This is a genomic window from Pseudomonas sp. GW821-FHT10C09, assembly GCF_059415465.1.
The window spans coordinates 30,583-112,479 of record NZ_JBWKNG010000024.1; the positions used below are offsets into that span (position 1 = coordinate 30,583).

General features: G+C 59.8%; 76 protein-coding genes, 3 tRNA genes and 3 pseudogenes. 50 read left to right on the forward strand and 32 right to left on the reverse strand.

Annotation, left to right across the window (positions count from 1 at the left end; translation table 11 throughout):
• Window positions 1–77, forward strand: a tRNA-Arg gene (locus AC07N8_RS23095).
• A gap of 72 nt (window positions 78–149) precedes the next feature.
• Window positions 150–226: transfer RNA gene (locus AC07N8_RS23100), tRNA-Arg, on the forward strand.
• Window positions 227–245: 19 nt separating this feature from the next.
• Here the strand turns inward: AC07N8_RS23100 and AC07N8_RS23105 are convergent.
• A complete protein-coding gene (locus AC07N8_RS23105) occupies window positions 246–764 on the reverse strand; it encodes a cell envelope protein SmpA (protein ID WP_483841437.1) in 519 nt (172 codons plus the stop codon).
• Between the two features lie 319 nt (window positions 765–1,083).
• Between AC07N8_RS23105 and mgtE the strand changes: the two genes are divergently transcribed.
• On the forward strand, window positions 1,084–2,526 hold the full coding sequence (gene mgtE / locus AC07N8_RS23110; RefSeq protein ID WP_010457218.1) for a magnesium transporter: 1,443 nt from the start codon (window positions 1,084–1,086) through the stop codon (window positions 2,524–2,526).
• Window positions 2,527–2,629: 103 nt separating this feature from the next.
• Here mgtE and AC07N8_RS23115 read toward each other — a convergent pair whose 3' ends face one another.
• A complete protein-coding gene (locus AC07N8_RS23115; RefSeq protein ID WP_003178899.1) occupies window positions 2,630–2,956 on the reverse strand; it encodes an Arc family DNA-binding protein in 327 nt (108 codons plus the stop codon).
• A gap of 386 nt (window positions 2,957–3,342) precedes the next feature.
• On the opposite strand from AC07N8_RS23115, the gene phnN reads away from it, so the two are divergent.
• Complete coding sequence (gene phnN / locus AC07N8_RS23120) at window positions 3,343–3,903, forward strand: phosphonate metabolism protein/1,5-bisphosphokinase (PRPP-forming) PhnN (RefSeq protein ID WP_493145950.1); 561 nt, start codon at window positions 3,343–3,345, stop codon at window positions 3,901–3,903.
• Here the strand turns inward: phnN and AC07N8_RS23125 are convergent.
• The gene (locus AC07N8_RS23125) at window positions 3,878–4,057 is read right to left on the reverse strand and encodes a PA3371 family protein (protein ID WP_123432848.1); all 180 of its coding nucleotides are present in this window, start codon (window positions 4,055–4,057) and stop codon (window positions 3,878–3,880) included. The two genes, phnN and AC07N8_RS23125, sit on opposite strands and share 26 nt — an antisense overlap.
• 22 nt (window positions 4,058–4,079) lie before the next feature.
• A complete protein-coding gene (locus AC07N8_RS23130; protein WP_483841435.1) occupies window positions 4,080–4,307 on the reverse strand; it encodes a hypothetical protein in 228 nt (75 codons plus the stop codon).
• Between the two features lie 290 nt (window positions 4,308–4,597).
• Here AC07N8_RS23130 and AC07N8_RS23135 point away from each other — a divergent pair.
• The 6 genes from AC07N8_RS23135 (at window position 4,598) to AC07N8_RS23160 (ending at window position 11,447) form a co-directional block, all read left to right on the forward strand.
• A tRNA-Arg gene (locus tag AC07N8_RS23135) sits at window positions 4,598–4,674 on the forward strand.
• Between the two features lie 92 nt (window positions 4,675–4,766).
• Entirely contained in the window at window positions 4,767–6,104 is a 1,338-nt protein-coding gene (gene chrA / locus AC07N8_RS23140) for a chromate efflux transporter (RefSeq protein ID WP_493145949.1), read from the forward strand.
• A gap of 165 nt (window positions 6,105–6,269) precedes the next feature.
• On the forward strand, window positions 6,270–7,874 hold the full coding sequence (locus AC07N8_RS23145) for a response regulator (protein WP_483841433.1): 1,605 nt from the start codon (window positions 6,270–6,272) through the stop codon (window positions 7,872–7,874).
• Window positions 7,871–8,563, forward strand: coding sequence for a sensor histidine kinase (locus AC07N8_RS23150; RefSeq protein ID WP_493145948.1), 693 nt, complete (start codon window positions 7,871–7,873; stop codon window positions 8,561–8,563). The genes AC07N8_RS23145 and AC07N8_RS23150 overlap by 4 nt, the downstream gene beginning before the upstream one ends.
• A gap of 199 nt (window positions 8,564–8,762) precedes the next feature.
• On the forward strand, window positions 8,763–10,004 hold the full coding sequence (locus AC07N8_RS23155; RefSeq protein WP_493145957.1) for a glutamine synthetase family protein: 1,242 nt from the start codon (window positions 8,763–8,765) through the stop codon (window positions 10,002–10,004).
• A gap of 69 nt (window positions 10,005–10,073) precedes the next feature.
• Entirely contained in the window at window positions 10,074–11,447 is a 1,374-nt protein-coding gene (locus AC07N8_RS23160; protein WP_493145947.1) for an MFS transporter, read from the forward strand.
• A 65-nt stretch (window positions 11,448–11,512) separates the two neighbouring features.
• Here the strand turns inward: AC07N8_RS23160 and AC07N8_RS23165 are convergent, their stop codons facing one another.
• The 4 genes from AC07N8_RS23165 to flgA form a co-directional block, all read right to left on the reverse strand.
• Window positions 11,513–12,259 (reverse strand): flagellar brake protein, encoded by a 747-nt coding sequence (locus tag AC07N8_RS23165; protein WP_483841430.1) that lies wholly within the window; start codon window positions 12,257–12,259, stop codon window positions 11,513–11,515.
• Window positions 12,260–12,351: 92 nt separating this feature from the next.
• A complete protein-coding gene (locus tag AC07N8_RS23170; protein ID WP_483841429.1) occupies window positions 12,352–12,819 on the reverse strand; it encodes a flagella synthesis protein FlgN in 468 nt (155 codons plus the stop codon).
• A 49-nt stretch (window positions 12,820–12,868) separates the two neighbouring features.
• The gene (gene flgM / locus AC07N8_RS23175) at window positions 12,869–13,195 is read right to left on the reverse strand and encodes a flagellar biosynthesis anti-sigma factor FlgM (protein WP_027923951.1); all 327 of its coding nucleotides are present in this window, start codon (window positions 13,193–13,195) and stop codon (window positions 12,869–12,871) included.
• Window positions 13,196–13,362: 167 nt separating this feature from the next.
• The gene (flgA, locus tag AC07N8_RS23180; RefSeq protein ID WP_483841461.1) at window positions 13,363–14,124 is read right to left on the reverse strand and encodes a flagellar basal body P-ring formation chaperone FlgA; all 762 of its coding nucleotides are present in this window, start codon (window positions 14,122–14,124) and stop codon (window positions 13,363–13,365) included.
• A gap of 82 nt (window positions 14,125–14,206) precedes the next feature.
• Between flgA and AC07N8_RS23185 the strand changes: the two genes are divergently transcribed.
• The 6 genes from AC07N8_RS23185 to flgE all read left to right on the forward strand — a co-directional run bounded on the left by AC07N8_RS23185 (window position 14,207) and on the right by flgE (window position 19,322).
• The gene (locus AC07N8_RS23185) at window positions 14,207–15,139 is read left to right on the forward strand and encodes a chemotaxis protein CheV (RefSeq protein ID WP_140667425.1); all 933 of its coding nucleotides are present in this window, start codon (window positions 14,207–14,209) and stop codon (window positions 15,137–15,139) included.
• Window positions 15,140–15,185: 46 nt separating this feature from the next.
• The gene (cheR, locus tag AC07N8_RS23190; protein WP_010457158.1) at window positions 15,186–16,013 is read left to right on the forward strand and encodes a protein-glutamate O-methyltransferase CheR; all 828 of its coding nucleotides are present in this window, start codon (window positions 15,186–15,188) and stop codon (window positions 16,011–16,013) included.
• Window positions 16,014–16,378: 365 nt separating this feature from the next.
• Window positions 16,379–16,786, forward strand: a complete 408-nt coding sequence (gene flgB / locus AC07N8_RS23195) for a flagellar basal body rod protein FlgB (protein ID WP_027923954.1) — start codon at window positions 16,379–16,381, stop codon at window positions 16,784–16,786.
• A 3-nt stretch (window positions 16,787–16,789) separates the two neighbouring features.
• Window positions 16,790–17,233, forward strand: a complete 444-nt coding sequence (gene flgC / locus AC07N8_RS23200) for a flagellar basal body rod protein FlgC (protein ID WP_123432836.1) — start codon at window positions 16,790–16,792, stop codon at window positions 17,231–17,233.
• A 15-nt stretch (window positions 17,234–17,248) separates the two neighbouring features.
• The gene (gene flgD, locus AC07N8_RS23205) at window positions 17,249–17,974 is read left to right on the forward strand and encodes a flagellar hook assembly protein FlgD (protein WP_483841428.1); all 726 of its coding nucleotides are present in this window, start codon (window positions 17,249–17,251) and stop codon (window positions 17,972–17,974) included.
• A gap of 31 nt (window positions 17,975–18,005) precedes the next feature.
• Window positions 18,006–19,322, forward strand: coding sequence for a flagellar hook protein FlgE (gene flgE, locus AC07N8_RS23210; protein ID WP_483841427.1), 1,317 nt, complete (start codon window positions 18,006–18,008; stop codon window positions 19,320–19,322).
• 291 nt (window positions 19,323–19,613) lie between these two features.
• Here flgE and AC07N8_RS23215 read toward each other — a convergent pair whose 3' ends face one another.
• The gene (locus tag AC07N8_RS23215) at window positions 19,614–22,508 is read right to left on the reverse strand and encodes a ribonucleoside-diphosphate reductase subunit alpha (RefSeq protein ID WP_483841426.1); all 2,895 of its coding nucleotides are present in this window, start codon (window positions 22,506–22,508) and stop codon (window positions 19,614–19,616) included.
• A 734-nt stretch (window positions 22,509–23,242) separates the two neighbouring features.
• Here AC07N8_RS23215 and AC07N8_RS23220 point away from each other — a divergent pair.
• Window positions 23,243–23,965 carry a response regulator gene (locus tag AC07N8_RS23220; RefSeq protein WP_493145946.1) on the forward strand — a complete coding sequence of 241 codons (723 nt, stop codon included), beginning with the start codon at window positions 23,243–23,245 and terminating at the stop codon, window positions 23,963–23,965.
• Window positions 23,962–25,572 (forward strand): ATP-binding protein, encoded by a 1,611-nt coding sequence (locus tag AC07N8_RS23225; protein ID WP_493145945.1) that lies wholly within the window; start codon window positions 23,962–23,964, stop codon window positions 25,570–25,572. Before AC07N8_RS23220 ends, AC07N8_RS23225 begins: the two co-directional genes overlap by 4 nt.
• A 126-nt stretch (window positions 25,573–25,698) precedes the next feature.
• Here the strand turns inward: AC07N8_RS23225 and AC07N8_RS23230 are convergent, their stop codons facing one another.
• Window positions 25,699–26,424 (reverse strand): 4'-phosphopantetheinyl transferase family protein, encoded by a 726-nt coding sequence (locus AC07N8_RS23230; RefSeq protein WP_483841424.1) that lies wholly within the window; start codon window positions 26,422–26,424, stop codon window positions 25,699–25,701.
• 155 nt (window positions 26,425–26,579) lie between these two features.
• Window positions 26,580–27,371 carry a dienelactone hydrolase family protein gene (locus AC07N8_RS23235; protein ID WP_493145944.1) on the reverse strand — a complete coding sequence of 264 codons (792 nt, stop codon included), beginning with the start codon at window positions 27,369–27,371 and terminating at the stop codon, window positions 26,580–26,582.
• A 143-nt stretch (window positions 27,372–27,514) separates the two neighbouring features.
• Here AC07N8_RS23235 and AC07N8_RS23240 point away from each other — a divergent pair, with 143 nt between their 5' ends.
• The 5 genes and pseudogenes from AC07N8_RS23240 (at window position 27,515) to AC07N8_RS23260 (ending at window position 33,240) form a co-directional block, all read left to right on the forward strand.
• On the forward strand, window positions 27,515–27,820 hold the full coding sequence (locus AC07N8_RS23240; protein ID WP_493145943.1) for a hypothetical protein: 306 nt from the start codon (window positions 27,515–27,517) through the stop codon (window positions 27,818–27,820).
• A 54-nt stretch (window positions 27,821–27,874) separates the two neighbouring features.
• A complete protein-coding gene (locus tag AC07N8_RS23245) occupies window positions 27,875–28,552 on the forward strand; it encodes a response regulator transcription factor (RefSeq protein WP_140667415.1) in 678 nt (225 codons plus the stop codon).
• Window positions 28,549–29,895 (forward strand): ATP-binding protein, encoded by a 1,347-nt coding sequence (locus AC07N8_RS23250; RefSeq protein ID WP_483841420.1) that lies wholly within the window; start codon window positions 28,549–28,551, stop codon window positions 29,893–29,895. Before AC07N8_RS23245 ends, AC07N8_RS23250 begins: the two co-directional genes overlap by 4 nt.
• A 150-nt stretch (window positions 29,896–30,045) precedes the next feature.
• A complete protein-coding gene (locus AC07N8_RS23255) occupies window positions 30,046–32,493 on the forward strand; it encodes a hypothetical protein (RefSeq protein ID WP_493145942.1) in 2,448 nt (815 codons plus the stop codon).
• A gap of 383 nt (window positions 32,494–32,876) precedes the next feature.
• Window positions 32,877–33,240: pseudogene (locus AC07N8_RS23260) on the forward strand (DUF6124 family protein).
• A 152-nt stretch (window positions 33,241–33,392) separates the two neighbouring features.
• Here the strand turns inward: AC07N8_RS23260 and AC07N8_RS23265 are convergent.
• Window positions 33,393–33,719, reverse strand: a pseudogene (locus tag AC07N8_RS23265) (helix-turn-helix transcriptional regulator); the annotation flags it as partial.
• A gap of 393 nt (window positions 33,720–34,112) precedes the next feature.
• Between AC07N8_RS23265 and AC07N8_RS23270 the strand changes: the two are divergent.
• Entirely contained in the window at window positions 34,113–34,475 is a 363-nt protein-coding gene (locus tag AC07N8_RS23270) for a DUF6124 family protein (RefSeq protein WP_493145941.1), read from the forward strand.
• 152 nt (window positions 34,476–34,627) lie between these two features.
• Here the strand turns inward: AC07N8_RS23270 and AC07N8_RS23275 are convergent, their stop codons facing one another.
• Window positions 34,628–35,626, reverse strand: coding sequence for an AraC family transcriptional regulator (locus tag AC07N8_RS23275; protein ID WP_493145940.1), 999 nt, complete (start codon window positions 35,624–35,626; stop codon window positions 34,628–34,630).
• Between the two features lie 339 nt (window positions 35,627–35,965).
• Between AC07N8_RS23275 and AC07N8_RS23280 the strand changes: the two genes are divergently transcribed.
• Window positions 35,966–37,300: a dicarboxylate/amino acid:cation symporter gene (locus AC07N8_RS23280; RefSeq protein WP_123432822.1), complete on the forward strand. Its 1,335-nt coding sequence runs from the start codon at window positions 35,966–35,968 to the stop codon at window positions 37,298–37,300.
• Window positions 37,301–37,444: 144 nt separating this feature from the next.
• Complete coding sequence (locus AC07N8_RS23285) at window positions 37,445–38,626, forward strand: CaiB/BaiF CoA transferase family protein (RefSeq protein ID WP_493145939.1); 1,182 nt, start codon at window positions 37,445–37,447, stop codon at window positions 38,624–38,626.
• A gap of 120 nt (window positions 38,627–38,746) precedes the next feature.
• Here AC07N8_RS23285 and AC07N8_RS23290 read toward each other — a convergent pair whose 3' ends face one another.
• The gene (locus AC07N8_RS23290) at window positions 38,747–39,241 is read right to left on the reverse strand and encodes a SprT family zinc-dependent metalloprotease (protein WP_140667407.1); all 495 of its coding nucleotides are present in this window, start codon (window positions 39,239–39,241) and stop codon (window positions 38,747–38,749) included.
• Window positions 39,242–39,390: 149 nt separating this feature from the next.
• A complete protein-coding gene (locus AC07N8_RS23295; RefSeq protein WP_008029348.1) occupies window positions 39,391–39,993 on the reverse strand; it encodes a Yip1 family protein in 603 nt (200 codons plus the stop codon).
• Between the two features lie 314 nt (window positions 39,994–40,307).
• Between AC07N8_RS23295 and ttcA the strand changes: the two genes are divergently transcribed.
• Together ttcA and AC07N8_RS23305 are read left to right on the forward strand one after the other, a co-directional pair.
• Window positions 40,308–41,132: a tRNA 2-thiocytidine(32) synthetase TtcA gene (ttcA, locus tag AC07N8_RS23300; RefSeq protein WP_493145938.1), complete on the forward strand. Its 825-nt coding sequence runs from the start codon at window positions 40,308–40,310 to the stop codon at window positions 41,130–41,132.
• 130 nt (window positions 41,133–41,262) lie between these two features.
• Entirely contained in the window at window positions 41,263–41,937 is a 675-nt protein-coding gene (locus tag AC07N8_RS23305; RefSeq protein WP_493145937.1) for a DNA-3-methyladenine glycosylase I, read from the forward strand.
• Window positions 41,938–42,025: 88 nt separating this feature from the next.
• Here AC07N8_RS23305 and AC07N8_RS23310 read toward each other — a convergent pair whose 3' ends face one another.
• From AC07N8_RS23310 to arsC, 3 genes are read right to left on the reverse strand one after another with little or no spacing between them, the layout of a single operon-like run.
• A complete protein-coding gene (locus AC07N8_RS23310) occupies window positions 42,026–42,451 on the reverse strand; it encodes a DUF2069 domain-containing protein (protein WP_059182318.1) in 426 nt (141 codons plus the stop codon).
• Between the two features lies 1 nt (window position 42,452).
• A complete protein-coding gene (gene wrbA / locus AC07N8_RS23315; RefSeq protein WP_493145936.1) occupies window positions 42,453–43,049 on the reverse strand; it encodes an NAD(P)H:quinone oxidoreductase in 597 nt (198 codons plus the stop codon).
• Complete coding sequence (gene arsC, locus AC07N8_RS23320; protein ID WP_483841414.1) at window positions 43,046–43,399, reverse strand: arsenate reductase (glutaredoxin); 354 nt, start codon at window positions 43,397–43,399, stop codon at window positions 43,046–43,048. The genes wrbA and arsC overlap by 4 nt, the downstream gene beginning before the upstream one ends.
• Window positions 43,400–43,513: 114 nt before the next feature.
• On the opposite strand from arsC, the gene AC07N8_RS23325 reads away from it, so the two are divergent.
• The gene (locus AC07N8_RS23325; protein ID WP_493145935.1) at window positions 43,514–43,981 is read left to right on the forward strand and encodes a TlpA disulfide reductase family protein; all 468 of its coding nucleotides are present in this window, start codon (window positions 43,514–43,516) and stop codon (window positions 43,979–43,981) included.
• Between the two features lie 185 nt (window positions 43,982–44,166).
• Here the strand turns inward: AC07N8_RS23325 and AC07N8_RS23330 are convergent, their stop codons facing one another.
• Both AC07N8_RS23330 and AC07N8_RS23335 read right to left on the reverse strand, forming a co-directional pair.
• Window positions 44,167–44,571, reverse strand: coding sequence for an META domain-containing protein (locus AC07N8_RS23330; RefSeq protein WP_483841412.1), 405 nt, complete (start codon window positions 44,569–44,571; stop codon window positions 44,167–44,169).
• On the reverse strand, window positions 44,571–45,005 hold the full coding sequence (locus AC07N8_RS23335; RefSeq protein ID WP_483841411.1) for a hypothetical protein: 435 nt from the start codon (window positions 45,003–45,005) through the stop codon (window positions 44,571–44,573). The genes AC07N8_RS23330 and AC07N8_RS23335 overlap by 1 nt, the downstream gene beginning before the upstream one ends.
• 134 nt (window positions 45,006–45,139) lie before the next feature.
• Between AC07N8_RS23335 and AC07N8_RS23340 the strand changes: the two genes are divergently transcribed.
• Window positions 45,140–45,547 carry a hypothetical protein gene (locus AC07N8_RS23340; RefSeq protein WP_483841410.1) on the forward strand — a complete coding sequence of 136 codons (408 nt, stop codon included), beginning with the start codon at window positions 45,140–45,142 and terminating at the stop codon, window positions 45,545–45,547.
• Window positions 45,548–45,553: 6 nt separating this feature from the next.
• On the opposite strand, the gene AC07N8_RS23345 is transcribed toward AC07N8_RS23340, so the two are convergent.
• The gene (locus tag AC07N8_RS23345; RefSeq protein ID WP_493145934.1) at window positions 45,554–46,543 is read right to left on the reverse strand and encodes a 2-hydroxyacid dehydrogenase; all 990 of its coding nucleotides are present in this window, start codon (window positions 46,541–46,543) and stop codon (window positions 45,554–45,556) included.
• Window positions 46,544–46,618: 75 nt separating this feature from the next.
• Entirely contained in the window at window positions 46,619–49,375 is a 2,757-nt protein-coding gene (locus tag AC07N8_RS23350) for a response regulator (protein WP_483841408.1), read from the reverse strand.
• 215 nt (window positions 49,376–49,590) lie between these two features.
• On the opposite strand from AC07N8_RS23350, the gene AC07N8_RS23355 reads away from it, so the two are divergent.
• From AC07N8_RS23355 to AC07N8_RS23385, 7 genes are all read left to right on the forward strand, one after another.
• Window positions 49,591–50,313, forward strand: a complete 723-nt coding sequence (locus AC07N8_RS23355) for a response regulator transcription factor (protein WP_493145933.1) — start codon at window positions 49,591–49,593, stop codon at window positions 50,311–50,313.
• Window positions 50,300–51,730, forward strand: coding sequence for a histidine kinase sensor domain-containing protein (locus AC07N8_RS23360; protein ID WP_493145932.1), 1,431 nt, complete (start codon window positions 50,300–50,302; stop codon window positions 51,728–51,730). Before AC07N8_RS23355 ends, AC07N8_RS23360 begins: the two co-directional genes overlap by 14 nt.
• A 219-nt stretch (window positions 51,731–51,949) precedes the next feature.
• A complete protein-coding gene (gene cysM / locus AC07N8_RS23365; protein ID WP_392890799.1) occupies window positions 51,950–52,852 on the forward strand; it encodes a cysteine synthase CysM in 903 nt (300 codons plus the stop codon).
• Complete coding sequence (rlmD, locus tag AC07N8_RS23370; RefSeq protein ID WP_483841405.1) at window positions 52,852–54,204, forward strand: 23S rRNA (uracil(1939)-C(5))-methyltransferase RlmD; 1,353 nt, start codon at window positions 52,852–52,854, stop codon at window positions 54,202–54,204. The genes cysM and rlmD overlap by 1 nt, the downstream gene beginning before the upstream one ends.
• A 123-nt stretch (window positions 54,205–54,327) precedes the next feature.
• Window positions 54,328–56,571: a GTP diphosphokinase gene (relA, locus tag AC07N8_RS23375; RefSeq protein ID WP_483841404.1), complete on the forward strand. Its 2,244-nt coding sequence runs from the start codon at window positions 54,328–54,330 to the stop codon at window positions 56,569–56,571.
• Window positions 56,572–56,714: 143 nt separating this feature from the next.
• Window positions 56,715–57,548, forward strand: a complete 834-nt coding sequence (gene mazG / locus AC07N8_RS23380) for a nucleoside triphosphate pyrophosphohydrolase (protein WP_493145931.1) — start codon at window positions 56,715–56,717, stop codon at window positions 57,546–57,548.
• A 28-nt stretch (window positions 57,549–57,576) separates the two neighbouring features.
• Window positions 57,577–58,119 carry a DUF2058 domain-containing protein gene (locus tag AC07N8_RS23385; RefSeq protein WP_483841402.1) on the forward strand — a complete coding sequence of 181 codons (543 nt, stop codon included), beginning with the start codon at window positions 57,577–57,579 and terminating at the stop codon, window positions 58,117–58,119.
• A gap of 70 nt (window positions 58,120–58,189) precedes the next feature.
• On the opposite strand, the gene AC07N8_RS23390 is transcribed toward AC07N8_RS23385, so the two are convergent.
• The 6 genes from AC07N8_RS23390 to AC07N8_RS23415 all read right to left on the reverse strand — a co-directional run bounded on the left by AC07N8_RS23390 (window position 58,190) and on the right by AC07N8_RS23415 (window position 65,641).
• On the reverse strand, window positions 58,190–58,378 hold the full coding sequence (locus tag AC07N8_RS23390) for a hypothetical protein (RefSeq protein ID WP_140667387.1): 189 nt from the start codon (window positions 58,376–58,378) through the stop codon (window positions 58,190–58,192).
• Window positions 58,379–58,691: 313 nt separating this feature from the next.
• Window positions 58,692–59,912, reverse strand: coding sequence for a beta-ketoacyl-ACP synthase I (gene fabB, locus AC07N8_RS23395; protein WP_483841401.1), 1,221 nt, complete (start codon window positions 59,910–59,912; stop codon window positions 58,692–58,694).
• 11 nt (window positions 59,913–59,923) lie between these two features.
• Window positions 59,924–60,439, reverse strand: coding sequence for a 3-hydroxyacyl-[acyl-carrier-protein] dehydratase FabA (gene fabA / locus AC07N8_RS23400; RefSeq protein ID WP_008148022.1), 516 nt, complete (start codon window positions 60,437–60,439; stop codon window positions 59,924–59,926).
• A 247-nt stretch (window positions 60,440–60,686) separates the two neighbouring features.
• Window positions 60,687–62,588 carry an ATP-binding protein gene (locus AC07N8_RS23405; RefSeq protein WP_483841400.1) on the reverse strand — a complete coding sequence of 634 codons (1,902 nt, stop codon included), beginning with the start codon at window positions 62,586–62,588 and terminating at the stop codon, window positions 60,687–60,689.
• Complete coding sequence (locus tag AC07N8_RS23410) at window positions 62,585–63,517, reverse strand: ABC transporter substrate-binding protein (RefSeq protein WP_493145930.1); 933 nt, start codon at window positions 63,515–63,517, stop codon at window positions 62,585–62,587. Before AC07N8_RS23410 ends, AC07N8_RS23405 begins: the two co-directional genes overlap by 4 nt.
• Window positions 63,518–65,641: a TonB-dependent receptor plug domain-containing protein gene (locus AC07N8_RS23415; RefSeq protein ID WP_493145929.1), complete on the reverse strand. Its 2,124-nt coding sequence runs from the start codon at window positions 65,639–65,641 to the stop codon at window positions 63,518–63,520.
• 197 nt (window positions 65,642–65,838) lie between these two features.
• Here AC07N8_RS23415 and AC07N8_RS23420 point away from each other — a divergent pair, with 197 nt between their 5' ends.
• The 10 genes and pseudogenes from AC07N8_RS23420 to AC07N8_RS23465 all read left to right on the forward strand — a co-directional run bounded on the left by AC07N8_RS23420 (window position 65,839) and on the right by AC07N8_RS23465 (window position 74,011).
• Window positions 65,839–66,864, forward strand: a complete 1,026-nt coding sequence (locus AC07N8_RS23420) for an NAD(P)H-dependent glycerol-3-phosphate dehydrogenase (protein WP_123432799.1) — start codon at window positions 65,839–65,841, stop codon at window positions 66,862–66,864.
• Between the two features lie 32 nt (window positions 66,865–66,896).
• Window positions 66,897–67,244, forward strand: a complete 348-nt coding sequence (locus tag AC07N8_RS23425; protein WP_027923994.1) for a DUF4389 domain-containing protein — start codon at window positions 66,897–66,899, stop codon at window positions 67,242–67,244.
• Complete coding sequence (gene sixA / locus AC07N8_RS23430) at window positions 67,241–67,693, forward strand: phosphohistidine phosphatase SixA (protein WP_493145928.1); 453 nt, start codon at window positions 67,241–67,243, stop codon at window positions 67,691–67,693. Before AC07N8_RS23425 ends, sixA begins: the two co-directional genes overlap by 4 nt.
• A gap of 116 nt (window positions 67,694–67,809) precedes the next feature.
• Window positions 67,810–69,477, forward strand: coding sequence for an AMP-binding protein (locus tag AC07N8_RS23435; RefSeq protein ID WP_483841396.1), 1,668 nt, complete (start codon window positions 67,810–67,812; stop codon window positions 69,475–69,477).
• A gap of 32 nt (window positions 69,478–69,509) precedes the next feature.
• A complete protein-coding gene (locus AC07N8_RS23440; RefSeq protein WP_140667376.1) occupies window positions 69,510–69,953 on the forward strand; it encodes a hotdog fold thioesterase in 444 nt (147 codons plus the stop codon).
• A gap of 263 nt (window positions 69,954–70,216) precedes the next feature.
• Window positions 70,217–71,023: an alpha/beta fold hydrolase gene (locus AC07N8_RS23445; protein WP_493145927.1), complete on the forward strand. Its 807-nt coding sequence runs from the start codon at window positions 70,217–70,219 to the stop codon at window positions 71,021–71,023.
• Window positions 71,020–71,874 carry an alpha/beta hydrolase gene (locus AC07N8_RS23450; protein WP_483841394.1) on the forward strand — a complete coding sequence of 285 codons (855 nt, stop codon included), beginning with the start codon at window positions 71,020–71,022 and terminating at the stop codon, window positions 71,872–71,874. The genes AC07N8_RS23445 and AC07N8_RS23450 overlap by 4 nt, the downstream gene beginning before the upstream one ends.
• A gap of 50 nt (window positions 71,875–71,924) precedes the next feature.
• Window positions 71,925–72,050, forward strand: a pseudogene (locus AC07N8_RS23455) (thioredoxin domain-containing protein); the annotation flags it as partial.
• Between the two features lie 32 nt (window positions 72,051–72,082).
• The gene (locus AC07N8_RS23460) at window positions 72,083–72,889 is read left to right on the forward strand and encodes a DUF4892 domain-containing protein (RefSeq protein ID WP_483841393.1); all 807 of its coding nucleotides are present in this window, start codon (window positions 72,083–72,085) and stop codon (window positions 72,887–72,889) included.
• A 66-nt stretch (window positions 72,890–72,955) separates the two neighbouring features.
• Window positions 72,956–74,011 (forward strand): AI-2E family transporter, encoded by a 1,056-nt coding sequence (locus AC07N8_RS23465; RefSeq protein WP_483841392.1) that lies wholly within the window; start codon window positions 72,956–72,958, stop codon window positions 74,009–74,011.
• Window positions 74,012–74,161: 150 nt separating this feature from the next.
• On the opposite strand, the gene xopAW is transcribed toward AC07N8_RS23465, so the two are convergent.
• The 3 genes from xopAW to AC07N8_RS23480 all read right to left on the reverse strand — a co-directional run bounded on the left by xopAW (window position 74,162) and on the right by AC07N8_RS23480 (window position 76,966).
• Window positions 74,162–75,010 (reverse strand): XopAW family type III secretion system calcium-binding effector, encoded by an 849-nt coding sequence (xopAW, locus tag AC07N8_RS23470; RefSeq protein WP_493145926.1) that lies wholly within the window; start codon window positions 75,008–75,010, stop codon window positions 74,162–74,164.
• A 148-nt stretch (window positions 75,011–75,158) separates the two neighbouring features.
• Window positions 75,159–76,208 (reverse strand): sensor histidine kinase, encoded by a 1,050-nt coding sequence (locus tag AC07N8_RS23475; protein WP_493145925.1) that lies wholly within the window; start codon window positions 76,206–76,208, stop codon window positions 75,159–75,161.
• Window positions 76,208–76,966 carry a response regulator gene (locus AC07N8_RS23480; RefSeq protein ID WP_483841389.1) on the reverse strand — a complete coding sequence of 253 codons (759 nt, stop codon included), beginning with the start codon at window positions 76,964–76,966 and terminating at the stop codon, window positions 76,208–76,210. The genes AC07N8_RS23475 and AC07N8_RS23480 overlap by 1 nt, the downstream gene beginning before the upstream one ends.
• 293 nt (window positions 76,967–77,259) lie before the next feature.
• On the opposite strand from AC07N8_RS23480, the gene pyrF reads away from it, so the two are divergent.
• Window positions 77,260–77,958: an orotidine-5'-phosphate decarboxylase gene (gene pyrF, locus AC07N8_RS23485; protein WP_027924005.1), complete on the forward strand. Its 699-nt coding sequence runs from the start codon at window positions 77,260–77,262 to the stop codon at window positions 77,956–77,958.
• Window positions 77,959–78,090: 132 nt separating this feature from the next.
• Here pyrF and AC07N8_RS23490 read toward each other — a convergent pair whose 3' ends face one another.
• Window positions 78,091–79,095, reverse strand: a complete 1,005-nt coding sequence (locus tag AC07N8_RS23490) for an NADP-dependent oxidoreductase (RefSeq protein WP_483841388.1) — start codon at window positions 79,093–79,095, stop codon at window positions 78,091–78,093.
• Window positions 79,096–79,323: 228 nt separating this feature from the next.
• Here AC07N8_RS23490 and AC07N8_RS23495 point away from each other — a divergent pair, with 228 nt between their 5' ends.
• Window positions 79,324–80,085, forward strand: a complete 762-nt coding sequence (locus AC07N8_RS23495; protein ID WP_493145924.1) for an SDR family oxidoreductase — start codon at window positions 79,324–79,326, stop codon at window positions 80,083–80,085.
• Between the two features lie 184 nt (window positions 80,086–80,269).
• Window positions 80,270–81,661, forward strand: a complete 1,392-nt coding sequence (locus AC07N8_RS23500; protein WP_483841386.1) for an aminotransferase-like domain-containing protein — start codon at window positions 80,270–80,272, stop codon at window positions 81,659–81,661.
• Window positions 81,662–81,897 lie beyond the last annotated feature (236 nt).

The following is an 81,897-nucleotide window of genomic DNA, read 5'->3' on the forward strand; positions in this document are numbered from 1 at the left end:
GCACTCGTAGCTCAGCTGGATAGAGTACTCGGCTACGAACCGAGCGGTCACAGGTTCGAATCCTGTCGAGTGCACCATTTAAGAGTTGTTTGCAGTAATGCGAGCGACTTTGCTTCAGCCAGTTGTGGTCTGGTTTAAAAACACAAAATGCACTCGTAGCTCAGCTGGATAGAGTACTCGGCTACGAACCGAGCGGTCACAGGTTCGAATCCTGTCGAGTGCACCAAACACCAAAAAGCCTGCGTCTAACGCGGGCTTTTTGCTGTCTGGGATTTGGCTTTTCCTCGGGTACATCCTTTCTCGTCAAACTCGACCTGTGCGCTACGGCCTCGCTTGGCGTCGTAGCGGTAACTCGTTGATGAATTCCTGATACTGATCTTGTCTGGCTTGCCAAGGGCGCTCTCGACGTCCTGCTGGCTCATGCCGGCGACGACTCGTTGGTTGATGATCGCTTCGCGTCGTTCCTTGGCGCTGATCAGATTTCCGCATTTGTCTTCGGCCTGGCCTACGATGGTCGGTTCTCTCCTGATGTTTTTCATACCTGATGTTTCGCCAGTCCTGGCTTCTGGCATGAGTGCTGTCGTGCTGCCGGGTGTGAACGTGCGCACTTCCTGCAGCGAGAGGCTCTCTTCGTCCGTGCAGCTCAAGGTGGTGAAGGTGACGTGCCCGTTGGCAGCCTCGCAGCGGTGAACAATTCCCGCCTGTAGCCGGAGCGGCAGGCAGAGCAGGGCGGTCAGCAAAAAATAGTACGCAATCGATGGCATTTGACGTCCTCCATGACGGTCGATACCAAGGGTAGCTGCTACATTTTTTGAGGGCGGTGTGTTTTCTTTTCAGAATGAGTCGTCGCATTGGAAGAGATAAGTTGGCGCTCAGGTTTGGCTTGCAAGCGCTTGTTTCAGCCACGATTTTTTAACGTTTAAAACCGTTGGGCGGTGTATCATTGCGCCCGTCAGCCCCGCCGGGGCTTGTGGAATACCTCCATGGACTTACCCAGTAGTTACTCAGTACCCCGTTTTACCAATCATGAATTGACTGATTGATCCTTCCGGCGTGCCCCGCTGCTGGGAGTGGAGTTCGCCTATGTCCGAAGTTGAAGTAAAGAAAACGCAAGAAAGCCTGCAGGACCGCCTCGCTCAAGTTGTTGAGCTGTTGCAGCGTCAGCGGGTCGTCGAAGACCTGACTCATCGCCAGGAAGGTCCGCACCACGACCGGGTCGAGAACCTGGTTCACCGGCAAAACCTCGTCGAGCTGCAACGCAAGCTTGATGATCTGCACTCCGCCGACGTTGCCTACATCCTTGAAGCACTGCCGCTGGACGATCGTCTGACACTTTGGCAATTGGTCAAGGCTGATCGCGACGGCGACATCCTGCTCGAAGTATCCGACTCGGTCCGTGAAACCCTGATCGCCGACATGGACGATCACGAGCTCCTGGCTGCGGCCAAGGACATGGACGCCGACGAACTCGCTGACCTGGCTTCCGAGCTGCCGCGAGACGTCGTCCACGAGCTGATGGAGACCCTCGATGGTCAACAACGTGAGCGCGTTCGCTCCGCGTTGTCCTACGACGAGGAGCAAGTCGGTGCGTTGATGGACTTCGAGATGGTGACCATCCGTGAGGATGTCAGTCTCGAAGTGGTTCTGCGTTACCTGCGTCGCCTCAAAGAGCTGCCCGGCCACACCGACAAACTGTTTGTTGTCGACTACGACGGCGTGCTCAAAGGCGTACTGCCGATCAAGCGTCTGCTGGTCAACGATCCGGAAAAACAGGTTTCGGAAGTCATGGCCAGCGACCCGGTGAGTTTTCACCCGGACGAGGACGCCTACGACGCCGCTCAGGCGTTCGAGCGTTACGACTTGATCTCCGCCCCCGTGGTCGACAAGAACGGCAAGCTGATTGGCCGTCTGACCATCGATGAAATGGTCGACCTGATTCGTGAAGAGAGCGAAAACGAAGTTCTCAACATGGCGGGTCTGCGTGAAGAAGAAGATATTTTCGCGTCAGTCTGGAAATCCCTGCGCAACCGTTGGGCCTGGCTGGCGGTAAACCTGATTACCGCGTTTATTGCATCGCGCGTGATCGGCCTGTTTGAAGGCTCCATCGAAAAGCTGGTCGCATTGGCGGCGTTGATGCCGATCGTGGCCGGTATCGGTGGCAACTCCGGGAACCAGACCATCACCATGATCGTTCGGGCCATGGCGCTGGATCAGGTCAGTACCGGTAATACCTCACGACTGATGCGCAAGGAACTGGCGGTCGGCTTGATCAATGGCCTGGTCTGGGGTGGGGTGATTGGCGTTGTGGCCTATCTGCTTTACGGCAGTTGGTCGCTCGGCGTGGTCATGACGGCCGCCATGACACTCAATCTGTTACTGGCTGCCCTGATGGGGGTTTTGATTCCGATGACCCTGGCGCGGCTTGGACGCGACCCTGCGATGGGGGCGAGCGTGATGATCACTGCCATGACCGACAGCGGCGGGTTCTTCATCTTCCTCGGACTGGCGACGATCTTCCTGCTCTGACTTGATCCACTTTAAGAAACCCGCCCAAGCGGCGGGTTTTTTATGGCCAGATTTCAGGCAAAAAAAAGCCAGCGATTATGCTGGCTTGAGCTTTCGGGGTGAATCAGGACGCGTCTGCGGCCATTTCAGCGTCGTGGGCGATCAGCGAAACGAGTGCGTTTTGCTGGCGGTGGGACAGTTGACGGAAACGTTGCAACAGTTCGCGTTCGTGCAATGACAGCTCCGGGCTGTCCAGGCGCATGCTCAACTCTTCGCCCAGTGCACCTTCCTGAATAAGACTCTGCTCCAGGCGTGCAATGATTTCGGAGTTCATGCTGCGATGATGATTGCGAGCCACCTCGGCAATGCGTTCACGCATTCCGTCTGGCAGACGTACGACGAACTTGTCAGCCGTACGGCTGGAATAAATTGCCTGTTTCAATGGGCGCATATATTTAACCGGTTAGTTCAGGGGAGCGGTTCTCGGGATTGGCCGCAGGATGTCTGGTAGGACAAGCTTACTGGCCAAATGTTCAACCTGAATTGAAAGAGGCCCGCATCATGCCTCAAGGAAGCCAGATCATTGGCGTCAATTCTGTGACAAATATTGAGCCGGGTAAAGGCTTAATGCCAGCACCCCTTGTCAGAAATGTGGACTGGTTGGAAAAGTTTGCCCAGAGCCGCATTGCTGACCGCGTCCTTTGCTCCCGCAGGTGATGTCTGAAGACGTCTGAGGGTGCATGCTATGCGGATTCGATCCTTGATCCTTGTCTGATACAGGATAGTGGCAAATGGCCGATTTACTAGGGGCGAACTCGCTCTGGGGGACGATTCAGGATGGATGGCAGGCTGATTTATCTGATGGGGCCTTCCGGATCCGGCAAAGACAGCCTCATCGAAGCGGCTCGTGAACCTTTGCGGTCGATGAACTGCGAAGTGGTGCGCCGGGTCATCACGCGCTCGGCCGAGTCAGTGGGCGAGGATGCTGTTGGCGTCTCCCGCGAGGAATTCCTGCAGCTCCAAGATGCGGGTGAATTCGCGCTGTCGTGGCACGCCAATGGTCTGGATTATGGGATACCGATTCAGATCGATCAGTGGCTCAAGGAGGGGCGGCATGTATTGGTCAACGGTTCTCGCGGTCATCTTGCCGAGGCGCTGCAGCGTTACCCCGATCTGGTACCGGTACTGTTGACCGTCAAGGATGAAGTGTTGCGCGAACGCCTGGTGCGGCGTGGTCGTGAGAGTCTCGCGGAAATTGACGCCAGGCTAGGCCGCAATACGCAGTTCGCGGCTGACGACGCGCCGGTCCATCGACTGGATAACTCTGGCGAGCTCGCCGTGACCGTTGCCCATCTCGTCGGTCTGCTGAAACTTAACGCAGCACCGGATCGAACTTGATTTTTCGCCCGGCAATCAAAGCCAACACAAACAACCCGGCGAAAACGCCGCAGGCAATCAGCGGCAGGGTGACAACCGCCTCTTGAACCAAGGCCAAATGAAGAATGCCACTCAGTAAGGCAAGGATCAAAAATCCTGCGGCTGATTTGGACATGCTGTGCTCCTGATAGGGTGATTCAAAATACAAAGCGTTCGGACGCCTGCGATACCGGGCCTTCCTGGCTCACATCCTGGCGAATAAACTCGCCCTGATCGCTCAAGACCGCCAATTGCGGGGCCTTTTGCAGTTGCAGGTAATGCGGCATGCGTTGAGCAACCTGCACCGCGCTGTTCTCGGGCGCAAAATGAAAACCCGCCAGGACTGCCAGGGCGATCGCATTCGAGAGTAAAAGGGCGCGGTTCATGAGGCTCACCTCTGTTGTTCTTGAGAACAGCTGAAGCAGCCCGCGTGCCAACAGTTTAACGGCTAATAAATCCTTTAAAAACAAAGGATTAACTTATCATTTTGAAGTGTCCGCATTGCAAATTGCAATGGTGGCATTTTGAGAGGATGCAATTTGCACGGTAAACAAAGCCACAGCCCGGCGGGGCGCCTGCCTACACTTAAAAAGCCCTACGGACGACATGACAAATCCGGGCCTGCCCGTTAACATGCACGCCGTCCATCGCACCGCATTTCGTGCGGGCGACTTGTGTCTCAGTAGCTCAATTGGATAGAGCATCCCCCTCCTAAGGGGAAGGTTGGCAGTTCGAACCTGCCCTGGGACACCATCTATTTCACGGCGCCTTGCGCAATGCGCCGTTTCTGTCAGTGCCCGCATCGCACATTCCCTGCTGATTCGTTTCCAGAGGCTTTGGCGCTAATGGTTGAAGAAGAGCTGTCCAGACCGGACGCAATCAGTCTTCGTGAAGCGTTCTGGTTCTGGTTGAAACTCGGCTTCATCAGTTTCGGCGGGCCTGCGGGGCAGATCTCGATCATGCACCAGGAGCTGGTCGAACGGCGGCGCTGGATATCCGAGCGCCGATTCCTGCATGCCCTCAACTACTGCATGTTGCTCCCCGGGCCGGAGGCGCAGCAGTTGGCCACTTACATCGGCTGGCTGATGCATCGAACCTGGGGCGGGGTGATTGCCGGCGCGTTGTTTGTGCTGCCGTCGTTGTTCATCCTGATCGGGTTGTCGTGGCTGTACATCGCCTTCGGTGACGTGCCGGTGGTGGCCGGGCTTTTCTATGGCATCAAGCCTGCCGTGACCGCCATTGTCGTGCAGGCGGCCCATCGGATTGGCTCTCGGGCACTAAAGAACAATTGGCTATGGGCGATAGCGGCCGCTTCATTCACCGCCATCTTTGCGTTCAATGTGCCGTTCCCGCTGATCGTTCTGGGGGCCGCAGTGATCGGCTATGTCGGCGGACGCCTGGCGCCCGAGAAGTTCAGGACCGGTGGTCATGGTGCTGCCAAAAAGTCCTTTGGCCCGGCCTTGATCGATGACGACACTCCATCCCCGGAACATGCCCGGTTCAGCTGGCCGAAATTGGCAATGCTGGCCCTGATCGGCGCCGCTTTATGGGCGTTACCAATGGGGATTTTGACCATCCTCTTTGGCTGGGACGGCACACTGACCCAGATGGGTTGGTTCTTTACCAAGGCTGCGCTGCTGACCTTTGGCGGTGCGTATGCCGTGCTTCCCTATGTCTATCAAGGGGCGGTCGGACATTATGGCTGGCTGACACCTACGCAAATGATCGATGGCCTGGCGCTGGGTGAAACCACGCCGGGGCCGTTGATCATGGTCGTGGCCTTCGTCAGTTTTGTCGGGGCGTACGTCGCTCAAGTGTTCGGCAGCGACCATGTTTTTCTCGCGGGAGCCGTCGCTGCCTGCCTGGTGACCTGGTTTACCTTCCTGCCCTCATTCCTGTTCATCCTGGCGGGCGGGCCATTGGTCGAGTCGACCCACAACGAGCTCAAGTTCACCGCGCCACTCACCGCGATTACGGCCGCCGTCGTGGGGGTGATTCTCAATCTGGCGTGCTTCTTCGGCTATCACGTATTGTGGCCAAAGGGTTTCAGCGGCCAACTCGACTGGCCCTCGGCACTGATCGCGATCGCCGCGGCGATTGCCTTGTTCCGCTTCAAACGGGGCGTCATTCAGGTGCTGATGGCCTGTGCACTCGTTGGCCTGGCAATTCATCTGCTGCGTTAGAAACACTAAAAAAGCCCTGCCGGAGACCTCCATCCGGCAGGGCTTTTTTGTGCTTCCAAATAATTAGCCATCGCTTGGGAGCCACTCAGTCTCAAGGTATCGGCACTGCTGGCCGATAACCCGAACGGTCATGCTCTTCTTCTTAAAACTGCCTGGAAATCTTCGATGCTGTCGTATCACCAAAAGAGTTTTCTGATCGTCGATGATTTCTCGGATTTCCGCAGTTCCGTCAGGTCCATGCTGCGAGAGCTGGGCGTCAAGGACGTGGACACCGCGGACTCTGGCGAGCAGGCGCTGCGCATGTGTTCGCAGAAGGCCTACGATTTCATCCTGCAGGATTTCCACCTTGGCGACGGCAAGAAGAACGGTCAGCAGGTCCTCGAAGACTTGATGATCGAGAAGCTGATCAGCCATGAAAGCGTGTTCGTCATGGTCACCGCCGAAACCAGCCAGGCCATGGTGCTCAGTGCGCTGGAGCATGAACCGGATGCCTACCTGACCAAGCCGTTCAACCGCTCGGGCCTGGCTCAGCGTCTGGAGCGACTGGAGCAGCGCAAGAACCTGCTCAAGCCGATCCTGCAAGCCCTCGACCGTGGCAAGCCGCTGGAAGTGCTCAATGCCTGCATCGAGCTATGCAAGAAGGACATCCGTTATTCGCCGCTGTGCCTGCGCTATCGCGCGGACGCGTTGCGCGACTTGAATCAGAACGAAGCGCTGGAACGCCTCTACGACAGCATCATTGCTGATCGGCCGTTGCCGTGGGCGTTTGCCGGGTTGGGCCAGTTGCTGTTCAAGCGCGGCCACGTCAGCCAGGCCAAGGGCATCTACGAAAAAGCCCTGAAAGTGTTTCCGATGATGCCGGCGCTGTATGACGGCATGGCCGACGTGCTGGTGGTCGAAGGCGACACCAAAGGCGCGCAGAAAGTATTGGAAGAAGCCATTCGCCTGTCGCCGCTGGCCGTGCGCCGGCAAGCGTTGCTGGGCAAACTGGCAATGACCAACGAAGACTTCGACACCGCCTCCCGGGCGTATCGCCAGGCGGTGTCCCAAGGCGCGCAGTCGCGTTTCAAGGATGCGGAAAGCAACCTCGGCCTGGCCCACGCCCTGATCAGCAAAGGCAGCGAGAAAGGCCTGGATACCCGCACCCGCCTGGAGATCAACACGACCCTCAGCCTGGTGGCCAAGGAGAACCCGTCTGATCCGGGCCTGCAGATTCGTGCGCGCCTGATGAAAGCCACCAGTTTGTTGCTCAACGACGGTGAAACGGCCGAGAAGCTCACCGAGCAAGCGATGATGCGCCTCGAAGGCATGGAGCAATTCATGAGTGCCGAGGCCGCGCTGCTGGTGGCCAAGCAGTTGCAAATGCTCGGTCAGGCAAGCGCTGGCGCCTCGATGCTGAAGAACTGCGCGGAAATCTACGGTGACGATCCAGTGGTGATGAAGGGCATCGCCAAACTGACCGACGACCCGACGATCCTTAGCTCCAGCAACGCCGCCGCCGAGCTGAACCGCGAGGGTGTGCGGGTGTACAAGACAGGCAATCTGGTGGAAGCCCGCTCAGTGTTCCGCAGGGCGCTGGCGATGCAGCCGAAAAACATCAGTATCGCGCTGAACATGGCGCAGTCGCTGCTGCACGGCACTGACACCAGTGTGCCATCGGCGGAAATCGATGAATGTCGGGTCTGCCTGAAAATGGTCGGCTTGATGCCCGACACGGACGCGCGTTATCCGCGCTATCAGAAACTCAAAATCAAGGCGTTCGGCGGATGAGCCAAGATAACCCAGCATTGGATTTCTCCACGGTGATTGCCTCCACCGTGCACGACATGAAGAACTCGTTGGCCATGCTGATGCAGGCTCACAGCCATTGGCTGGCGCGCTTGCCCGACCCGCAGCAGCACAGCCCGGAGCAGGGCGTCATCGAGTATGAGTTCGCGCACCTCAATGGCATGCTGGTGCAGCTGTTGGGCCTGTACAAACTGGGCGTCAATCAATTGCCGTTGCAACCGGCCTACCATGATCTGGATGACTTTCTCGAAGCGCAGTTGGCCAGCCATCAAGAAGTGTTCGCCAGTCGCGGCATTATCGCCACTTATGAAGTCGACCCGTTGAGCCCGCTGGGGTTCTTCGACCGCGAGTTGGTCGCCTCGGTGCTCGGCAACATCATCAATAACGCCATACGATACGCGCGCGAGTCGCTGCTGATCAGCGTCAGTGACGAGGGCGGCCAACTGGTGCTGACCATCAACGACGATGGTTCGGGCTACCCGGCGGAGATGATCGAGTCTCAGGCGGACTATGTGCATGGCATCAATTACAGCAGCAGTAGCACCGGCCTGGGCCTGTACTTTGCCGGGCGGATTGCCGCGTTGCATCAGCGCAATGGTGTCGGCGGCAGCACCCGGCTCAGCAATGGCGGCCCGTTGGGTGGCGGCATGTTCAGCCTTTATCTGCCCTGAGCCTTCTTTATTGTGTGGCGCTGCTTGAAATTCTGAACAGGCGAAGCCTATTTTGTACGGGTCGCCGTTCGCGGCTCGCACAACAAAGGATTGCGTCATGACAACCGATGGCCATCGTTCACTCGCACAGCGATTGGCGGGCATTGATGAGATTGAATGTGTTACGCCGGACCTGAATGGAGTTCCCCGGGGCAAAGTGATGACGGCCGAGGGTTTCCTCGAAGGACGTCGGTTGCAGTTGGCGCGGGGTGTGCTGCTGCAATGCATCATGGGCGGGTATCCACCCGCGCGTTTTTACGGCAGCGATGACGGCGACCTCGCGTTGGTGCCGGACCCTGCGCACATCTATCGCCTGCCTTGGAGCCAACAGCCACGAGCACTGGCCATTTGCGATGCGGACGAATTGAGCGGTGAACCGTCGAGCCTGTCGACCCGCGGTCAACTCAAGTCAGTGATCGCGCGTTACGCAGCGCGCGGCTTGGCGCCGGTGGTGGCGACCGAGCTGGAATTTTTCGTGTTCGCGCCCAACCCCGATCCGACTCAACCGTTCCAGCCGCCGCTGGGCCTGGACGGGCGTCGCGAGGACGGTCAGTCGGCATTCAGTGTCAGTTCCAATAGCGGCTTGCGGCCGTTCTTCAGTGAGGTCTACGCCTGCATGGCGGCATTGGGCCTGCCGCGCGACACCTTCATGCACGAAATGGGTGTCAGCCAGTTCGAGATCAACCTGCTTCACGGTGATCCGCTGCTGCTGGCCGATCAGACCTTGCTGTTCAAGCACCTGCTCAAGGAAGTCGCGCTCAAGCATGGCCTGACCGTGGTCTGCATGGCCAAGCCGCTGGCGCACACGCCGGGCAGTTCGATGCACATTCACCAAAGCATCGTCGACATCAACACCGGGCATAACGTATTCAGCGACGAGGCCGGTCAGCCGACCGCGACCTTCCGTCACTTCATCGGTGGCCAGCAGGCCGGCATGGCCGATTTCACCGCGCTGTTCGCACCGAACGTCAACTCGTATCAGCGCTTGTGCCATCCGTACGCGTCGCCGAATAATGCCTGCTGGTCCCACGACAATCGGGCCGCCGGGTTGCGCATTCCGGCCAGTTCGCCGGTCGCTCGTCGGGTCGAGAACCGTTTGCCGGGAGCCGACGCCAACCCGTACCTGGCCATCGCCGCCAGCCTTGCCGCCGGGTTGCATGGCATTGAGAACGAATTGGAACCCAGCGAGGCGATCCAGGGCGAATTCGAAGTGCCGGATAATCTTTCGTTGCCGTGTACCTTGCATGCGGCTCTTGAGCGTCTGAAACGTAGCCAATTGGCGAAGGAACTGTTTGGCACTGAGTTCATCGAAGGCTACGTCGCTTCGAAGTCCATGGAGCTGACCAGCTTCTTTGATGAAATTACCCCCTGGGAACGGCGTGTTTTAGCTGCTCAGGCCTGACGCTTCGTCGTCTTCGGGCTATCGTTTCGGTAGCCTGATCTTCACTGCAAGGAGCCGCTCGGAACGCCGATGCGCCAAATCTGGAAATCCTTTCGAGCGCTGTATTTCGCCTCGCTGATGATGTTGATCGGCTCGGGCCTGTTAAGCACTTACCTGGCCTTGCGCCTGGCAGCCGATCACGTCGACAGCTTGTGGGTCGGTGCGTTGATGGCGGCCAACTATTTCGGCCTGGTGCTGGGCGGCAAGATCGGTCACCGACTGATCGCCCGGGTCGGGCATATTCGTGCCTATGCCGCGTGTGCCGGGATCGTCGGTGCGGCGGTGCTCGGTCATGGATTGATCGACTGGCTGCCGGCCTGGCTGTTCCTGCGGGTGATCGTCGGCCTGGGCATGATGTGCCAGTACATGGTCATCGAGAGCTGGCTCAACGAGCAGGCCGATGCCAAGCAACGCGGCATGGTCTTCAGTGGCTACATGATCGCTTCCTATCTGGGGTTGGTGCTGGGTCAGCTGATTCTGGTCATGCACCCAGGCCTGGGCCTGGAGCTGCTGATGCTGGTCGCGCTGTGCTTCGCCTTGTGCCTGGTGCCGGTGGCCCTGACTCGACGGATTCACCCGGCGCCGTTGCACCCCGCGCCGATGGAGCCGCGCTTCTTCATCAAGCGCGTACCGCAATCGTTGAGCACGGTATTGGGAGCAGGGCTGATCGTCGGCTCGTTCTACGGTCTGGCGCCGTTGTATGCGTCCCAGCAGGGACTGTCCACCGAGCAGGTCGGTCTGTTCATGGGTAGCTGTATTTTTGCCGGCCTGCTGGTGCAGTGGCCGCTGGGTTGGCTGTCTGATCGTTATGACCGGGCGCTGTTGATCCGCTGTTTTGCCTTCAGCCTGGCGCTGGCCGCGCTGCCGCTGGCGATTCTGCAGAAGGTGCCGCTGGAGGTGTTGTTCATCTCCGGGTTCCTCTGTTCGCTGGTGCAGTTCTGCCTGTATCCGTTGGCAGTGGCGTTCTCCAATGACCACGTCGAAGGTGATCGCCGGGTTTCGCTGACGGCGATGCTGCTGGTGACCTACGGTGTCGGCGCCAGTATCGGGCCGCTGGTCGCCGGGGTGCTGATGAAGCTGTTCGGCAGCCACATGCTCTATGCGTTTTTCAGTTTCTTCGCGATGGTGCTGGTGTGGCGGATCCGTCCGAAAGCAGTTACCAACCTGCATCAGGTCGACGATGCGCCGCTGCATCACGTGGCCATGCCGGACAGCATGTCGAGTTCGCCGCTGGTGGTGTGCCTTGACCCGCGTGTCGACGAGCAGATCGTTCAGGAACAGATGCACAGTCCGCCCCATCCGGAAGCGGAGCCTGACCCGGACGTGGAGCCGCAAGACGAGCCGACGCCACCGGAAGACCCGGACGCCGGTCGCGAACAAAGCTTCACGGAAGCCAGACCCTGATAGTTGAGGCATAAAAAACGGGCAGTCACCGCAAGGGACTGCCCGTTTTTTGTTGAAGCGTTGTATCAGAGATCGTCTTTGTCGAAGCGCCGTGCTTCACGCTGCAGCTGATACACGAAGCGCTCGACCTGACGCTGCACCAGCCCGCTCATGTTGTGAAAGCGGATGCCAGCGAAGGTGGTGGAGATCCTTTCTTCGAAGTGCAGATAACGCAGCTCAACCGGGGTGGTCATGCTGCCAAAGGGCAGGTCGGCGACGAAGCGGTCGTAGACCTGGCCCAGTTGCAGTCGGCCGGTGATGTCGCCGTCAAAGCGCAGCTTGCAGCCGGTGGCGGAAATATCCAGCAGCTTGCCGCTGACCGGGAACTTGAGCTTTTCACCGCCCAGTTCGACGTTGACCAATTGCGCCAGTTTCAAGGCAGCCCGGAAGGCGTTGCGGCGCTGGTGGTAGACCACTTCGTCAGGCAGTTTGCCGCGATAGCAGCGGGTGTCGCTGAATTCGTCGATGCTCAGCGGGCCGTTGCTTTCCCAGGCGATGCGCACGCCGTCGTGGAAGCCTTCGACCCGAAACGACTCGCCCGCCAGCAGATAGCGTTCGCCATCGCGGGGCACCATTTCGTCCAGGGCAATCGTGTTGTTGTCCCGGTCAACCTCAACCAGATAGCTCTGGAAGCGCTGGTTACGTTCGTGGAACGTAATGATCAGCGGGTCATGGCTTTCTTGCAGCTGCCGCAGGTTACCCGCGATCTCCATGGGCGTGGAGAGCACCTTGGGTGGCTGCGGAGCATCTTCCGCGGTTAAGGCATTGGACACGGTTCATCGTTCTCCGGACAAAATGTGACAGCGCATGGCCAGCATACTGCCAGCATGTGGCGCGTCTTGAAAGTGCGAACTCATCAACAGGTTCATGCCTGACTGAGCGGGCGCGGCTTCGCTAGCTTGGCGGTTGATCCGCGGGCATCGTAAAGCGCGGGTGGTTCGCCGCCGGTGAGGATCTTCAGCTGATTGGCCGTGGCGGCCTGCTGGACCAGGATCGACTGACCATTATTGACATTGATGGCCTGGCACTGCGCCAGAAGGTCGGTCAGGGCATCGCTTTGCGCAAGTAACTGGTCACCGACGCTGGATTGGCTGGCGAGTTGCTCCAGCCCCTTGCGATTGGTGGGCAGATTGAGGCTGGCGAGGACTTCGCTGCGCTTGCGGCCATGCTGTTCGAGCAGAATGATCATTGCCTGTTTGCGCGCCAGAATGTCTTCGAGCAGTGGCATGTCGCGACCATGCAAGGCGAGAGACTCGGTTTGCAGTAACTCCAGCAAGTGTTGCGCTGGAGCAAAGTCGTCGATGATCAGTTGCAGTAAATTAGTGTCGTGCATGGCTGGCCTTGGGGTTTAAGCGTCCAAAAGCCTGGCGCAGGCCGGGGGCCTAGCGCTGGGCTTCGAAGTTGAGCAGTTTGCTGGCTACACGGTTGCTGTCGACTTTATAGCTGCCATCGGCAATCGCTGCTTTCAACTCGGCCACGCGGGCATTGTCGACGGCAGGCTGATCGCGCAGCTTGTCAGTGACCTTCTGCAACTGTTGAGCCTCATTGCTGAGGTGTACCGATTCCCCGCTTTTGGCGGTACTGGCCTGTTCGGCCGGGGTATTCAGCGGCGCGGATTTGCCGGCTTCGGCAGTGTCCTTGTTGGCGCTGGTACGCGTACTGCCGGTCAGTGACGAGGAACTGTTCAAACGGCTGAAATCGATGACCATGATAAAAAACCTCTGGGAATTTGGACGCTTGCCATGTTTTCGGCTCTCCCTGCAAAAACTTTAGGCCCATTTATCAATGAGCCTGCATGCGCCAGCGCATTTCCTGCGTGAGGCACAGTTTAGGGAACAGCCACGGCCAGCGCCATGTTTTCGCAAGGGCAGAATTTCTACATGGCCACTTCCACCTGGCCCGGCGCCATGACCTGCGCCTTGATGACCCGTTGGGAGTTGAGGTTTTTTACCCGGATCTGTTCACGCAACCCGCCATTGGACAGGGCTTCGCCCGGCATGCGCACGCTGAGCGTGCCACTGCGGGCGGTAATCACGACCTGGTCGCCTTTGGAAATGACTTCGGCCTGTTCGAGATGGACCAGCGTCAGCACCTGATCGGCGACCGTTGGTCGGGTAAGTTTCTGCCCGATCGCCTGATCCGTCGAGGTGAAGTAGCCCTGGCCGATCAGGCTGATGTCTCGTTCGCGCAGCATGACGTCGCCCGGCTCGATAAAGCCGGCGCGCTTGAGCGGTCGGGTGGTGGTGACGACGTCGCGAAACAGGCGGACTTGAGCGGGCACGAACACCGTCCAGGGTGAGGTGCTGTCGCAACGAACCTTGACCGTGACCCGACCAATCGGGATCGCCGGGCTCTCCAAAGTGGCTGTCAATTCCTTGTCGCACATGGGCATTCGCAGGCGCGGATCGAGCTGCTTGACCTCGATCTCATAACGACCTTCGGTTTGACTGGTCGCCAAATAGTCTTCTACGGTGAACTCAAGAAAGCCCTGAGTGACGCCGATAAGCATGTCAGGCAAGGTAACTGCGTCAGCAAGGGCAGGGCTGCCAGCGTTGAACAGGCAGACGGCCGACATCGCGCAAAGCACTTGGCGAGCGTTTGATGTCAGGCGTCGGAAAAATGTCGGTTCTGTGTTCATAAGAGTTAAAAAGCAAGCGCCGTGCCGTTTAGCAATGAACGTGCGTCGCAACACACTTAAGCGTTGGTGTAGGAGTCTGTGCATGGCTGGTGTAATGGATGCGGTAAACCAGCGCACGCAACTGGTAGGGCAGAATCGCCTGGAGCTGCTGTTGTTCCGTCTCGACGGCCAGCAGCTCTATGGGATCAACGTGTTCAAGGTTCGGGAAGTGCTGCAATGCCCAAAGCTCACGCTGATGCCAAAATCCAGTCCTGTCGTGTGCGGTGTGGCAAATATCCGGGGGGCGACCATTCCGATTCTTGATCTGGCCATGGCGACCGGCTCCGGCGCGCTGAAAGATCAAAGCAATCCGTTCGTGATCATCACCGAGTACAACACCAAGACCCAGGGTTTCCTGGTGCGCTCGGTGGAGCGCATCGTCAACATGAACTGGGAAGAGATTCATCCGCCACCCAAGGGCACGGGGCGCGATCACTACCTGACGGCTGTGACTCGGGTCGACAATCAGTTAGTCGAAATCATCGACGTCGAGAAAGTCCTCGCGGAAGTGGCGCCGACGCCGGAAGCAATTTCGGTTGGTGTGGTCGATGTCGAAACCCAGCACAAGGCCTTGTCCTTGAAGGTCTTGACCGTCGATGACTCGTCCGTGGCACGCAAACAGGTAACCCGTTGCCTGCAAACGGTCGGTGTCGAAGTGGTGGCGTTGAACGACGGCAAGCAAGCGCTGGACTATTTGAAAAAGCTGGTCGATGAAGGGAAAAAGCCGGAAGAAGAGTTCCTGATGATGATTTCCGACATCGAGATGCCGGAAATGGACGGGTACACCCTCACGGCCGAGATCCGCAACGACCCGCGCATGCAAAAGCTTCATATCATCCTGCATACTTCGTTGTCGGGGGTATTCAATCAGGCGATGGTCAAGAAAGTCGGTGCTGATGACTTCCTTGCCAAATTCCGTCCTGATGACCTGGCATCCCGGGTAGTCGACCGGATCAAAGCAGCAGATATCAGCTAGGGGCCTTCTGCCCCTGGTGGTTAACACGATTTAAGAGGCGGCATCTTTGTCTACGGGTAATTTGGATTTCGAACAGTTCCGGGTCTTCCTGGAAAAAGCCTGTGGCATTTTGCTCGGTGAAAACAAGCAGTACCTGGTCTCGAGCCGTCTCAACAAACTGATGGAACAGCAAGGCATCAAATCCCTGGGTGAGCTGGTCCAGCGCATCCAGACCCAGCCGCGCAGTGGTTTGCGCGAGATGGTGGTGGACGCGATGACCACCAACGAAACCCTGTGGTTTCGTGACACCTATCCGTTTGAAGTGTTGAAGAACAAGGTATTGCCTGAAGCGATCAAGGCCGCACCCGGCCAGCGTTTGCGGATCTGGTCCGCGGCGTGTTCGTCGGGTCAGGAACCGTACTCGCTGTCGATGTCCATCGACGAGTTCGAGCGCGTCAACATGGGCCAGCTGAAGATGGGGGCGCAGATTGTCGCCACCGACCTGTCCGGCACCATGCTGACCAACTGCAAGACCGGCGAGTACGATAGCCTGGCGATCGGCCGTGGCCTGTCGCCCGAGCGTCTCCAGCGTTACTTCGACCCGAAAGGGCCGGGGCGCTGGGCGATCAAGGCGCCGATCAAGAGCCGCGTGGAGTTTCGCTCGTTCAACCTGCTGGACAGCTACGCGGCCCTCGGCAAATTCGACATCGTGTTCTGCCGCAACGTGCTGATCTACTTCTCCGCCGAGGTGAAGAAGGACATCCTGTTGCGCATTCACAGCACGCTCAAGCCGGGCGGCTATCTGTTCCTCGGCGCGTCCGAAGCGCTGAACGGTTTGCCAGACCATTACCAGATGGTCCAGTGCAGCCCGGGGATCATTTACCAGGCGAAGTGATTGGTTGGCGGCATACAAAAAAACGGGAGTCCTCAGGGGCTCCCGTTTTTTTTGCCGATGATTTCCCGCCAACACCACTAAACCCTGTGGGAGCGAGCCTGCTCGCGAAAGCGCTGGGTCAGGCAATGCAGATAGATGTCGACTGACAGGACGCCTTCGCGAGCAGGCTCGCTCCCACAAGGGATCTGCGTTGCTCTTGAGAAAGCGGCAGAAAAGCGGCATCCAGCGGAAACCGGTTGCCGCTTTTCTGGCATTGCCGCCCTTGCCACTGCCCGCAAAGCCCCGGTTTTCGGGCTTTTTCGATTTGGCACGCGGCTTGCTATGTCTCTGTTACGAAAAATCAGGTCACCCGAAGGTTTCCCGACATGAGCATCAGCTTCGATAAAGCGCTCGGTATCCACGAACAAGCCCTGGGCTTCCGCGCTCAGCGTGCCGAAGTCCTGGCCAACAACATCGCCAACGCCGACACCCCGAACTACAAGGCTCGGGATCTGGACTTCTCCAAAGTGCTCGCCGCACAGAACGAGAAAACTAAGGGCGGTACTTTTGCCTTGAACATGACCAACAGCCGTCATATCGAAGCTGAAGGCCTGGGCAATGGCGACGAGTCGCTGCTGTATCGCACGCCGATGCAACCGTCGATCGACCAGAACACCGTGGACGCCCAACTGGAACAGTCGAACTACGCGGAAAACGCCGTCGGCTTCCAGGCCAGCTTCACCCTGCTCAACAGCAAATTCAAAGGGCTGGTATCAGCCCTGCGCGGAGAGTAATTCATGTCTCTATCCAGTGTTTTCAACATTGCCGGTAGCGGCATGAGCGCACAAACCACGCGTTTGAACACCGTGGCCTCGAACATCGCCAACGCCGAAACCGTCTCGTCGAGCATCGACCAGACCTATCGCGCCCGTCACCCGGTGTTCGCCACCATGTTCCAGGGCGGCCAGAACGGCGGCAGCGATTCGCTGTTCCAGAGCCAGGACGCTGCCGGTCAAGGCGTGCAAGTGCTCGGCGTGGTCGAAGACCAGAGCAACCTCGAAGCGCGTTATGAGCCGAACCATCCCGCTGCCGACGCCAAGGGCTACGTCTACTACCCGAACGTCAACGTCGTCGAAGAAATGGCCGACATGATTTCCGCGAGCCGTTCGTTCCAGACCAACGCCGAAATGATGAACACCGCCAAAACCATGATGCAGAAGGTCCTGACCCTCGGTCAGTGATAAGGGGCGACTCAGATGAGTGTTACCGATACCACCAGCGGCTTGAGCCTCAAGGATGTCCTGGCCAACTCTTCGGTCAAGACCAATAACACCAGCAGCGACGGCCTGGCCGGAGCCACTAACAGTGCCACCGGCAATAAAGCATTGGGCAAAGATGCCTTCCTGCAATTGCTGGTGACTCAGCTGAAAAACCAGAACCCGCTGGAACCGCAGGACAACGGCGCGTTCGTCGCTCAGTTGGCGCAGTTCAGTAGCCTGGAAGGCATCACCACGCTCAACGATACGGTCAGCGGCATTGCCGGCAACTACAACTCGTCGCAAGCGTTGCAGGCTTCTTCGCTGGTGGGTCGTTCGGTCGTCGCCCAGACCGACACCGCGGTGGTCGATACCTCCAAGAGTTTCAACGGTACAGCAGTCGTACCGGCCTCGACGAACCCGGTCACGATCAAGATCACGGACACCGATGGCAAAGTCGTTCGCACCATCGATCTTGGCAGCCAGCAAGCCGGCAACGCCGGTTTCATCTGGGACGGCAAGAACGATGCGGGTGAAGTGGCCAAGGCCGGCACCTACAAGTTTGCAGCTACCGCGACTTACGACAGCCAGGCGACCTCGCTGGTGACTTACCTGCCGGCAACCGTCAACAGCGTGACCATCAGCCAGACCGGCGGTGAGTTGATGCTGAACCTGGCAGGCCTGGGCAGTGTTGCCCTGTCCAAAGTACAGACCATTGGTATATAGAGCCGACTAACACGGCACAAAGGAGTGGAATATGTCTTTCAATATCGGCCTTAGCGGTCTCTATGCAGCCAACAAACAACTGGACGTCACCGGCAACAACATCGCCAACGTCGCGACCACCGGTTTCAAATCGTCCCGTGCAGAATTCGAAGACGTGTACTCGGCCACGCGCCTGGGTACCGGCAGCAAGACCGTCGGCAACGGCGTGCGTCTGGCCAACGTTTCCCAGCAGTTCGGCCAGGGCGACGTGAACAACACCGGCAACGTGTTGGACATGGGTATCCAGGGCAACGGTTTCTTCGTCATGAGCGACAACGGCTCGCTGAGTTACACCCGTGCCGGTGCGTTCAAGACTGACGCCCAGAACTACGTGGTCGACAACAACGGCCGCCGCTTGCAGGGTTTTGGCGTCGACGCCAACGGCAAGATCATCAACGGCGTGCTGACTGACCTGAAAATCGACACCTCGAGCCTGGCGCCGCACGCGACCACTCGTGTCGACCAGACGATGAACCTGAACTCCTCGGACCCACTGCCGACAGTGACGCCGTTCAACGTCAAAGACACCAACAGCTACAGCAAGACCATTTCCACCCCTGTGTTCGACACGCAGGGTAACCAGCACACGATGGACCAGTACTACGTTAAAAATGCGGCGTCCAACTCCTGGACTGTCTACACCTACATGGACGGCCGTAGCCCAACCAACCCGCTGGCTGAGCCGCCGGTGCCGATCACTGCTGACCTCACCTTCAATCCTGATGGCAGCATCAAGACCCTGGTGGGCGGTGCGGGCTGGACGCAAACCGGTACCACCCTGACCATGACAGGCTGGAAGCCGGGCGTGCTGGTTAACGCCAACACCAACCCGCCAACCTGGGCCCTGAACGGCTCGGACGCAGCCGCGGCCGGTATCGCGTTCGACATGACCAAAACCACGTCGTACGCTTCGCCAACCGCACGTACTGCGCAGTACCAGGACGGTTACGCGACAGGCCAGATTTCCAGCCTGACCATCGACGAAAGCGGTGTCATGACCGCCAACTTCACCAACCAGCAAACCAAGGCCATCGGCCAGGTCGCCATTGCCAGCTTCGCCAACGAACAAGGCTTGCAGCCAATTGGTGGTACTGCCTGGAAAGAAACCTTCGCCTCGGGCGTGCCTGGCATCGATGCTCCGAAAACCGGTACCTTGGGTTCGGTTGTGTCCAACTCGCTGGAAGAGTCCAACGTCAACCTGACCAACGAACTGGTTGATTTGATCAAGGCGCAGAGCAACTACCAGGCGAACGCCAAGACCATCTCCACCCAGAGCACCATCATGCAGACCATCATTCAGATGACTTGATGCCTGATAGCGCTGCATAAAGAACCCCTCGAAAGAGGGGTTTTTTTATGCCCGGGATTTGTCTCCGGATCTTGGTATTTCGGTTGTCTGGGCCGGCCTCTTCGCGAGCAGGCTCGCTCCCACATTTGACCGCATTCCTCCAGGCCAACCCGGTCTCCTGTGGGAGCGAGCCTGCTCGCGAAGAGGCCAGTGGGGGCGCCACTTTCCACCAGGCAAAAGAAAACCCCCGACCCATCCAGAGGATTGATCGGGGGTTTCAGGTCAGCGCCCTTCAGCGCCTACCGGCTCAGCTTATTGGCAAGCTTCGCAATCCGGCTCGTCGATGGCGCAGGCCTTTGGCACTGGAGCAGGGCCGGCAGGTGCTGCCAGGACCGAATCTTCACCTTGGTTGCCGCCGCTGGAAACAGCGTTCAGCTTGCCGGTGTTGATGGTCGACTTCTCGGTGCTGGTCGCGGCCAGGGCACGGAGGTAGTAAGTGGTTTTCAGACCACGGTACCAGGCCATGCGGTAGGTCACGTCCAGCTTCTTGCCCGATGCACCAGCGATGTACAGGTTCAGCGACTGAGCCTGGTCGATCCACTTCTGACGACGGCTTGCCGCGTCAACGATCCACTTGGTGTCCACTTCGAAAGCAGTCGCGTAGAGCTCTTTGAGTTCTTGCGGGATGCGCTCGATTTGCTGCACCGAACCGTCGTAGTACTTCAGGTCGTTGATCATGACCGAGTCCCACAGACCGCGAGCCTTCAGGTCGCGAACCAGGTACGGGTTGATCACGGTGAATTCGCCCGACAGGTTCGATTTCACGTAGAGGTTCTGGTAGGTCGGTTCGATCGACTGCGAGACGCCAGTGATGTTGGCGATGGTCGCGGTCGGTGCGATGGCCATGATGTTGGAGTTACGAATGCCTTTCTGTACACGGGCGCGAACCGGTGCCCAGTCCAGGGATTCTTTCAGGTCAACGTCGATGTACTTCTGGCCACGTTGCTCGATCAGGATCTGTTGCGAATCCAGCGGCAGGATGCCTTTGGACCACAGCGAACCCTGGAACGTCTCGTAGGCGCCACGCTCATCGGCGAGGTCGCAGGAAGCCTGGATCGCGTAGTAGCTGACCGCTTCCATCGACTTGTCGGCGAAGTCGACGGCAGCGTCGGAACCGTAAGGAATGTGCTGCAGGTACAGCGCGTCCTGGAAGCCCATGATGCCCAGGCCGACCGGACGGTGCTTGAAGTTGGAGTTCTTCGCTTGTGGCACCGAGTAGTAGTTGATGTCGATAACGTTATCGAGCATGCGAACAGCGGTGTTCACGGTGCGTTCCAGCTTGGCGGTGTCCAGCTTGCCGTTGACGATGTGGTTCGGCAGGTTGATCGAGCCCAGGTTGCAAACGGCGATCTCGTCCTTGTTGGTGTTCAAGGTGATCTCGGTGCACAGGTTCGAGCTGTGGACCACGCCCACGTGCTGCTGCGGGCTGCGCAGGTTGCACGGATCTTTGAAGGTCAGCCATGGGTGGCCGGTTTCAAACAGCATGGACAGCATTTTGCGCCACAGGTCTTTGGCCTGGATGGTCTTGAACAGTTTGACCTTGCCTGGGTATTCGGTCAGGGCTTCGTAGTACTCGTAGCGCTCTTCGAAGGCTTTACCGGTCAGGTCGTGCAGGTCCGGGACTTCGGATGGCGAGAACAGGGTCCACTTGCCGTCATCGAAGACGCGCTTCATGAACAAGTCAGGGATCCAGTTGGCAGTGTTCATGTCGTGGGTACGACGACGGTCATCACCGGTGTTCTTACGGAGTTCGATGAACTCTTCGATGTCCATGTGCCAGGTTTCCAGGTAGGCACACACAGCGCCTTTGCGCTTGCCACCCTGGTTAACGGCGACGGCGGTGTCGTTCACTACCTTGAGGAACGGAACAACGCCCTGGGATTTACCGTTGGTGCCCTTGATGTACGAACCGAGCGCACGAACCGGCGTCCAGTCGTTGCCCAGGCCACCGGCGAATTTCGACAACATGGCGTTGTCGTGGATCGCGTGGTAGATGCCCGACAGGTCATCCGGCACGGTGGTCAGGTAGCAGCTCGACAGCTGTGGACGCAGGGTACCGGCGTTGAACAGGGTCGGGGTCGAGGACATGTAGTCGAAGGACGACAACAGGTTGTAGAACTCGATGGCACGGTCTTCTTTCTGCTTCTCTTCGATCGCCAGGCCCATGGCCACGCGCATGAAGAAGATTTGCGGCAGTTCGAAGCGGATACCGTCCTTGTGGATGAAGTAACGGTCGTACAGGGTTTGCAGGCCCAGGTAGGTGAACTGCTGATCGCGCTCGTGGTTGATCGCCTTGCCGAGTTTTTCCAGGTCAAAAGTGGCCAGGACCGGGTTCAGCAATTCGAATTCGATACCCTTGGCGATGTACGCAGGCAACGCCTTGGCGTACAGGTCGACCATCTCGTGGTGGGTGGCGCTTTCGGCAACGTTGAGGAAGCTCAGGCCTTCGGCACGCAGGGTGTCCATCAGCAGGCGAGCGGTCACGAACGAGTAGTTCGGCTCACGTTCAACCAGGGTACGGGCAGTCATCACCAGGGCGGTGTTGACGTCGGTCAGGGCCACGCCGTCGTACAGGTTTTTCAGGGTTTCGCGCTGGATCAGGTCGCCGTCGACTTCTTCCAGGCCTTCGCACGCTTCGGTGACGATGGTGTTCAGGCGACCCATGTCCAGAGGTGCAAAGCTGCCATCGGCGCGGGTGATGCGGATCGATGGGTGAGCGTTGACAGCTTCTTCGGCCGGGGCGTGGGCGGCGCGTTGTTTCGAACGGCCGTCACGGTAGATCACGTAGTCGCGGGCTACTTTCTGCTCGCCGGCACGCATCAGGGCCAGTTCGACCTGGTCCTGGATTTCTTCGATGTGGATGGTGCCACCCGATGGCATGCGACGCTTGAAGGTCGCGGTGACTTGTTCGGTCAGGCGGGCCACGGTGTCATGGATTCGCGACGAGGCGGCAGCGGTGCCGCCCTCAACTGCGAGAAACGCTTTGGTGATGGCGACGGTGATCTTGTCATCGGTGTAAGGAACGACAGTGCCGTTACGCTTGATCACACGCAGTTGGCCAGGCGCGGTAGCGGACAGATCCGAAGTCGAATCAGCGGCCTGCGGCAAGGTGCCCTGCGGGTTCTCGCGAGTTGTGTCGGTTTGCATGGGGGGGTGTCTCCACATTCTCTATGTTTGTTTGGGCACCATAAAGGTGCCCACCGTTCTGTCCAAAAGCACTACAACCGACGGGGGTCGGGCATAACAACTTCGGGACAGTAGGAAAAAGGCTAATGATGCCGCTTCCTTGCCGAAGTTTTTGGCCGCGAGCCTGGGCTCGAAACCGGATTCCTTTCAGGGGTGCCAGTAATGACTGCAACACCCGTACCGTTTTGGCTGTTCTGGCCTGAAAAAACGGTGCCATCCGCCTGTGCGGTTTGGGCTTGTAAATTCGTGCTTGGTTCAACCATAAACAGGCAATAAAGCGCTTGAGTTTCTGGTCTGAAATGTGGTTGGGCTTTTAAGCTAAAACCCTACATGTAGGGTTTTTTTGGCGCCGAGGTACAAGATAATGCGTTTTGGAGGGTGTTGCAACGTACTACCTGTGGATAAACCTGTGCGTAAATTGTGTGTGAAAGGTGGAACGGGCGTGTAGGCCGCGACCTAGCTGGAGCGCACCGTTTTTCATCGATTTTCAACGATTGAAAACAGCTGTTTGGATTTTTAAGGGCGCGAACCCTATCACAAAAAACCGGGTTGTCCGAACGCATTTGCCGGCTTGTGTTCTCGGCGGGCGGCGTTTATACAATCGCCCCATGGTTATGCATTCTTATCCTCCCCAATCATTACAAAAAGACGGGCGGATCCTTCCTTATAAGTGTTGTTGGCAAGCAGAGGTCACCGTGGAGCAAGAAGCCTGGCAGGTATTGATTGTGGAGGACGACCAGCGTCTGGCCGAACTGACCCGTGATTACCTGGAAGCCAATGGCCTGCGCGTTTCAATCGAAGGCAACGGTGCGCTGGCGGCGGCACGCATCATTAAAGAGAAACCGGACCTGGTGATTCTCGACCTGATGCTGCCGGGCGAAGACGGCCTTAGCATCTGCCGCAAGGTCCGCGACAAATATGACGGCCCGATCCTGATGCTCACCGCCCGCACGGACGACACCGACCAGATCCTCGGCCTCGACCTCGGTGCCGACGACTACGTCTGCAAACCCGTGCGTCCGCGCCTGTTGCTGGCGCGCATCCAGGCCCTGTTGCGCCGCAGCGAAGCCCCCGAGCCCATCCCGGAAAAACAGCGGCGTCTGCAGTTCGGTCCGCTGGTGGTGGACAACGCGTTGCGTGAAGCCTGGTTGAATGACAACGGCATCGAGCTGACCAGCGCCGAGTTCGACCTGCTCTGGCTGCTGGTGGCCAATGCCGGGCGCATCCTGTCCCGGGAAGAGATTTTTACCGCGTTGCGTGGCATCGGTTATGACGGCCAGGACCGTTCCATCGATGTACGTATCTCGCGTATCCGCCCGAAAATCGGCGATGATCCCGAGCATCCGCGACTGATCAAGACCATCCGCAGCAAGGGCTATCTGTTCGTTCCCGAAGCCTGCGTAGACCCGTCGCTGTGAACTCGATCTTCCTGCGCATTTATGGTGGCATGTGCGCGGCGCTGGTGTTGGTTGCAGTGCTCGGCGTGTTGGCGTTGCATCTGCTCAACGAAGTGCGCAGCGAGCAATACCGCGAGCGCCTGGCCCACGGCACGTTTTCGTTGATGGCCGACAACCTCAAGCCGATGAACGAAACCGAGCGCCACCGCGCCTTGCTGGTCTGGGAGCGCTTGCTCGGGATTCCATTGGCGCTGACCACGTTTGCCCAGACCGACCTCGACCTCACCCAGCGCACCCGCGTGCTGCGCGGTCAGGCGCTGGTGGAGCAGACCGGCCCGCACGCGGCCAAGGTCTATCGCCTGGTCAGCGACAAGGAGCAATTGGTGCTCACCGGCGAGGTGCAGCAGATCAGCGAACAATTGGCCCGTGCCACTATTTACCTGCTGGTCGATGAACTGGTGCGCTACCCGGTGGCGGAGCAACCCGAGCGGCTGGCGCTGCTGAAAGAAGACAAGGGTTTTGGTTTCGACTTGCGCCTGGTCAAGGTCGAGCAGGCGGACATGGACGAAGACCAGAGCCGCCGGGTGTCCGAGGGCGACACGGTGATGGCGCTGGGCAAGGGCGGCGACTCGATCCGCGTATTTGCCGGCATGGTCGGGACGCCGTGGGTGCTGGAGATCGGTCCGCTGTACCAGATGAATCCTTATCCGCCGGAATGGCTGGTGTTGATCGCGGCGCTCGGGTTGAGCCTGATCGGTTTGATCGTCTACCTGCTGGTGCGGCAACTGGAGCGCCGATTGCGCGGTCTGGAAGCGGCTGCCACGCGCATCGCCAAGGGCAGCCTCGAGACCCGCGTGCCGGCCCGCGGTGCCGACTCGGTGGGGCGATTGGCCGCGGCGTTCAACGGCATGGCCGAGCACTTGCAGCAATTGCTGGCGATCCAGCGAGAACTGGTGCGCGCCGTGTCCCACGAATTGCGCACGCCCGTGGCGCGCCTGCGTTTCGGCCTGGAAATGATCGGCTCGGCCACCACGCCGCAGCAGCTGGAGAAATACCGCGAAGGCATGGACCACGACATCGAGGACCTCGACAAACTGGTCGATGAGATGCTGACCTACGCGCGGCTGGAGCAGGGCGCGCCGGCACTGAATTTCCAGCGGATCGATCTGGATGCGCTGGTCAATCAAGTGATCGAAGAACTGGCGCCGTTACGCGCCGAGGTCACCGTGCAGCGTGGGTTGTGTTTGTCGGCGGCAGATTGCGATGACGCCTGGGTCGAGGCGGAACCGCGTTACTTGCATCGGGCCATCCAGAACCTCGTCAGCAACGCCATGCGCCACGCCTCGTCGCGGGTGACCGTGAGTTATCAGGTGGGGCAGCAGCGTTGCCGGGTGGACGTCGAGGATGACGGGCCGGGTGTTCCGGAGTTGGCCTGGGAGCGGATTTTCACGCCATTCCTGCGCCTGGATGACAGCCGTACCCGCGCTTCGGGCGGGCATGGGTTGGGGTTGTCCATTGTGCGGCGGATTATTCATTGGCATGACGGACGGGCGTTGATCAGCAAGAGCAAGAGTCTGGGAGGGGCCTGTTTCAGTTTGAGTTGGCCGCGCAATCAGGAGAAGCGCTGAGATTTGTGGTGAATGATAGGCCGCCTTCGCGAGCAGGCTCGCTCCCACAGGGATTTGTGGTGATGCATAGATCCAATGTGGGAGCGAGCCTGCTCGCGAAGAGGCCGGCCCAAACACCACACCTCTTCAGGCCTTGATACTGACCAGACTCAACAGCTGCCCATCCATCACCCCAAACTGCGCCTCAAGCTCCGTGCCATTACGCCACTCACCCGACAAATCCGTCAGCAACCGCAACCGCACCTCACCGGCCTCGGTCCATTCCAGCACCTCGGCATGTTCAAAATAAAAGCGCTGCTGAACAATCGGGTACAGCGCCTTGAACAGGCTTTCCTTCACCGAAAACGTCAGTGTCACCAACAGCGCCAGATCATCGCGATGACCGGCCGCCATGCGCTGCAACTCTGGCGGCGTGAGGATTTCCCCGGCCAGGCGCTCGGCCCGTTCCGGGTTGAGCAGGTTTTCCAGGTCCATCCCCAACCCGCGCCAATCGGTTTTCCTCGCGACAATCGCTGCCGCCCGGCCGGTGCTGTGGGTGATGGAGCCGGCGATGTGCGCGGGCCACACCGGCGCCCGGTCTTCGCCGATGGCCGGGATAAAACTCAGGCCTTCCAATTGTTGCAGTGCAGCCCGAGCGCACACCCGTCCAGCAAGAAACTCGGCCTGACGCTTGGCGACCGAGCGCTGAATGCTCGCCGGCGGCTCGATGGCACTGCGCCGGAAATCATCGTTGGCCAGTTGCGAGCTGTCGAAGTGGGTACTCAGCAACACCGTATCGGGCAGCACAAACGGCAGCGGCCAATGGGCATCGAGCGGGGTGCAGCAGGCGGGAAGGGCGGGGGTGGGATTCATGGCGGGCATTTTGCCGGGTTGCTCTCGGGCTGGGTAGTGCAAAGGTCTGGATTGGCGGTGCGGCCTTCGCGAGCAGGCTCGCTCCCACACTGGATCTGCGTAGCGACACAAATCCCTGTAGGAGCGAGCCTGCTCGCGAATGGCCGCGCCGCGGTCTAACCAAATATCTTTTTGAAAAACGCCTGCATATCCGCCCAGGAACGCTCATCCGCCGCTTTGTTGTACCCGATATCCGGCCCACCATGATCGCCATGGCTCAACCGGTCCGCATCCGGATTGCTGAACCCATGCTTGGCGCCCTCAAGGCTGACGAATTTATAGTCAGCGCCAGCCTTGTCCATTTCAGCCTTGAACGCCGCCACCGCATCCGGCGTGACCATACTGTCCATCGCCCCATGCTCCACCAGGATTTTCGCTTTCACATTGCCAGGGGTTGCTGGCGTATTGGTTGCCAGCGCGCCGTGGAAACTCACCACCCCCAGCAGCGGGGCACCCTGACGCGCCGCATTCAGCACCACACCGCCGCCAAAGCAGTAACCAATAGCCGCGACTTTTTGCGGGTCGGTTTGCGGTTGTTGCTCCAACAGGGTAAGTCCGGCCTGAAAGCGCACGGCGGAGGCCGAGCTGTCCTTGAGCACTTCCTGCATGAACGCCATCGCGTCCTTCGGATGCTCGGTGTTCTTGCCATCGCCGTACATGTCGATGGCCAGCGCGCTGTAGCCCAGACCGGCGAGGTCGCGGGCGCGGCGCTTGGCGTAGTCGTTCAGCCCCCAGAACTCATGCACCACCACCACGCCGGGGCGCGGGCCTTTAATGGCGTCATCGTAGGCGTAGTAGCCGATCATTTTTGTGCCGTCGGCACTTTGATAAGGGATTTCTTCAGTCTTGATAGCGGCCTGAGTCAGGGCGCTCAACACCAGCAAGCAGAGGGCGAGGATTACGCGCATGGTCGGATCTCCTGCAATGGATTCATCAGAATAGCCGCAGTGATCTGGTTCAGCTCAGGTTCAGTCTGCGTTCAGGGGCAGTTCAGGGGCAGGTGAGTAAGGTGGCTCGTACCCAAAGCACCTGCGCATGAGGAAATTCCCTAATGACTGGCTTTAAAAACCTGATTCTGGCTTTCACCGTCCTGAGCGCCAGCACCGCCGCGCTTGCCTCCGATGACGTCATTGCCAGCCTTGCTCTTGGGAAGACCAACGAGAAGGTCAAAAGATCCCTCACGCTGAACAGCTTCAGCACGGTCAGCACCGTGGGCCATGAAAGCGCCTGGAGTGCGCATTTGGGCCAACCCGCCACCCCGGCCGATTACCGTGCCGGTTATGCCAACGTGTCGGTCTCGCACAATGGCATTAAACTTAATCAGCAAGACCTGATGGGCCGCTATGATCTGTCCTGACCGTTGGATGCGCCGTTGTGCCATTGGAGATGTCGTTTTGCCCGGGAGAGCGTTATGAAACTGCTGGTCGTCGAAGATGAAGCGCTGTTGCGCCATCACCTGCAAACCCGCCTGACCGAAAGCGGCCACGTGGTCGAATCCGTGGCCAATGCCGAAGAGGCGCTGTACCAGACCGGACAGTTCAACTTTGACCTGGCGGTGATCGACCTCGGCCTGCCGGGGATGGGCGGGCTCGACTTGATCCGGCAACTGCGCACGCAGGGCAAGACCTTTCCGATCCTGATCCTCACCGCGCGCGGCAACTGGCAGGACAAGGTCGAAGGCCTCGCCGCCGGCGCCGACGATTACGTGGTCAAGCCGTTCCAGTTCGAAGAACTCGATGCGCGCCTGAATGCCTTGCTGCGCCGCTCCAGCGGTTTCACCCAGTCGACCATCGTCGCCGGGCCGCTGTTGCTGGACCTCAATCGCAAGCAAGCGTCCCTTGATGAACAACCGCTGGCGCTGACCGCTTATGAGTACCGGATCCTCGAATACCTCATGCGTCATCACCAGCAAGTGGTGGCCAAGGACCGCTTGATGGAGCAGCTCTATCCCGATGACGACGAGCGCGATCCGAACGTCATCGAAGTGCTGGTCGGCCGTCTGCGCCGCAAACTCGAAGGCCCGGGCGGGTTTAAACCGATCGACACCGTGCGCGGCCTCGGCTACCTGTTCAATGAGCGTTGCACTTGATTCGTTCCCTTCGCGTTCGCTTGATGCTCGCCGCCACACTGTTGGCGGTGTTGTTCATGTTGGCGTTGCTGCCGGCGATGCAGGGCGCGTTCAGCCTGGCGTTGCAGGACTCGATCGAGCAACGCCTGGCCTCGGATGTCACCACGCTGATCTCCGCCGCACGGGTGGAAAACAACTCCCTGCAAATGCCGGCGCAATTGCCCGATGAGCGCTTCAACCTGACCGACAGCCGCTTGCTCGGCTACATCTTCGACCGCGAAGGTCACCTGGTCTGGCGGTCGAAAGCCACCGGGCAAGAACTGATCAACTACAAACCGCGCTACGACGGCCGCGGCAATGAGTTCGCGCGGATTCGCGAGTCCAACGGGCAGGAATTCTTCGTCTATGACGTCGAGGTCAAGCTGCTCGGCGGCAAAAGCGCGGCGTTCAGTATCGTCACGCTGCAACCGGTGCGCGAGTACGAAAACACCCTCGAAGGCCTGCGCGAAAACCTCTACCTCGGCTTCGGCGCGGCCTTGCTGGTGTTGCTGTCGTTGCTGTGGATCGGTCTGACCTGGGGCTTGCAGGCGTTGCGCCGGCTTAGCCAGGAACTCGACGAAATCGAAAGCGGCACCCTCGAAAGCCTTAGCGAACAACACCCGCGCGAACTGTTGCGCCTGACCGGCTCCCTCAACCGCTTGCTGCACAGCGAGCGCGAACAGCGCAGCCGTTACCGCGACTCCCTCGACGACCTGGCCCACAGCCTGAAAACCCCGCTGACCGTGCTGCAAGGCGTCAGCGAAGACATGGCCCAGCGCCCGGAGAACCGCGATCAGGCCTGGGTGCTGCAAACCCAGATCGAACGCATGAGCCAACAAATCAGCTACCAACTGCAACGCGCCAGCCTGCGCAAAAGCGGTCTGGTGCGACACCAGGTGCGCCTGCAACCGGTGCTGCAAAGCCTGTGCGACACACTGGACAAGGTCTACCGCGACAAACGCGTACGCGTCGCCTTCGATCTGCCGCAACCGTGTTACGTGCCAATCGAGCAGGGCGCCTTGCTGGAAATGATGGGCAACCTGTTGGAAAACGCTTATCGGCTGTGCCTGGGTGAAGTGCGTATCAGCGTGCGAGAAACGCTGAGCGGGGTGGAGTTGTGTGTCGAGGATGACGGGCCGGGGGTGCCGGCGGATCAGCGCGCGCGGATTCTGCAAAGGGGTGAGCGGCTGGACCGTCAGCATCCGGGGCAGGGGATCGGGCTGGCGGTGGTCAAGGACATTATCGAAAGCTACAGCGCCAAGCTGACGCTGGGGGATTCGCCGATGGGTGGGGCGGCGTTCCGGATTCATTTTCCGGTGGTTTGATGAAGGCAAGAACGACTTAAGGTAGTGACCATTCGTCGTAAAAGGGCCTGCACCTGTTATTTCTGACAGTAGCCAAGCTTCCTTCTCCGGGTGTCTGATCACCCCTCAAAGCCCCTGCAAACATGGGCTCATTGAGAAGGAAGGTGTCCCATGACGGCCAATGAATCAACCCCTGGTGTGCTGGTCAACGCCCCGGTGAAATTTGCCGGTGCTACCCCCGGCGTTATTGTCACGCCAGCGCCTCCCGTCGGGGTACCGGTGGAGGGCTTGCCGCAAGCGAGTTTCAGGGAGGTCCTCAGAAGGGACAGTCGGGAAGGGGCGGTACAGGCTGTGGTCGATCCGCCATTGGGTGGAAACTATCTCGACATTGCGCTGTACGTGCAGGGGCCCCAGGATACGCAGTGGCAGTTGATCGAGCGCAAACCGGTGGCCCCGGCCGATCAGAACGACCCTGTGTATTTCAACGTCTTTCAGTCGCTGCTGAATGACGGGGTGCATCGTTTTATGTACGAGGTTGAGCGCACCAGCGGCAACAGTGGCCCCTCAACCGAATCATGGGCGCTCTATCATCGCGACCTTCCCGGTGGGAACGACCTTCCCGATACAGGGGCTCATCCCGACCTGCGCATCAGCCTGCCGCCCGAACTGGGAAACCCGCCTCAGATCGGCAAGGACGAGGTGGATCGAGGTGTGGCGGTCACGTTGTATTATCCGTTCAAGAGGGCTTACGACGTCATCACGCTCGAGCTTAATCGCGAACGTTTCACCTTCACGGTACAACCGGGTGACGAGGGTAAACCGTTCGTGATCACCGTCACCCGCAGCATGTTCGAACGGGCCGGTAGTCGTCCTGAGTTTCCGTTCTCCTTCACCGCGGTTGATCAGGTAAAAAACCCGACCCATAAGCGGCGTTGGTCGAGCGTCATCACGGCTAATGTCAATACTGAACGAGTCACATTGACGGCCCCTGATTTGAGCGAGAATCCGGACGATCCGGCCGATGATCCAGAGACAATTGACCTGGGCAAGGTGAAGGACTTTCTCTATGTGCTGGTTCACGTATTTTCACCCCTGTGGGCGGCCAATGACACGATCCGGGTGACTTACACCTGCACCCCGGAAACAGGATTGCCAGTCACGCATACCGTCGAGACGCCCGTAACGCGACTGCCTTTCACCTACAAACTGCAAGTTCCTGTGGCTAAGGTTTTGAAGGGCGGCGCCGTGTCAGTGATTTACGAACAGGTCCAGGGGGGGAAGGTCATCGCCACTTCGTTGCCCGCCAAGGCGCCGGTCATTGGTGAAAGCCTCGTTAAATTGAGTGCACCGCTACTGGTCGCGCCAGCCACTAACCCGATCGATTTACTGAAGTTCCTGGCCGGAGTGAAAGTGCGTGTAGAACACCTCACTGACCAAAAAGGTGGTCAGGCGCAACTGTTTGAGGTCAACCAGCCGCCGGATTCCCCGCCGTTTGCGGTGGTGACGCTGAACAAGAACTTTCGGGCCAACTTCGACCTTGATGCGGCATTCCTCAGCACGCACTACGGCAAGGAGTTCCGACTGCGCTGGAGGCTGATACGCGGCGGGGAGCAGATTGCCCAGTCAGGGCCGCTGGTATTGAGCGTGCTACGAATAGCCGATGGCGACACGCGGTTTCCGACCCCAGCGATCGATGGAGCAGTAGCTGGACAGTTGGATGTAACCAAAATGCAGGCGTCGGATAAGCTGCGGATTGCAGCATGGTGGCCTCAATCCAGCGGGACGAATACTTGTTGGTTGCAATATGCAGGCGTCGACATAAATGGCAGGACTACTTTCGACGACCTCGTAGGGCAACCGCATGACGGAGGACTGCCGCTGATTCGGCCGGCACCGATTGGCTGGTTGAAAACGCTCAAGAATGGCAGTTCGGTAACGGCAACGTTCAAGATTCAAATTGCTGAGGGCGCGACTCTCGTCACCTTTCCGATTTGCACTTACACAATCAAGGCCGAAGCACTCATCTTGCCTGCCATTACGATGGTCAGAGACACCTCCGACCGGATCATTTCGCCAGGGACGGAGACTGTGGCCCGCTCGGTGAAACTATCAGGAACCGCGCAGGAGGGGGCGGTCGTCGAGATCTACGACAGTGGGCAATTAAAGGGGCGGGTTACTGCGACTGGAGGGCATTGGGAGCTTCCGATCGCGGGGCTCTTGGTAGGCGACCATATCTATAGTGCGAAAGACACTCGCGGTACGTCCGAAAACTGGACCATTCGAGTCATCGCGGCTGTGCCACCGATTCTGGTGTCCATCACCAGACAGTTGGGAGGTAGCTATCCAAGCGGCAGCAGGATACCTGTCACGGTTTCCGAAAGAGGGCCGATTATCTTTCGCGTGACGTGCCAGGCCTTACCCTATGATCGGATGATTTACATCAATCAAATAAACTACGGTATGTCCGGCGTGCTTGTTTTAGCCGGAAGTACGTCAGGAGTCTCCCCTGCCTCTACCGCTTCCATACATCCCAATATGGGGCGGACCGAATGGACGCTCAGAGATACAGCGTCCGATGTCTTATCGGTGCTGCCTCGTTACTGGAACACGGTTAATTAGCGAAAAAGAGGACGTATTTATTTATCCGAAGTTGCGTCCCGTGAGGCCTGAGCGAGCATTAAACGGCGATGTTTAAAACACATCTCCAGACACTCACTCAGGCTACACATCCTTGCGCCGTTGCCTACGACTACGCCAGAATCCGCCGGCTTGTGTGTCTAAGGCTTGGGTCCTATCGTTATCCCGTCGCTGACCAATCAGCGATCGGGTTTAGCAGCCCGGATCTCTCTAGATGCACAACGTCCGTCGTTTTATGGCGGCTTTGCGTGGGGCACTTCGGTGCGCCGGGTTCTAGAGTCCTGGTCTGCTAACCCGCGCATAGCCGCCACCCGTTTTTCGTTTAGCAGCGATGAGTAGCGGCTCCATAACTCTAGGAGCTTCAAATGTTCAAGATCACTCCCAACCCGCCAGAAACCGACACCGACGACGTCTCCCCCTACGAAACCCCCCGATTCCAAAAAACTCAACAAAGCTGCCGACCGCGCCCTCGATTACTACCTCAAACCGGTCATTCCCAAAGACACCGCCCGCAAACCCAGCACGATCTACTTCGTCGGGGCCGACACCAATGATGAAACCCTGTTGGTCAGCGCCTGTGAAACCATGGCGTCGGCGAGTGTGATGCTCAGTGAATTTGCGGGGCAGGTGGAGGGGACGCAGCGCAACACGGTGCTGGGGATTGCGCAGGTGGTGATGCTGGGGGAACTGGCGGTGAACCGGATGCTGGACAGGCTTGATCCGCCTTAGCCGTTATTGAGTCAGGTAGACCGCGTCATCGTTCTTCGCGAGCAGGCTCGCTCCCACAAGGGATCTTCAGTGACCACACTATTTGTGAATATCCGAGATCAACTGTGGGAGCGGGCTTGCTCGCGAAGGGGCCAGTTGATTTAACGCAAAAATCAATTCTCCTGTGCGCGATAGGCCCCAGGCGTCACCCCGGTCCATTTCTTGAACGCCCGATGAAACGCCGAAGGCTCGGAAAACCCCAACTGCTCGGCAATCTGCTGCAACGACAAATCCGCGCGCCCCAGGTGATAAATCGCAATGTCGCGCCTTAGCTGATCCTTCAATTCCTGAAAACTCGTGCCTTCCTCGCGCAAATGCCGACGCAAGGTCTGCGGACTGATGTGCATGTGCGCGGCCACGGCTTCCAGGTCCGGCCAGCGAGCGCTGTCGCGGCTGAGCAAGCGGCGCAACTGGCTGCTCAGCCTGTCGCCGTCATCGGGAAAAGGGGACGCATTTATTCTTCTGGCTGATCTGGTTTTCCTTATGGCCTGAGTGAGCATTAAACGGTGATGTTTAAAAAACATCTCCAGACACTCGCTCAGGCTACACATCCTTGCGCCGTTGCCTACGACTACGCCAGAATCCGCCGGCTTGTGCGTCTGGGGCGTGGGTTCTATCGTTTGCGGGTCGCTGACGAATCAGCGATCGGGTTTAGCGATCCGATCCCCTACACAGACGCAAAAGCTGCAATTCGCGTAATGGCGGCTGTGCGTGGGAGACCCCTCGAGGTCTACCCGGGGTTTCTGTGTCCCGGATCGCTAACCTGCGTACAGCCGCCACCTTTACTTGTTTAGCGATAAGCCGTGGCGGCTCAATCAACCACGGAGCTGCACATGTTCAAGATCACTCCCAACCCGCCAGAAACCGACACCGACGACGTCTCCCCCTACGAAACCCCCGATTCCAAAAAACTCAACAAAGCCGCCGACCGCGCCCTCGATTACTACCTCAAACCGGTCACTCCCAAAGACACCGCCCGCAAGCCCAGCACGATTTACTTCGTCGGGCCCGACACCAATGATGAAACCCTGTTGGTCAGCGCCTGTGAAACCATGGCGTCGGCGAGTGTGATGCTCAGTGAATTTGCGGGGCAGGTGGAGGGGACGCAGCGCAACACGGTGCTGGGGATTGCGCAGGTTGTGATGCTGGGGGAACTGGCGGTGAACCGGATGCTGGACAGGCTTGATCCGCCTTAGCCGATATTGAGTCAGGTAGACCGCGTCATCGTTCTTCGCGAGCAGGCTCGCTCCCACAAGGGATCTTCAGTGACCACACTATTTGTGAATATCCGAGATCAACTGTGGGAGCGAGCCTGCTCGCGAAGAGGCCAGTCAATTCAACGCAAAAATCAATTCTCCTGCGCGCGATAAGCCCCAGGCGTCACCCCGGTCCATTTCTTGAACGCCCGATGAAACGCCGAAGGCTCGGAAAACCCCAACTGCTCGGCAATCTGCTGCAACGACAAATCCGCGCGCCCCAGGTGATAAATCGCAATGTCGCGCCTTAGCTGATCCTTCAATTCCTGAAAACTCGTGCCTTCCTCGCGCAAATGCCGACGCAAGGTTTGCGGGCTGATGTGCATGTGCGCGGCCACCGCTTCCAGGTCCGGCCAGCGAGCGCTGTCGCGGCTGAGCAAGCGGCGCAACTGGCTGCTCAGGCTGTCGCCGTCATCCGGGCGTGACAGCAGGTCGGCGGGGGAGTGTTCGAGGAAGTGCTTGAGGGTGCGTTCGTCCTGCAACAGCGGCATGTTCAGGTAGCGACTGTGAAACAGCAGGCTGCTCTGCGCCGAGGAAAACACCATCGGGCAGGGGAACAGCAAGTCGTATTCGGCGCCGTGTTCGGGTCTTGGGTAACTGAACGTCGCCTGTTCCAGGCGCATGCGCTGGCCAATCAGCCAGCTGCCGAGCCGATGCCACACCATCAACTGGCTTTCGGTAAGGAAATGGTCCGGGTCCTGGAACTTCGAATCGTCGAGGCTCAGGCGGATCATTTCGCCTTCGTGGCTCAGGGTCAGACGCGGACCGTCGGGGAATAAGCTATAAAACAATAAGCCGCGATGCAGTGCTTTATCCAGATTGCGGCAGTGGATCACGGCGTGGCACATCATGGCGAAGCTGCCGGTTTTACTCGCGACCGGCCCGAATCCGAGGTATTCGTCGTCCAGTGCCAGCCACAGGCCCTGGATCAATCGGGTGAACTGCTCAGGTGCGATACGCGCACGCGGTTCGTCCAGCAGCTCGGGACTGATGCCCAGTTGCTGCAACAGGTTTGAATAGTCATAACCCAGCCGGCGTGCGCCACCGAGAACGGCACGGGCGAAATGACTGGCGATGGTGCGTTCGCGCATAGAAGGCAGGTCCGTCCATTGAACGACGGATGGTAGCCGCGCTGACCGTCGAGGAACAAGGCGGATATCCGCCAAATTGCCGGACGAGGTTGGGTGGATGGGCGGAAATCCGCCACATCGGTGTCACCACTCAGTGACGAAGAAAAACCTGCAGCCCTTGATGTCAAAAGGCTTGCAGGGATTTTGGCGAAGGTGGCACGGGCCTTGCGATACAACGAGCAGATGCCTGCCGTCGCGCAGCTCGAAAAACAAATCCCTCCAGAAGCAGGAGGGTTCGCAATTCAGGTGTCAGGGACAACAGGTGGATGTTGTCACCGGGCACTCTTGAGGAACTTTGCAATGACGACTCGTCAGCCACTGTATAAATCCCTGTATTTCCAGGTGATCGTTGCCATCATTATCGGCGTTTTGATCGGTCACTTTTATCCGCAGACTGGTGTGGCCCTCAAGCCGCTGGGTGACGGGTTCATCAAGCTGATCAAAATGATCATCGCCCCAATCATCTTCTGCACCGTGGTCAGCGGTATCGCCGGTATGCAGGACATGAAATCGGTCGGCAAGACCGGTGGTTACGCGCTGCTCTACTTCGAAATCGTTTCGACCATCGCACTGTTGGTCGGTCTCGTGGTGGTCAACATCGTCCAGCCGGGTGCCGGCATGCACATCGACGTGACCACGCTGGATGCCTCCAAAGTGGCTCAGTATGTGGCCGCTGGCGCTGATCAAAGCGTGGTTGGCTTCCTGCTGAACGTGATCCCGAACACCATCTTCGGCGCGTTCGCCACTGGCGATATCCTGCAAGTGCTGATGTTCTCGGTGATCTTCGGTTTCGCCCTGCATCGCCTGGGTGCCTACGGCCGCCCGCTGCTGGACTTCATCGATCGTTTTGCCCACGTGATGTTCAACATCATCAACATGATCATGAAGCTCGCGCCACTGGGTGCCTTCGGCGCCATGGCGTTCACCATCGGCGCCTACGGTGTCGGCTCGCTGGTGCAGCTGGGTCAGTTGATGGCCTGCTTCTACATCACATGCGTCGTGTTCGTGCTGGTCGTACTGGGCGGCATTGCTCGCGCTCACGGCTTCAGCGTGCTGAAAGTGATTCGCTACATCCGTGAAGAACTGCTGATCGTGCTGGGTACTTCTTCTTCGGAATCGGTACTGCCTCGCATGCTGATCAAGATGGAACGCCTGGGCGCGCAGAAATCCGTCGTGGGTCTGGTGATCCCGACCGGTTACTCGTTCAACCTCGACGGCACCGCGATCTACCTGACCATGGCGGCCGTGTTCATCGCTCAGGCGACCGACACCCACATGGACATCACCCACCAGATCACCCTGTTGGTGGTGTTGCTGCTGTCTTCCAAAGGCGCTGCCGGCGTGACCGGTAGTGGTTTCATCGTGTTGGCCGCTACCTTGTCCGCCGTTGGCCACTTGCCGGTTGCCGGCTTGGCGCTGATCCTCGGTATCGACCGTTTCATGTCCGAAGCCCGCGCCCTGACCAACCTGGTGGGTAACGCCGTTGCCACCCTGGTTGTGGCCAAGTGGGTCAAGGAACTGGACGTTGACGTGATGCACGCTGAACTGGCTTCTGGCGGTCGCGGCATCTCCGACGAGCGCGTAGAAGACGACCTGGGCGTGGCCGAAGGCCCAACCCCAACCAACGTCAAGTAACACGCGTTGCAATGAAAAACCCGCTTCGGCGGGTTTTTTCTTGTCCGCAATTTGAGCGCAACGGTCACCTTTGCTGACACTTCGGGTGATTGCTGCAATGCCAATGGCTGCCTAGGCTGGAGGCATCGTTCACGGAGATCGTTCATGCTCGGGCCATTGGCATCACTCAAGGTTCTGGATTTTTCGACACTGTTACCGGGGCCGTTTGCCTCGTTGTTGCTGGCGGACATGGGCGCCGAGGTGTTGCGCATCGAATCGCCGACCCGCATGGATCTGCTGCGGGTGCTGCCGCCGCATGATCAGGGGGTGTCCGCGAGTCACGCCTACCTCAATCGCAACAAGCGCAGCCTGGCGCTGGACCTCAAGCACCCCGAGGCGCTGGCGGTGATCAAGCAGTTGCTGGCCGACTACGACATCGTGCTGGAGCAGTTCCGCCCCGGCGTGATGGAACGCCTGGGGCTGGGGTATGAAGCCTTGAAGGCGATCAATCCAAAGCTGATCTACGTATCGATTACCGGTTATGGCCAGACCGGCCCCTACAAGGACCGCGCCGGCCACGACATCAATTACCTGGCGCTGGCGGGACTGGCCAGCTACACCGGCCGCGCCGACAGCGGGCCGCTGCCGTTGGGCATGCAAGTGGCGGATGTCGCCGGTGGCTCGCTGCACGGGGTCATCGGCCTGCTCGCGGCGGTGATCGCCCGGCAGCAAACCGGGCAGGGCCAGCATTTGGACGTGAGCATGACCGATTGCGCGTTCAGCCTGAACGCCATGGCTGGCGCCGGGTACCTGGCCTGCGGCGTGGAGCCGGGCAGGGAAGACCAGATGCTCAATGGCGGCAGCTTCTATGACTATTACCGTTCACGGGATGGACGCTGGTTATCGGTGGGCAGCCTGGAGCCCGCGTTCATGAAGCAACTGTGTACGGCGCTGGGGCTGGAGGAGTTGTCACCCTTGGGCTTGTCGCCAAAGCCTGCGGACCAGAAAAAGCTCAAGGAAGCGTTGAAGAGTGAATTCGAGAAACATGACTTTGGCGAGTTGTGCGGCCTGTTTGCTGAACTGGATGCGTGTGTTGAGCCGGTGTTGAATCTGGGTGAGGCGATTGCGCATCCACAGCTGAAGGCGCGGGAGCTGGTGGCCGAAGTACCCCGTGGTGACGGGACGACTCAGGCGCAGATGGCCTGTCCGTTGAAGTTTTCGGATGGCTTGCCTGAGCCCCGGCATATCGGTGCGGCGCTGGGGCAGCATACGGATCAGGTGTTGGGGGAGTTGGGGTTTGATGCGCAGCGGATTGCCGAGTTGCGGCGTGCCAAGGTGGTTGTGTAGTGAATGCCAAGGCCCCTTCGCGAGCAGGCTCGCTCCCACACTGGATTTGTGTCACGCCGAAAATCCCCTGTGGGAGCGAGCCTGCTCGCGAAAGGGCCGGCACATGCACCGCAAATCTTGCTACTCGACCCGCATCTCCCCACTGAACACCAACGTGCTCCGACACCGCCGGCACAGATACCGCCGGCCCTGGCGCACCAAACCATGGCGCTGCGCCGAAAACGGGAAATCGCTGTCCGCGCACGGGCATTTGTAGATATAGCGCGTCACGCTGCGGCGTTTGACGTCGTAGGTGTGGCAGCGATTGGGCGGCAGTTCGTACACGCCGCGCATGATCAGTTGCCACTCTTCACCGTGTGGCTGGATACGGTCGCCAAACAGTTGATGAGCGATCAGGTGCGCGACCTCGTGGGCCACGGTTTGCTTGAGGAAGTCTTCGGTGTTTTCCCGGTACAGCTGAGGGTTGAAGCGCAACAGGTTCTCGTGCAAATGCGCGACACCGGCTTTTTGACCACGCAGCTTGAGGCTCACCACGGGGCGTTTGAAAGTGCGTTTGAAAAAGGATTCGGCGAGTAGGTAACAGTCTTCGACGCGGGTATTGAGTTGCTCGGGCATGCTTGATGGATCTCCAGAGACGTCGAGTATGCCGCAACCCTGGAGTCTTGCGAATCGCCGAGGCGCCGAATGGTCGTCACCCCCGGCATTAGAAGGCCGCCTTGCGGCGGCCTGTATTGGCAGATCTAGTTTTTGGGTGGAAAGCAGCATTAATTCGTATAGACCGGCCCCACGCCGAGTCCCCAGACAATGACTGTGAACGCCATGATGGCAACCAGCACCACCAGGCCTACCGCAAGCACCGAACTTGAAAACAGGAACCCCTCGTCTGATGGAATGTTCATGAAAGTGGGTAGCCCCACGTACAGCAGGTACACCGTGTAGCAGATGGCCGCCGTCCCGACGATCATCCCCAACCACATGTGTGGGTACAGCGCCGCCAGACCGCCGATGAACAGCGGGGTCGCGGTGTAGGTCGCAAACGCAACGCAACGGGCCAGGCTCGGGTTGGCGTCATAGGTGCGAGCCATCCAGTGGATGAACGCCCCCATCACCGCAACACCGCCGAGCATCGCCACGTACGACATGATCGTCATCCATAGCGCGCTTTCCTGCGTCAGCATCACCGGGGCACGGCTGCCGATAACCCAGCCGACTTGCGTGGTGCCGATAAACGCGGACACGGCGGGGATCGCCGCCAGAATCAGCGTGTGGGTCAGGTACATGTGGCTGATGCTTTCCTCTTGGTCGCCACGGATTTCTTTCCATTCCTGGTCGGGGTGGGTGAAGAGCCCCACTACGTGATGGATCATGCCAGTCACTCCTCTTGTTTTTACCGTCGCCCCCCAGTGGAGCGCCTACAGGCCAAAGTGGCCACGTAAGTAAAGGTCTGGATTTGAATGCGACCTTATGTCGCAGTATAGAAAGGACTTACCCGCACAGGTGATAGGGGCTTAGAGCAAATCGCGCTGTAAAGATCTCTGTTAATCGCCGACGGGTCTGTGCACGCAGATCCCTCGCCACAGGGGGATGCTGAACCCAGATAAAGTGAAGCCCCAGGCACTTCGCCCCTGATGGGTTTTTGCGTAAAATGCCGGCCTTTCGTCACACCTCACGGATTCGCGTCATGGGCACTCTCACGGTTAACCAGAACAAACTGCAAAAGCGCCTTCGCCGTCAGGCCGGTGAGGCTGTTGCCGATTTCAACATGATTGAAGACGGCGATAAGGTCATGGTCTGCCTGTCCGGTGGCAAGGACAGCTACACCCTGCTCGACGTGCTGATGCACTTGCAGAAGGTCGCCCCGATCAAGTTCGAGATCGTGGCCGTGAACATGGACCAGAAGCAGCCAGGTTTCCCGGAGCACGTGCTGCCGGCCTACCTCAAGGAACTGGGCATCGAGTACCACATCGTCGAGAAGGACACTTACTCGGTGGTCAAGGAGCTTATTCCCGAGGGCAAGACCACCTGCTCGCTGTGCTCGCGCCTGCGTCGCGGCACGCTGTACACCTTTGCCGACGAAATCGGCGCGACCAAAATGGCCCTCGGTCATCACCGGGACGACATCGTCGAGACGTTCTTCCTCAACATGTTCTTCAACGGTTCGCTCAAGGCCATGCCGCCTAAACTGCGCGCCGATGATGGTCGCAACGTGGTGATCCGTCCGCTGGCGTACTGCAACGAAAAAGACATCCAGGCCTATTCGGATTTCAAGCAGTTCCCGATCATCCCGTGCAACCTCTGCGGTTCCCAGGAAAACCTGCAACGCCAGGTGGTCAAGGACATGCTGCAAGACTGGGAGCGCAAGACCCCGGGCCGTACCGAAAGCATTTTCCGCAGCCTGCAAAATGTGCAGCCGTCACAATTGGCGGATCGCAACCTGTTTGATTTCACCAGCCTCAAGATCGACGAGACGGCGGCTTCGCGCTTCGTCAACGTGGTAAACCTCTGATTAAAACTGTGGGAGCGAGCCTGCTCGCGAAAGCGGTGTGTCATTCAACGAATAGGTTGACTGATACTCCCTCTTCGCGAGCAGGCTCGCTCCCACATTTGGTTTTTTGTTTAATACCTCAGGAGAGGGCATGCGCGATTACAAGTGGCTGCACGAATACTGTCTGAACCGCTTCGGGTCAGCAGCTGAACTGGAAGCCAATCTGCCCGTTCCGAAAACCCCGGCACAATTGCGCAAGATCAGCGACGACCGTTACCTGTCGACCATGGCCCTGCGAGTGTTTCGTGCCGGCCTCAAGCACAGTCTGGTGGACGCCAAGTGGCCGGCCTTCGAAGAAGTGTTCTTCAAGTTCGACCCGGAAAAAGTCGTGCTGATGAGCGCCGAACACCTCGAGCGCTTGATGCAGGACGCGCGAATCATCCGCCACTTGGGCAAGCTCAAAAGCGTGCCGCGCAATGCGCAGTTCATTCTGGACGTCGCGCATGAGAAGGGCAGCTTCGGTGCGCTGATTGCCGATTGGCCGGTGACGGATATCGTCGGGTTGTGGACCTACCTGAAAAAGCGCGGCCATCAATTGGGCGGGCTGTCGGCACCGCGCTTCTTGCGCATGGTCGGCAAGGACACGTTTGTGCCGAGCTACGACGTGGTCGCGGCGTTGAATGCGCAGAAGATCGTCGACAAGGTGCCGACCAGTTTGCGCGATCTGGCCTTGGTGCAGGATGTGTTCAACCAGTGGCATGAACAGAGTGGCGGGCGGGCGATGAGCCAGATTTCGATGATGCTGGCTTACACAGTGAATCATTAAAACCGAGTCGCGGCATTCGCGAGCAGGCTCGCTCCCACAGGGTTCACGCGGTCCTGGTGGGAGCGAGCCTGCTCGCGAAGGCGTCAGATCAGGCGACGGAAATTTCACCTTCACCGGCAAGCTTGCGATTGAGCTGAAACCGCCACCGCACATACAACAACGCCGAGCAAAACACCGCCAGGCTCGCACCCATCTCCAGCAACCCAAACAACTGCCGATTCGGGTCATACGCCGCCAGCGCGCCCTTGATGAAGTACAGGTTCACCACAAAACACATCCACGAATGCCCGCGCGCACTGCCGATGATCATCCCCGGCGCCAGCAACAGCAGCGGCACCAGCTCGATCAGCAGAATCACCCACGGCCGTGCGCCATGCAGATCGGCGAACACCAGGTAGTAGGCACACAACAGCCCAACCAGACCGAAAAAGCACAGCAGGCTGATGACGCGCATCGCCCGCACCCGCGGCTCAAGCCATTCAATGGACGGTAGAATCTTCGGCTTCTTGGCCACGTCAGTTCCCCAGTTTTTGCGCAGTCTTCGCCAACCGCAGGCCCAAGGCCCGGCACAGCGCCACTTCATGTTCATTCAAAGCGCTTTTGCCATCGGCCCCGGCGTGATGACTGGCGCCGTACGGCGTGCCGCCGCCACGGGTTTCCAGCAATGCCGATTCGCTGTAAGGCAGACCGGTGATCAGCATGCCGTGGTGCAACAGCGGCAACATCATCGACAGCAGCGTGGTTTCCTGGCCGCCGTGCAGGCTCGCCGTGGAGGTGAACACGCCCGCCGGCTTGCCCACCAGCGCGCCGGTCAGCCACAGGTTGCTGGTGCCATCGAGGAAATACTTGAGCGGCGCGGCCATGTTGCCGAAACGGGTCGGGCTGCCCAGGGCCAGGCCCGCGCAGTTCTTCAGGTCGTCGAGGCTGGCGTACAGCGCGCCTTCGTCCGGAATGTCCGGTGACACGGCTTCGCATTCGGTGGAAATCGCCGGCACGGTGCGCAGGCGTGCTTCCATCCCGGACTGCTCGACGCCGCGGGCAATCTGCCGGGCCATTTCATTGGTCGAGCCGCTGCGGCTGTAATACAGAACCAGAATGTAGGGCGCACTCACGGCAGCAACTCCAGGATCTGCTCCGGCGGACGGCCGATGACGGCTTTGTTGCCGACTTCAAGAATCGGACGCTCCATGAGTTTCGGGTGCGCCGCGATGGCCGCGATCAATTGCGCTTCGCTCAGGCTGCTGTCCGCCAGGTTGAGGGTTTTGTACTCGTCCTCACCGGTGCGCAGCAGTTGCCGGGCGCTGAGGCCGAGCTTGCTCAGCAGGCTCTGGATTTGCGCGGCGTCCAGTGGGGTTTCGAGGTAGCGGACCACGGTCGGGGTCAGGCCACGGGCTTCGAGCAGTTCGAGCGCACCGCGGGATTTCGAGCAGCGCGGGTTGTGATAAAGCGTCAGATCGGTCATGTGCGGGTCGCTTCTTGCGTAAAGTGGCGGCTATTCTAACTGTGCAGCGCGCAATCCAGAACCTTGCGAGGCGATGGGTCGCAGGCGCATTCAATTTTGAGCAAGGATTACCACATGACAAGGCGACTGGCAGCGGCATTGGCGATTATCGGGGCGTTGATGCTGGGGGGCTGCGGCAATGACTATGGCGTCGACCAGAACGGCCAGAAAGTAGCCTCCGAGCGCCTCGACAAACAATGGGTGGTGCTTAATTACTGGGCTGAATGGTGCGGCCCTTGCCGGACCGAAATTCCGCAGTTGAACGCGTTGGCCGATCAATTGAAGGACAAGAAGATCGGCGTGTTCGGGGTCAATTTCGACAACGTGCAGGGTGAAGAGCTGAAGAGCGCCAGCGAGAAACTGGGGATCAGGTTCACGGTACTGGCTTCAGACCCGGCTGATCTTTTTGAACTGCCACGTAGTGAGGCCCTGCCGGTGACGTACATCATCGATAACAAGGGCAAGGTTCGCGAACAGCTGATGGGTGAGCAGACGGCGGCGGGGGTGATGGCGAAGCTTGAGGCGTTGCAGGCGGTCAAGTGATCGGGTGCAGGTCTGTGCCTGACGGGATTTTGTGGCGAGGGAGCTGTTGTGGCGAGGGGGCTTGCCCCCGTTTGAGTGCGTAGCGCTCACAAGATCTTTGGTATATCAGAGATTTTGGGGCCGCTTCGCAGCTCAACGGGGGCAAGCCCCCTCGCCACAGTTGTTTTCAGGTTGCAGCAGGGTGATCAACCCTCTTCAAGCCACCAACGCAGCGGCTTGCCTTCGGCCGGCCAGAAGCGCATCTGCTCGATCGGGGAAATGTCCCAGCGCTGCACGCCTTCCAGCGCCTGCAAGAAGCGTTTTTCCTGCTCCATGATCGCTGGCGCACACAGCTTGCGGGTGCTGCCGATCTGGCCGAAGCTCAGCTTGTCGCCTTCCAGGGTGTACGGCGCGAACCAATGGTTGCAGCCGCCGTTGCCATAGGCCCGGCCGTCGTCACCCAGGGTGATGGTCAGGTGGCTGTAATCCATCAACGGACGTTCGCCGATCCATTCCAGAATGTAACTACGGTTTTGTTGCAGTTGCACCGGCTCGGCGGCGCAGCCCAGCAGGCTGGCACCGACCAGGGTGGTCAGGGCGAGGCGTTTCATCACGCGGGCTCCTGGCATGTCGGGCACTGGTGCTTCTCACCCACGGTGGTCCAGCCCAACTCGGCGATCCGCGCGGTGGCAGCGGGCTTTTCAGCCTTGTTGCCCAGCTTGGCGTCGACCGCAAACTCGAAGTTCAGCTCTTTGGCGCAGCTGTCGCAGTTGACTTTCCATGTGTGGATCGCCAGTTCACCGAATACCGGACCACTGGCCACCGCGACCCATTGGCCAGGCGGATTGATCAAGTGGCGAACCGTTTCGACGGTCAGGCGCATGGACAAGTCCTTGGCGCCTTTGAGGGTCACAACCAACACGTCGTTGTTACGAATCGAGCCGCCGTTGCCGGTAACTTGATAACGCCCCGGCACAAGGGCGCGGCATTCGGTGAGGGTGTGTTGCGGGTTCATCAGGCTATAGCGGAAATCGTGTTCGACCATGGGTCCTCCAAATATGCGCGGTATGCTATCACGGGCCTGCTCGCAGCATGGGGCGGGGAGATGACCTTCGATCAGGTTCAAATAACCGGTCGACTCATGGCACACTGCCGCTTTTACACCTCTAGGGAACGGACATGGCGTTAATCGAATGTTATGAGTGCAAGCAAAGCATCAGTTCCACGGCGGCTGCTTGCATTCATTGCGGTGCACCGGCGGCAACGGTGCAAGCGGCCACTTCGACAGTAGCGCCCGTGCAGGCACCGATTACTTTCGGGCGTTTGCCGGAGGACGAGAAAGTGGCGAGGGTGACGCCGGCCGCGTTCGGACGTAAGCGAAAAACCCAGGTTGAAACCGAAGCTCCAGCACCGGTACCGATCCCCGTGATGAACGGGACGCGACCGGTAGAACTCTGGCTGAAACTGATGATTTTCTTCCTGCCGCCGTTTTTTGTCTGGTTCCTGCTGCGTCGCGGGCATTCAGTGGGGCAGCGCTTGCTCGGCTTCGGCTGGCTGGGACTGATGATCCTGTTGTCCAAAGCCTGAGAAAAATCAGCCTTCGACCCGGTTCTGCGGCGTTCCAGCGGCCCAGGCGACGATGTTCTGCAAGGTCGTCGCGGCAATCGCGCCCAAGGCTTCACGGGTCAGGAAGGCCTGGTGCGCGGTGATGATCACATTCGGAAAGGTCAGCAACCGCGCCAGCACATCGTCCTGCAGCGGCAGGTCCGAGCGGTCCTCGAAAAACAGCTGCGCCTCTTCTTCATACACATCCAGCCCCAGATAACCCAATTGGCCGTCCTTCAAGGCGTCGATCAATGCCGGGGTGTCCACCAGACCGCCACGCCCGGTATTGATCAGCATCGCGCCGGGTTGCATATGCGCCAGTGATTCGCGGTTGATCAGGTGTTTGCTCTGCTCGTTGAGCGGGCAATGCAGGCTGATGATCTGCGACTGCGCCAGCAGTTGCGGCAAACTAAGATAGCGAGCGCCAAGGGCTTCGACCTGCGGATTGGGGAACGGGTCGTAGGCGAGCAATTGGCAGCCGAAACCGTTCATGATCTTGGCGAACGTTGCGCCGATCTGTCCGGTGCCGACCACGCCGACGGTCTTGCCCACGAGGTCGAAGCCGGTCAGCCCGTGCAGGCTGAAGTCGCCTTCGCGGGTGCGGTTATAGGCGCGGTGCAGGCGGCGGTTGAGTGCCAGGATCAACGCCACCGCGTGTTCAGCCACAGCGTGTGGCGAGTAGGCCGGGACGCGCACGATCGCAAGGCCCAGGCGCTTGGCTGCGGGCAGGTCGACATGGTTGTAACCGGCCGAGCGCAGGGCGATCAGGCGCGTACCGCCCGCGACAAGACGTTCCAGCACCGGGGAGCTGAGGTCGTCATTGATGAAGGCGCAGACCACCTCGTGATGTTCGGCCAGCGCCACGGTATCCAGGCTCAGCCGCGCCGATTGAAAGTGCAGTTCGATGCCGGCGGGCAGCTCGGCGCCCAGAAAACTGTCGCGGTCGTAGGTCTGGCTGCTGAAAAGAATCGTGCGCATGAATCCTCCTGGATAACTCGGTCAAGCTTTATGTAGCAGCTTAGCGCTGATGGTGGTCAGCGCCGTTGCGCTGCATCAAGCGTTGATACGGGCATGCGCGGCCAGGCGATTGATCGCCCGGTCGAGGTCTTCAAGTGCGCCGGGCGCTTTCGGGTCCTGTTGCTTGAGCAGGGTTTCACTGCGCTGGCAGGCGGCGCGCAGTTGCGGGACGCCGCAATAACGGGTCGCCCCGTGCAAGCGATGGACGCGTTCGATCAGTGCATTCTGGTCGTTGCTTTCGCGGGCAACCCGAATGGCTTCGCGGTCGGCTTCGAGCGAGGCCAGCAACATCGCCAGCATGTCCGCCGCCAGATCCGCCTTGCCCGCGGCCAGGCGCAAACCTTCTTCGGGGTCGAGCACCTGCAAATCATGCCCGCTGCCGTGGCTGTCGCTGGAACGTTCCGGCCCATGGTTACGCAGGGCGAGGCCTGTCCACTTCAGCACCACCTGCGCCAGTTGCCGCTCGCTGATGGGTTTGGTCAGGTAATCGTCCATGCCGCTTTGCAGCAGTGCGCGTTTTTCATTGGCCATGGCGTGAGCGGTGAGGGCGACGATCGGCAGCGGCGTGCAATGCCGCTCGCTTTCCCACTGACGAATCGCCTCGGTGCTTTGACGTCCGTCCATGCCGGGCATTTGCACGTCCATCAGCACCAGGTCGAAGGTTTCGTTCTGCACGGCTTTGACCGCCGCGTAACCGCTTTCAACCGCAAGCACTTTGGCACCCATGTCTTCGAGCAAGGTCTGCACCAGCAACAGGTTGGCCGGGTTGTCGTCGACGCACAGTACTTTCGGGGCACGACTCGACACCGGTTCGCCGGGTTCGCTGCGCTGCTGGCGCGGGTTGACCAGATCGGACAAGGCCCGACGCAGTTTGCGCGTGCAGGCCGGTTTGGCCTGAAGCTGACTGTGCGGGTTCGGCACCGAAAGATGGAACAGCGTCTGCTCGGTGGTCGGGCACAGCACCAGGACTTTGCAGCCCAGGTGTTCGAGGTCCCAGATGTGCTGGTTGAGACGCTCGGGCGGCATGTCGTTGCTGGTGATGCCGAGCACCGCCAGGTCGATGGCCTGATCGGTCTGATGCGCGCCGGTCACGCCATTGGCCAGGTTTTCCAGGGTATTGAACGGCGTGACGCTCAGGCCGCAATCTTCCAGTTGATGCTGCAAGGCCTGCCGCGCCAGTTCATGGTTTTCCAGCACCGCCACGCGGCGCCCGAGCAGGGGCGCGCTGGGCAGGTCTTCGGCGTCATCGCGGGTCTTGGGCAGGCTCAGGCTGATCCAAAACTCCGAGCCTTCACCCGGTGTACTGTCGACGCCAATCTCGCCGCCCATCTGTTCAATCAGTCGCTTGGAAATCACCAGCCCCAGACCCGTACCGCCGGGTTGCCGGGACAGGGAGTTGTCAGCCTGGCTGAAGGCCTGGAACAGTGCGCGCACGTCCTGGCTCGACAGGCCAATGCCCGTGTCCTGAATGCTGATGCGCAGTTGCACGCTGTCTTCGTGTTCTTCTTCGAGCATGGCGCGGGCGACGATGGTGCCTTCGCGGGTGAACTTGATTGCGTTGCTGACCAGGTTGGTGAGGATCTGCTTGAGTCGCAGCGGGTCGCCGACCAGCGACAACGGCGTGTCGCGGTACACCAGGCTCACCAGTTCCAGCTGTTTGGCGTGGGCGGCGGGGGCGAGGATGGTCAGAGTGTCCTGCAGCAAGTCGCGCAGGTTGAACGGAATATTGTCGAGCACCAGTTTGCCGGCCTCGATTTTCGAGAAGTCGAGGATCTCGTTGATGATCCCCAGCAGGCTGTCGGCGGATTTTTCGATGGTGCCCAGGTAGTCGAGCTGGCGCGGCGTCAGTTCGCTTTTTTGCAGCAAGTGCGTGAAGCCGAGAATGCCGTTGAGCGGCGTGCGGATTTCATGGCTCATGTTAGCCAGGAATTCGGATTTGATCCGGCTCGCTTCCAGGGCTTCCTTGCGCGCCAGGTCCAGCTCGATGTTCTGGATCTCGATGGTTTCCAGATTCTGGCGCACGTCTTCGGTGGCCTGATCGACGCTGTGCTGCAATTCTTCCTGGGCATTTTGCAGGGTGCCGGCCATGCGGTTGATGCCGGACGCCAGTTCATCCAGTTCCTGGCTGCCGAGGGGCGGCAGGCGGGTTTCCAGATGACCGTCCTTGAGTTGCGCCACCGCCAGTTTGATCTGGCTGATCGGCCGGTTGATGGTCCGGCCCATGCGCAGGGCCAGCAGCGCCGCACCGGCCAGTCCGGCAGCAATCATCATCAGGCTGGCAAACAGGCTGCGGTAACCGCGCAGCAACATACCGTTGTGCGACAGCTCCAGTTCGACCCAGCCCAGCAGGCGGTCGGCTTCGTCGGGAATCAAGTCGCCGGCCAGGTTGCGGTGTTTGCCGAATACCGGCAGCAGATAGCGCGTTGCATCGTTGCCGCTACGGCGCAACATCTTCGAACTGTCGCCCAGCGGCGGCGCCGGATTGAGCATGGTCGGGCCGGCATGGGCCACTGGCGTGCGGTCGGGGGCGAGGAAGGTCACGGCGCGCACGTCGGCTGTTTCCAGCGACTGGGTGGCGATGCGTTCCAGCAGCTCATTGTCCTGGTGAGCCATGGCCGGGGCCACCAGCGGTGCAAGCTGTTCGGCAATCATCTCGCCGCGTTGCATCAGTTGGGATTGCAGGTCGGACTGCTGCATCCAGGTGAAATAGCCGCCCAGGACCAAGGCCATCAAAGTGGTCGGCAAGAGGGTCAGCAACAGCACGCGGCCTTTAATTCCCAGTTTCTTGAGCACGCATCTCTCCTGCATCCAGCGATTGATTGACCTGCGGGTACATCCGGTACGCGCCACCCGGGCAGTGTAGCGATTTGCAGGCAGGCAATCTTCGTAAAATTGATGTCGTCATTCGTCGGCCGGCGGGCTGCTTTTGCGTCTTGGGCAAACCTTGGGTTGCCCATCGGCAGGCAATCTTGAATAATCGCCCAACTGAGAATTATTTGCAGATACTGATGACTCCCATCCCGATTGGCCATCCCCGAATCCTTTCCATCGAAGACGACCTCGTGCTCGGTGCCTATGTGCACGAGCATTTGGGCCGTTGCGGTTTTCAGGTGACCTGGTGCCAGGACGGCCAGGAAGGCCTGGCCATCGCGCGCCAGCAAGCTTTCGATGTGGTGTTGATGGATATTCTGTTGCCGGGCCTGGACGGGCTCAATGTGTTGACGCAATTACGCCAGAGCCACGCCACGCCGGTGGTGCTGATGTCCGCACTGGGGGCCGAGGAGGACCGCATCAGCGGCTTTCGCCTGGGCGCCGATGACTACCTGCCAAAACCCTTCAGCATGGCCGAGTTGCGCGTGCGCATCGAAGCGATCCTGCGGCGGGTGGCGCTCGACCGTCGACCGGCGCCGCAGCCGTTGGCCTGCGAGGTGCACAGCCTGCGGTTCGACGATGAGCTGTGTGAGGTTTTCCATGGCGAGCACGCCGCCGGCCTGACTCGCAGCGAATATCGGTTGCTGGAAACGCTCAATCGCAATGGCGATGAAGTGTTGAGCAAAGCCTTCCTTTATCAGCATGTGCTGCAACGCGGTTACGCCGCGCATGATCGCAGCCTCGACATGCACATCAGCCAGATCCGCCGCAAACTCAAAGGCATCGGCTATACCGAGCGCGAAGTGCGCACGGTCTGGGGCAAAGGCTACGTCTTGAGTGCTGCCGATGAAATGGTCTGACCTGCCTGGGCGGTACTCGCTGTTCTGGAAACTCGCCTGTTTGCTGGTAGCGTTTTGTCTGCTGATGATCTGGCTGAGTTGGTCCTGGGGTCGGTACATGGAACAGAAAAACCTGTTCTTGTCCGAAGAGGCGCGGATCACGCTAACCGGCTACGCCGCCGAAGCCGAGCAAGCCTGGAGTCAACACCAGAGTGCTGGCGTCGATGTCTGGCTGCAGGGTATCGGCAAGCACGAAACATCCTGGGTCGGCGTCATCGGCGCTGATTTGCAGTCGCTGAGCAGCTATCCGCTGACGGATAAAGAAATTCAGCGCCTGACCTTTTTGCGTGGGCTGGATTGGCCAACGAGTCGCCATACCAAAGGCTTGCCGTGGTTGAGAATCCCCTTTCCCAAAGACCCGGCGGCGGGCAGCCTGGTGATCGAGTTGCCCCAGCGTTTTGTTCCGGGGCAATACCGGCTGTTCTGGCGCGTGATCACCAACGGCATCATTCCGGGATTGTTCACGCTGTTGTTATGCGTCGGTCTGTATCGACTGCTGGTCGTGCCGTTGAACAGTTTGCGCGAACAGGCGAATGCCTGGCGCGCGGACCAGTTGAACGTGCGCCTGTCGAGCAGCACCACCAATCGATCAGATGAACTCGGCGAGCTGGGTCGGGCCTTCGATCACATGTCCGAGCGCCTGCAAAGCACCGTGGCCTTGCAGCAGCAGTTGCTGCGCGATCTGTCCCACGAACTGCGCACACCGTTGAGCCGCTTGCGGGTGGCCAGCGAAAGCGAGCAGGGGCTGACGGCGTTGCGCGAGCGTATCGGTCGGGAAGTCGATGGCATGCAGCGTCTGGTCGAGGACACGCTGCAACTGGCCTGGCTCGATACCGAGCGTGCGCCGTTGCCCGACGAAGCGATTCAGGTTCAGGCCTTGTGGGAAATGCTCACGGAAAATGCCTGCTATGAAAGCGGCTGGCCGGGCAGTCAATTGCGCTGCACGGTGGACTCGTCGTGCTGGGTGCGCGGCAACCTCAATACCCTGGCCCAGGCCATGGAAAACATCCTGCGCAACGCCATTCGTCATTCGCCCGAGGGCGGTGTGGTGAGTCTGGGCGGGCAGCGCGATGGTGATTTCTGGCATGTGTGGCTGGAGGATGAGGGCGGCGGGGTGGCCGAGGCTGATCTAGAGCGGATCTTCTGCCCCTTCATTCGGCTCGACGGCTCGCGACCGGGGAACGGCGGGTTCGGGTTGGGGTTGAGCATTGCGAGGAATGCGGTGCGGCGTCAGGGGGGGCAGCTGTGGGCTGAGAACACTGGGGTTGGGTTGCGGCTGAATATGCGGTTGGTGGCTGAAGTTGATGGTGTGAGCGATGACGCCTTCGCGAGCAGGCTCGCTCCCACAGGGGATGTGGGTCGCCCACAAATGGTGTGATCAACACAGCCCCAATAATGAAATGGCTACCCCCGCTGCCCCCTATGATTGCCCACTAAGCTTTCACAGGGGGCCCATATTTCGGTCATCTCCAGGCAGAATAGTCCCTGTCCAGGCTGCTTATTCCCATAAGCCATAAGCACCGCACTTTGCGTGATATGGCCTGCGAACGTTTGCCGGTATGATAGGCGCCCCCGCAGTCTGGATTGCGAATACGCCATGACCTTGCAGTACCCAACCATCGCCGATTGCGTCGGCAACACTCCGCTGGTCCGTTTGCAGCGCCTGCCTGGCGCCACCAGCAATACCCTTTTGCTCAAGCTCGAAGGGAATAACCCGGCGGGTTCGGTCAAGGACCGTCCGGCGCTGTCGATGATCACCCGCGCCGAGTTGCGCGGGCAGATCCACGCTGGCGACACGCTGATCGAAGCAACTTCCGGCAACACCGGGATTGCGTTGGCGATGGCCGCCGCGATCAAGGGTTACAAGATGATCCTGATCATGCCGGACAACTCCAGTGCCGAACGTAAAGCCGCGATGACGGCTTATGGTGCCGAGCTGATCCTGGTCACTCAGGAAGAAGGCATGGAAGGCGCCCGCGACCTCGCTCAGCGGATGGAAGCCGAAGGCCGTGGCAAGGTGCTGGACCAGTTCGCCAACGGGGACAACCCGGAGGCGCACTACACCACCACCGGCCCGGAAATCTGGCGCCAGACCGAGGGCACCATCACCCATTTCGTCAGTTCGATGGGCACCACCGGCACCATCATGGGTGTCTCGCGCTACTTGAAAGAGCAGAGCGACAGCGTGCAAATCATCGGCCTGCAACCGATGGAAGGCTCGGCGATTCCGGGCATCCGTCGCTGGCCGCAGGAATACCTGCCGAAGATTTATCAGGCGGATCGTGTCGACCGCATCGTCGACATGGCGCAAAGCGAAGCCGAGGACGTGACCCGTCGTCTGGCCCGCGAAGAAGGCATCTTCTGTGGCGTGTCCTCGGGCGGTGCAGTGGCAGCGATGCTGCGCCTGTCCAAAGAAGTTGAAAACGCGGTGATCGTCGCGATCATCTGCGACCGAGGCGACCGTTACTTGTCGACCGGCATTTTCGACGCGCCCAACTGATGGCCAAGCACGAGAGAGGCCTGCGCTTCCAACCCACGGGCGGCAGCAAGGCCCCACAAATCCCGACCGGCAAAAAGCAGCGCTTGAGCATCGAGCGCCTGGCCAATGACGGTCGCGGTATCGCTTTTTTTGAAGGTCGCACCTGGTTCGTCATCGGCGCCTTGGCCGGTGAAGAAGTCGAGGCGCGAGTATTGGGCGCCCACGGCAAAGTGGTCGAGGCGCGCACCGAGCGCGTGTTCCAGGCCAGCGAACTGCGTCGCCCGGCACCGTGCCCGCACGCCGGTCGCTGTGGCGGCTGCAGCGTGCAACATCTGCCTCATTCTGAACAACTCGCCCTGAAACAACGCATGCTCGCCGAGCAACTGTCGAAAGTCGCCGGTGTCGAACCGCAAGAGTGGGCAGCGCCGTTGAGCGGTCCGGAATTCGGTTACCGCCGTCGCGCCCGTGTGGCGGTGCGCTGGGACATGAAAGCGAAAAAACTCGACGTCGGATTCCGCGCTGCGGGCAGTCAGGACATTGTCGCGATCAACGAATGCACGGTGCTGGTACAGCCCTTGCAACCGATCATGACCCACTTGCCGGAGATGCTCCGTCGCTTGAGCAAACCTCAGGCGCTGGGGCATGTGGAATTGTTCAGCGGTTCGTCGTTGGCCGTATTGCTGCGGCACATGGCGCCGTTGTCTGACGCCGACATGACCCTCCTCAAGGAATTCTGCGCCGCCCATGAAGCCCAATTGTGGCTGCATGGGGACGGTGAGCCACAACCGGTCGAGGCCGATGCGTCGCTGGGTTATCGCCTGGAGCAGTGGGACCTGGAACTGGCCTACCGGCCGGGGGATTTCATTCAGGTCAATGCCGGGGTCAACGAAGCGATGATTGCCCAGGCGCTGGACTGGCTGAAACCGCAGGCGGATGAGCGGGTTCTGGATTTGTTTTGTGGCTTGGGTAACTTTGCCTTGCCGCTGGCCAAGGCCGTTCGCGAAGTCGTGGCGGTGGAAGGTGTGCAGGCCATGGTCGAGCGCGCCGCTGCGAACGCGGCTAGCAATAATCTGCATAACGCGAAGTTTTTTCAGGCCGATTTATCCCAGCCTTTGACCGACGCTGAATGGGCGCGCGAAGGCTTTTGTGCGGTACTCTTGGACCCACCGCGTGACGGTGCCTTCGAGGCCGTGCGCAAGCTGGCGTCCCTGGGCGCCAAGCGGTTGGTGTACGTGTCGTGCAACCCGGCAACGCTGGCGCGCGACACGGTTGAATTGATCAAGCAGGGCTACCGGTTAAAACGTGCCGGGATTCTCGATATGTTTCCTCAAACGGCACATGTCGAGGCCATGGCGTTATTTGAAGCGAGCTAGGACGGCTCGTCTGGTCCGACTGTCCCGCCCGTGCAGCGCTCGCATGAGCCCCGCGAGCGCAAGCGGGCAACGAAGGTCAGCGATTTGACGCATTGAATCTGCGTCGTAGGGAAGGTAAGCAAGATGGTACAGGTGAGAGCACACCAGCCGATCAATACAGACGGCAGTATCAATCTCGAGGCTTGGCTCGATCATGCGGTCAGTGTCGATCCGGCACTGGATCGCGAAGCCTTGAAGGAAGCGTGCGAGTTCGCTCGTACGTCTGAACAGCAGGCCAATGCGGCGAAGAATCTATGGTCCGAAGGGACGTCGAGTTTCCGCACGGGCCTTGAGATCGCCGAGATTCTCGCCGACCTCAAACTCGATCAGGATTCACTGGTCGCCGCGATCTTGTACCGTGGCGTGCGCGAAGGGCAGATCCTCTTGCCTGCGATCAGCCAGCGCTTCGGCCCGGTGGTGGCCAAGCTCATCGACGGCGTGCAACGCATGGCGGCGATCAGCGACAGCCTGAGCCCGCGTAAATCCCTGGTGCTGGGCACTCAGGGCCAGGTCGAAAACCTGCGCAAAATGCTGGTCGCCATGGTCGACGACGTTCGCGTCGCACTGATCAAACTGGCTGAACGCACCTGCGCGATTCGCGCGGTGAAAACCGCCGACGACGAAAAACGCAATCGCGTCGCCCGTGAAGTCTTCGACATCTATGCGCCCCTCGCGCACCGTCTCGGTATCGGTCACATCAAGTGGGAACTGGAGGACTTGTCCTTCCGTTACCTTGAGCCTGACCAGTACAAGCAAATCGCCAAGTTGCTGCATGAACGGCGCCTGGATCGCGAGCGGTTCATCGCCGACGTGATGAGCCAGCTGAAGAACGAATTGCAGGCCACCGGCGTCGATGCCGACATCAGCGGCCGGGCCAAACACATCTATTCGATCTGGCGCAAAATGCAGCGCAAGGGTCTGGAATTCAGCCAGATCTACGACGTGCGCGCCGTTCGCGTGCTGGTGCCGGAAATGCGCGATTGCTACACCGCGCTCGGCATTGTCCACACCTTGTGGCGGCACATCCCGAAAGAATTCGACGACTACATCGCCAACCCGAAAGAGAACGGCTACCGCTCGCTGCACACCGCGGTGATCGGTCCCGAGGGCAAGGTGCTGGAAGTGCAGATCCGCACCCACGCCATGCACGAGGAAGCCGAGCTGGGCGTATGCGCGCACTGGCGCTACAAGGGCACCGACGTCAAATCCGGCTCCAATCACTACGAAGAGAAAATCTCGTGGTTGCGTCAGGTCCTCGAGTGGCACGAAGAGCTGGGTGATATCGGCGGCCTGGCGGAACAGCTGCGGGTCGATATCGAGCCGGACCGGGTCTACATCTTCACGCCGGACGGTCATGCCATCGACTTGCCGAAAGGCTCGACGCCGCTGGACTTCGCCTATCGCGTGCACACCGAGATCGGCCATAACTGCCGTGGCGCTAAGATCAACGGGCGCATCGTGCCGCTCAACTACAGCCTGCAAACCGGTGAACAGGTCGAGATCATCACCAGCAAGCACGGCACCCCGAGCCGCGACTGGCTGAACCCTAACCTGGGTTACATCACCACCTCGCGGGCGCGGGCGAAGATTGTCCACTGGTTCAAATTGCAGGCGCGTGACCAGAACGTCGCGGCCGGTAAGACCCTGCTCGAGCGTGAACTCAATCGTCTGGGCTTGCCGGCGGTGGACTTCGAAAAGCTGGCCGACAAGGCCAACATGAAGACCGCCGAGGACATGTTCGCCGCATTGGGCGCCGGTGATTTGCGCCTGGCGCAATTGGTGAATCTGGCGCAGCAACTGGTCGAGCCGGAACGCGGCAACGAACAGCTGGAGCTGATCCCGCGCAAAGCCACCGGCTACAAACCGGGCAAGCGTGGCGACATCCAGATCCAGGGTGTCGGCAACCTGATGACGCAAATGGCCGGCTGCTGCCAGCCGTTGCCGGGGGATGCCATCGTCGGTTACATCACCCAGGGCCGTGGCGTGAGCATTCACCGCCAGGACTGCGCTTCGGTGCTGCAACTGGGCGGGCGCGAGCCAGAGCGGATCATCCAGGTCAGCTGGGGCCCGGTGCCGGTGCTCACGTATCCGGTGGACATCGTCATCCGCGCCTACGACCGCTCCGGTTTGCTGCGTGACGTGTCGCAGGTGCTGCTCAACGAGCGGATCAACGTGCTGGCGGTCAACACCCGCTCGAACAAAGAGGACAACACTGCGTTGATGTCCCTGACCATCGAGATTCCGGGGCTGGATGCGCTGGGGCGGTTGCTGGGACGGATTTCCCAGTTGCCGAACATCATCGAAACCCGCCGTAACCGGACGCCTTGATGACCCCCGATCAAATGTGGGAGCGAGCCTGCTCGCGAAGAGGGCGTGTCAGTCGACATCAATGTTGTCTGACCCACCGCTTTCGTCGGAACGCCGCCCGGAGCCGGCTCGCTCCCACATTGGTTTTGTGTAGAGACTGATTGATGTATTCACTCGAAGACTTATTGCACTTGATGGCCCGTCTGCGCGACCCGCAGTTCGGTTGCCCGTGGGACATCAAGCAAACTTACGCCACCATCGTCCCGCACACCCTTGAGGAAGCCTATGAAGTCGCTGACGCCATCGAGCGCGGTGACTTCGATCACTTGCAGGGTGAGTTGGGGGATTTGCTGTTCCAGGTGGTTTATTACAGCCAACTGGCACGGGAAGAAGGGCGCTTCGAATTCGCCGGTGTCATCGACAGCATCACCCGCAAGCTGATCCGTCGCCATCCTCACGTGTTCCCCACCGGTGATCTGTATGCGCCCATGGACATCCCGCGCCTGAGTGAAGAACAGGTCAAGCAGCGCTGGGAAGAGATCAAGGCCGAGGAGCGCGCCGAGAAATCTGCCGCGCCGCAACAACTGTCCTTGCTCGACGATGTGCCCGCCGCGCTGCCGGCATTGTCGCGTTCCGCCAAGTTGCAGAAGCGCGCCGGGCAGGTCGGTTTCGACTGGCCGGACGCTTTGCCGGTGCTGGACAAGGTTCGCGAAGAGCTCGATGAAGTGCTCGAAGCGATGGCCGACAATGACTCGGCGGCGATTGCCGATGAAGTGGGTGACTTGCTGTTTTCCGTGGTCAATCTGGCGCGTCATCTCAAGGTTGATCCGGAAACCGCGCTGCGTGGCGCCAACAGCAAATTCGAAAGACGCTTCCGTTTTATCGAACAGGCATTGCGCGACACCCACCGTCCCATAGAAGATTGCACCCTCGAAGAGTTGGACGCCTTGTGGGGCGAAGCCAAACGTCAGGAAAAGAATTTGACCAGCTGCGGTTGAGCAGTTGCCTAAGTGAGAAACAAGCACCATGAGCATTTCCCTTCGCGACCAGTTGCTCAAAGCAGGGCTGGTCAACCAGAAGCAGGCCAAACAGGTCGGCAAAGACAAGCAGAAACAACAGCGCCTGGCCCACAAAGGCCATATCGAACTGGATGACTCGCAGCAGCGTGCGGCGCAGGAAGCGCAGGCCGAAAAGGTCAAGCGCGACCAGGAGCTGAACCGTCAGCAGCAGGAAAAGGTCGAGGCCAAGGCCCGCGCCGCGCAGATCAAGCAATTGATCGAAGTCTCGCGTCTGCCGAAGCTGACCACCGAGGACTACTACAACTTTGTTGACGACAAGAAGGTCAAGCGTCTCTGCGTCAACACGCTGATGCGTAACCAGCTCAGCAATGGCTTCCTGGCCATCGTGCACCACGCCGGCGGTTACGAAGTGATCCCGCGTGAAGCGGCGCTGAAGATCCAGGAGCGCGATCCACAACGCATCGTGCAGATGAACGTGAAGACTGAAGAAGTGGCCGCCGAGGACGATCCGTACGCCGCCTATCAGATTCCGGATGATCTGATGTGGTAAGCCGTTAACGGCCGCAACAACGACAAACCCCGCTCATGGCGGGGTTTGTCGTTTTCAATGCTGTAGTTGCTCAAGCGGAGCGCAACGCCCTTTGCTGCTCCAGTGTTTCCAGTTCGGATTTGTAGTTGTGCGCGTCAGTCTCGGAGTGAAACATCCCCACCAACAGGTCTTGTTGATGGACATCCCAAATGCGGATACCGGCGGCTACACCTTCATGGGATTTATGTGAATCGTCGCGTTCAGTTACTTTTACAGTCATCTGCTAGCTCCAATCTCAATTACCTGCACCAAGGCGTGTGCAGGTCTTTGTTATACGTTTTGTTAGCTTGCTAAGTAAACGCTCGGGATTGGTAACGAACAATTGCCGATTCTGCAAAAGTCCTGCAGCCCGCGTAACACGCGACATTCGGTCGCAGGGCGTTGAGTTTTATGACAAAAGATTCATGTTTGCATTGATGAAGATGACTGTCTTCACACAAAACCTGTGGGGGCGGTGTTCAATCTTTCACGGGCACAAAAAAAACGCCCCGAACCAGTCGGGGCGTTTTTGTGTGCAGCGAAACGGCGAGGTATTACTTACCTGCCCAACGCTTCAGTACCAGCGTGGCGTTGGTGCCACCGAAACCGAAGCTGTTGCTCATCACGGTGTTGATGGTGGCGTTTTCGCGAGTCTTGGTCAGGATCGGCATGTCTGCCACTTCCGGGTCCAGTTCGTCGATGTTGGCAGAGCCCGCCATGAAGTTGCCTTCCATCATCAGCATGCAGTAGATCGCTTCGTGAACGCCGGCGGCGCCCAGTGAGTGACCCGACAGGCTCTTGGTGGAACTGATGGCCGGAGCCTTGTCGCCGAACACTTCACGCACACCTTTCATTTCCGCGACGTCGCCGACCGGAGTCGAGGTGCCGTGGGTGTTCAGGTAGTCGATCGGAGCATCAACGGTGGACATGGCCATCTGCATGCAGCGGATGGCGCCTTCGCCGCTTGGGGCGACCATGTCGTAGCCGTCGGAAGTTGCGCCGTAGCCAACGATTTCCGCGTAGATCTTCGCGCCGCGGGCCAGAGCGTGTTCCAGCTCTTCGACCACGACCATGCCGCCACCGCCGGCGATGACGAAACCGTCACGCTTGGCGTCGTAGGCACGGGAAGCCTTGTCCGGGGTTTCGTTGTACTGGCTGGACAGTGCGCCCATGGCGTCGAACAGGAACGACTGGCTCCAATGCTCTTCTTCACCGCCGCCGGCGAACACGATGTCCTGCTTGCCCATCTGGATCTGTTCCATGGCGGTACCGATGCAGTGAGCACTGGTGGCGCAGGCAGAAGCGATGGAGTAGTTCAGGCCCTTGATCTTGAACGGGGTGGCCAGGCAAGCGGAAACGGTGCTGCTCATGGTCCGCGTTACACGGTACGGGCCAACGCGCTTCACGCCTTTTTCGCGCAGGATGTCCAGCGCTTCCATCTGGTTCAGCGTGGAGGCGCCACCGGAACCGGCGATCAGGCCGGTACGCGGGTTGGAGACTTGCTCATCGGTCAGACCGGAGTCAGTGATGGCGTCTTTCATGGCCAGGTAGGCGTAAGCCGCCGCGTGGCCAACGAAGCGATAGATCTTGCGATCGATCAATTCTTCGAGAGGAAGGTCGATGGAGCCGGAAACCTGGCTACGCAGACCCATTTCGGCATATTCCGGGTTGAACCGGATGCCAGGGCGACTTGCACGCAGGTTAGCGGAGACGGTCTCTTTGTCATTGCCCAGGCACGAAACGATGCCCAGACCAGTGATAACGACGCGGCGCATGCGGATAACCCTTAGAAGTTGTCAGTGGAGGTGAAAACGCCGACCCGAAGGCCTTCGGCGGTGTAGATCTCGCGGCCGTCGACGCTGACCGAACCGTCGGCAATGGCCAGGTTCAGTTTGCCTTTCAACACGCGCTTGATCTGAATGTTATAGGTGACTTTCTTGGCGGTCGGCAGGACCTGGCCGAAGAACTTCACTTCGCCCGAACCCAGCGCACGGCCACGGCCCGGCAGACCTTGCCAGCCGAGGAAGAAGCCGACCAGTTGCCACATGGCGTCAAGGCCCAGGCAGCCTGGCATCACCGGATCACCTTCGAAGTGGCAGGCGAAAAACCACAGGTCCGGAGTGATATCCAGCTCGGCGACCAATTCACCTTTGCCGTACTTGCCACCCTCGGCACTGATATGGGTGATGCGATCCACCATCAGCATGTTCGGGGCGGGCAGTTGTGCGTTACCTGGGCCGAACAGCTCACCGCGACTGCAGCGCAGCAGGTCTTCCCGAGTAAAGGCGTTTTGTTGGGTCATGCGAGCTCCTCAATAGTCCCATGCGGCAGGGTGGGGCAAATCTCCCGGCCGATCGAGGCGTTCATGCCTCGAGTCAGCAGCCTACTCATAGACTATTGCGTTGTGGTGAAAGTCACAGCACCAAGGACATGAATGTACACTTGTGCACTGAAATTATTATTCAAGCCCCTTTTCGGGCCTGTTCGGGTGCCTAAGACTGCCGCACTTTCGCCTTTCACGCCAGTCGCAGATGGTCGAAAGGCCTGTACTACTGCACCCAGCGCTGCAGAATTTGCTGCAAATCAGTTCGTTTGAACGGCTTGGCCAAGTAATCGTTCATGCCCGCCGACAAACAGGCTTCGCGATCACCCTGCAACGCATTGGCGGTCAAGGCGATGATCGGCAAGTCCGCGCAGCCGGGCAATTGGCGAATCTGTCGGGTTGCTTCGTAGCCGTCGATGATCGGCAGTCGGCAGTCCATCAGGATCGCTTCAAAAATCAGGCTTTCGGCGCTGCGCACGGCCTGCGCGCCATCGGTCGCGACGCTGACAGTAAAGCCCAGGCTGCGCAACATTGCTTCGATCACGGTCTGATTCACCGGGTTGTCTTCGACCAGCAACACGTTATGCCCGGCGCCATCCTCATTGCCGGTCTGCGCCCTCGGGGTCAGCACCGGCAGCGTCTGTTTATAGAGCGCCAGCGGGATTTCCAGGGTAAACACCGAGCCCAGGCCTTCTTCACTCTGCGCCCGCAAGGTGCCGCCCATGCGTTCCGCCAGGGTGCGGGCAATCGGCAGGCCCAGGCCGGTGCCACCGTAACGGCGTGAAATGGAACTGTCGGCCTGCTGGAAGGCATTGAACATCAGCTCCAGGCTTTCAGCGGAGATACCAATGCCGCTGTCGCGCACGGTGCAGGTGAACCACAGCAGTTCGTGGTCCAGCGATTGCCACTGCGGTTCGATGCTGACGCGGCCGTGTTCGGTGAACTTCAAGGCATTGCCGACCAGATTCACCAGGATCTGCCGGATGCGCGTCGGGTCGCCTTGAACCTGAAGGGCGCGCAGGTCATCTGGGATCACCAACTGCAGATCGAGCCCGCGTTGCGCCGCGCTGTGCTGGAACGATTGGGCGCAACTGACGATCAGGTCCGCGAGGTTGAACGGGATGTGCTCCAGTTCCAGTTCCGAACGCTCGATGCGCGAGAAGTCGAGAATGTCGTTGATGACCTTGAGCAGGTGTTCGGTGGACTCCGAGGCCAGCGCCGCGTATTCGACCTGCTCTTCGGTCATGTCGGTGGTTTCCAGCAATTGCAGCATGCCGAGTACGCCATTCATCGGCGTGCGCAGTTCATGGCTCATCATCGCCAGGAAATCAGACTTGGCGTTGTTGGCCTTTTCCGCTTCCTCGCGTGTCTGGATCAACTGCGCCATCGCCTGATGCTGTTCGCGACTGGCTTGTTCGAGGCCGCTGGCGAGGTTGTTGATGTGTTGCGACAGCGCGCCCAACTCGGTGTCATCCACAATGGGCAAGGGCCGTGTGTAATCGCCTTCCTGGATCGCCTTCACCGCATTGCCAATGTCGCGGATCGGTTGCGACAGGCTGCCCGCCAGGCGCCGTGCGACCAGAAAGGTAAACAGCAGGGCGAACAGGGCGAGGATCGCGGCTTTCAACAGGATTTCCTGCTGACGCTGGTTGAAGGCGTCATTCGACAGACCGACGATCACCCGGCCCAGATAGTCCTCGGAGGGGCCGATACTCGCGGCTTTGGAGCCCTGGAAAAAATCATTGTTGAGCGCAATCCGCTGCAACCGCACCGGTGCCTGGAACACTTCCACCTGTTGCGAGCGGCGGTGGGTTTCCGACGGTTGCTCGACGTACACCAGAATCCGGTTGGCGTTGTCCTGGACCTCGAGGAAGCGCACGTTCGGCGTGGCGAGTGTCGCCTTGAGCAAGCTTTCGAGCACCTCGTTGTTACCCGAAATCACCCCGTATTCGGTGGCGGGAGCCAATTGGTTGGCGATCAACTGCCCGGTGTGGTTGAGCTCCTGACGCAGGTCCTGAATCCGTACGAAGGTAAAAAAGCTGATCAGCAGCAGTGTCAGCAACAGGGCCGGGCCAAGGCTGATCATCTGTGTGCGGGTGTTGATGTCCCAAGGGCGTCGGAAGGTCATGGGCGGCTTTCTCCTTCAGCCAACTGCAGGGCGGCAGACGCGTCATCAATCTGCTCAATACCTAATGAACGAGCCACTTGCGGGTTACTTGAGACTTTGAAGTGTTGCGGGTAAAGCGCGCGCGGCCAGCTCGCCGGTGGCAGGTCGAGCAATTCGTCGAGCACCTGCAGCCAGTCGCTCTGATCGCTGTACGTGCTGGCCAGGCTGCCGGCCTTGACGAACGCGGCATTCGGGCCGACCAAGGCCAGTTGCCGGGAGTAGCTGCTCAATAGCAGATTCTTTGCGGTTTTCGGGTTGTACAGGTCGGGATCGTCGAGGCCCAGCAGCACGTCGCAGTTTTTCAGCAAGTCCTGCAAGGGGCGACTGTCATTGGTGTTGTCCCAACGCTCGGCAACCACATCAAGCGATTCCCCCAGGGCGGCCAGGCGCATTTCTTTCAACAGGAATTCGCTGTGATCGTCGTACAGCACGCCGACGCGCCGCGCCTGGGGCAGGACCAATCGAGTCAGGCGCAATTGCCGATCCAGTGGCGGATCACTCCAGAGCAGGCTGAGCTGCGGTGGAAAGTTCACGCCGAAACGTTGTTGGGCTTGCAGGCGACTGATGCGCAGTACCAGCGTCGCCGGGCCTTGGGCCTCTTGCTGGCGCCAGTCGAGGCTTGGCAGATCGAGCAGGATCAAGCGCGTGGCGGCGGGCAGTTTGCTTGGCAAGGGGAGGCTCGCCAGTGGCTGGAAACGCACGTTGTCGGTGGGGCGCATCTCACTCAATGCATGGACGAAGGATTGCACGCCGGGGCTGTCTTCGGTGCCCGTCAACAGAATGTCCGCAGCCTGTATCGGCAGGGCGCCGAGCAGGCAGCCAACCGCCAGGCACAACCCGGCCAGCAGGCGGCCCAGTGGCGGCGACTTCCATGACAGGCAACGGCGCATTTAAAACGTCAGCTCCGCGCTGAAATAAACTACTCGGCGCTCGTCGTAGTTGTTGTCGACGAAGGTGGTGGGTTGGTTGTCCAGGCGTTGCTGAAGAATGCCGGCCAGTTCCAGATGGACCTTGCCCAGGCCGATGCGTTTGGCAATGCGCGTGTCTACCCGCTCGAAGCGGTAACCATTGAGAGCATCGTCGCCATAGTAGAAGAGCGCGCTGTTCCAGCCCTGTCCCCAGTTGCGCAGCCAACCGGCGGAGCCGCTGTTGCGCGCGGTCTGTTGCTCATCCAGCGGGTTACTGGCGTCGGCGTCCACGTAGGCATAGGTCAGGCGCAGGCGGTCAGCGCTGCCGAGGCGCCAGTCCAGTTGTGTTTCCGCCCCGGTGAAGCGCGAGGTGTTGGAGTTGCTGGCGATGTACTGATTGTTGCGCAGCGGTTCGCTGATCATGCCGTTGATTTCGTCGTAGAACAGCTTCACATCGACGCTCAGTCCCAGCTCGACGAAGTAGCCGTTGTAGCCCAGCTCTCGCGAGCGCATGCGTTCCTTGTCGAGGTCGCCGGGGCCACGGGTCTTGACGAAATAGCGGGCGCTGCTCTGACCGTAAGCGGTGGGCCGCAGGTTGGTCACCTGGTAACTCCAGTTGACGTTGTTCTCGAACATGTCCGGTGAGCGGATGGCTTCCGAGTACACGGCACGTAAACCATGGCGCGGGTTGATCAGGTAATTGACCGCGACACGCGGGGTCAACGAGCTGCCGGTCAATTGCGTGTCTTCGAACATCGCCCCGCCCTGCAACAACCAATGCTCGGTGGCTCGCCACTCCAGCTGGCCGAACGTGCGCCACGTGGTGTCGTCGAGCGTGCCATTGAAGTAGGTCTCGGAATCGGCCCGGTCGTAACGATAGTTCATGCCACTGACCAGTCGCAGGCTGTCGGACAGGCTGAGGGTGTCTTGTACTTCGAGGTCGTAGCGCGATTCCCGGGCGCTCTGGTCGATGTCGCCACAGAGCGTTTGCCGCGCGCCACTTTTCCATTGCCCCAGCACTTGATTGGCCAGCGCTTGTTCCGCCGGCGTGCCGCGAGGCGCGCCGGGACCGGTGAAGCGATCCATGTTGCGCGCCAGGCGTTCGGTGTAATTGGGGTTGAGCTGCCAGAGTTGGGTCAGCTCCGGGCTGAACGACACTTCGGCATCGCAGGCGCGCCAGGTTTGCTGGCGATCCCAGTGTTGGGCCGAGCCCTGGACATAAAGGCTGTGATCGGGATTGAGGTCCAGGTTCCAGCGCAGCGAGCCGGCGTAATCCTTGGCGGCGACGTCGGAATTGTCGCCGGCGGCGGTAATCCCCGGGAACACCGGGCGGTAGGTATACGGCCGTTGGTTGGTGCCTTCCTTCGCATTCAATTGCCAGTCGATGCTCTGGTTTTCGGCGAGCGTCTGGCTGACCGCGAGGTTGAAGCGATTGAGGCGACGGCTGTCCCGATAATTGGCACCGTTGCGGTCCGAATCGAAACCGTCGTCTTGCTGGCCGGACAGTGACAGACGCAGGTCACCGCCGTCCCAGCCGGTGCCCTGGCTGGCGTAATAGTCGTTGATGCCGCGTTGGCCACGGGTGACTTTGACGCGGGTGCCATGGCTGTTGGCCGGGTTGCGCGTGATGATGTTGACCACGGCCATCAGCGCGTTGGCGCCGTAGCTGACGGTGTTCGGGCCACGAAAGACTTCGATGCGCTCGATATCTTCCATGGCCACCGGGATATCACTCCAGTCCACCGTGGCCAGGCCGGCGCGGTACACCGAGCGACCGTCGATCAGCACCTGCATGCGCCGGGCGGCGGTGGCGTTGGTGCCGTGGTAGTTCACGGCGGCCTGGTTGCCGCTGATGTTGCCGACCATCATGCCCGGCACCAGTCGCAGCAATTCGCTGATGTCGCGGGCGCCGCTGGCGTTGATCAATTCGCTGTCAATCACCGTCATGCTCCCCGGAACTGCGGCCGGCGATTGCTTCAGGCGTGTCGCCGTCAGCACTTGCGGGAGCGGTTCGTTGTCGAGGAACAAGTCGTCGGCCAGCAAGGACGGGCTGAACATCAGCACCAGGACCAGCGGCGAGCGGGGTGATGGAGAACCAAGCGACACGTCATACCCTTTGATCGTGAGGAGTTGGCGCGCATGTTAACCGAGCGCGGGCACTTTTCCATTCACGATGCCGGCATTTTCCTCGTATTTATTGGTCTTCTTCCTACAAGTGTTGGTAATTGATGCGGGGGCTGGCCGCCACGGGGGCGCTCCGTATAATGCCGACATCGCCACTGGTATGGATTAACGGATTGCATATGACTGAACAGCGCCCAATTGCGGTCCTGGGAGGCGGAAGTTTTGGTACCGCCGTGGCCAATCTGTTGGCCGAAAACGGTCATCAGGTCCGGCAGTGGATGCGTGACCCCGAACAGGCCGAGGCCATTCGGGTCAATCGCGAGAACCCGCGTTACCTCAAAGGCATCAAGATTCTCCCGGCGGTAGAACCGGTGACCGACCTGCAAGCCACGCTGGATGCCTGCGACCTGTGTTTCGTCGCGTTGCCCTCCAGCGCGCTGCGCTCGGTCCTGGTCCCGCATGCCGCTCAGTTGAGCGGCAAACTGCTGGTCAGCCTGACCAAAGGCATCGAAGCCCACACCTTCAAGCTGATGAGCGAAATCCTCGAGGAAATCGCTCCGCAAGCGCGCATCGGCGTGTTGTCGGGACCGAACCTGGCCCGTGAAATCGCTGAACACGCGTTGACTGCCACGGTGGTCGCCAGTGAAGACGAAGAGCTGTGCCAGCGGGTTCAGGAAGCGCTGCATGGCCGGACCTTTCGCGTGTACGCCAGCGCCGACCGTTTCGGCGTCGAGTTGGGCGGGGCGCTGAAAAACGTCTACGCGATCATTGCCGGCATGGCCGTGGCGCTGGGCATGGGCGAAAACACCAAGAGCATGCTGATCACCCGCGCACTGGCGGAAATGACCCGTTTTGCGGTGAATCAGGGCGCCAACCCGATGACCTTCCTCGGCCTTGCCGGGGTGGGCGATTTGATCGTCACCTGCTCGTCGCCAAAAAGCCGCAACTACCAGGTCGGGTTTGCCCTCGGCCAGGGCCTGAGCCTGGAAGACGCGGTGACACGTCTGGGCGAAGTCGCCGAAGGCGTAAACACGCTGAAAGTGCTCAAGGCCAAGGCTCAGGAGGTGGGCGTCTATATGCCACTGGTCGCCGGGCTGCACGCAATCCTGTTCGAAGGGCGCACGCTTAATCAGGTAATTGAGCTGTTGATGCGCGGCGAACCGAAAACCGATGTCGACTTCATTTCTACCAGCGGTTTCAACTAAGCACGCTTTGTAAATAAGCAGGGGAGCACGACATGAACGATCCAAAAATGGAAACCAAGTACGAGTCGATCCTGCTGCGGGTGCTGTGGATGATCGTATTCGTGCTGGTCTGGCAAGTGGCGCAGTTCATCCTTGGCGCGGTGGTGCTGGTGCAACTGATCTATCGTTTGTTCTATGGCGCTCCGAGCGCCAGCCTGATGAACTTCGGCGACAGCCTGAGCCAGTTCCTGGCGCAGATCGGTCGTTTCGGCAGCTTCCACAGCGACCAGAAACCCTGGCCGTTCGCCGACTGGCCGACGCCGCGTACACCGGAAGGTGAAGCGCCGCATGTTGTGGCGCCCGCGCCGCATCCGGCCCGAGATGAGGAACCCAAGCTATGAAACTCTGGGTATTGCGTCATGGTGAAGCTGAACCGTATGGCTCGCGTCCTGATTCCGAGCGAGCGCTGACCCCTCATGGTTGTGAAGAAGTGCTGCGCAGTGCGGCCCAGTTGATCGGTCAGCCGATTACCGCGATCTACGCCAGCCCTTACCTGCGGGCGCAACAGACCGCGCAATTGGTGCGCGAAGCGCTGGGGTTCGAACCGGACATCCGCACCGTCGAGTGGTTGACACCCGACAACCGCCCGCAAGCGGTGTCGGAGCAGTTGGTGTCGGTGGATTACGCGCTGTTGGTCAGTCACAACCCGCTGGTGGGCAATTTGCTCGGTTATCTGCAGCACGGTCACGTGCAAGAGCCGGAAACCGTCAAAACCGCCAGCCTGGCAGAGCTCGAAGGCGACTTGCCGCTGGCCGGCGCCATGAAACTCAACGGCATCAAGCACCCCTGATCGTTTTGCTCCCACAGGGGACGGCGGTGTTGCTGATTTTTGTAATGAAATAGTCAACCAAGCAACCGCTTGGTTGACTACGCTTGCTCCAGACCAAAAATTCAGGAGCGAGTCGCATGTCTGCTGCTTTTCGTTTGCCGCTGGATGTCTTTTACGAGCGTGAGGCCCGTCATCCACGCCAGCGTTTTCTGGTCCAGCCCACGGGCGGCGGGCAGGTCGAGACCTTGACCTGGGCCGACGTCGGCCATCAGGCGCGTTGCGCGGCACATTGGCTGCGCGCTCGCGAACTGCCGCAAGGCAGCCACATCGCGCTGATATCGAAAAACTGTGCCCACTGGATCATCGCCGACCTGGCGATCTGGATGGCCGGGCATGTCTCGGTGCCGTTGTACCCCAACCTCACCGCCGAATCGGTGGCCCAGGTACTCGACCACTCCGAAGCGGCGCTGGCGTTTATCGGCAAGCTTGATGACTGGCCGAGCATGTCTCGTGGCGTCAGCCCTGACTTGCCGACGATCAGTTTGCCGCTGCACCCACCCGGCACCTTCGATTTCAGCTGGGCCGACCTGCAACGCAGCTCGCCCATCCAGGATAACCCCACGCCGGCGGCCGATCAGTTGGCGACCATCATTTACACCTCCGGTACCACCGGCCTGCCCAAAGGCGTGATGCACAGTTTCGGCAATCTGGGTTTCGCCACCACCCGCGGTACGCAGTTGTTTGGCCTCAACGAGTCGGATCGATTGCTGTCCTATTTGCCGCTGTGCCACGTGGCCGAGCGGATGTTCGTCGAACTGGCGTCGATTTACACCGGGCAGACGGTGTTCTTTGCCGAGAGCCTCGATACCTTCCTGACCGATTTAAAGCGCGCCCGGCCTACTGCCTTGTTCGGCGTGCCGCGAATCTGGACCAAATTCCAGATGGGCGTGTACAGCAAGATCCCGGCAAAGCGCCTGGATTTTCTGCTCGGGCTGCCCTTCATCGGCAAACGGGTCGGGCATAAAGTCCTCGTCGGGCTGGGGCTGGATGCATTGCGTGTCGCCTTGTCCGGCGCTGCGCCCGTGCCACAAACCTTGCTGCTGTGGTACCGCAAACTGGGGCTGGACGTGCTGGAGGTCTACGGCATGACCGAGAGCTGCGGCTATTCGCACATTTGCCGGCCCGGCGAGAACAAACCCGGCTGGATCGGCAAGCCGTGCCCTGAGGTAGAAGTGCGGATCGACGAATCCGGCGAGGTCATGGTGCGCAGCGGTGCGACCATGCTCGGCTACTTCAAGGAACCGCAGAAAACTGCTGAAACCATCACCGAGGACGGCTTCCTGCGCACCGGCGACAAGGGCGAGGAAGACGCCGAAGGCAACCTGCGCCTGACCGGGCGCCTGAAAGAAATCTTCAAGACCAGCAAGGGCAAATACGTCGCGCCGGCGCCAATTGAAAATCGCCTGGCGGTGCATTCGCGGATAGAACAAGTGTGCGTGGTCGGTGATGGTTTGAGTGCACCGCTGGGGCTGTGTGTGTTGTCGGCGGTCGGGCAGCAGGACGCCAGCGGCACGGCGAGGGCAGGGTTGCATTCAAGCCTGGAAAAACTCCTGGATGAGGTCAACGGCGTCCTCGACAAGCATGAGCGCTTGCGGCGTCTGGTGGTGGTCAAGGACAGCTGGGCCGTGGAAAACGGCTTCCTGACGCCGACCCTGAAGATCAAGCGCAATGTGATCGAAGCGGCTTACGGCGACCGCTTCGAAGAATGGAGCGAGCGCAGCGAGGCGGTGCTGTGGCAGGATTGAGCCACGAACAAAACCAACATAGGAAAGCAGCGATGAGTCTGTGGCGTACCACTCCCAACATCGAGCAGTTGAACGCGATCCAGAAAAACACCATCGGCGAAGTGCTGGATATCCGCTTCGAAGCGTTTGACGAAGGCTCCCTGACCGCAAGCATGGTCATTGACCATCGCACTCACCAGCCTTACGGCCTGCTGCATGGCGGCGCGTCGGTGGTGCTGGCCGAGTCGGTCGGTTCGATGGCCAGTTATCTGTGCATCGACGCCAGCAAGTTTTACTGCGTGGGCCTGGAAATCAACGCCAACCATTTGCGTGGCCTGCGCAGTGGGCGGGTGACAGCCGTGGCCACGCCAATCCACATCGGTCGCACGACGCACGTCTGGGACATCCGCTTGACCAGCGATGAAGGCAAGGCCAGTTGCGTGTCGCGCCTGACCATGGCGGTCGTGCCGCTGGGCGAAAATCCGCCAGCCCGCTGACATCCCAGGCAAACTGCCTGGTCTTTTGTGGCGAGGGAGCTTGCTCCCGCTGGGCTGCGCAGCAGCCCTAATCTCCGTCACGGATGACCGCATTGGAAGAGCGACGACTGCTGGGCAGCCGAACGCGAGCAAGCTCGCTCGCCACTATGGCTCCACTGCATAGTCTTGACCGGACTGTCATCATTCCTGTCACTTACAGTCATTGCTGTCAGCCGTTGTCTTACGGACAATCAACGCCTGTTCTCGCTCATGGATTTGCCGGTATGTCGCAACAGATATTTTTCGCCCACGCCAATGGCTTTCCTTCCGGGACCTACGGCAAGTTGTTTGCGGCGCTGGCGCCCGAGTATCAGGTGACGCATCTGGAGCAGCACGCTCATGACCCGCGTTTTCCGGCGGACGACAACTGGTACAACCTGGTGGACGAATTGATCCATCACCTCAAGCAGCAGGCGGAACCGGTGTGGGGCGTCGGCCATTCCTTTGGTGGCGTGCTGCACCTGCACGCGGCGCTGCGTTGCCCTGAGTTGTATCGCGGCGTGGTGATGCTCGATTCACCGGTGCTGACGCGCGCCGATCAATGGGTCATCCGCGCCGCCAAGCGATTCGGCTTCATCGACCGCTTGACCCCGGCCGGCCGTACCCTGGGACGTCGCGAAGAATTCGCCGACCTCGAAAGTGCCCGTAGCTACTTCTCGGGCAAAACCCTGTTCCGCAGTTTTGACCCGGAATGCTTTGACGCCTACCTGCAACACGGTTTGCACAAGGTCGGTGACAAGCTGCGCCTGCGCTTTGATCCTGCGACGGAAATCAGCATCTACCGTGGCGTGCCCCACACCAGCCCCGGTCGCACGCGTCAGCTGCAAGTGCCGCTGGCGGTGGTGCGCGGGCACAAGAGCCGCGTGGTGATGCGTCATCACGCAAGCGCTGTCGGACGTATGCCGCAGGGTGAATCCCTGACGCTGCCCGGCGGTCACATGTTTCCTCTCGAACGTCCACATGACACGGCCACGCTGCTGAAAACCCTGTTCAGCCGATGGGACGGTCGCAGCCAAAAGGATTGCGCATGAGCAATGCCGTCGAAGAAGTCCGTCTGAGCCTGCCGCACATCGAGTTGGCGGCACACTTGTTCGGTCCTGAAGACGGCTTGCCGGTGATTGCGCTGCATGGCTGGCTCGACAATGCCAACAGTTTTGCCCGTCTGGCGCCCAAGCTCAAAGGCCTGCGCATCATCGCCCTGGACATGGCCGGTCACGGTCACTCCGGGCATCGTCCGCCTGGTGCCGGTTACGCGATGTGGGACTACGCCCATGACGTATTGCAAGTCGCCGAGCAACTGGGCCTCAAACGTTTTGCGCTGATGGGGCACTCCATGGGGGCCATCGCCTCGTTGATCATTGCCGGGTCGATGCCGGAGCGCGTCACACACCTGGCGTTGATCGACGGCATCATTCCTCCTACAGACAAAGGCGAAAATGCGGCCGAGCGCATGGGCATGGCCCTGCAAGCGCAGCTGGATTTGCGGGAGAAACAAAAACCGGTCTACAACACCCTCGATCGCGCCATCGAAGCACGCATGAAGGGCTTGGTAGCGGTCAGTCGCGAAGCCGCCGAGCTGCTGGCCCAGCGCGGTTTGATGCCCGTGCCGGGCGGTTACACATGGCGCACCGACAACCGCCTGACGCTGCCGTCGCCGCTGCGTCTGACCACCGAACAGGCCATGGCGTTTGTCCAGCGGATCAGTTGTCCGGCCAAACTGGTGGTGGCGGCCGACGGCATGCTCGCCAAACATTCCGAGTTGCTGGAACGTCTACCCTTTAGCCGTGAACAGCTGCCAGGCGGTCATCATTTGCACCTGAATGACGAAACCGGCGCCGACCTTGTCGCAGACTGTTTCAATCGGTTCTTCGCCGTTCCTTGACTTGCGCCGGGCAACTGTCGAGGCTGGGCGGGTTGAAATGGGAGACAACCATGATAGATCGCTCTACCGCTGCGACCCCGAATGGCCACAAGGTCTCTATCGTGCTCGAGAAACCCGGCCTGCCCTGCACGGAGCATGCCCCGGGTTTCGATAACAAGGAACGGAAGTTAAAAGGGGCCCAGGCCATGCTGATCCGATGAGCCTGTCCATGCGTTCACTCAGTCTGCTGGCGCTGTGTTGTTTCAGTCCTTTATCGTTTGCCGCTGATGTCCCGGGCAGTCAGGACTTGCCGATCCTGCCGCGCATGGAAGATGCGCAGATCGTTGATTATCGTCCGGCCGTCGAGCTTGAACGGATCTACCCCCTGGGTTCTATCCGCAAGATCAGCGGCCAGCTGCGCTTTGACGGTCAGGTCACGGCACGCGGGCAGACCACCTCGGTCACCTACGAGTTGCCGCCGGAGCATTCCTCCACCGAAGCCTTTACTGCTGCGCGGGAAGCCTTGCAGAAGCAGGGCGCCGAGTTGCTGTTCTGGTGCCAGGCCCGCGATTGCGGCGAAAGCAGCCTGTGGGCCAACGAAGTTTTCGGCAACGCCAAACTCTACGGTGCCGACGATCAACAGGCGTATTTGCTGCTGAGACTGGCGGCGCCACAGGACAATTCGCTGGTGGCGCTTTACAGCATCACGCGCGGTAACCGCAAAGCCTACCTGCATGTCGAGCAATTCGACGCGGCGGCGCCGTTGGGCGACTTGTTGCCGACGTCCGCCACTCTGCTGCGTCAACTCAAAAGCACTGGTGAACTCGATTTCCCGAAACTGAACGCTGATCCCGACGACACGTGGCTGCGTCTGATTTCACGCGGACTGAACCTGGACACCACCTTGCGAGTCAGTGTTTCCGGCACCAAGGCTGAGGCCTGGCGTCAGGCATTGATTGCTCAGGGTGTGCGAGCGGCGCGACTGGAAGCCGGCACCGTCGAAGGCTCTGGCCTGCACATCGAGCTGTTGCGATAAGCTGCACAGGCGAATGCGCGCGACGCGTTCGTCTACCCTTTGTTGACTGACTTTTTGAGACTTTACATGCCCAATAACGATCGGCTGTTGGTGCAGATTCTGCTCCTGGTGCTGTTTGGCGCGAGCTTCTGGGTGATGGCGCCGTTCTGGTCAGCGCTGTTCTGGGGCGCGGTGCTGGCGTTTGCCAGTTGGCCGCTGATGCGTTTGTTGACCCGTTGGCTGAATGGCCGTGAATCCCTGGCGGCAGCGCTGCTGACCCTCGGCTGGATGTTACTGGTAGCCGTGCCGCTGGTATGGCTGGGGTTCAACCTGGCCGACCATGTGCGTGACGCCACGGTGTTTATCAAGGATGTACAGGTCGAAGGCCTGCCGCAGGCGCCTGACTGGCTAGGCAGTGTTCCCTTGGTAGGCGCACGGCTGGTGGTGATCTGGAACAGCATCGATGAGCAGGGCGCGGCAATGATGATCTCGCTCAAGCCTTATCTGGGTCAGGTCGGTAACTGGCTGCTGGCGCGCAGTGCGCAGATTGGCGGCGGGATTCTCGAGCTGACGCTGAGCATCGTGTTTGTGTTCTTTTTCTACCGCGACGGCCCGCGTCTGGCGATCTTTGTTCATGGTTTGCTGGAGCGTCTGATCGGTCAGCGCGCCGGGTATTACATTGATCTGGTGGCGGGCACGGTACAGCGGGTGGTGAACGGTGTAATTGGTACGGCGGCGGCGCAGGCCGTGCTGGCACTGATCGGGTTCCTGATTGCCGGGGTGCCGGGCGCCTTGGTGCTGGGCATCGTGACCTTCCTGCTCAGCCTGATTCCGATGGGGCCACCGCTGGTGTGGATTCCGGCCACGGCGTGGCTGGCCTGGAAAGGCGAGTACGGGATGGCGGTGTTCCTGGGGATCTGGGGCATGTTCATCATCAGTGGCGTCGACAACGTGCTCAAGCCGTACCTGATCAGCCGGGGCGGGAATCTGCCGTTGGTGATTGTGCTGTTGGGGGTGTTTGGCGGGTTGATTGCGTTCGGGTTTATCGGGCTGTTTATCGGGCCGACCTTGTTGGCGGTGGCGTACAGCTTGCTGACTGACTGGAGCAAGAGTCAGGCGCGGGTAGAAGATCGCCGGCCTTAAAGTTTTGTATTGAGGCTTAAGGCCCCTTCGTCGGAACGCCGCCCGGAGCAAGCTCGCTCCCACACTGGATCTGTGTCGTTCACAAATCCCCTGAAGGAGTGAGCCTGCTCGCGATAGGGTCGCTGCGGTCTACCGGGCTTGACGCTTGGCTCAGGTAGCAACGTTCAGGTACTTGCCCACCGTCGCCACGTTATCGAGCGAATACTGCTTGCTCAGATTGGCGATCATTTTGTGCAGCGCCTCGTTGACGTTGAACTGATCGGTCGAGCTGTCACTAGTCTTCTCACGGCCTGCTTGCAACGCTGCTGACAATTCATCACTGCTGACACCGCCGCTGCTGTCACTGTCCAGTGCCTTGAGCAGTGCGGCGCTGGTGTCGGTGCTGGTCGATGACGTGCTGTTGCTCGCCTGCAGCGCACTGCTCAGTTCGGTGGCGGTCACGCTGCCATCGCTGTCGGTATCGAGCTGGCTGAACAGCTCCTCGCTGGACACCTGCTGTGGTGGTGGCGGCGGAGGGGCCAGGCTGGCGGCGAGTTCGTCCTTGCTGACGGTGCCGTCCTGGTTCTTGTCCAGGGCCGAGAAGATTTCCTTGCTGTCGGCAGTGCTGTCGGCGCTGGTCAGGCCGGTACTCAGTTCGTCGCTGCTGATGGCGCCGTCACCGTCGGTGTCCAGCGCGCTGATCATGGCATCGGCGAGCTCAGTGCTGGGTGGTTGATCATGTTGCGGTGGTGGCGGGGCCATCGCGGCCATTTCTTCGCTGCTCAGGTTGCCGCTGTTATCGCTGTCGAGGTCGGCGAAGTTTTTGCTCAGGCTGACCAACAGGCCGTCGTCGGATTTTTGCGACAAGGCACTTTTCAGCTCGTCCTGATCCACCGCGCCGTCGCTGTTGGTGTCGAGCTTGGCCAAAAGTTCTTTCTGGAACTGCTGGTTGCGGGCGGTGTTGGATGTGGTGCTGCTGGTGCTGGTATAGCTCGTGTAGTTGCTGACGCTACCGATCATTGTGCTCACTCCCTGGAATGGAAAACCGGTGGGGACACCGGCTTATGCAGCCTCAAGGGGCAAGGTGTCGTGGGTATGTGAGGTTTGTACCGGTCAGTACACACAGCTCTCATGCCTGGCATGACCCCTGTAGGAATTTATGTGTGGCTCAGGTGCGGGGCAGGTGAATGACGGCGGTCAAACCACCGCCGGGGGTTTCTTCCAGGCTCAATTGCCCGCCCAACCGTTCCGCAGCCTCGCGGGCGATGGTCATGCCCAGGCCGACACCGCCGGAGTTGCGATTGCGTGAACCCTCCAGCCGAAAGAACGGTTCAAACACCGCCTCACGCTTATCCGCCGCAATGCCCGGACCCTGGTCAATCACCCGGATCACCAGGGTTTCGCGACTGTCTTCGAGGGTGATCAACGCTTGTCCGGCATAGCGCAACGCGTTATCCAGCAGATTATTGATACACGAACGCAACGCCATCGGCTGGACGTGCAGAGGGGCGCAGTGGCCGCTGGCCTGCACTTCGGCACCCTGGTCCTGGGCGTTTTCACACAGCGACTCCACCAGCGCCTGCACGTCCATCCATTGCCGGGCCTCGCTGGTGCGCTGTTCGTGCAAATACGTCAGGGTGGCGTCGAGCATGCTGATCATGTCGTCCAGATCCTGACGCATCTGACCTTGCAGCTTCTCGTCGTCGATCTGCTCCAGACGTAATTTGAGCCGCGACAGCGGCGTGCGCAGGTCATGGGACACCGCGCCGAGCATCCGCGAGCGCTGCTGCACCTGTTCGATGATGCGTTTCTGCATCAAGTTGAAGGTGTAGGCCGCTTGCCGCGCTTCCCGTGGGCCCGACTCATCCAGTGGCGTGCTGTCGAGGTTTTCGCTCAAGCGCTCGGCGGCATCGCTCAGGCGCTGGATCGGCCGGCTCAGCAGTTTGGCGCCGTACCAGGCCGCAATGACCAGCGAGATCAATTGAAAGGTCAGCGGCACCAACGGCCCGCCAAACCATGGCCGAGGCGGGCGGTTTTCAAAGCGTGGGTCCATCGGTGGGCGCTGTCCGTCAACGCCTTGGGAAAACTCCGGCGGCGGTGGAGGAGGGGGCGGGCCGTAATGGTGAAACCAGGCAAATGCCAACAGGTGCGCAAGGAAGATCGCCAGCAACAGCACGCCGAACAGGCGGCCGAACAGCGTATCGAAGCGCGCACGCATCAGCCGATGTCTCTGGCGTCGAACAGATAACCCTCGCCGCGAACGGTCTTGATCAACTGCGGGGCTTTGGGGTCATCACCGAGTTTCTGGCGCAGGCGCGAGACCAGCAGGTCGATGCTGCGATCAAAGGCTTCAATCGAACGGCCACGAGCCGCGTCCAGCAATTGCTCGCGGCTGAGCACCCGACGCGGACGTTCGATAAACACCCAGAGCAGGCGGAATTCGGCGTTGGACAGCGGCACCACCAGGCCGTCGGCGGCAATCAACTGGCGCAACACGCTGTTCAGGCGCCAGTTGTCGAAGCGAATGTTGGCTCGCTGTTCGGTGCGATCATCGCGCACCCGACGCAGAATGGTCTGAATCCTCGCCACCAGTTCACGGGGTTCGAACGGTTTGGCCATGTAGTCGTCGGCGCCCAGTTCCAGGCCGATGATCCGGTCGGTCGGTTCGCAGCGGGCCGTAAGCATCAGGATCGGAATGTCCGATTCGGCACGCAGCCAGCGACACAACGACAAACCGTCTTCGCCCGGCAGCATCAAGTCCAGCACCACCACGTCGAAATGTTCGGCCTGTAGCGCCAGGCGCATCGCCGCGCCGTCGGTGACACCGCTGGCGTGGATGTTGAACCGGGCGAGGTAGTCGATCATCAGTTCGCGAATCGGGACGTCATCGTCGACGATCAGGGCGCGAATGCTCCAGCGTTTGTCATCGCCGGGCGCTTTTTGATCGTCGTTCAAAGGGGCTAGGGTGTTGTGCATGCGTGCGTTCATCTGCCAGAGAGGCTGCCAACCACAAAGATGGGCTGCGAGGTTGTGGCTTCAGCATAGGCGTCCGGCCCGGAGGCGGGAAGTGCTGTAAGGACGTGTTGCGGCTGCCGACGGTAGCGATGAAGGATGTTGTGAGCGTGTCATGAGTGTATCGGCCTCGACACAATTGGCCAAAGGACTAGTCTTGCCTGAGCGCCGATGACGAATTACCGATCATCGGGTCCCGCAGCGCCGCTGGTTCCGCTACAATGCGCGCCGATTTCGTCCTGCCTGAGAGCCCGCACATGTCCGTCTGCCAGACTCCTATCATCGTCGCCCTGGATTTCCCCACCCGTGACGCCGCACTGAAGCTGGCCGACCAGTTGGACCCGAAGCTGTGCCGGGTAAAAGTCGGCAAGGAATTGTTCACCAGCTGCGCGTCGGAAATCGTCGGCACCCTGCGTGACAAGGGTTTCGAAGTGTTCCTGGACCTGAAATTCCACGACATCCCGAACACCACCGCCATGGCCGTCAAGGCCGCTGCGGAAATGGGCGTGTGGATGGTCAACGTTCACTGCTCCGGCGGCCTGCGCATGATGGCGGCCTGCCGTGAAGTGCTGGACCAGCGTACCGGACCCAAGCCGCTGCTGATCGGCGTGACCGTGCTGACCAGCATGGAACGTGAAGACCTGGCCGGTATCGGTCTGGACATCGAGCCACAGGAGCAAGTGTTGCGCCTGGCCGCGCTGGCGGAAAAAGCCGGGATGGACGGTCTGGTGTGCTCGGCGCTGGAAGCCCAGGCCTTGAAGTCGGCTCACCCGTCGTTGCAACTGGTGACCCCGGGCATTCGTCCGGCGGGCAGTGCGCAAGACGATCAACGCCGCATCCTGACCCCGCGCCAGGCCCTGGACGCCGGTTCCGATTATCTGGTGATTGGCCGTCCGATCAGCCAGGCGGCTGATCCGGCCAAGGCACTCGCCGCGGTAGTCGCCGAACTCGCCTGAACACCGCTAACCCTGTGGGAGCGAGCCTGCTCGCGAAGACGGAGTGTCAGTCGACATCAATGTTGACTGATACACCGCTTTCGCGAGCAGGCTCGCTCCCACAGTGGTTTTTGGTGACTTCAAAAAATCGGGTTAAACCTTCAACACCAACTTCCCGAAATTCTCGCCGCTGAACAATTTCATCAGTGTCTCCGGGAATGTCTCCAGTCCATCAACAATGTCTTCCTTGCTCTTGAGTTGCCCCTTGGCCATCCAGCCGGCCATTTCCTGCCCGGCGGCGGCGAACTGGGCGGCGTAGTCCATCACCACAAAACCTTCCATGCGTGCGCGGTTGACCAGCAGCGCCAGGTAATTGGCCGGGCCCTTGACCGCTTCCTTGTTGTTGTACTGGCTGATCGCGCCGCAAATCACCACGCGTGCCTTCATGTTCAGTCGGCTCAGCACGGCGTCGAGAATGTCGCCGCCGACGTTATCGAAATACACGTCGACCCCTTTCGGGCATTCGCGTTTAAGACCGGCGATGACGTCCTCGTTCTTGTAGTCGATGGCACCGTCAAAACCCAATTCGTCGATCAGGAACTGACACTTGTCCGCGCCGCCGGCAATCCCGACCACGCGGCAACCTTTGATCTTGGCGATCTGCCCGGCAATGCTGCCCACTGCACCGGCTGCGCCCGACAACACCACGGTGTCACCGGCCTTTGGCGCGCCGACATCGAGCAGAGCGAAGTAGGCGGTCATGCCGGTCATGCCCAGGGCGGACAAGTAGCGCGGCAATGGCGCCAGTTTCGGATCAACCTTGTAGAAACCGCGCGGTTCGCCGAGGAAGTAATCCTGCACGCCAAGGGCGCCGTTGACGTAGTCCCCGACCGCAAACCCCGGGTTGTTCGACGCAACGACTTTGCCTACGCCCAGGGCGCGCATTACTTCACCCAAACCGACCGGCGGAATGTAGGACTTGCCCTCGTTCATCCAGCCGCGCATGGCCGGGTCCAGGGACAGGAATTCGTTTTTCACCAGAATCTGACCTGCCGCCGGCTCGCCGACCGGTACTTCCTGATAGGTAAAAGTCTCGCGGGTCGCTGGACCCACCGGACGTTTGGCGAGCAGAAACTGGCGATTGGTCTGGGTAGTCATGACAGGCACTCAAGATGAATGAAGCCTTGTTGATAGCCCTTCAAGCTCAATGCCGCAAGTTTGGCTGATGCGGCGAATGCACATCGATCCAGTGCAGTGATAGTTGGTACGGTCGTTCTATCACTGCCACGCATGGGCGCCCAACCGGCCACCTGATAGTGCTGCCGCGGCATGACCCTCTGTGGCTAGACTGAAACTACGAAATCCCCCGTACTCGAGGACATAACAATGAGCATGACGTTTTCCGGCCAGGTCGCCGTGGTGACCGGCGCTGCCAACGGTATTGGCCGTGCGACGGCCCAGGCATTCGCTGCCGAAGGGCTGAAAGTGGTGGTGGCCGACATGGACACCGCCGGCGGCGAAGGCACCGTGGCGCTGATTCGTACGGCCGGCGGCGAAGCGACCTTCGTGCGTTGCAACGTCACGCTGGAAAGCGATGTAAAAAATCTGATGGATGAAGTGGTGAACACCTACGGCCGTCTCGACTATGCCTTCAACAACGCCGGCATCGAGATCGAAAAAGGCAAACTCGCCGACGGCACACTGGATGAGTTCGACGCGATCATGGGCGTCAACGTCAAAGGCGTCTGGCTGTGCATGAAGTATCAGTTGCCTTTGTTGTTGGCCCAGGGCGGCGGCGCGATCGTCAACACCGCTTCGGTGGCGGGCCTGGGGGCTGCACCGAAGATGAGCATTTACGCGGCGTCCAAACACGCGGTTATCGGCCTGACCAAGTCGGCGGCCATCGAATATGCCAAGAAAAAGATTCGCGTGAATGCGGTCTGCCCGGCGGTGATCGACACTGACATGTTCCGCCGTGCCTATGAAGCAGACCCGAAGAAGGGCGATTTCGCCAACGCCATGCACCCGGTGGGTCGCATCGGTAAGGTGGAGGAGATCGCCAGCGCGGTGTTGTACCTGTGCAGCGACGGTGCCGCGTTCACCACCGGTCATTCGCTGGCCGTGGATGGTGGCGTTACCGCGTTTTGAAGTCATTCGCCGCTACGTAGGAAAAAGCCCGCACCTTTGCGGGCTTTTTTACAGTTCCGGGACGGGACTGCTCAATGTGTTTCAAAGGGTTAGAACCGAGGGTTTTGGCGGCTTTGTCGCACATCCCCTCCAGCGCTCCTGTGATTAACTGTTTCCCGCAAAACGGACAGGAGTTTGCTTGCTCATGGAATTGAGAATCGATCGACAGGCATTGGTGCCCGTCGTGCAGCAAATCGTCGACGCGTTGGCTGGCTGGCTCCGTCAGGAAGGGGTGCTGCCGGGGACGCGTTTGCCTTCAGCGCGGCAAATTGCACGGGTCAATCTGCTCAGTCAATCCAGTGTCGTCGAAGCCTGTGAGCGTCTGGTGACGCAAGGCATGCTGGCGCCGCGTCAGGGCACCGGTTTCATGGTTGCCCATCCTGCGCAGGGGGCTGGGCGGCGACAGGGTTGCCCTTGGTTCGAAGGAGCTGATGTAACGCAGAAGGGCCTGCCCGGTGAACTCCAGTTGGGCTGTGGCAGCCTGCCCGAAAGCTGGCGTGAAACCGACGACTTGAGCTACGCCATTCGCCAGGTGAGCCGCACCGACATGGCCGGTTTGTTCAGCTACAGCACGCCACTGGGTTTGCCTGCCTTGCGTGAGCAGATCCTCAAGCGTCTCCAGCCACTCGACATCGAAGTGGATGAGCGGCGGATTCTGACCACCACCGGGGCGACCCATGGGCTTGATCTGATCGTGCGTACCTTGCTCAAGCCGGGGGATTGCGTGGTGGTTGAAAACCCGGGGTATTCGCTGTTGTTCGATCTGCTCAGGCTCAACGGCATGACGATGATCGAGGTGCCGCGGACCCCGCGCGGGCCTGATACGCAGGTGCTGGAGGCGTTGCTGCTGAAGCACAGGCCCCGTGCGCTGTTTATCAATAGCTTCTACCACAACCCGACCGGCAGCAGCCTGGCACCCGCGGTGGCGCAGCAGGTGCTGCAACTGACCCGAGACCACGGTGTGCTGGTCATCGAAGATGACGTCTTTGCCGATTTGCACCGCGGCCCCGGCACTCGCCTCGCGGCGCTGGGGATCGACGACAACGTCATCTACGTCGGGAGCTACTCCAAAACCCTCAGCAGTTCATTGCGCGTCGGCTTTGTCGTCGCCAGTGTCGCGGTTGTTTCGCGACTGGCCGAGGTCAAGATGACCAGCAGCATGGGCGCCTCAAGGTTCTGCGAATCGGTGCTGGCTTGCCTCCTGGCCAGCGGCGCGTATCGCAAATTGGTCCAGCGTCAGCGCCAGCGCTTGAACACCGACAGAGAGGCCGCTTTGCAGATACTCGAAGATGCCGATTGGGAAGTTTTCGGCAAACCGGTGGGCGGGCTGTTCATCTGGGCGCGATCGCGAATGTCCGACTACGCTCAGGTGCGCACGCAGGCCCGACGCTTCGGTGTGTTGCTGTCTTCTGCCACAGCATTCAATCCTGGCGGTGAGGCCACGGACTGGCAGCGCATCAACGTGGCTTGCGCCTGTGATCCACGCGCCCGGGCATTTTTTCAGGCCACCACTCTGAATCGACCTCAAGCGTTCTGAAAACGACGCGGGCGTAGCTTTTTGCCATTATTCCGACGCCAGAGACTTGTGCTGGCTCAGGCCCGTTGCGAATCTGCGTCAACAGACTATGTCAGGGGACTAAGTGCAATGATTTCGGCCGTGCAAGGACGTTTTGCCAACCTCGGTATGGCAAAAAAAATGGTTCTTCACGGATTACCGGGAAAGACGCTCTTGATCTTCATGAAAAAGAATTCGCTATCCCGGTAACCGTACGC

Bases quoted from the DNA above. Each gene is read 5' to 3' on its own strand.
- AC07N8_RS23305 (WP_493145937.1), top strand. From the start codon at position 41,263: ATGCGCGATTACAAGTGGCTGCACGAATACTGTCTGAACCGCTTCGGG.
- AC07N8_RS23490 (WP_483841388.1), bottom strand. From the start codon at position 79,095: ATGACTACCCAGACCAATCGCCAGTTTCTGCTCGCCAAACGTCCGGTG.
- AC07N8_RS23335 (WP_483841411.1), bottom strand. From the start codon at position 45,005: ATGGTCGAACACGATTTCCGCTATAGCCTGATGAACCCGCAACACACC.
- AC07N8_RS23255 (WP_493145942.1), top strand. From the start codon at position 30,046: ATGACGGCCAATGAATCAACCCCTGGTGTGCTGGTCAACGCCCCGGTG.
- AC07N8_RS23355 (WP_493145933.1), top strand. From the start codon at position 49,591: ATGACTCCCATCCCGATTGGCCATCCCCGAATCCTTTCCATCGAAGAC.
- AC07N8_RS23285 (WP_493145939.1), top strand. From the start codon at position 37,445: ATGCTCGGGCCATTGGCATCACTCAAGGTTCTGGATTTTTCGACACTG.
- AC07N8_RS23185 (WP_140667425.1), top strand. From the start codon at position 14,207: ATGGCTGGTGTAATGGATGCGGTAAACCAGCGCACGCAACTGGTAGGG.
- flgA (WP_483841461.1), bottom strand. From the start codon at position 14,124: ATGAACACAGAACCGACATTTTTCCGACGCCTGACATCAAACGCTCGC.
- AC07N8_RS23115 (WP_003178899.1), bottom strand. From the start codon at position 2,956: ATGCGCCCATTGAAACAGGCAATTTATTCCAGCCGTACGGCTGACAAG.
- AC07N8_RS23440 (WP_140667376.1), top strand. From the start codon at position 69,510: ATGAGTCTGTGGCGTACCACTCCCAACATCGAGCAGTTGAACGCGATC.
- AC07N8_RS23475 (WP_493145925.1), bottom strand. From the start codon at position 76,208: ATGCGTGCGCGCTTCGATACGCTGTTCGGCCGCCTGTTCGGCGTGCTG.
- AC07N8_RS23270 (WP_493145941.1), top strand. From the start codon at position 34,113: ATGTTCAAGATCACTCCCAACCCGCCAGAAACCGACACCGACGACGTC.
- relA (WP_483841404.1), top strand. From the start codon at position 54,328: ATGGTACAGGTGAGAGCACACCAGCCGATCAATACAGACGGCAGTATC.
- AC07N8_RS23240 (WP_493145943.1), top strand. From the start codon at position 27,515: ATGACTGGCTTTAAAAACCTGATTCTGGCTTTCACCGTCCTGAGCGCC.
- rlmD (WP_483841405.1), top strand. From the start codon at position 52,852: ATGGCCAAGCACGAGAGAGGCCTGCGCTTCCAACCCACGGGCGGCAGC.
- AC07N8_RS23385 (WP_483841402.1), top strand. From the start codon at position 57,577: ATGAGCATTTCCCTTCGCGACCAGTTGCTCAAAGCAGGGCTGGTCAAC.
- flgM (WP_027923951.1), bottom strand. From the start codon at position 13,195: ATGGTCATCGATTTCAGCCGTTTGAACAGTTCCTCGTCACTGACCGGC.
- AC07N8_RS23230 (WP_483841424.1), bottom strand. From the start codon at position 26,424: ATGAATCCCACCCCCGCCCTTCCCGCCTGCTGCACCCCGCTCGATGCC.
- AC07N8_RS23495 (WP_493145924.1), top strand. From the start codon at position 79,324: ATGAGCATGACGTTTTCCGGCCAGGTCGCCGTGGTGACCGGCGCTGCC.
- AC07N8_RS23345 (WP_493145934.1), bottom strand. From the start codon at position 46,543: ATGCGCACGATTCTTTTCAGCAGCCAGACCTACGACCGCGACAGTTTT.
- AC07N8_RS23450 (WP_483841394.1), top strand. From the start codon at position 71,020: ATGAGCAATGCCGTCGAAGAAGTCCGTCTGAGCCTGCCGCACATCGAG.
- pyrF (WP_027924005.1), top strand. From the start codon at position 77,260: ATGTCCGTCTGCCAGACTCCTATCATCGTCGCCCTGGATTTCCCCACC.
- flgB (WP_027923954.1), top strand. From the start codon at position 16,379: ATGAGCATCAGCTTCGATAAAGCGCTCGGTATCCACGAACAAGCCCTG.
- AC07N8_RS23245 (WP_140667415.1), top strand. From the start codon at position 27,875: ATGAAACTGCTGGTCGTCGAAGATGAAGCGCTGTTGCGCCATCACCTG.
- cysM (WP_392890799.1), top strand. From the start codon at position 51,950: ATGACCTTGCAGTACCCAACCATCGCCGATTGCGTCGGCAACACTCCG.
- AC07N8_RS23460 (WP_483841393.1), top strand. From the start codon at position 72,083: ATGCGTTCACTCAGTCTGCTGGCGCTGTGTTGTTTCAGTCCTTTATCG.
- AC07N8_RS23295 (WP_008029348.1), bottom strand. From the start codon at position 39,993: ATGATCCATCACGTAGTGGGGCTCTTCACCCACCCCGACCAGGAATGG.
- AC07N8_RS23330 (WP_483841412.1), bottom strand. From the start codon at position 44,571: ATGAAACGCCTCGCCCTGACCACCCTGGTCGGTGCCAGCCTGCTGGGC.
- mazG (WP_493145931.1), top strand. From the start codon at position 56,715: ATGTATTCACTCGAAGACTTATTGCACTTGATGGCCCGTCTGCGCGAC.
- AC07N8_RS23125 (WP_123432848.1), bottom strand. From the start codon at position 4,057: ATGTCCAAATCAGCCGCAGGATTTTTGATCCTTGCCTTACTGAGTGGC.
- flgD (WP_483841428.1), top strand. From the start codon at position 17,249: ATGAGTGTTACCGATACCACCAGCGGCTTGAGCCTCAAGGATGTCCTG.
- AC07N8_RS23160 (WP_493145947.1), top strand. From the start codon at position 10,074: ATGCGCCAAATCTGGAAATCCTTTCGAGCGCTGTATTTCGCCTCGCTG.
- AC07N8_RS23130 (WP_483841435.1), bottom strand. From the start codon at position 4,307: ATGAACCGCGCCCTTTTACTCTCGAATGCGATCGCCCTGGCAGTCCTG.
- AC07N8_RS23215 (WP_483841426.1), bottom strand. From the start codon at position 22,508: ATGCAAACCGACACAACTCGCGAGAACCCGCAGGGCACCTTGCCGCAG.
- fabA (WP_008148022.1), bottom strand. From the start codon at position 60,439: ATGACCCAACAAAACGCCTTTACTCGGGAAGACCTGCTGCGCTGCAGT.
- AC07N8_RS23170 (WP_483841429.1), bottom strand. From the start codon at position 12,819: ATGCACGACACTAATTTACTGCAACTGATCATCGACGACTTTGCTCCA.
- AC07N8_RS23425 (WP_027923994.1), top strand. From the start codon at position 66,897: ATGAACGATCCAAAAATGGAAACCAAGTACGAGTCGATCCTGCTGCGG.
- AC07N8_RS23410 (WP_493145930.1), bottom strand. From the start codon at position 63,517: ATGCGCCGTTGCCTGTCATGGAAGTCGCCGCCACTGGGCCGCCTGCTG.
- AC07N8_RS23420 (WP_123432799.1), top strand. From the start codon at position 65,839: ATGACTGAACAGCGCCCAATTGCGGTCCTGGGAGGCGGAAGTTTTGGT.
- chrA (WP_493145949.1), top strand. From the start codon at position 4,767: ATGGTTGAAGAAGAGCTGTCCAGACCGGACGCAATCAGTCTTCGTGAA.
- phnN (WP_493145950.1), top strand. From the start codon at position 3,343: ATGGATGGCAGGCTGATTTATCTGATGGGGCCTTCCGGATCCGGCAAA.
- ttcA (WP_493145938.1), top strand. From the start codon at position 40,308: ATGGGCACTCTCACGGTTAACCAGAACAAACTGCAAAAGCGCCTTCGC.
- AC07N8_RS23150 (WP_493145948.1), top strand. From the start codon at position 7,871: ATGAGCCAAGATAACCCAGCATTGGATTTCTCCACGGTGATTGCCTCC.
- arsC (WP_483841414.1), bottom strand. From the start codon at position 43,399: ATGACCGATCTGACGCTTTATCACAACCCGCGCTGCTCGAAATCCCGC.
- AC07N8_RS23480 (WP_483841389.1), bottom strand. From the start codon at position 76,966: ATGCACAACACCCTAGCCCCTTTGAACGACGATCAAAAAGCGCCCGGC.
- AC07N8_RS23340 (WP_483841410.1), top strand. From the start codon at position 45,140: ATGGCGTTAATCGAATGTTATGAGTGCAAGCAAAGCATCAGTTCCACG.
- AC07N8_RS23145 (WP_483841433.1), top strand. From the start codon at position 6,270: ATGCTGTCGTATCACCAAAAGAGTTTTCTGATCGTCGATGATTTCTCG.
- xopAW (WP_493145926.1), bottom strand. From the start codon at position 75,010: ATGATCGGTAGCGTCAGCAACTACACGAGCTATACCAGCACCAGCAGC.
- AC07N8_RS23155 (WP_493145957.1), top strand. From the start codon at position 8,763: ATGACGGCCGAGGGTTTCCTCGAAGGACGTCGGTTGCAGTTGGCGCGG.
- AC07N8_RS23445 (WP_493145927.1), top strand. From the start codon at position 70,217: ATGTCGCAACAGATATTTTTCGCCCACGCCAATGGCTTTCCTTCCGGG.
- AC07N8_RS23360 (WP_493145932.1), top strand. From the start codon at position 50,300: ATGAAATGGTCTGACCTGCCTGGGCGGTACTCGCTGTTCTGGAAACTC.
- AC07N8_RS23390 (WP_140667387.1), bottom strand. From the start codon at position 58,378: ATGACTGTAAAAGTAACTGAACGCGACGATTCACATAAATCCCATGAA.
- flgC (WP_123432836.1), top strand. From the start codon at position 16,790: ATGTCTCTATCCAGTGTTTTCAACATTGCCGGTAGCGGCATGAGCGCA.
- AC07N8_RS23290 (WP_140667407.1), bottom strand. From the start codon at position 39,241: ATGCCCGAGCAACTCAATACCCGCGTCGAAGACTGTTACCTACTCGCC.
- flgE (WP_483841427.1), top strand. From the start codon at position 18,006: ATGTCTTTCAATATCGGCCTTAGCGGTCTCTATGCAGCCAACAAACAA.
- AC07N8_RS23500 (WP_483841386.1), top strand. From the start codon at position 80,270: ATGGAATTGAGAATCGATCGACAGGCATTGGTGCCCGTCGTGCAGCAA.
- AC07N8_RS23275 (WP_493145940.1), bottom strand. From the start codon at position 35,626: ATGCGCGAACGCACCATCGCCAGTCATTTCGCCCGTGCCGTTCTCGGT.
- mgtE (WP_010457218.1), top strand. From the start codon at position 1,084: ATGTCCGAAGTTGAAGTAAAGAAAACGCAAGAAAGCCTGCAGGACCGC.
- fabB (WP_483841401.1), bottom strand. From the start codon at position 59,912: ATGCGCCGCGTCGTTATCACTGGTCTGGGCATCGTTTCGTGCCTGGGC.
- sixA (WP_493145928.1), top strand. From the start codon at position 67,241: ATGAAACTCTGGGTATTGCGTCATGGTGAAGCTGAACCGTATGGCTCG.
- AC07N8_RS23435 (WP_483841396.1), top strand. From the start codon at position 67,810: ATGTCTGCTGCTTTTCGTTTGCCGCTGGATGTCTTTTACGAGCGTGAG.
- AC07N8_RS23105 (WP_483841437.1), bottom strand. From the start codon at position 764: ATGCCATCGATTGCGTACTATTTTTTGCTGACCGCCCTGCTCTGCCTG.
- AC07N8_RS23325 (WP_493145935.1), top strand. From the start codon at position 43,514: ATGACAAGGCGACTGGCAGCGGCATTGGCGATTATCGGGGCGTTGATG.
- AC07N8_RS23405 (WP_483841400.1), bottom strand. From the start codon at position 62,588: ATGACCTTCCGACGCCCTTGGGACATCAACACCCGCACACAGATGATC.
- AC07N8_RS23235 (WP_493145944.1), bottom strand. From the start codon at position 27,371: ATGCGCGTAATCCTCGCCCTCTGCTTGCTGGTGTTGAGCGCCCTGACT.
- AC07N8_RS23280 (WP_123432822.1), top strand. From the start codon at position 35,966: ATGACGACTCGTCAGCCACTGTATAAATCCCTGTATTTCCAGGTGATC.
- AC07N8_RS23465 (WP_483841392.1), top strand. From the start codon at position 72,956: ATGCCCAATAACGATCGGCTGTTGGTGCAGATTCTGCTCCTGGTGCTG.